Annotated in this window: 86 protein-coding genes (1 of these 86 only partly in view); 48 read left to right on the top strand and 38 right to left on the bottom strand. The window is 48.1% G+C overall.

Going from position 1 to position 115,343, the window contains the following annotated elements; translation table 11 throughout:
• The 3 genes from L2713_RS08120 to yjjX all read right to left on the bottom strand — a co-directional run.
• A protein-coding gene (locus tag L2713_RS08120; RefSeq protein ID WP_248967546.1) for an ankyrin repeat domain-containing protein crosses the window boundary here: on the bottom strand, positions 1-1,574 show its 5' portion. The gene continues 877 nt to the left of window position 1, outside the view; 1,574 of the gene's 2,451 nt are visible here — the first part of the coding sequence; its start codon is at positions 1,572-1,574; the stop codon falls past the left edge of the window.
• Positions 1,575-1,808: 234 nt separating this feature from the next.
• Complete coding sequence (locus L2713_RS08115; RefSeq protein ID WP_248967545.1) at positions 1,809-2,789, bottom strand: bifunctional helix-turn-helix transcriptional regulator/GNAT family N-acetyltransferase; 981 nt, start codon at positions 2,787-2,789, stop codon at positions 1,809-1,811.
• A gap of 106 nt (positions 2,790-2,895) precedes the next feature.
• Positions 2,896-3,435, bottom strand: coding sequence for an inosine/xanthosine triphosphatase (gene yjjX, locus L2713_RS08110; RefSeq protein WP_248967544.1), 540 nt, complete (start codon positions 3,433-3,435; stop codon positions 2,896-2,898).
• A gap of 256 nt (positions 3,436-3,691) precedes the next feature.
• Here yjjX and L2713_RS08105 point away from each other — a divergent pair, with 256 nt between their 5' ends.
• The gene (locus L2713_RS08105) at positions 3,692-6,259 is read left to right on the top strand and encodes an acylase (RefSeq protein WP_248967543.1); all 2,568 of its coding nucleotides are present in this window, start codon (positions 3,692-3,694) and stop codon (positions 6,257-6,259) included.
• A gap of 443 nt (positions 6,260-6,702) precedes the next feature.
• On the top strand, positions 6,703-7,995 hold the full coding sequence (locus L2713_RS08100; RefSeq protein ID WP_248967542.1) for a serine/threonine transporter: 1,293 nt from the start codon (positions 6,703-6,705) through the stop codon (positions 7,993-7,995).
• Positions 7,996-8,054: 59 nt separating this feature from the next.
• On the opposite strand, the gene L2713_RS08095 is transcribed toward L2713_RS08100, so the two are convergent.
• Positions 8,055-8,498 carry a GNAT family N-acetyltransferase gene (locus tag L2713_RS08095; RefSeq protein ID WP_248967541.1) on the bottom strand — a complete coding sequence of 148 codons (444 nt, stop codon included), beginning with the start codon at positions 8,496-8,498 and terminating at the stop codon, positions 8,055-8,057.
• A 219-nt stretch (positions 8,499-8,717) separates the two neighbouring features.
• Between L2713_RS08095 and L2713_RS08090 the strand changes: the two genes are divergently transcribed.
• Both L2713_RS08090 and L2713_RS08085 read left to right on the top strand, forming a co-directional pair.
• A complete protein-coding gene (locus L2713_RS08090) occupies positions 8,718-9,014 on the top strand; it encodes a DUF4234 domain-containing protein (protein ID WP_248967540.1) in 297 nt (98 codons plus the stop codon).
• Between the two features lie 161 nt (positions 9,015-9,175).
• A complete protein-coding gene (locus tag L2713_RS08085; protein WP_089067050.1) occupies positions 9,176-10,498 on the top strand; it encodes a dicarboxylate/amino acid:cation symporter in 1,323 nt (440 codons plus the stop codon).
• 55 nt (positions 10,499-10,553) lie between these two features.
• On the opposite strand, the gene L2713_RS08080 is transcribed toward L2713_RS08085, so the two are convergent.
• The gene (locus L2713_RS08080; protein ID WP_248967539.1) at positions 10,554-10,970 is read right to left on the bottom strand and encodes an META domain-containing protein; all 417 of its coding nucleotides are present in this window, start codon (positions 10,968-10,970) and stop codon (positions 10,554-10,556) included.
• A gap of 70 nt (positions 10,971-11,040) precedes the next feature.
• Here L2713_RS08080 and L2713_RS08075 point away from each other — a divergent pair, with 70 nt between their 5' ends.
• Positions 11,041-11,295, top strand: coding sequence for a hypothetical protein (locus L2713_RS08075; RefSeq protein ID WP_248967538.1), 255 nt, complete (start codon positions 11,041-11,043; stop codon positions 11,293-11,295).
• A 15-nt stretch (positions 11,296-11,310) separates the two neighbouring features.
• Here L2713_RS08075 and L2713_RS08070 read toward each other — a convergent pair whose 3' ends face one another.
• Positions 11,311-12,324: a GGDEF domain-containing protein gene (locus tag L2713_RS08070; RefSeq protein ID WP_248967537.1), complete on the bottom strand. Its 1,014-nt coding sequence runs from the start codon at positions 12,322-12,324 to the stop codon at positions 11,311-11,313.
• Positions 12,325-12,497: 173 nt separating this feature from the next.
• On the opposite strand from L2713_RS08070, the gene L2713_RS08065 reads away from it, so the two are divergent.
• The 3 genes from L2713_RS08065 (at position 12,498) to L2713_RS08055 (ending at position 15,513) form a co-directional block, all read left to right on the top strand.
• The gene (locus L2713_RS08065) at positions 12,498-13,046 is read left to right on the top strand and encodes a GNAT family N-acetyltransferase (RefSeq protein WP_248967536.1); all 549 of its coding nucleotides are present in this window, start codon (positions 12,498-12,500) and stop codon (positions 13,044-13,046) included.
• Positions 13,047-13,163: 117 nt separating this feature from the next.
• The gene (locus L2713_RS08060) at positions 13,164-15,179 is read left to right on the top strand and encodes an EAL domain-containing protein (protein ID WP_248967535.1); all 2,016 of its coding nucleotides are present in this window, start codon (positions 13,164-13,166) and stop codon (positions 15,177-15,179) included.
• The gene (locus tag L2713_RS08055) at positions 15,172-15,513 is read left to right on the top strand and encodes a hypothetical protein (protein ID WP_248967534.1); all 342 of its coding nucleotides are present in this window, start codon (positions 15,172-15,174) and stop codon (positions 15,511-15,513) included. Before L2713_RS08060 ends, L2713_RS08055 begins: the two co-directional genes overlap by 8 nt.
• Before the next feature lie 6 nt (positions 15,514-15,519).
• On the opposite strand, the gene L2713_RS08050 is transcribed toward L2713_RS08055, so the two are convergent.
• Both L2713_RS08050 and metK read right to left on the bottom strand, forming a co-directional pair.
• Positions 15,520-15,969, bottom strand: coding sequence for a hypothetical protein (locus tag L2713_RS08050; protein ID WP_248967533.1), 450 nt, complete (start codon positions 15,967-15,969; stop codon positions 15,520-15,522).
• A 129-nt stretch (positions 15,970-16,098) separates the two neighbouring features.
• Positions 16,099-17,250 (bottom strand): methionine adenosyltransferase, encoded by a 1,152-nt coding sequence (metK, locus tag L2713_RS08045; protein ID WP_011621567.1) that lies wholly within the window; start codon positions 17,248-17,250, stop codon positions 16,099-16,101.
• A gap of 479 nt (positions 17,251-17,729) precedes the next feature.
• On the opposite strand from metK, the gene tkt reads away from it, so the two are divergent.
• From tkt to L2713_RS08005, 8 genes are all read left to right on the top strand, one after another.
• On the top strand, positions 17,730-19,724 hold the full coding sequence (gene tkt, locus L2713_RS08040; RefSeq protein ID WP_248967532.1) for a transketolase: 1,995 nt from the start codon (positions 17,730-17,732) through the stop codon (positions 19,722-19,724).
• A 128-nt stretch (positions 19,725-19,852) separates the two neighbouring features.
• A complete protein-coding gene (epd, locus tag L2713_RS08035) occupies positions 19,853-20,869 on the top strand; it encodes an erythrose-4-phosphate dehydrogenase (protein ID WP_089067058.1) in 1,017 nt (338 codons plus the stop codon).
• Positions 20,870-21,001: 132 nt separating this feature from the next.
• A complete protein-coding gene (locus L2713_RS08030; RefSeq protein ID WP_248967531.1) occupies positions 21,002-22,177 on the top strand; it encodes a phosphoglycerate kinase in 1,176 nt (391 codons plus the stop codon).
• Between the two features lie 199 nt (positions 22,178-22,376).
• A complete protein-coding gene (fba, locus tag L2713_RS08025; RefSeq protein WP_011621571.1) occupies positions 22,377-23,444 on the top strand; it encodes a class II fructose-bisphosphate aldolase in 1,068 nt (355 codons plus the stop codon).
• 138 nt (positions 23,445-23,582) lie between these two features.
• Positions 23,583-24,320: a DUF481 domain-containing protein gene (locus tag L2713_RS08020; RefSeq protein ID WP_011718152.1), complete on the top strand. Its 738-nt coding sequence runs from the start codon at positions 23,583-23,585 to the stop codon at positions 24,318-24,320.
• Between the two features lie 240 nt (positions 24,321-24,560).
• Complete coding sequence (gene nhaD, locus L2713_RS08015; RefSeq protein WP_248967530.1) at positions 24,561-26,030, top strand: sodium:proton antiporter NhaD; 1,470 nt, start codon at positions 24,561-24,563, stop codon at positions 26,028-26,030.
• 166 nt (positions 26,031-26,196) lie between these two features.
• Positions 26,197-26,946 carry a winged helix-turn-helix domain-containing protein gene (locus L2713_RS08010; RefSeq protein WP_248967529.1) on the top strand — a complete coding sequence of 250 codons (750 nt, stop codon included), beginning with the start codon at positions 26,197-26,199 and terminating at the stop codon, positions 26,944-26,946.
• Positions 26,939-27,487 (top strand): hypothetical protein, encoded by a 549-nt coding sequence (locus L2713_RS08005; RefSeq protein ID WP_248967528.1) that lies wholly within the window; start codon positions 26,939-26,941, stop codon positions 27,485-27,487. Before L2713_RS08010 ends, L2713_RS08005 begins: the two co-directional genes overlap by 8 nt.
• 61 nt (positions 27,488-27,548) lie before the next feature.
• Here the strand turns inward: L2713_RS08005 and L2713_RS08000 are convergent, their stop codons facing one another.
• Positions 27,549-28,073: a hypothetical protein gene (locus tag L2713_RS08000; protein ID WP_248967527.1), complete on the bottom strand. Its 525-nt coding sequence runs from the start codon at positions 28,071-28,073 to the stop codon at positions 27,549-27,551.
• Positions 28,074-28,083: 10 nt separating this feature from the next.
• Complete coding sequence (locus L2713_RS07995) at positions 28,084-28,905, bottom strand: cytochrome c3 family protein (RefSeq protein ID WP_041408969.1); 822 nt, start codon at positions 28,903-28,905, stop codon at positions 28,084-28,086.
• Positions 28,906-29,348: 443 nt separating this feature from the next.
• Here L2713_RS07995 and L2713_RS07990 point away from each other — a divergent pair, with 443 nt between their 5' ends.
• The 3 genes from L2713_RS07990 (at position 29,349) to L2713_RS07980 (ending at position 32,097) form a co-directional block, all read left to right on the top strand.
• The gene (locus L2713_RS07990) at positions 29,349-30,092 is read left to right on the top strand and encodes a winged helix-turn-helix domain-containing protein (RefSeq protein ID WP_011621578.1); all 744 of its coding nucleotides are present in this window, start codon (positions 29,349-29,351) and stop codon (positions 30,090-30,092) included.
• On the top strand, positions 30,085-30,615 hold the full coding sequence (locus tag L2713_RS07985) for a hypothetical protein (RefSeq protein WP_011627108.1): 531 nt from the start codon (positions 30,085-30,087) through the stop codon (positions 30,613-30,615). Before L2713_RS07990 ends, L2713_RS07985 begins: the two co-directional genes overlap by 8 nt.
• Positions 30,616-30,699: 84 nt before the next feature.
• On the top strand, positions 30,700-32,097 hold the full coding sequence (locus tag L2713_RS07980; RefSeq protein ID WP_055647408.1) for a hypothetical protein: 1,398 nt from the start codon (positions 30,700-30,702) through the stop codon (positions 32,095-32,097).
• On the opposite strand, the gene L2713_RS07975 is transcribed toward L2713_RS07980, so the two are convergent.
• The 5 genes from L2713_RS07975 to srmB form a co-directional block, all read right to left on the bottom strand.
• Positions 32,081-34,315, bottom strand: coding sequence for a PAS domain-containing protein (locus tag L2713_RS07975; RefSeq protein WP_248967526.1), 2,235 nt, complete (start codon positions 34,313-34,315; stop codon positions 32,081-32,083). The genes L2713_RS07980 and L2713_RS07975 overlap by 17 nt on opposite strands.
• Positions 34,316-34,448: 133 nt before the next feature.
• The gene (locus tag L2713_RS07970; protein ID WP_088210398.1) at positions 34,449-35,153 is read right to left on the bottom strand and encodes a TatD family nuclease-associated radical SAM protein; all 705 of its coding nucleotides are present in this window, start codon (positions 35,151-35,153) and stop codon (positions 34,449-34,451) included.
• Between the two features lie 187 nt (positions 35,154-35,340).
• Positions 35,341-38,544 carry an efflux RND transporter permease subunit gene (locus L2713_RS07965; protein ID WP_248967525.1) on the bottom strand — a complete coding sequence of 1,068 codons (3,204 nt, stop codon included), beginning with the start codon at positions 38,542-38,544 and terminating at the stop codon, positions 35,341-35,343.
• The gene (locus tag L2713_RS07960; protein ID WP_037430327.1) at positions 38,544-39,761 is read right to left on the bottom strand and encodes an efflux RND transporter periplasmic adaptor subunit; all 1,218 of its coding nucleotides are present in this window, start codon (positions 39,759-39,761) and stop codon (positions 38,544-38,546) included. Before L2713_RS07960 ends, L2713_RS07965 begins: the two co-directional genes overlap by 1 nt.
• Positions 39,762-40,016: 255 nt before the next feature.
• Positions 40,017-41,279, bottom strand: coding sequence for an ATP-dependent RNA helicase SrmB (srmB, locus tag L2713_RS07955; protein ID WP_126511837.1), 1,263 nt, complete (start codon positions 41,277-41,279; stop codon positions 40,017-40,019).
• A gap of 399 nt (positions 41,280-41,678) precedes the next feature.
• On the opposite strand from srmB, the gene L2713_RS07950 reads away from it, so the two are divergent.
• Positions 41,679-45,032, top strand: a complete 3,354-nt coding sequence (locus L2713_RS07950) for an MHYT domain-containing protein (protein ID WP_248967524.1) — start codon at positions 41,679-41,681, stop codon at positions 45,030-45,032.
• A 2-nt stretch (positions 45,033-45,034) separates the two neighbouring features.
• The gene (locus L2713_RS07945; RefSeq protein ID WP_089067070.1) at positions 45,035-46,030 is read left to right on the top strand and encodes a response regulator; all 996 of its coding nucleotides are present in this window, start codon (positions 45,035-45,037) and stop codon (positions 46,028-46,030) included.
• A 57-nt stretch (positions 46,031-46,087) separates the two neighbouring features.
• On the opposite strand, the gene L2713_RS07940 is transcribed toward L2713_RS07945, so the two are convergent.
• On the bottom strand, positions 46,088-46,813 hold the full coding sequence (locus L2713_RS07940; RefSeq protein WP_248967523.1) for a tRNA1(Val) (adenine(37)-N6)-methyltransferase: 726 nt from the start codon (positions 46,811-46,813) through the stop codon (positions 46,088-46,090).
• Between the two features lie 526 nt (positions 46,814-47,339).
• Here L2713_RS07940 and brnQ point away from each other — a divergent pair.
• From brnQ to L2713_RS07910, 6 genes are all read left to right on the top strand, one after another.
• Complete coding sequence (gene brnQ / locus L2713_RS07935; RefSeq protein ID WP_248967522.1) at positions 47,340-48,755, top strand: branched-chain amino acid transport system II carrier protein; 1,416 nt, start codon at positions 47,340-47,342, stop codon at positions 48,753-48,755.
• Positions 48,756-48,837: 82 nt separating this feature from the next.
• On the top strand, positions 48,838-49,740 hold the full coding sequence (xerD, locus tag L2713_RS07930) for a site-specific tyrosine recombinase XerD (protein WP_109286508.1): 903 nt from the start codon (positions 48,838-48,840) through the stop codon (positions 49,738-49,740).
• 150 nt (positions 49,741-49,890) lie between these two features.
• Positions 49,891-50,616, top strand: coding sequence for a bifunctional protein-disulfide isomerase/oxidoreductase DsbC (gene dsbC, locus L2713_RS07925; protein ID WP_011621591.1), 726 nt, complete (start codon positions 49,891-49,893; stop codon positions 50,614-50,616).
• 92 nt (positions 50,617-50,708) lie between these two features.
• Positions 50,709-52,433, top strand: coding sequence for a single-stranded-DNA-specific exonuclease RecJ (gene recJ / locus L2713_RS07920; RefSeq protein ID WP_248967521.1), 1,725 nt, complete (start codon positions 50,709-50,711; stop codon positions 52,431-52,433).
• 38 nt (positions 52,434-52,471) lie between these two features.
• Positions 52,472-52,801, top strand: coding sequence for a hypothetical protein (locus tag L2713_RS07915; protein ID WP_248967520.1), 330 nt, complete (start codon positions 52,472-52,474; stop codon positions 52,799-52,801).
• A 13-nt stretch (positions 52,802-52,814) separates the two neighbouring features.
• Positions 52,815-53,234, top strand: a complete 420-nt coding sequence (locus tag L2713_RS07910) for a GNAT family N-acetyltransferase (RefSeq protein WP_248967519.1) — start codon at positions 52,815-52,817, stop codon at positions 53,232-53,234.
• Positions 53,235-53,544: 310 nt separating this feature from the next.
• Here L2713_RS07910 and ahpF read toward each other — a convergent pair whose 3' ends face one another.
• The 4 genes from ahpF to L2713_RS07890 form a co-directional block, all read right to left on the bottom strand.
• Positions 53,545-55,122, bottom strand: a complete 1,578-nt coding sequence (gene ahpF / locus L2713_RS07905) for an alkyl hydroperoxide reductase subunit F (protein WP_248967518.1) — start codon at positions 55,120-55,122, stop codon at positions 53,545-53,547.
• Positions 55,123-55,371: 249 nt separating this feature from the next.
• Positions 55,372-55,941, bottom strand: coding sequence for an alkyl hydroperoxide reductase subunit C (gene ahpC / locus L2713_RS07900; protein ID WP_011621596.1), 570 nt, complete (start codon positions 55,939-55,941; stop codon positions 55,372-55,374).
• A gap of 342 nt (positions 55,942-56,283) precedes the next feature.
• The gene (locus L2713_RS07895) at positions 56,284-57,819 is read right to left on the bottom strand and encodes a leucyl aminopeptidase (RefSeq protein ID WP_248967517.1); all 1,536 of its coding nucleotides are present in this window, start codon (positions 57,817-57,819) and stop codon (positions 56,284-56,286) included.
• An 89-nt stretch (positions 57,820-57,908) separates the two neighbouring features.
• Positions 57,909-58,652 (bottom strand): spermidine synthase, encoded by a 744-nt coding sequence (locus L2713_RS07890; protein WP_011621598.1) that lies wholly within the window; start codon positions 58,650-58,652, stop codon positions 57,909-57,911.
• Positions 58,653-58,752: 100 nt separating this feature from the next.
• Here L2713_RS07890 and L2713_RS07885 point away from each other — a divergent pair, with 100 nt between their 5' ends.
• Together L2713_RS07885 and L2713_RS07880 are read left to right on the top strand one after the other, a co-directional pair.
• On the top strand, positions 58,753-59,298 hold the full coding sequence (locus L2713_RS07885; protein ID WP_248967516.1) for a mechanosensitive ion channel family protein: 546 nt from the start codon (positions 58,753-58,755) through the stop codon (positions 59,296-59,298).
• A 248-nt stretch (positions 59,299-59,546) separates the two neighbouring features.
• The gene (locus tag L2713_RS07880; RefSeq protein ID WP_248967515.1) at positions 59,547-60,092 is read left to right on the top strand and encodes a DUF3332 domain-containing protein; all 546 of its coding nucleotides are present in this window, start codon (positions 59,547-59,549) and stop codon (positions 60,090-60,092) included.
• 90 nt (positions 60,093-60,182) lie between these two features.
• On the opposite strand, the gene L2713_RS07875 is transcribed toward L2713_RS07880, so the two are convergent.
• The 3 genes from L2713_RS07875 to fccA form a co-directional block, all read right to left on the bottom strand.
• A complete protein-coding gene (locus tag L2713_RS07875; RefSeq protein ID WP_248967514.1) occupies positions 60,183-60,920 on the bottom strand; it encodes a dienelactone hydrolase family protein in 738 nt (245 codons plus the stop codon).
• A gap of 67 nt (positions 60,921-60,987) precedes the next feature.
• Positions 60,988-61,977 (bottom strand): lactate dehydrogenase LdhA, encoded by a 990-nt coding sequence (gene ldhA / locus L2713_RS07870; RefSeq protein ID WP_011621602.1) that lies wholly within the window; start codon positions 61,975-61,977, stop codon positions 60,988-60,990.
• A gap of 245 nt (positions 61,978-62,222) precedes the next feature.
• Entirely contained in the window at positions 62,223-64,013 is a 1,791-nt protein-coding gene (gene fccA / locus L2713_RS07865) for a fumarate reductase flavoprotein subunit FccA (RefSeq protein WP_248967513.1), read from the bottom strand.
• 502 nt (positions 64,014-64,515) lie between these two features.
• On the opposite strand from fccA, the gene L2713_RS07860 reads away from it, so the two are divergent.
• From L2713_RS07860 to L2713_RS07850, 3 genes are all read left to right on the top strand, one after another.
• Positions 64,516-64,926 (top strand): hypothetical protein, encoded by a 411-nt coding sequence (locus tag L2713_RS07860; protein ID WP_126511826.1) that lies wholly within the window; start codon positions 64,516-64,518, stop codon positions 64,924-64,926.
• Positions 64,923-65,447 carry a class I SAM-dependent methyltransferase gene (locus tag L2713_RS07855; RefSeq protein ID WP_248967512.1) on the top strand — a complete coding sequence of 175 codons (525 nt, stop codon included), beginning with the start codon at positions 64,923-64,925 and terminating at the stop codon, positions 65,445-65,447. The genes L2713_RS07860 and L2713_RS07855 overlap by 4 nt, the downstream gene beginning before the upstream one ends.
• 61 nt (positions 65,448-65,508) lie before the next feature.
• Positions 65,509-65,799 carry a hypothetical protein gene (locus L2713_RS07850; RefSeq protein ID WP_011621606.1) on the top strand — a complete coding sequence of 97 codons (291 nt, stop codon included), beginning with the start codon at positions 65,509-65,511 and terminating at the stop codon, positions 65,797-65,799.
• A gap of 120 nt (positions 65,800-65,919) precedes the next feature.
• Here the strand turns inward: L2713_RS07850 and L2713_RS07845 are convergent, their stop codons facing one another.
• From L2713_RS07845 to ohr, 3 genes are all read right to left on the bottom strand, one after another.
• Positions 65,920-66,105 carry a hypothetical protein gene (locus L2713_RS07845; protein WP_011621607.1) on the bottom strand — a complete coding sequence of 62 codons (186 nt, stop codon included), beginning with the start codon at positions 66,103-66,105 and terminating at the stop codon, positions 65,920-65,922.
• A gap of 98 nt (positions 66,106-66,203) precedes the next feature.
• Positions 66,204-67,628: a cytochrome C biosynthesis protein gene (locus tag L2713_RS07840; protein WP_248967511.1), complete on the bottom strand. Its 1,425-nt coding sequence runs from the start codon at positions 67,626-67,628 to the stop codon at positions 66,204-66,206.
• Between the two features lie 226 nt (positions 67,629-67,854).
• Entirely contained in the window at positions 67,855-68,280 is a 426-nt protein-coding gene (gene ohr, locus L2713_RS07835; protein WP_011627089.1) for an organic hydroperoxide reductase Ohr, read from the bottom strand.
• 128 nt (positions 68,281-68,408) lie between these two features.
• Here ohr and ohrR point away from each other — a divergent pair, with 128 nt between their 5' ends.
• From ohrR to rlmC, 3 genes are all read left to right on the top strand, one after another.
• The gene (gene ohrR, locus L2713_RS07830; protein ID WP_089067084.1) at positions 68,409-68,906 is read left to right on the top strand and encodes a transcriptional regulator OhrR; all 498 of its coding nucleotides are present in this window, start codon (positions 68,409-68,411) and stop codon (positions 68,904-68,906) included.
• Between the two features lie 80 nt (positions 68,907-68,986).
• Positions 68,987-70,162 (top strand): glycerol-3-phosphate dehydrogenase/oxidase, encoded by a 1,176-nt coding sequence (locus L2713_RS07825; protein ID WP_248967593.1) that lies wholly within the window; start codon positions 68,987-68,989, stop codon positions 70,160-70,162.
• Between the two features lie 179 nt (positions 70,163-70,341).
• Positions 70,342-71,496: a 23S rRNA (uracil(747)-C(5))-methyltransferase RlmC gene (gene rlmC, locus L2713_RS07820; protein ID WP_248967510.1), complete on the top strand. Its 1,155-nt coding sequence runs from the start codon at positions 70,342-70,344 to the stop codon at positions 71,494-71,496.
• A 14-nt stretch (positions 71,497-71,510) separates the two neighbouring features.
• Here rlmC and L2713_RS07815 read toward each other — a convergent pair whose 3' ends face one another.
• The 4 genes from L2713_RS07815 to L2713_RS07800 are packed head-to-tail and all read right to left on the bottom strand — an operon-like array spanning position 71,511 to position 74,716.
• Positions 71,511-72,740 (bottom strand): ATP-binding protein, encoded by a 1,230-nt coding sequence (locus L2713_RS07815; protein WP_248967509.1) that lies wholly within the window; start codon positions 72,738-72,740, stop codon positions 71,511-71,513.
• An 11-nt stretch (positions 72,741-72,751) separates the two neighbouring features.
• The gene (locus L2713_RS07810; protein ID WP_248967508.1) at positions 72,752-73,468 is read right to left on the bottom strand and encodes a response regulator transcription factor; all 717 of its coding nucleotides are present in this window, start codon (positions 73,466-73,468) and stop codon (positions 72,752-72,754) included.
• Complete coding sequence (locus L2713_RS07805; RefSeq protein ID WP_248967507.1) at positions 73,465-73,884, bottom strand: DUF3019 domain-containing protein; 420 nt, start codon at positions 73,882-73,884, stop codon at positions 73,465-73,467. The genes L2713_RS07810 and L2713_RS07805 overlap by 4 nt, the downstream gene beginning before the upstream one ends.
• Positions 73,874-74,716 carry a MipA/OmpV family protein gene (locus L2713_RS07800; RefSeq protein WP_248967506.1) on the bottom strand — a complete coding sequence of 281 codons (843 nt, stop codon included), beginning with the start codon at positions 74,714-74,716 and terminating at the stop codon, positions 73,874-73,876. The genes L2713_RS07805 and L2713_RS07800 overlap by 11 nt, the downstream gene beginning before the upstream one ends.
• Positions 74,717-75,008: 292 nt before the next feature.
• Here L2713_RS07800 and L2713_RS07795 point away from each other — a divergent pair, with 292 nt between their 5' ends.
• The 3 genes from L2713_RS07795 to L2713_RS07785 all read left to right on the top strand — a co-directional run bounded on the left by L2713_RS07795 (position 75,009) and on the right by L2713_RS07785 (position 83,264).
• Positions 75,009-80,129, top strand: coding sequence for a S8 family serine peptidase (locus L2713_RS07795; protein ID WP_248967505.1), 5,121 nt, complete (start codon positions 75,009-75,011; stop codon positions 80,127-80,129).
• Positions 80,130-80,312: 183 nt separating this feature from the next.
• Positions 80,313-81,464 carry a chromate efflux transporter gene (gene chrA / locus L2713_RS07790; RefSeq protein WP_248967504.1) on the top strand — a complete coding sequence of 384 codons (1,152 nt, stop codon included), beginning with the start codon at positions 80,313-80,315 and terminating at the stop codon, positions 81,462-81,464.
• Between the two features lie 135 nt (positions 81,465-81,599).
• A complete protein-coding gene (locus L2713_RS07785) occupies positions 81,600-83,264 on the top strand; it encodes a methyl-accepting chemotaxis protein (protein WP_086902671.1) in 1,665 nt (554 codons plus the stop codon).
• Positions 83,265-83,383: 119 nt separating this feature from the next.
• Here the strand turns inward: L2713_RS07785 and fdhF are convergent, their stop codons facing one another.
• Positions 83,384-87,682: a formate dehydrogenase subunit alpha gene (gene fdhF, locus L2713_RS07780; protein WP_248967503.1), complete on the bottom strand. Its 4,299-nt coding sequence runs from the start codon at positions 87,680-87,682 to the stop codon at positions 83,384-83,386.
• Between the two features lie 527 nt (positions 87,683-88,209).
• On the opposite strand from fdhF, the gene prfB reads away from it, so the two are divergent.
• Positions 88,210-89,308, top strand: a protein-coding gene (prfB, locus tag L2713_RS07775) for a peptide chain release factor 2 (protein ID WP_161629216.1) whose coding sequence is annotated in 2 segments (ribosomal slippage) — positions 88,210-88,284 and positions 88,286-89,308 — 1,098 coding nt in all. Because the reading frame shifts where the segments join, the coding sequence is not laid out codon by codon here.
• Between the two features lie 29 nt (positions 89,309-89,337).
• Positions 89,338-90,840: a lysine--tRNA ligase gene (gene lysS, locus L2713_RS07770; protein ID WP_248967502.1), complete on the top strand. Its 1,503-nt coding sequence runs from the start codon at positions 89,338-89,340 to the stop codon at positions 90,838-90,840.
• 441 nt (positions 90,841-91,281) lie between these two features.
• On the opposite strand, the gene L2713_RS07765 is transcribed toward lysS, so the two are convergent.
• From L2713_RS07765 to L2713_RS07755, 3 genes are all read right to left on the bottom strand, one after another.
• A complete protein-coding gene (locus L2713_RS07765; RefSeq protein WP_248967501.1) occupies positions 91,282-91,593 on the bottom strand; it encodes a hypothetical protein in 312 nt (103 codons plus the stop codon).
• Between the two features lie 23 nt (positions 91,594-91,616).
• Positions 91,617-92,057, bottom strand: coding sequence for a DUF2846 domain-containing protein (locus L2713_RS07760; RefSeq protein WP_248967500.1), 441 nt, complete (start codon positions 92,055-92,057; stop codon positions 91,617-91,619).
• Positions 92,058-92,472: 415 nt separating this feature from the next.
• On the bottom strand, positions 92,473-92,976 hold the full coding sequence (locus L2713_RS07755) for a lactoylglutathione lyase family protein (protein ID WP_023268076.1): 504 nt from the start codon (positions 92,974-92,976) through the stop codon (positions 92,473-92,475).
• 169 nt (positions 92,977-93,145) lie between these two features.
• Here L2713_RS07755 and L2713_RS07750 point away from each other — a divergent pair, with 169 nt between their 5' ends.
• The 3 genes from L2713_RS07750 (at position 93,146) to L2713_RS07740 (ending at position 97,071) form a co-directional block, all read left to right on the top strand.
• On the top strand, positions 93,146-94,072 hold the full coding sequence (locus L2713_RS07750; RefSeq protein WP_248967499.1) for a LysR family transcriptional regulator: 927 nt from the start codon (positions 93,146-93,148) through the stop codon (positions 94,070-94,072).
• Between the two features lie 290 nt (positions 94,073-94,362).
• Positions 94,363-95,319: a D-alanyl-D-alanine endopeptidase gene (gene pbpG, locus L2713_RS07745; RefSeq protein WP_011621623.1), complete on the top strand. Its 957-nt coding sequence runs from the start codon at positions 94,363-94,365 to the stop codon at positions 95,317-95,319.
• Positions 95,320-95,508: 189 nt separating this feature from the next.
• Positions 95,509-97,071: a rhomboid family intramembrane serine protease gene (locus L2713_RS07740; RefSeq protein ID WP_248967498.1), complete on the top strand. Its 1,563-nt coding sequence runs from the start codon at positions 95,509-95,511 to the stop codon at positions 97,069-97,071.
• A gap of 92 nt (positions 97,072-97,163) precedes the next feature.
• Here L2713_RS07740 and L2713_RS07735 read toward each other — a convergent pair whose 3' ends face one another.
• From L2713_RS07735 to L2713_RS07725, 3 genes are all read right to left on the bottom strand, one after another.
• Positions 97,164-99,473: a toxin-antitoxin system YwqK family antitoxin gene (locus L2713_RS07735; protein WP_248967497.1), complete on the bottom strand. Its 2,310-nt coding sequence runs from the start codon at positions 99,471-99,473 to the stop codon at positions 97,164-97,166.
• Between the two features lie 160 nt (positions 99,474-99,633).
• On the bottom strand, positions 99,634-101,367 hold the full coding sequence (locus L2713_RS07730) for a toxin-antitoxin system YwqK family antitoxin (RefSeq protein WP_248967496.1): 1,734 nt from the start codon (positions 101,365-101,367) through the stop codon (positions 99,634-99,636).
• A 9-nt stretch (positions 101,368-101,376) separates the two neighbouring features.
• Complete coding sequence (locus L2713_RS07725; protein ID WP_248967495.1) at positions 101,377-103,665, bottom strand: hypothetical protein; 2,289 nt, start codon at positions 103,663-103,665, stop codon at positions 101,377-101,379.
• Between the two features lie 271 nt (positions 103,666-103,936).
• Between L2713_RS07725 and L2713_RS07720 the strand changes: the two genes are divergently transcribed.
• The 4 genes from L2713_RS07720 (at position 103,937) to L2713_RS07705 (ending at position 109,963) form a co-directional block, all read left to right on the top strand.
• The gene (locus tag L2713_RS07720; RefSeq protein ID WP_248967494.1) at positions 103,937-104,899 is read left to right on the top strand and encodes a dienelactone hydrolase family protein; all 963 of its coding nucleotides are present in this window, start codon (positions 103,937-103,939) and stop codon (positions 104,897-104,899) included.
• A 495-nt stretch (positions 104,900-105,394) separates the two neighbouring features.
• On the top strand, positions 105,395-105,991 hold the full coding sequence (locus L2713_RS07715; protein ID WP_248967493.1) for a hypothetical protein: 597 nt from the start codon (positions 105,395-105,397) through the stop codon (positions 105,989-105,991).
• Between the two features lie 758 nt (positions 105,992-106,749).
• Entirely contained in the window at positions 106,750-107,160 is a 411-nt protein-coding gene (locus L2713_RS07710; RefSeq protein WP_248967492.1) for a hypothetical protein, read from the top strand.
• A 103-nt stretch (positions 107,161-107,263) separates the two neighbouring features.
• Entirely contained in the window at positions 107,264-109,963 is a 2,700-nt protein-coding gene (locus L2713_RS07705; protein ID WP_248967491.1) for a hypothetical protein, read from the top strand.
• Positions 109,964-110,590: 627 nt separating this feature from the next.
• Here the strand turns inward: L2713_RS07705 and metH are convergent.
• Positions 110,591-114,325: a methionine synthase gene (gene metH / locus L2713_RS07700; RefSeq protein WP_248967490.1), complete on the bottom strand. Its 3,735-nt coding sequence runs from the start codon at positions 114,323-114,325 to the stop codon at positions 110,591-110,593.
• 210 nt (positions 114,326-114,535) lie between these two features.
• Here metH and L2713_RS07695 point away from each other — a divergent pair, with 210 nt between their 5' ends.
• Entirely contained in the window at positions 114,536-115,258 is a 723-nt protein-coding gene (locus tag L2713_RS07695; RefSeq protein WP_248967489.1) for a histidine phosphatase family protein, read from the top strand.
• Positions 115,259-115,343: the final 85 nt, after the last annotated feature.

The following is a 115,343-nucleotide window of genomic DNA, read 5'->3' as shown; positions in this document are numbered from 1 at the left end:
GCACACATCAGTGGTGTAAATTGTTCATCTACTGAGAATTCTTCAATTTTGGCTCCGTGGCGCAGTAATCGTTCCACGGTATTACGCCGCATCGGGCCAGTGATTTGATCCCACCAGTAGGTCGAAATCGCCTTGTGCAATATGGGCGAATTATCGTGACCGCAATGGGTGAAAATATCTCCGCCTTGGTTAATCAGCCATTCAAGTACTTGGGTTCGACAGGCGATGGCCGCAGCGGACACATAGTTAGTGTTGTAGATATTGGTAAGGCTTAAATCGAGTCCTTTGGTGAGCAGATATTCCATCACTTGGATAAGTGTGGCTTGATCTTCTTTACCCGAACCACGTTGGCAAATAGTCAGCAAGCTTGGTTCATCCACCGCACCAAATTTTTTATTGATATCCATACCATATTTTATGAAGAGGTCGAGAAACTCCGGTAGAAAGGTTTTCTTCTCGACCATTGGATAAACCAATAGTCGCAAGTTCGACCAGGCCAACATTTCGTAGGGTTTACCCGCATTCATAAACACGGAATTTGGATTCGCGCCATATTTGAGCAACAGCTCTAGTGCTTGGTAGATATACTCCCGTTTATTCACATCGGTAAATTGGGCGTTATCAATAAATTGGTTGAGCACGGGTGAATGGTCGGCATCAGGCGGTGTCATCCTATAGATGCGATTGATATCGACGGTCGCCTTAATCAATTTTTCGATAATGCTGAGGTCAAATTCTGAGGTCAATGCCGCATAGAGCAAACTTTTCGCGTGGGAGTCGGCCTTGAGCTGCGAATAATGATCTAGCAGATATTCAGTGTATTCTTGCGCTTTTGCGTAGACACAGAGTTCGAGTAAATTGGCGTCATCCCAAAAGCTGCTATCGTTGGCCATAATATAACGAGACTTTTTATACTCAGGATAGCGTTTTACTAATGGTTCGAAGGTTTCAACTCCCCAAAAATCGCTGGAAAGAATAATCTCTTCTATCAGGCTTAATTGGCCAATGTCCAAATAAATGTCTTTATTAATAATATGTAAAAAGACTTCTTTACTGCGATCTGCATAAAGGATTTCTAAGGGATGATTTAACTCGCCATTGGTCCAAAAACTCACCGAATGATTGATATCCAGTCCCTGCTCCAGCAGCAGATCTAGCATAGCGATGCGCTGATTATCTTGATAAATATATTGTGGGTTAGGGTGGTATAAGTAGTTTAACCAGCAGTTATTATATTGATTTTGGTAGTAAAGATTAGCGCCAGCCTTGAGGTAGAGCTTTACCAATTCAGGATTATTAAATTCAAGTGCAGAGTGTAAGGCACTAAAACCATTACATTCAATTTGAGCGCCATTATCCAGCAGATATTGTATCAATTCGAGGTCGGATTCAGGACTACGAGAAAGCGGGACTAACACATTACAGGGGGAAGTATCGGGATCAATAAAATTAATATCACCGCCATTGGCGAGGTACTTTGTTATTTTTTGTATTTTCTTGGTCGTCGACAATTCGTTATCTAAACATATTTCCCGCAGAGTGAGGTTATTATCACCAAAAATCCAATTTAGCATGGGCTTCCCTAATTATTTAACAATAATGCAGCAAATTCATCTAGATAAATATCATTTTACCGGATGAAAAAGAGGCCTAGTTTAATACAGGTGCTGAATAAAAAACTATGCGAATTAGGAGGGATAACAACAGACTTGGTCGAATTTGGGCATAAATCACAACACATTATTCAATGAGTAAATTACTCATTTACGGGTTCAGCAGGCCTATGGCCTGCTGATATTGGCGAGTGGTTATGGGGTTTGCTCGGCGTGCAGTGGTAATAGCATTGGGATTTCACAGGCGTCGTGGCCAGTATTACCAAGTGGGGCGCTTAGGTAGTTAAACCCTAAGTGTTCGTAGAGTTTTAGGGCCTCTTTGAGCAATGCGGTGGTTTCGAGATAGCAGCTCTGATAACCCGCTTCACGGGCGAAGTCTAAGGCCTGCAGCGCTAAACGCTTGGCTAAGCCTTTACCGCGGATCTCAGGCATAAAGTACATTTTTTGCAGCTCACAAATACCTTCATTGTTAGCCAGTGGCGCTATGCCTGCGCCGCCAACCACTTGGCCTTCATGTTCTATCACCCAGTATTGGGCGCCCGGCTGCGAATAGATTTGGCTTAAACAATCTAAGGTTGGGTCAGCAACGCTATAGCCTTTATCCGCGGTTAAGCCGTATTCGGCGGAAACCGCGCGGATCACTTGGGCAATGGCGGCATCATCGGCGGCGGTGGCTTCACGGATAAGATAACCCGATTGTTGTTTGGCTTTATGTATGGCTTGGTTGTATTGCATTAGGGCTTGCTCGATTTGTTGAATTTGCTCTGGGGTCAGCTGAGCCAAGATTTCTTGAAAGAGTTGATTTTGCTGGCTATCTAATTTTGCGAGCAGCTTTTTACCCGCAGGAGTCAGTTGTACGACGAGGCAGCGATTATCCCGCGGATGCATTTGGCTCTGGGCGAGGTTTTTATCGACTAAGTGTTTGATTGCACGGCTAGCATTGGATTTATCTATGCTCAGTTTGCAGGCGAGTTCCTTAATGGTTTGCGGTTGATTGCCTATCTCAAACAAGGCATGGGCCTGTACTGGGGACAGAGGTAAATCGCCAAAGGCCGCATTGAGCATGCCTAAGTGTCTGACCATATAGCGGGAAAGGTGTCTCAGTTGGCTAGATGAGCCGGGATCATTTGCCATAGTCGGATTGAATGCCATCAGGGTTAACCAAAGTTGAGCCATGCAGCACTTGTGTGGGCTGGCAGTGGCTCAGTTCGAATCATTTAGTTGCAAGTTACAACGAAATTAGCGGGCTTTGCTCGGCTTTGCAATATTTCATTAACAAAATTTAAGGGTACATCTCAGGATTTAAAAACGGCGCCATGGCGAGGATGATCGCTTGGGTGTAATTGCTCTCACGGGTGGCGTGGCCGTGGGTGAGTAGGCCTATTGCGCCACCTTTTTGTTTAATGTTAACCGTATTAAACAGTCTATCCATCACATGACCCAACTCTTCACCCGCCTCGAGCGCCTGATAGACCTGCATAGGTAGTGGCAACAAGGCGCCTCGGCCAATGCTCAAACGGGCTTGGTGGGCAATCGCAATATAGGCGAAGGTCGCAGGACCAAACTCGAAACAATCGACGCCGCCTTCCATCGCAAAGTAATAATCCGCTTCAACGTGTTGCTGGCAATAGTGGACACGGTTGATAGCCCCTTGGCGGGTGTCGCTATCTGTCATTGGCTGCGCGGGCACGCCGGATGGCGCATCCATACCTTGAGTTTGGATCTCATAGTCGGGGAAGAGCAGCGCCATAGCATTGGCCGCCGCGTTAATTTTGACGGGGTTTTTCGAACCGACGATCACTTTGATAATGTTTTGTTGCATATAAGTTATTTATTTTGGTTTTTAATGTGGACGCTCGTTTGAATCATTGCTTAAATGGTCGGAGGTGTCTCGCCTCTGGGTTTTCTATTTTGCCATATTCATCGCCTTGGCTCAGTAAAAAAGCGAATGTATGGGGAGCAAATAGCCAGAGTCGTGCATCAGGAAGCGACATACGACTATTGCTCCTTCAGTCAATTAGCTGATTTAAGCAGTAAAGCTATGTCATTGAAGGAACTAAAATTAAGAGATAATAATAATGAAATTCAACAAACTCATGATCGCGATGGGGATGGCCTGCGGCGTTATGCTCACAGGCTGTAACGACAGCGAAGATAGCACTCCACCTACCGAACCTGAAACCCAGCTGCAAACCTTTGCCCCCAACGGCTTACTCAAAGTCAATATTCGTCGAACTACCTACGGTGTGCCCCATATCCAAGCCGATAACTTAGAAAGCTTAGGTTTTGGTAGCGGTTACGCGCAGGCGCAGGACAACCTCTGCGTGCTCGCCGATGGTTTTATTAAGGCCAACTCCCAACGCTCTATGTACTTTGGTCCCCATGCGTCGATTGATTTCACCACAGGGCAGCCCACCTCAGAAGACAATGGCAACTTAATCTCCGACTTTGCCTATAAAGCCTTAAAAATCCGTGAGCAAGCTGAGGCCAAGTGGCCACAGTTTAGCGAGCGCTCCCGTGCATTAATCCAAGGTTTTACCGCGGGTTATAACCAATACCTTGCCGATGTTGAGGCGGGTAAACAAACCGCCGAACCTTTCTGTGGCGGTCAACCGTGGGTGAAGCCCATTGTGCCAGAGGATGTGGTCACTTATCTGTTTTCCATCGCCCTATTACCCGGCGCGGCTAACTTCCTCGATTTGATTTTCTACGCCAACCCAGGGGATGGGCAGGAGTACATGCCACGCATCGTCGGACCTGCACCAAGCCAAGAACAAACCGCGTTTGTCAGCGATATGCAGTCTAAGTTGCTTGCCCGTGCGGCGCGCATTACCACACCCGAGACCAATCCTCGGGATTTAGGCTCTAACGGTTGGGGTTTGGGTAAAGATAAGACCGAAAATGGTCGCGGCATGGTGCTAGGCAATCCGCATTTCCCACACACGGGCAACCTGCGCTTCTGGCAATCGCACATTACTATCCCTGGCCAATTGGATATGATGGGCGGCTCGCTGGTGGGCATGCCAGGCCCTATCAACATTGGGTTTAACAAAGACTTAGCTTGGACTCATACCTTCTCAACCGCCGAACATTTTGTGATGTATAACCTCGAGTTGGTCTCGGGCGACAGATTGCAATACCTGTTTGATGGGCAGCCGATGCCGATCAATAAAGAGACAGTGTCTATCTTAGTGAACGCCGGCCCCGCTGGCATGTTAGTGGCCGAAAAGGATATTTATACCACGGCAAAAGGACCTATGGTCGAGGCGCCACCTTCGCTTGCACCTTTTGGTTGGGATGATGGCAGTGCCTTTATGATCCAAGATGCCAACATGGCAACTATGGATCCGGTCGATCATTGGCTCGCCATGAACTTAGCGACTAATAAAGACGAATTCCAACAAGCCTTTAAAGATTACGATGGGGTAATTTTCAATAACACTATGTATGCCGATAAAGAGGGTAACGCCTTCTACATCGACGACTCGACCGTGCCCGGTCTATCCGAGGCGGCCGTAGTGGTGCTCAAGACTTCGCCCGATATTAAGGCGGCCAAGCAGCAGGCGGGCTTTACCATTCTGCCGGGGAATACCTCATTATTTAGCTTTAATGGCCCAACCCCTTATGAGCGTGCGCCTAAGCTTGAGCGTAGCGACTTTGTGCAAAACTCCAATGACTCCTTCTGGTCAACCAACCTGAATGAGCCGCTGACGTACTTCTCGCCTATGTATGGTCCAGAAGCCGGGCAATTATCGCTGCGTACTCGTATGGGCTTAACCTTAATGCAGGATGCGGCGGGTAGCGATGGCAAGTTTAATCTGGAAGAGTTAGAAGCCGCGGTATTGTCGAATCGCAGTTATTTAGCTGAGTTGGTATTGCCGGATTTGATTGCCCAATGTGAGGCGCAGGGCAGTACGCCTGTGGTGGTATCTGCGAGCTTATCTAAGGATCTCACCTCAGCCTGTGCAGCGCTCAAAGCCTGGAACGGTAAGCAAGATAACGACAGTAAAGGCGGCGCCTTATTGCGTGAGTTTGCCCATCAGTTCAGCCAAAAAACCATGCTGACCAAGGGATTCGACCCCGCGAATGCGGCGACCACGCCTAACACGCTCACCACCGACGGTAGCGCATTAGTGGCGCTTGCCCATGCGGCCTTGAATCTTGAAGCCGCAGGTTTTGCCTTAGATGCACCGCTAGGTGATGTGCAGTTTGTCGAGAAATCACTCCCCGATGGCACTGCCAGCGGCGCGCGTTTACCTTGGCCGGGCAGCCATAACGCAGAAGGTGGATTCAACGTATTTTCGACGAGCTTATCGGGAGATGACACTCTGATCCCGCAGCATAAGTACGCGCCTTTGATGGACGTTGTTACGGGTAAGGCGATGGCCTCAGGCATGACGGTCAAGGGTTACCAAGTGCGTTACGGCTCAAGCTGGATGATGGCGGTAAGCTTTACCGATGAAGGCCCTGTCGCGCGCGGCATACTCACCTATTCGGAGTCGAGCAACATACTGTCACCTTCCTTTACCGACCAAAGCAATCTGTATTCCAGCAGTAAGAGTTTCCGTCCTTTACTGTTTAAGGAAGCCGATATTGCCCCTGCGGTGATTTCGACTACAGAGCTGACACTGCAAAAAGCCCAGTAATGGCTGAGTTGTCGTTAATCGATAGGCCCACTTAGGTGGGCCTTTTTTATGGGCTTTCTCTGGCGCAGCGCTTGCTGTTTCAAAATGTAAAAATTTAACAATATGGAGGGTGATCTACTTCAAACTTTATTAGCACTTGATTGAGTTCTATCCCAATTGGGCGATTTTTGCGACTTAACGCCACTTTGGTTTTTTTATCGACGACATGCAGATGTCGCAACTTAGGTGCTTGGGTGAATTTACTGTGTCTTCTTGGTGATTTATTGTGATCGTTTTGATGCGTTATTGAAAATTTATTACGCCAAATCATGGATCTAGGTCGCAATATCCGTTTTATTTGAAATTTCATTACTTAAAATGGCGTTAGATCAACTTTTGCTAAAGCTTTTTCGCTATCCTTACGCCGAATTTTTTATGCGGTATCACCGTAAGGTAATTTTAATATGCAAAAAGATGCGATCAGTGTTCTCGAAACACCTCAAAGCACGCAAGAAAGCACAACAAGACACTTACCATGGACGCGCCAAGACACGACTTGGATGCTAAGTTTATTCGGCACCGCTGTGGGGGCGGGCATTTTATTTCTTCCTATCAATGCGGGCATGGGCGGATTTTGGCCCTTAGTCTTGATGGCCATTATCATCGGGCCTATGACCTATCTTGCCCACCGCGGCCTGTCACGTTTCGTATGTTCATCGAGCATTCCCGGCAGTGATATTACCCAAGTGGTTGAAGAACACTTTGGGATTGGCGCGGGCAAAGCGATTACGCTGCTGTATTTCTTAGCGATTTATCCCATTGTGTTGATCTACGGGGTGGGGATCACTAATACCGTCGACAGCTTTATCGTCAACCAGTTGGGCATGGCCTCTCCGCCACGTTTCCTGCTGTCTGGCGTGTTGATTTTCGGCATGATGTCAGTGATGGTTGCCGGTGAGCAATTTATGCTAAAAGTGACTCAACTGCTGGTTTATCCGCTGGTGGGCATTTTGGCCTTTATGTCCATCTATCTGATCCCAGAGTGGAAAATGGATGCGCTGCAAGTCGTGCCAGACACCGGCGCCTTTTTAGGCACCGTATGGTTAACCATTCCAGTATTGGTGTTTGCCTTTAACCATTCTCCGGCGATTTCGCAATTTTCGGTTTCCCTTAAGCGTGACCATGGGGCGAATGCGGCTCGTAAGGCCGATGTGATCCTGCGTAACACCTCGATGATGTTAGTCGGCTTTGTGATGTTATTCGTGTTCTCCTGCGTCTTGTCACTGTCGCCAGAGCAGTTGGCTGAAGCGAAGGCGAAGAACCTGCCAATTTTATCTTACCTTGCGAACGTGCATGACAGTGGTTTTGTCAGCTACTTCGGGCCTTTCATTGCGTTTGTGGCGATTGTGTCTTCTTTCTTTGGTCATTACATGGGCGCAACAGAGGGCATGAAGGGCATTATCGTTAAGCAGCTGCGCTCAAGTAACAAACAAATCAGTGAGAACAAGCTGAACAAGTTTATCTTAGTGTTTATGTTTGCCACGATTTGGGCTGTTGCGATTAAAAACCCAAGTATTTTGGGGATGATTGAGGCGCTGGGCGGCCCGATTATTGCGGCGATTTTGTACTTAATGCCAATGTATGCCGTGTACAAAGTGCCGGCGCTGAAGGCTTACCGTAACCGCATCAGCAACGTGTTTGTGATTATTGCGGGCCTACTGGCGATGACCGCCATTCTGTTTGGCTTGTTAAGCTAAGATTGGAATTAAAAGCGGTTTGAAACGAAAGGATCGGGTTATGCCCGATCCTTTTTTTATTACTTCTCTTCGTACATCAGATAGTAACTTTGCTTCATCCCTAGCGCTTGGTAGGTTTGCTGAGCGGCGGTATTTTCCTGCTCCACATAGAGACGGAAACTCGCGGCGCCACCATTGGCCTCGGCCAGTTGTTTTACCTCAGCATAGAGCTTGCCATAAATCCCCTGACGGCGATTCTGTGGACGAATATAAACGCTTTGGATCCAGTAATAATCTTTGGCGCGCCAGTCGCTCCACTCGAAGGTCACCATCAGCGAACCGACAATTTCGCCATCAATCTCGGCTACCAGATAAAAACCTTTCTCAGGGTGATTCAGTAGGGTATTAACGCCTTTAATCAGGGTCATTTCGTCTAAGGCGAGGCCTTCGGTTTCCTGCGCCATTGCCTGATTAAATTGAACTAGGGCGGTGAGATCTTGCACTTTAGCTTTACGGATCAACATATAACAACTCCTCGGCGGTTAGTACCTCTACCGCTCTTGTGTATGGGGATGACGCTTATGCATCGGCTTTATTCGGCGGCACACTTTAGCACGGAACAGTTTAGAAGAACGAGTGAACAGCGTTTCAAATCCTGCTTTAATCTCGGCTAATTTTTGTACGACTAAAGTCTAATCTGCTAGGCTTGAATAAGGTTTTCACCCTAAGGGAGTGGTGCGATTATGGCATTCGTAAAATCAACTCGTCGCTTTAAGCCAAAAATTTTACAACCCTATGATGTGCAAAAAGATCTTCAGATTAATCACGCCATGCACTTTATGCTCACCTTAATCACCTTTGGGCTATGGGGGCTGGTTTGGTGGTATTTGATCCTCAAATCACAGGGGGATAATCAGTCACTTTTCAGCGGTTTTGATGATGACTATTGGAGCTACCTTATCGAGTGCGAGCAGCCGCCCGCATCCCTTTATCGCCAACGTTTTGCCGCCTCGGCCAATTCGGTGCAATTTGAGGCCTAGGCTTTGCCTTAGCTGGATTTTGCAGCGGTTGGCATCAACGTGATATAGATCATCCTTAGAATTTTATCCCTTATGTTAGACTCGGCGGCTGGCTAATTTAAGTTAGTCCCGCCAAGGATAAGGCTCAGCCCTATCATCATTTCAAACTCAAGGTTATAAACATGTCAAAACATAGGTCATCAGCCCTAGGCCGGATCTGGTCTTCCTGGATGTCAGTGCCCCTGTGGCTGCAAATTTTCGTTGGTATGGTGTTGGGGATTGCGGTGGGCGTCAGCTTAGGTGAGCAGGCTTCTTACCTGAAACCTATTGGCACCCTGTTTGTGAATACCATCAAGATGCTGATTGTGCCTTTAGTGTTTTGTTCATTGATTGTCGGTGTGACCTCAATGGAAGACACCGCCAAAATGGGCCGAATTGGTTTTAAATCCTTTGCGTTTTACCTCTGCACCACCGCGATTGCGATCAGTTTAGGTTTAGCCGTGGGCTATGTGGTGCAACCCGGTGCGGGCGTGCCTTTACTGCAACACGAAGCGGTACAAACGGCGAAAGAAGTGCCTTCGGTGATGCAAACCCTGATTGACATAGTCCCTACCAATCCTGTTGCCGCCTTGGCGAGTGGCCAAATCCTGCAAGTCATTGTGTTTGCTGTTGCGCTTGGGATTGCCTTGGTCTTGATTGGCGACCATGGAAAGCCTGCTATCAAGGTGTTTGAAAGCCTTGCCGAGGCCATGTACAAGCTCACCGACATGGTGATGAAGCTTGCTCCTTATGGGGTATTTGGTCTGATGGCATGGGTCGCGGGCGAGTATGGCATCGATATGCTGTGGCCGCTGATTAAAGTAATTATTGCCGTATATATTGGCTGTATTATCCACGTGTTAGGCTTCTACAGCATAGTGCTGCGCCTATTTGCCAAGCTAAATCCACTGCATTTTTTCAAGGGGATCAGCAATGCGATGGCGGTGGCATTTACCACCTCAAGTTCGGCGGGTACCTTACCGGCAAGCATGAAATGTGCGAGCGAATATCTCGGGGTCAATAAGAAGATCTCTAGTTTTGTGTTGCCCTTAGGGACCACCATCAATATGGATGGTACGGCCTTGTATCAAGGCGTGACCGCGCTGTTTGTGGCGCAGGCCTTTGGTATTGATTTAACTTGGGTCGACTATCTAACGATTATTTTAACCGCGACCTTAGCCTCAATCGGCACCGCGGGGGTGCCGGGCGCAGGCTTAGTGATGTTGACCTTAGTGCTTTCGACCGTTGGCTTACCCTTAGAAGGCGTGGCCTTGATTGCGGGGATTGACCGTATTCTCGATATGGCACGTACTGTGGTAAACGTTTCTGGTGACTTAGTGGCAACGACTGTGATTGCTAAGTCGGAAGATGAGTTGGATGTTGAACATTACAATGCCGACATGGTGCAGAGCGCTATGATTGCCGAGCAAAATGCCGCGAGTGAAAACGCCGCGACGAAAAGTTGATTCATTGAATAATAAAAAACCGCCAACTAGGCGGTTTTTTATTATCGAAGCGAGCTTATTTAAGCTGGCTTAGGACGAGGACGGGCTTATCATCGCTGCTAAGCAGAGTTAAACGACCTTGCACTAACTTGGCCTTAGCGACTAACGGCAGGGCTTGCATCACTTTATGCTCCTGCTGCATCAGCGCATCGACGCAGGCCTTCATCGTGCTGCCGCCAGGAATGATTTTTAGCTCCTGCCCCTGCTGGCTATATTGGCCAAAGAAGTTGTTGCAGCTGTTATTGCCAGAGAGTTTACCTTCATCGGCAAAGGTGATTTGCGCTGGGCTGTAATCCACAGAGGGTTGCCCTTGAACGGCTTCAATATGCCAGCTTCCCTGTAATGGCACTGTGTCCTGATTGGCAACGTCTGTGCTCTGACATGCGGTTAAACCAAAAAGTAATGCGCTTAATAGAAATGTTTGTTTTAACATTGTCTCAGTTCCTTTTTCCGTATTCATGGCCATAGTGTACAAGTTTAGCGGGAGATAAAAAGAGGTTTATATGATAGATACCATTAAAAGCACTATGAATTTATTGAAGTTTTTACATTGGTTAGGTGTTTTGATGTTAGTTTGTGGACTTGGGATCTATATGTTGACCCAATGGAGTCTAGAAATCAGCGGTATGTTATTGATCTCAAGTCTCATAGGTTTAGGGTTGGTGCTGATGTCTCCCTATCCCGTGGTGCTCTTTATCCAATGGGCGAAGCGTCAGGATGAGCTGACTAAAAACGAATTGCCTAAGCATAAAGACTAATTGCCTGTATAGAGACTAGAGCTCGGCCGAGTCGGCGGCGGGATTATCGTACAGCTTGGCATCGAACTTGAGCGCTTGATTCGCTGGCGTTGGTTCAGGCTCGGGCTGCATGGATTTGAGTTTGCTGCGCGCGTCCTCCATCATGGGCGCTAACTTGGCCGTCGATTCGGGGGTAAAAAAGCTGTAACTGGCATCGAGCTTGAGATGGTGATTTTGCTGCTCTAATTGTTTTTCGACCCGCTTCATAATGTGCAATATATCGCGCTCACTATCGACAAAGGCTAACACCACAAACTGGGTTGCGCTGAAATGGGCGGCCACATCGGCGGTGCGAATGGTATCTTGGACTAAATTGCCCAGCAGCCTGTGGTGTTTCTCTTCTAAGCTGTTTTCTGAGGTGTTTGCCTCAATCAACTCGAAAAAAAGAATTCCCGCGTGGGCGCCAAAACGGCGGCCGAGATTGAGCTGCCTTGGTGCCATCATCATAAAGCCATAATGGTTGAGCATGCCGGTTTCTTGATCGCGCATCGACAGAGATTCGATTCGATGGTTTTGACATAGCAGGGACAATTCCTGCTGCAGCAGAATTTGAAAGGGCTCCAGCATGGCGCTGTTGTTTAAGGGATCTACCATGTGGGGATTTAACACGCACAGCGAGCCAAATTGACTGCCGTCGGGCCAAGCGATAGGGCGGGAGAGAATATGTTGAATACCATCAAAATCCCGTGGCAATTCATCGAGCATAAAACGGCCGAGATTAAGATAATCCCCTTCCGCAGGGCTATGTTTAAGTTGTTCAAACAGGGGGAAGTCGCTCGCAAACAAAGTGCCTGAGGTAAACAGCGGTGTTTCGCTCACCGAACTGACAATCACTTCAAACCCAGACTGAGTCATTTGCAGCACAAACACGCTGGTGGCGCTGTAGTAGCTTTTAATCAACTCACATTGGTGCATCCAGCGACCGAGATTGACTTGCTGGTGATCGCTATCGAGTAGGCTGACATTGGGGTTGATGGTTTCGGGCAACATGGTGGCGCCTAATGGGCAAAAAATATGCCTTAAGTTTGGAAAACAACAGGATAATTTGCAAATCAATGGGCTAAAAAAACACCATTTTTTGTGCATCTATTATTGGGATGATTGGTGACTCCTGTATACTGGCGCGCCGCCAACCAGATTACTCGCCAAATTGAGTGAAGATAATGACAGTGAATATACGTCCAGCTACGACGCAAGATATTGATTCCTTAGTTGTATTAGAAAGGACTTTCCTCAACGATGAACTGGCGTCTTCGGCGATGGGGTTGGAGGGGCAAGCATTCGGCCGTAATGAGCTGACCGAATTAGTCACTCGGCATTGGGTGGTAGTGGCCGAAGATAAAGGGCGAATTATCGGTTATGTGATTGCCGGGCGCTGGGCGTTTTTCACCACTTGGCCTATGTACCGCACACTCCTCAACCGCTTGGCTAAGGCCGAGTGGGATGGCCCTAGATTAACGCAGCAGAACAGTTGCCAATATGGCCCGATTTGGATTGATCAACATTACCGAGGTCAGGGAGTTTTTGCGGCCTTAGTGAAGGGGATTTTTCAGCAAATTGCCCCTCATTTTGCTTATGCGGTGACCTTTATCGCGGAGGACAACGAGCGTTCCTTTGCCGCCCACACCCAAAAGGCTGCAATGCAAGTGGCTGATTTTTTTACGGTTTCAGCAAGAGATTACTATTTAATGGTGGCTCGTACTCAAGCCTAGTGAACACTCATGTTTACACTTGTTCTTGCCTGGAAACTCAGTATTTAACCCATATCGTTATGAGGAATACTGAGTATCGACTATGGTTAGTGCATACCAATCTATAAAAATAGCGCTATGAAGTTTGAGCTACGCCAATTTCTCGATAGAAGTTTTCTTATCTCGATACGTGAATCCTTTATCGCGTTACTGCCTTTTATTTTAATTAATTCGTTTCTCTCGCTGATTATTGCATTACTCGACATCGGTATGCCGACTTGGCAGGGCACTGCATTTCATCAGAGTATTAGTTTCTTTTCGGTACAACTTTCCAAGATTTTTCCGCTGCTGGCATTAATTTCCCTGTCCTTCCATTTTGCTAAATATTTGCAGCAGTCGGCGATTGTGGTGTGTTCTTTGTCGCTGAGTCTTTTGCTCGCTATTAATGCCCAAGATACGGGCAACGTATTTAATCTCGATTATGTGCGTGCCATTTTAGCGGATCCGCGTATGGCGATTTTGCCGATTATTTCGGCCTATTTATTACGATTTTTGACTGCTTGGAAAGGGCTAAAGTTTATTAAGGCAAAGGCACTTAGTCGTTACTTAAAGCTACACTTAAACTTATTCTTCCCGTTAGTGCTCGGCTTTATTGGCTTGTTCGCCATTGTTGCTGAAGCCTCTATCTTTTTAGAATGGTTGTTTGCCCCCTTGATTGAATCACTGCATCAGGCGAGCCTAGGCGTACAACTATTTATGCGGATTTTGATCACCCACGTGCTTTGGTGTTTTGGGGTGCATGGCGATAATGCCTATCTGCTGCTGATTGGTGTCGATAATGGCTTAATGGAATTGGTGCCGCACCTGACTGCGAGCCAGTTTATGGACTTGTTTATTCTCTATGGTGGCAGTGGCGCGACGCTATCCTTGATCATTGCCATTTTTATCGGTGCTAAAGACAGTGCCACTCGGCATATTGCTAAAATTGCCACACCCTTTGCGATTTTTAACATCAATGAGATCCTGATTTACGGTCTCCCCATTATCTTTAATCCACGTTTATTAGTGCCGTTTATTCTGTCGCCGCTGATTAATTTTATCCTAGCTTACAGTGCCATAAATGTTGGGATCTTAAGCTTTGAGGGGCACAGCTTTCCTTGGATCACGCCGCCACTGCTAAACGCTTACATTGCCAGCGGCCATATCAGCGCGGTGTTGTTCCAAGTGTTATTAATCGGACTTGGAGTATTGGTTTATCTTCCCTTTGTGCGGCGTTTCTCCTTGATGTCTGAGCACTATGAGTTTGATAGCGAGTTAATCAAACGCGTGCAGTTTCAAGCGGATATTGACCGTATGACCGAGCAGCATTACTCACAGCAGCAGTCAGAATCACTGAAAGCTGAATTAAACCTCGAGAAGACCATTAAAGAAGTCTTGGCAGGGGAGTTACAGCTGCATTATCAGCCAAAAATTGCCCTCAGCAGTGACCATGTGGTGGGGTTTGAGGCGCTTATACGATTGAAGGATGAACATGGTAACTTGAAGGGACCTTACTTTATTGATGCCTTTCAGCGTGCAGGTTATTCCCATATCATTGACCGCTTTGTGATTAATACGGTTGCAGAGGATCTGGCCCGCTGGGAATTAGAAGGCTTTTTGCCTAAAGTGAGCATCAATATCGACCCAAACAATATTACCGATCCCCAGTTGCTGGCGACGCTGCACGAAAGATTAGGCAGTGTTGCCAACCGAGTCGAAATTGAGATGTTAGAATCGGCCTTTATGTTGGATTTGAATCGCATCGATAGCAGCATGCGTCAGCTTAAGCAGCATGGCTTTAGCTTCTTCTTAGATGACTTCGGTACGGGGTTCTCTAGCTTAAGTCTGCTGAGTCGGATCAATGTGGATGGTATTAAGCTAGACCGTAGTATTCTGGCCAATACCAGTGAGCCAAAAGGGCGGACCTTGTATCTGCAAATCTGTAAGCTTTGTAATAGCTTAGGTTTTAGTTTGATTGCCGAAGGGGTTGAAACCACCACAGAGGCCGAGTTTGTTAAAGCGGCGGGTGTGGGTTATGTGCAGGGCTGGTTATACGCTAAGGCGATGCCAGGCCCCGAGGCCAAAGCCTTCTGGTTGGAGAGAAATAGTGACTGATAACTTAGTCAGTACCCTGCTGATGACATACGCCAATGCGAACTTGTCGGCTTGGGATAATTTGCGCGTCTTGCTATCCGAGTGTGCGTTGCAGCAATGTGAAGCCCGTGGATTTGAAGTCGATTGCGACGACAGTCGCCCCCATTATTGGCTGCAGATTGAAGATTGTTGGCTCGATTGTGGCAGAACCAATGCCTACAGCGCGGCTATCGTCCGTTTAGCGCCTGAGGCCGTTAAGGGCGCAAGGATAATCAGCGTGCAAGACTGTGCACTGTTATCCGCCGCGCAGATCAACCTCTTGTGTATGCAAAACGCCCATTTTGACCATTGTTAATCCAGATTACAGGATTAACCATTTCCCCATCGGGTAATTTCCTTGATAGCCAAAAGGAAGCCGTCCCTGCAAGTACCAGGTTAGACGTTCTTGTGTGAAGTCGCATAGCGTGACTTCGGCTAACAATAAGGTGGCTAAGGTATCGGCATCATCTGCGACTAGCGCGCAAATCTCAGCAACGGGCATTATTTTCCACGTTTCCAGATAGGCGGTTTTCGCGATTTGAGCGACGATTTCGCTAGAGACTTGTGGCTTTAATCTGTCGGCTTGTTGATGGTCGCTAACACATAAGCTTTCATAGGGTTCAGTGTAGGGCGGTTCGAAAAAACGGTCGGGATCCCTTTCAAGGCAAGTGGCTATGTCTTCTAAGCTGCCTAAGGTGTTGGCCATGGGCTCGTGATGGCCCACATTGGTCGCCCAAGAACAGGATTGGAGTTGTGCGATTAACGGCTTCATTGAGTCTCTGACTTTTGCCTAGAGTGAAAGCCATCTTGCTGAGAGTAATGGAGTTAGGCAATACATCCTAAGCATAAAAAAACCGCCCTTAGGCGGTTTTTTTGTGCGAAAGCGTGAGCTTAATGCAGATTATAGACCTGCATCGGCACGCAGTGCGTCAGCTTTATCCGTCGCTTCCCATGGGAACTCGTTACGGCCAAAGTGACCATAAGCGGCGGTAGCTTGATAGATTGGGCGAGCTAGGTTCAACATTTCGGTCAGGCCGTATGGGCGCAGGTCGAAGTGTTGACGGACTAACTTGATTAAGACTTCTTCAGACACTTTACCAGTACCGAAGGTCTCAACGCTGATAGAAGTAGGTTCAGCCACACCGATAGCGTAAGACACTTGGATCTCACAACGGTCAGCCAGACCCGCAGCTACGATGTTTTTCGCTACGTAACGGGCAGCATAGGCCGCACTACGGTCAACTTTTGATGGGTCTTTACCAGAGAAAGCACCACCACCGTGACGCGCCATACCACCGTAGGTATCTACGATGATCTTACGACCGGTTAAACCACAGTCACCCATTGGACCACCGATAACGAAACGGCCAGTTGGGTTGATGAAGTATTTAGTGTCCTTGTTCAGCCATTGTGCTGGCAGAACTGGCTTGATGATGGTTTCCATCACGCCTTCGATCAGATCCGCTTGGGCGATGTCAGGGCTGTGCTGGGTAGACAATACGATCGCATCGATACCAACAATCTTGTTGTCTTCGTAAGCGAAGGTGACTTGGCTTTTCGCATCTGGGCGTAACCATGGCAGAGTGCCATCTTTACGTACTTCAGATTGACGCTTCACTAATGCGTGGGCATAAGTGATAGGCGCTGGCATCAGAATGTCGGTTTCGTTGCTGGCATAACCAAACATTAAACCTTGGTCGCCGGCACCTTGTTCTTTTGGATCGGCACGGTCGACACCTTGGTTGATGTCTGGAGACTGTTTACCAATCGCATTTAATACTGCGCAAGAATCGGCATCGAAGCCCATATCTGAATGGACATAACCAATTTCACGAACCGTTTTACGGGTCAGCTCTTCAATATCAACCCAGGCAGAGGTGGTCACTTCGCCACCTACTAATACCATGCCAGTTTTGACATATGTTTCGCACGCAACACGTGCTTTAGGATCTTGGGCCAGAATCGCATCTAGCACAGCATCAGAAATCTGATCTGCAATCTTATCGGGATGACCTTCTGAGACCGACTCAGAAGTAAACAAGTGCTTTGCCATAGTAGGAAAATCTCGTCGTTAGCAATCAAACGTGTAGAAGCATCTACATCTAGACGGCCATTTTAGTGGAATTTCCCTTGGTTGACACCCCCTAAACTAAATATTTGTGTGTAAAGTGAGGTAAGCCCCAAATCGGGCTGAGTTTGTGGCGCTGGAGTTTCTGCTCTAACTCAATGAATTGATAGTGGTATATGGTTTTTGCCTTGGATGAGTAGGGCAAGTTATCGCTGAGCTAAGCTCAAACCAAGGTTGTAGCCTGATTACTATGGGACTCAATGTGACAAAGGATATAACATATTTGAATTATTGTATTACAAATATATTTAATGTGTTTTAAGATGAATTAGCCTAAACCTTCAAAGGTGTAATCCACCAGACTGGACAGTGGAATGCAATTTTCGTTTGCGTCGCTTCGCTATGTAGGGGAAAATATGCATCCAAATTGCCCGCTAGACCCCACAAATTAAGCAGGAGAGAGCATGTCTTCCCGTAAAGTACTCGCCAACGCAATCCGTGCGTTAAGTATGGATGCAGTTCAAAAAGCAAACTCAGGCCACCCTGGCGCCCCAATGGGCATGGCAGATATTGCTGAAGTGCTGTGGAATGATTTCCTTAAGCACAATCCGAACAATCCGAAATGGGTAGATAGAGATCGTTTTATCCTCTCTAACGGTCACGGATCTATGCTGATCTACTCTTTATTACACCTGACTGGCTACGACCTGCCTATCGATGAACTGAAGCAATTCCGTCAGTTACATTCAAAAACTCCGGGTCACCCAGAATACGGTTACACCCCAGGTGTTGAAACCACCACTGGCCCATTAGGGGCGGGGATCAGCAACGCTGTGGGTATGGCGATTGCAGAAAAAACCTTAGCGGCACAGTTTAACCGTGAAGGTCACGAGATTGTTGACCACTACACATACTGCTTCCTCGGCGATGGTTGCTTGATGGAAGGTATTTCCCACGAAGCTTGTTCTCTGGCTGGCACTTTAGGCCTAGGCAAACTGATCGCATTTTGGGATGACAACGGCATCTCTATCGACGGTCATGTTGAAGGCTGGTTTACCGATGACACGCCAAAACGTTTCGAATCATACGGCTGGCATGTGATTGCTAACGTTGATGGTCACGATAGCGATGCGATTCGCGCGGCTATCGAAGCGGCAAAAGCGGTGACCGACAAGCCAACCATGATCTGCTGCAAAACCATTATCGGTTTTGGTTCACCAAACAAATCTGGTAGCCACGATTGCCACGGCGCACCATTAGGTGATGCGGAAATCGCAGCAGCACGTGAATTCTTAGGCTGGCCACATGCGCCATTCGACATCCCTGCCGACGTATACGCAGGTTGGGATGCTAAAGAAGCCGGTAACGCCCGTGAAGCAGCATGGAACGACAAGTTTGCCGCTTACGCGAAAGCTTACCCAGAACTGGCTGCCGAATACGAGCGCCGTGTTCTGAAAGGTGAATTACCTGCAGATTTCGAAGCCAAAGCACAAGCCTTTATCCAAGAATGCCAAGCGAAAGGCGAAGGCATTGCGAGCCGTAAAGCGTCACAAAACGCGATTGCAGCCTTCGGTGCAGTTCTGCCTGAACTGTTAGGCGGTAGTGCTGACTTAGCGGGTTCTAACCTGACCCTGTGGGCAGGTTCTAAAGGTATTCAAGAAGATCCAGCGGGTAACTACGTGTACTACGGTGTGCGTGAGTTCGGTATGAGCGGCATCATGAACGGTGTGTCACTCCACGGTGGTTTCATCAACTACGGCGCGACTTTCATGATGTTCATGGAATACGCACGTAACGCAGTACGTATGTCTGCGCTGATGGGCATTCAAAACATCTTCGTTTATACCCATGACTCTATCGGTCAAGGTGAAGATGGTCCAACTCACCAACCAGTTGAGCAATTAGCTAACCTGCGTATGACGCCAAACATGGCGGTATGGCGTCCATGTGACGCGGCTGAAACCGCAGTGGCTTGGAAAGCGGCTATCGAACGTCGTCATGCTCCAACATCGCTAGTATTCAGCCGTCAAAACCTGAAGGCTCAAGCACGTACTGCTGAGCAATTAGCGAATGTGGCAAAAGGCGCTTACGTACTGCAAGACTGTGCAGGTACGCCTGAGTACATCCTGATTGCGACCGGTAGTGAAGTCCAATTAGCGGTAGAAGCGGCTGCAGCGCTGACCGAACAAGGCAAACAAGTTCGCGTTGTTTCTATGCCATCAAACACTGAGTTTGATAAGCAAGATGCTGCTTACAAAGAATCTGTACTGCCAAAAGCTGTGACTAAGCGTATCGCTATCGAAGCGGCCCATACTGACTTCTGGTACAAGTATGTTGGTTTCGAAGGCACTGTTGTAGGCATGACCACTTTTGGTGAGTCTGCGCCAGGCAACGTGCTGCTGAAGCACTTCGGTTTCACCGTTGAAAATGTGCTGAATGCTGCAAAATCACTAGGCTAATCGCTTAGGTGATGAGATTACCGACAAAAGGTTAAACTTTTGAAAGGTTAATCTGTATAATGCGGCCTGCAATCGTTTGCAGGCCGTTTTTGTATATGCAGTATTGTTAAGAGGAAATAAAGACCTCAATGATCCGAGTCGCAATCAATGGTTATGGTCGTATTGGCCGCTCAATCCTTCGCGCTTTATATGAGTCCGGAAAACGTCAGCAAATACAAATTGTCGCAATCAATGAGTTGGCTAAGCCCGAAGCCATCATTCATCTGACCCAGTACGACACTACCCACGGTCGGTTTCAGCCCAGAGTCAAATTAGTCGATGATCAGATGCTGATCGGCGATGACGTCATCAAAATTCTCCATGAACCGGATCCTGCTAAGTTGCCTTGGCACGAAATGGACATCGACATCGTCTATGAAGCGACTGGCGCCATCTTAGATCGCAACAGTTGTGAGGCCCATATCCACGCAGGCGCCAAACAGGTCTTAATCAGTCACCCTTCTTCTGCCGATGTTGACGGCACTATCGTTTACGGTGTCAACCAAGACTTACTGCGCGCCGAGCATACCGTGGTCTCCAATGCCTCTTGTACGACCAATTGTATCGTGCCCGTTATCGATGTACTGGATAAACACTTTGGCGTGAAAAGTGGCGCGATTACGACTATCCATTCGGCGATGAACGATCAGCAAGTGATTGATGCCTATCATGATGACTTACGCCGCACCCGAGCTGCGGGCCAGTCAATCATTCCTGTCGACACTAAACTTGCCCGCGGTATCGAGCGGATTTTGCCGCACATGAAAGACAAGTTTGAGGCGATTTCGGTGCGCGTTCCCACGATCAACGTTACCGCTATCGATCTTTCGGTAACATTAGATAAAACAGTGGATATTGCGACTGTCAATCAAGTGTTAGAATTGGCCGCCAATGGACGATTTAACGGTATCTTAGGCTATACTGATGAGCCGCTGGTATCCTGTGATTTTAACCATGATCCGCGCTCAAGTATTGTCGATGGCACCCAAACTCGGGTGAGCGCAGGGCAGTTGGTTAAACTGTTGCTGTGGTGCGATAACGAGTGGGGCTTTGCAAATCGTATGCTAGATACCAGTTTGGCGATGATTGCAGCTAAACAAAGCTGAAGATAAGAATTTATACCAATGGGTTAAGCCTAGTGGCCAATTCGACGGGATGTCGAGTGCCGAGTAGCTATCTAAGCTAACCGATTGATGCAAAACCAGTTTGTTTTTTTGATTATAAAAGGAAGCGTTACCATGGCAATTATCAATATGTCAGATTTAGATCTCCAAGGTAAGCGAGTGCTTATTCGTGAAGATCTCAATGTGCCAGTCAGCAACGGCGTGGTCACCAGTGATGCTCGTCTGCGCGCCTCTCTTCCCACTATCGAATTAGCCCTTGCCAAAGGTGCAGCGGTAATGGTGATGTCTCACTTAGGTCGTCCAACCGAAGGTGAATACAATAGCGAATTCTCCATGCAACCTGTGGTCGATTACTTGGCCAAAGCGCTGTCTTGCACCGTCCGTTTAGCGACCGACTATTTAGACGGCGTTGACGCCGCGGTAGGCGAAGTGGTTGTGTTTGAAAACGTTCGCTTTAACAAAGGCGAGAAGAAAAACGACGAAGCCCTGTCAAAGAAAATGGCGGCCTTATGTGATGTGTATGTGATGGATGCCTTCGGCACCGCTCACCGCGCAGAAGCTTCAACCAATGGCGTTGGCTTACACGCTCCTATCGCCTGTGCAGGCCCGTTATTAGCACAAGAATTAGAAGCGTTAGGCAAAGCCTTAGACAACCCCGCGCGCCCATTAGTGGCCATCGTTGGCGGTTCTAAAGTGTCGACTAAGCTGACCGTATTAGAAAGCTTATCTGGTATTGTGGACCAGTTAGTCGTTGGCGGTGGTATCGCCAACACCTTTATCGCTGCGGCGGGCCACAATGTAGGTAAATCCTTATACGAAGCGGATTTAATTGATGAAGCTAAGCGCTTAGTGGCGAACGCCCAAAGCCGCGGTGGCGACATTCCTGTGCCTACCGATGTGGTTGTTGCGGGTGAGTTTAGCCCTACAGCTGCTGCGACCTTAAAAGCGGTCAATGAAGTAGCCGATAGCGACATGATTTTCGACATCGGTCCCGACAGCGCCGAAGCCTTAGCGAAAATCATCGAGTCTGCTGGCACTATCGTATGGAACGGCCCTGTGGGTGTGTTCGAATTCGACCAATTCGGTGAAGGCACTAAGCGTATCGCACAAGCTATCGCTGATTCTAAAGCCTTCTCTATCGCGGGCGGTGGTGACACCTTAGCGGCGGTCGACAAGTATGATATCGCCGATAAAGTTTCTTACATTTCTACTGGCGGTGGCGCTTTCCTTGAGTTTTTAGAAGGTAAAGAGTTACCGGCTGTAGCTATGCTAAAACAACGCGGTGCCTAACACTGAGTTAGGTATTGCGCCATCGCGGCAGGGTGCTGCGATGGCACTAAAGCTTGATAAAAAAATTATAAAAAACCGCTCATTCTCTTAAGAGCATTAACCTGTTCTTGAGTGATTGAGCATAAAAATCCATCCAAACGATAGCGACCTCGGTGACCTAACGTTGATGTGACAGTCACCCTATTATTGGAGTTAAAAAATGGCGTTAATTTCCCTACGACAACTACTCGATCACGCGGCAGAGCATGGATACGGTGTGCCAGCGTTCAACGTAAACAACCTTGAGCAAATGCGCGCCATCATGCAGGCCGCAGAAGCTACAGACAGCCCTGTTATCGTGCAAGCCTCTGCGGGTGCACGTAAATATGCGCGTCCACAATTCTTAAAATACCTGATGACGGCTGCACTTGAGCAGTATCCAGATATCCCCGTCTGTATTCACCAAGACCATGGTACCGATCCTGATATCTGTCAGCGTTCTATCCAATTAGGCATGTCATCAGTCATGATGGACGGTTCATTAATGGCCGACGGTAAAACCCCAGCTTCTTACGAGTACAACGTTGATGTGACTCGCAGAACTGTTGCATTCGCCCACGCTTGTGGTGTGTCTGTAGAGGGTGAAATCGGTTGTTTAGGTAGCTTAGAAACCGGTACTGCCGGTGAAGAAGATGGTGTAGGCGCAGAAGGCGTATTAAGCCACGACCAACTGCTGACCAGTCCAGAAGAAGCGGCACGCTTCGTTGCCGATACCCATGTTGACGCGCTGGCGATTGCGATTGGTACTAGCCACGGTGCATACAAGTTCAGCCGTAAACCAACGGGTGATGTACTGCGAATCGACCGCATCAAAGAAATCCATGCCCGCATTCCTAACACTCACTTAGTGATGCACGGTTCTTCTTCCGTGCCTCAAGAATGGTTACAGATCATCAACCAATACGGTGGTCAAATTCCTGAAACTTACGGCGTGCCATTAGAAGAAATCGTTGAAGGTATCAAACACGGCGTGCGTAAAGTGAACATCGATACCGATTTGCGCTTAGCATCTACCGGTGCGGTACGTAAATACTTGGCCGAACACCCAAGCGAGTTCGACCCACGTAAGTTCCTGAAAGCCTCTATGGAAGCGATGGCAGACATCTGTACTGTTCGCTACGAAGCCTTCGGTTGTGCGGGTCAAGCTTCTAAGATTAAGCCATTGTCTTTACAAGCAATGTACAAAGCTTATCAGTCAGGCGCATTAGATCCTAAGATCAATCTCTAAGCCTTAAATACTTCTCTAAAAAGCCCGCCAAAGTGCGGGCTTTTTTATGCAAAAAACCGTTGAATTTTCATTTTTTAATCGTAAATGTTAGTATTGCCCAGATTTTCAGGGGATTAAACGGAACGGGAACGGATAAACATGAAGAAAGTACTGACCGCAGCACTATTAATGACGGCACCATTTATGGCGAATGCGGGAGCCGATTTTGTTAAAGGCGACAAGACATTCGCAGGTGAAGCCGAGCTAGGTGCAACCTTAACCACAGGTAACACCGACACCTCATCCTATAAGGGCCGCTTAAGCCTTAAGCACGAATTAGGTGATTGGGAAAACCAATACCTATTAGAAGGTTTGTATAAAGAAGATACGGGTGAAGTCACGGCAAAACGTTATTTAGCGGGCGCTCAAGGCAACTATAAGATGACAGACCGCAGCTATCTGTTTGCCAACGCTAACTACGAAGTCGACCCTTTCACCGGTTATGACTACACAGTATCAGGCGCGGCGGGTTATGGTCACAGACTCTATGACACCAGCAAGACTTTCCTAGATGTAGAGATCGGTCCCGGTTACATCTATCAACGCCTCGATTCAGAGCAAGCCCTGTTAGAAGGCACGGATTCGAATGACAGCGTGGTTGCCCACGGCGTGATCAACTTCGAAACTGAAATCACTGAAACCTCAAAATTCCAGCAACGTTTTGTGGCCGACTACGGCGATAAATTAGATGCGCGTTCAGAAACCTCGCTGACAGCCAATATCATTGGCGCCTTAGCGATGAAGTTTGCGATTATTGTGCGCTACAACAGTGAGCCACTGGACGATAAAAAGAGCACTGATACCGAAACGAATATGACCTTGCTCTATTCGTTCTAATCAATGTGATTGATATCAACATAAAAGCACCGAGAGGTGCTTTTTTATTGGCTGTTTTTGGACTAACTTGAAACAAAGTTAGTTAATTCTTTATTAGTTGTATCTGTAGTTATACAAAAATTAATGTTGTAAGCCCCTTTAGTTACCGAGAAATACGTAGAAAGTTGCGTTTTGTCAAAATTTACAGAGCCCGAGCTATGGTAATTTTCGAACTAATTTCCCTTGCAGAGATCAACTTTGATGAAATTACAGCAGTGGTTTAAAAACAGTGGAGTGGCGCTATCTAGCCTATTCTGCGTTGCAATATTGAGCGGATTCTCACCAGCAGTTTGGGCAATGACCGAAGGAACAGAACGGCTCGATTTAACCGCTGCATCAGTGGGGTATATTGCCGTATGCATCTTCGTTCTCGCCTATATTTTGGTGATGGCCGAAGAGGCGCTGCACCTGCGTAAATCCAAACCCGTATTGGTCGCAGCCGGCATTATTTGGGGCATGATAGGTTTTGTGTATGTGCAAAATGGCATGTCGGAGGTTTCCGAGGCGGCCTTTAAGCACAATCTACTGGAATACGCCGAATTATTACTCTTCCTATTAGTGGCGATGACGTATATCAACGCCATGGAGGAACGTAACTTATTCGATGCGATCCGCGGCTGGTTAGTCGGACGGGGATTTAGCCTGCGAACCGTGTTCTGGCTGACGGGGTTTATGGCGTTCTTTATCTCGCCGGTGGCCGATAACTTAACCACGGCGTTGTTGATGTGTGCCGTGGTGATGAAGGTGGGCGCAGGGCAGCGCAAATTTATTACGCTGGCGTGTATTAACATTGTGGTCGCGGCGAATGCGGGCGGTGCGTTTAGCCCCTTTGGCGATATCACCACCCTGATGGTGTGGCAAAAGGGCTTAGTGCACTTTGCGGACTTCTTCCATCTGTTTATTCCCGCCTTGGTTAACTTTGCTTTACCCGCGGCCATCATGAGCGTGTTTATCCCAAGTTATGTGCCCGAGCCTGAAAAAGAGCAGGTATACACTAAACCTGGCGCGAAACGTATCGTGGCGTTATTCCTGCTGACCATTGCGACGGCGGTGTGCGCGCATTCCTTCTTCGGCATGCCACCAGTCCTTGGGATGATGACGGGTCTAGGCTTCCTGCAGTTCTTCGGTTACTACCTGCGTAAGACCTTCGACAAATCCGTTGCCCGTGAGCGGGCGAAGGCGGAGTTACGCCGCGATGAGCAACGTCTGCAACAGCTTGGCAGCGTGGTGCCCTTCGATGTGTTTAGCCGGATCTCCCGTGCTGAATGGGATACCTTACTGTTCTTCTACGGTGTGGTGTTGTGTGTGGGTGGCCTTGGCTTTATGGGGTATTTGAGCTTAGTGTCTGAGGCGCTGTATTCCCATTGGGATGCGACCTATGCCAACGTCGCTATCGGTCTGTTGTCTTCAGTTGTCGATAATATTCCGGTGATGTTCGCCGTATTGACCATGAACCCTGAGATGGCCCTTGGCCAATGGTTACTGGTGACCTTAACTGCGGGTGTTGGGGGCAGTTTGTTGTCCATCGGCAGTGCGGCCGGGGTCGCCTTGATGGGACAGGCAAGGGGGATTTACACCTTCGGCGCCCATTTACGTTGGACACCTGTGATCGCACTAGGCTATGTCGCTAGCATTTTGGTACATATGTGGCTCAATGCTGCAATGTTCTAAAAACAAATGAAACATAATGTATCTGTATTTGTTTTTAGCATTAAATGTTTTATTGATGTAATTCACAGATTATTCATCTAACCCTGTTAGGTGGCGATAAGATCACTGCGTTGTTTTCGTTCAAATTGTATACTCGGCCCTACATCAAATAGTGAAAGGGGCCGAGATGCAAATAGGCACTTGTTGGTTTAATGCGCAGGAACAAGTGCTGGTCGATGCAGCCTCTGGACGCAGCTGGTTATTGAGCGCGGACGAATTCCAAGCGCTTTCACTCTTGAGTGCGCAGCGTGGCAAAGTGGTCTCGCGTATGGAGTTGCAGCAGGTAATTTCGCCACACCTCAAGTTGTCTATGCGCAGCGATGAATTGCTCAATAGTACTATTCGCCGCTTACGATTATTTCTCGGTGACGACGCCGCTCATCTGTTGGTGAGTGTCGCTAATCAAGGTTATATCCTTTACGCCACGCCCCGAAAACATTCTCGTACCGCACAGAATTCGCCCCTGTTTAAGCTGAGTATGCCGCAGTTTATGGTACTCACGCTCCTAACCTTAGCCGCGCTGCTTTGGGTGGGTTCGCACATCACTCACCCGACGAGCATAGCGCCGAATTATGCGAAGCAGTTGCTGACGCACGGCGGGCATTATTCGGAAATTCAATTCTATACCGGTCAGCCGTCGGATCATTCGATGCGACCCTTAGTCGATCACTTTTTAGAGCAAGTCTCTGCCTGTGCTGTGTTTCCGTGGCAATCCATTGCGGCGACTATTTCGACGGATCAAAGGTTTGTCAGTCTGGTGCTGAAAAATAATGATGCCAATGGACTCGAGTTTGAAACCATCAAAATGATGTCGGAAAACTTCAATGTCGATGTGATTGATGAGCTATGGCTAAAAATGGTGGGGATCTGTGCTTAAACTGACAGGGATAAAAAACCACAACCGCCGACTTCGCCTCTGGCATGTGGTTGCCATAGTGCTGGTGTTAGTCGGCATAGGGTTGGGTGCCTATGCGATGACGTTTAATAGCAAGCAGCTAAATTTGAGTTGCCGCGCTAAGTTGTATGAGGCGCCTTTTAAGGCGGAATCTTTGCCCACGTACAGCCAAAGTTTGGCGCTGGATGTGAAGATTGCGGCTAATCAGGCCAAGTTAAGTTACCGCTATGGGCAGAATGGCCAGGATATTGCCGCCTTAATTTATGAGGGAAAAGTCAGCGCCTTAGCACCTGGAACTATGACCTATAAGCTCAACTTAGATCAGGCCAATTTAAAAATGGATTTGTTGCAAACCGAGGTGCCGGACTTAATGCGTGCGGAAGTGCAAAAATCCCGTAAGGCCTTATTTGAGCAGGGCGGAATGAGTTTTGATATGCAGATTGTGGACATGGATACCTTAAACAATTACGTACTGATCAAGTTTTATCCCAGCGGCCATTTGTGGGCTTGCCAGAGCAAATAGCGTTATTAAGACGTAGAAAAGGCATCCAATTGGATGCCTTTTTTGGGGCGCGATGATGGGATTACTGCGGTGTGACTTGGACTAATGTCAGTTCATTATTGGCTTTAGCACCATAAATCTGAATGGCGACCTTGATTTGGGACACGGCGCCACTGGGATCCTGTTGCTGCCAATCGAGACCCGCGATTTCAAACTGATATTGGCCATGCTTCACTTCGGTCAGCTGACCCGTACATTCCCCTTGGCTCTGGCAGCGATAGCTTTGGGTCACATGCCAGCGCTTCCACGCCTTAGGATTGGCCGAGGCTTTATCCTTATTAGGGAAACCAAAGTAATAAATGTCATAGCTCTTGGCGGCGGTAATAGCCGCCTGGTTAGCATCGGTTAATGAGAAGACTAAGCTGCCAGTATTGGGGTCAAACTGTTCTACCGCCAGATTAATCTGGCTGGCCTCATCGATACTCACCGTGGTTTCTACTGGCGGCGGTGGCGGCGGAGGTGTGACTTCCTCGGATTTATCATCGTCACTACCACAGCCGACAAGGGCGAGTGTACCTAGGGTTAATGCGAGTAATGGGTATTTCATCACTGCCTCCTTAATTGAAGTGGCCAGTGTGGCACGTGGTGCATTCCATATCGGTTTTAACACTTGCCGCCGAACCTAAGGTGCTAGTGCTGCCGTGGCAGACTTGGCAATCCTGCGCTTCGAGTGAGGGTTTGCTGCCGGGCAGGGCGCCAATATTCTCGCCCTGATAGGCACGGTTTAGCAGTTCCACCAAGTAATAGGCCATAGAGGCCGATAGGCGGTAGCAGCGCTCACCTTTCTTGGCGAATGGCAGGCCTGAAGCCCGTGACCAGTTACTGATAGAAGAGTGGCACAATACGCTCATCGCCTTCGAAGAGCTGCCTACGAGGGCGGTTTTTTCCGCTGTAGAGCCGATACCCGCAACGAACTCAGGGGTCGATAGTGGCAAAGTGGTGTTTTCATAATAGCGGAAGGCATTGGCAATCACCGCGCTATTCTGGCCGTTAATATCATCTAAGATGTTGACTAACATGCCGATGGCGTTGAGGTTGCCGCAAAGTGTGCCTTGGCCTGTGACCCCGGCAAAACCATAACCCGCCAGAGCGGTGGGGATGGTTTTGAATTTATCGGCATCGGCACTATTAGATTGCGCTAGCATAGTGATAACCGAATGAAACACTTGGTGCATACAGCCGCCACCTGTCTCGTAGGCGAGTTTTGCGGTCGCCATGGCATCGAGTGGCACATATTTGAGTTTTTCCCCGAGGGCTAATTGATATTGACCGTCGGCATTGGTCGCCGCAAATGCTGACGTCCCCATTAAAGTTGCGCCCGCAGCCGCCGTGCTGATACCGATAATGCGAGTTAATGCTTGGCGTCGATTAATGCTCATCATGAATATCCTCTTTTATTAATTGCTTTTATTTATCAATCAGTAACCATTGGTTGATGGCATCATTCTAGAAACTACAGCAATAAATAGTGTGATTTGCGGCCGGGGATATTTGGTCTCCCCAAATCGCTGGCGGTGGGAGAAGAACAATCGTTTTAGCCGATGCTCACGAAGTGGTTTTGTGGATATGTTCGATTTCAATGTGCATCAACGCACATTATTTGTGGCATTTATGTAAATTTATGCGGATTTATCACCAAGCTAAGCCGCTACAAATGGCATTTATCGCTGTGAGCTAACGCAGATTTTTGTTTTATGGCGATCCGCTTGCGTGTTGGTTCACGAAATTTAACTATTTGCCGCCTTGGGTTAACGGGATCACAGTAATCATTAGCAGGCTTGCATAGACTTAATCCTATGATTTATGGGCCGGAGTTTTTATTATGCAGGTGGGGGGCTGTTGGTTTGACCGTGAGCGTGGCTTGCTCGTCGAACAGGCTCGTGATGAATCTTGGCACCTTCCCCGTGCCGAGTTGCAAGTGTTGAGCCTGTTGGTTGAACATCAAGGCAAACTGGTCTCCAAGCATGAGCTGAAGACTGGCGATGGGGCGCATCCTCCTCTTACTGACACTTCGTTAGCGCGGGCGGTCTTTATGATCCGCTCCTTCCTCGGGCCCCAATATGAGGGGCTGATCGAAACCGTCAAAGGCCAAGGCTATCTGCTGCACAGCACCCAAGGACAAAGGTTTAAAAGTTTGCGTTACCCTAGGCTGCAATCCTTACCTTGGTGGAGTGTGTTGCTGGTTTTTGGATTTATGCTCGCGATTTCAGGCTTTTATCTTAGCCGAATCGACCACAGCGTACCGACTCAACCTTTGCTCTCTACCGATTTGCCCCTAGCCTCGGGGCAACATATTCGGCTGCATTTGTATGCCAATTCGAAAACCAACAACACCCTATTGTTTGAGTTAGGCGACCGCTTGGGCCAAGGGCTGAGTCGCTGCGGCCACAGTGATTGGTCCGAAGTGTACTCCTCGCTCTCCCACGATAAACAGGTGCTCAACATTACTATGCGGGGTTATAAACTCGGGCAATCGGTGATCCGCAACTTGAAGATCAGCGACTTTAGACGGCCGAAGGAATTTATTGATGCAAACTGGCTGCTGGAGGTCGGGATCTGTGGCTAAGTGGCTCAAGTGGACGATAAATCTCACCATACTCTCGGCGCTAATCGTCGCCTGCGGGGTGATTTACCTGCAATCCGTTTCCAATAAGGCGGTGATCTTAAATTGCAGCTCCGAGCTGTTTGACCGCCATAGCCAACAAGTAGATGAGGGGAAATTTTACCTCTTGGTCGATGTGTTGATCTCGGCGGGCAATGCACAGATCAATTACCGCTACTTTAACCTCGACGGCTCAAGCGCGGGGGCGATTTTGATGCAGGGCGAGGTCAAGAGCATGGAGCTAAATCGCATGACCTACAATGTGTCGGTCAAAACCAAGACTGAGTCCGAAGACGTCGATAAAAAGTATTGGCCCGAACACATGAAGTACCTTTCTTACATCAGCAGTTTGCACTTCAGTGAGTCTGGTCGACACAATCTCAGTATTGAAGTGCTAGACAGCGATGCCAACCAAGACTATGCGGTTGTCTTGTTTCAGCCGAGTAACACCGTTTGTGGCTGCCGAATCGTCAATAGCCGAATTTAATCAGTGAATTTGCCGCGCTTTCGGTTTAGATTATATTTTCCATGGTGTTAATGCCGACTCTTCCATCTCAATCATAAGGTTGTTGTGTTTAAGATACGTGTCAAACAAGAAGAATCCCTGTCGATTAAGTTCAGCCATCAAATGGAAAAGGGCGATAATCGTCAGCTTGATCTCTATTTCTTTTTACCAAAGGAAATGGGCATAGGCGCGCACACTTTAAACGAAGAAGAGTATTACCACAGCGCGATTGTAGGACGTCGCTCCTACTACTCCGAAGGGTTGCATTTGCCATTGGTGCAAGGGCGTTTCGCCAGTATGAACCGTCGCACGGTGGAAGAATTCCGACTGTACTTAAACCTGTTTGCCTACCAGTTTGCCGTCGCGGTTGAAAACGATGTCAAAGAACTCAATCGCATCGCCGATGTGGCGCACTTCTATCTGGCGCTCGATGAGCTGTGCGAGCAAGTGACGCAGCTACTGAAAAAGTTTCGCCGTAATGAGCCGGGCGATCCTAAATGGAAATCCTATTTCGAGAATGCCGATAACTATCTATCCTGGTTCTGCGAGCAACAACTGCTAAAAGTGCTCGCCCACGCCACGCGCACCAGTGATTTTGCCGACATCCAAGAACGAGTCTTGACCCTGTGCCGAAACGAATGTGCTTACCGCGATGCCAACAACTATAACTCGGCGCAGACCAAGCAAGACCCAAACCGAATTTCGAATAAGATGCTGTTATTGCGGCGCTTAATTCAGCAAGGGGTGGTACTCAAAGAAGAGTTAAAACCCTTAGGCATTGGCCTTAAAAAGTTTACTACTGGACTTGCGACCGCATTGGTGATGTTGGTGGTATCGGCGCTGATCATCGAGGCGCAGGGCGTCTTTAGCGGCTTTACCATAGCGTTGGTGTTGACGCTGGCAGTCATTTACGGATTTCGTGAAATCTTTAAGGACGATGTGCGTAATGCTCTCTGGCGCTTTATTCAGCGTGGTCGGCCACGTTGGAGCCGTATCTTAAGGGATACCACCAGTCAGTCGGTAATCGCTAAGCAATTAGTTTGGCTGGAATTTATGCGGCAACAGGATTTGCCAGAAAAGGTTAACGAAATCCTAAAACAACGGCATAGCCAGAATAAGGTCGATGCCGAAGTCCTGCATTATAAGATTGCCACTCGGGTAAACCATGGCGAGTTTCAGGCGGGATATTCGACGATACAAGAGCAAGTGAACTTTAGTTTTGTGCCCTTTGCCCGCTACTTAGAGCGGGGCAAGGCAAAGATTTATAAGGAAATTGAGGGCAAGATCAGCCACGAGTCGGTCGAGCGTCGCTACCAAGTGAATCTGATTTTAGTGCTGCGGGATGGCCGCGAAGAGCCGCAATACGCGCGCTACAAAATCACCATGAATCGCTCGGCCATTATCGAGATCACCCAAAGTCAGTTACCCGATTCCTTTAATCCGCCCGCTAAGGCTGACGAGTAAAGGCCTGGCCGATATTCTGATCGTTATTCTGCTTCGCCCGTTTGAGCGCCACCTCGGCATTGCCTAGGTATTGCTCTAGGCTTTGTCCTTCCTGATAGCTGGCAATCCCAATGCTAATCCCTTCACCTAAGCCATTGCTGTTGAGCTTTTCGATGGTATTGAGGGCGAAGTGATGCGCCGCCGTAGCATCGGTATCAGGCAGTAATAACAACAGTTTACCGAGTTGCCAGTGAAGGATTTGGTAATGGGCAGGGATTTCGAGCAAGAGCTGCACTTCCACTTCCTGCTGGCGCGTCTCGAGTTGGTCGATATCACTCATATGGCTGAGTAAGCCCTCAGGGTTGATATCCATCACCAGCAAGCTTGAGTGATTGCGGCTTTGGGGCGATAGCGAGGCAAAATAGCGTTCCAAATCGGAGAGATGCTGCAAAATGGTGCTGCGGTGCGGCACAAAGCTGCGCGGCTCGTTGCCCCTAAGGCTATCGGCGGCTTGCTCTAAGGTACAGATGATGTAGTCAATCTCACCGTCTGCGGCCACATGGCCCTTCAAGGTGGCCTGTAAACAATTGGAATGGCGCAGATTGGGCGAGCAGAGGATCTGCCCCTGCCATTGACCCTGCATGCTGATTTGGGCGGTGATCCGCTGCCACTGGTTACCCAGATCGTTGGCGAGCAGTGAGGCTAAATCATGGTTCAAATCACCATTAAGTTGCATCAGTTGATCGAATACTGGATTGATTTTTATCAGCTTACCATTAGCATCCGTCAGCGCCGTGGCAACAGTCGTATCGCAGAGTAAGTCGCTTAAGAAGGCTTGATTCTGGCAATCGATCATGGCGCTAATATCTTCAAGAGAGACTAACAGATGCGGTAAGCCGCGCCCCAATCTTGGCGCTTGGCGTACGCATACGCTAAGTCTTGAGCCCTTATCATTGTCCAGTGACAGCTTGCCTTGCCATTCACCCTGTCGATGCACTTGGTCGAGCATTTGCGCTAGGGTCAAGTCATCGAGATTAAGGGCGCGTTGCAGGCTGCGGTCAGTGAGTTCATCCTGCGGCACTTGAGTCGCCTCGGCCGCCTTAGGGTTAGCACTGATAATTCGTGCCTGCTCATTGGCGAGGATAAAGCCGATATCATTGTTAAATAATGCATTAGCCACATCAATACTGTATTGGCGCGAGCGATACTGCAGGCGGTACATATGGCTGAGTAAGATCACCCAAGCGGCCAGTAAGGTCAGAATTAGCGCGGCGACGATGACGATGTTCTGCCATTGGGAAAACTTAGAGGCGATATCATCGTTACGAATATAAGAGAGTAAAAAGTATTCGCGTCGCAGTTCGGGCTGGTTAGTTAACTCGACTTTGAGGTACACGAAGGTAGCATCTTCACCATGGAATTGGCCAAAGTTGCTCATCGACATTTCCCGCCACAGTGCCGGATAACTCTGGCGCAAACTGGCGCCTAAGGTATCGGGAATATGGGTTAAGGGCGCGAGTTCACTCACACCTGCATAGAGCACCCCTTGGGTATCTAACACTAGCATCGGTGATTTATTGCTTGAAAATGCAGGCTTAATCGCTTCTAGCATCTGTACAATCGAGTTGTAGGTAATCAAATAACCCATGGAGCTTTGATCGGGTTTCTCAAGCCAAGTCATTTGATACATATAGGGTTCGAGCATGCCATTGAGGGGCACAAACTCTAAGGGTGAGGTAAAGACTTCTTTGCCACCTAAGTTGCGGCTCGAGCCTAACAGGGCGGCAGGTAGCGCGTCCTGACTAAAGTTTGAAGGTGTCGCAAACTTATAATTACCTTGGGGATCGAATAGGGCAATCCCGAGGAGTTCGGGGATATGCTGCACTAGCTCCTGCCAACTTGCTTGTAATTTCTGTTGAGACGAGGCCGTTGGATTTTTGAGGTACTGCTTGAGTAATTCGTCTTTGGCAAATAGCTGAGTGCGAAATTGCTGGAAGGCGACCTTATCTGTGATCAGCGTGCCTATGGTTTGTAGTTCGCTATATCTTTGGGTTGCCCATTCTTCCTGTAACCGACGTTCTCCTAAGGTAATGATTAAGTTGGTTAAAATAATCATACCTATCACCAGCATAGATAACTGGCTCGCGACAGCCAACAGGCGTTGGTGAGACCAATGCAGCCCTTGGGTCAATGAAAGTAATGGCGCGAGTGGGTGTAGGTTAGGGTTCTTTTTCAGCATGGGCCGATTTAGGGTTGATTAACTGTTAATTAGGCTATGTTAACACGAATGAAATGTTACGACAGTGGCAAGTTGCTCGGCGACTCTGTTATCCCGAGCAATGCATCAACCCCAAGGCGACTGCGCGAAAAAGTTAGCCGAGTGCGCCTAGCACTCTGTGCTTAAACTCGCAGCCCGAGGCGAGCACTTGTTCGCGGCAAAGATCGATGTCGACCCCTTCTAATCCCTCAATCGCCGAGACTTGTACCCGCTCGATATAGTGGGGGGCGAGGGCGATAAAAGCATTCACTGCGGCGTAGGAACCTGCCAGTTTTGGGCGGCAATGTTGGTTATAGGCGGCCTCATTGTCGGCGTTGAGGGAAATGGATAATCCATCCACGCACTCCGCTAACTCGGGCAGAATGTTGCGTCTGTGAACTAGGTTGCCTAAGCCATCGGTATTGACCCGCACGCGGCCGCCACGGCGTTTGATTTCTTTAGCAACGGCCAGCAGGGTCGGCAGATTCATTGTCGGTTCACCGTACCCGCAGAACACGTATTCCTCAAAGTCTTCCACTTTACCTAACAGCGGGATAATTTCCTCCGGCTTGGGCTGGTGGGTCAATGCCAATTGATACTCGTGAATTTGTTTACTGCCATTGTGTTTAGGACAGAAGGCACAACGCAGAGTGCAGCGACCCGTGATATTCAGATAGCGACTCCTGCGAATATCGTAGACTAAGGTTTCGGTGGCGCAGGTTTCATTGGTGCACACTTCCGCCGTGGTGTTGCCATTGGCTAAGGTTTCAGTGGCTTTAATGGGGGCGGGATGGATTGGGGCAGAATGTGAGTTTGGCATCCGATCTGTTTTCATACTATCGACTTTATTGGCATCTTGGCGGTTACTTAGGTTGAGTGTAACGAATGCGATCCTTGATAACTGCCACCTAGATCGCACAACGCGCTTTACTCGTTAGGGGAGACCAGAGATAAAAAAGAGAGCCTAGGCTCTCTTTTTATGGGTGACTATGGTGACTGAACGACCACTAATCCTGTTTATAGTCAGGTTCATTAAAGGCGTCTAAGGACACCTTGTGGCTCTCATTGGCATGTAAATGTCTCTCCTGCGATGTTTTTGGACGCCACCACCAATGGTAGAAGCGGCTACCAGCGCGTTTAGCATCATCGAGAATGATGTACAGCAAAGGCACCAAAATTAAGGTCACTACAGTCGAGAACAGGATACCGAAGGCAAGGGAAGTCGCCATAGGGATCACAATCTGTGCCTGTAGGCTGCGCTCAAGAATAATAGGCACAAGACCGACGAAGGTGGTCAATGAGGTCAAGATAATCGCCCTGAAACGATAACATCCTGAATCCACCGCCGCTTGTCTGACCGATTGCCCTTGTTCCCGTGCACGGTTTACAAAGTCCACCAAGATCAAGGAGTCGTTTACCACTACCCCAGCGAGCGCGACGATACCACAGAGACTCAAGACGCTCATGGCAAGACCTTGGATCAAATGCCCAAATAGCGCGCCGATAATCCCAAAGGGGATCACTGACATGATGATCAGCGGCTGGCTGTAAGACTTAAGCGGCACCGCCATTAAGGCATAAATGGTAAACAGCGCAAAGAAGAAGCCCTGCATTAGACCGACCATAGCATTCTGTTCATCCAAACTGCCGCCATCGAGGGTGGTTTGGATTTTCGGATACTTGGCCTGTAACTGCGGCAGGAAATCCTTCTGGATCTCAGTAACAACCTTAGAAGGCTCCACCTTGTGTTTGTTGGCATTGGCAATAATGGTAATTGCCCGCTTGCCATCGACACGGGTGATAGAGGCGTAGGATTCGCCTTTTTCGACCTCGGCAACGGTAGAGAAAGGCACCGACTTGCCCTGCGGCGTGCGGATCAACATATTCTCGAGGTAACCCACGGTACGGCGCTGCTCTAAGGGGTAGCGCACCATGACTTTGATTTCTTCTTTGTTACGCAAAATACGTTGTGCTTCATAACCATAGAAGCCATAACGGACTTGGCGAGCTAAATCAGACAAGGTTAAGCCAAGCGCTTCGGCCTCGGGGCGGATCTTTAAGCGGATCTCATGGCTACCCGAAGAGAAGTTATCGGCAATATCGTACACACCTTCGTAGGTGGCGAGCTTTTGCTTAAGCTCGCGGGCGGCTGCGGATAACTCTTCGAGATCGCTCGAGGTCAATCTAAAGGAGATGTCACCACCGCCACCGCCGTTACCGCTGGCGTTGAAGTCGAGCTTCTTCACCGACAGTAACTCGGGCAATTGTTCGCGCCATGCTGCGGCAATGGCCTCGCCATCCACTTCCCGGTCTTCGCCCTTGGTGAGTTCGGCAAAAATAAAGGCGGAGGTGCGCGAGCTCATGTTGATAAAGCTATGCTTCACCACTTCGCTGCCGTTGTCCTTCTCCATTTTAGCGTTCATCTTGTACAGGGCTTCTTCAATATCCTGTACCACCTTGAGGGTGTTCTGCTCTGAGCTGCCTTCATCCATCTCCAGCTGTACTTGGATAAAGTCCGATGGAATGTCGGGGAAGAACACCCAGCGCACTTTGCCGCTGGCGACTAAGGCTATGGATAAAATCAACACTCCGATAAAGGCCGCGACGACGTTGTAGCGATGTTGGATACAGCGCTCGAGGAAGTTGCGGTAACTGTGGTGAATAAAGTGCTGAACGCGATTGTTAAATTTGTCCTTGAAGCGACCAAAGAAGCCCGTGGGTTCACCTGGTTTTCTGAACTTCATGTGGGCTAAGTGCGCTGGCAGGATAAATTTAGATTCCACCAGTGAAAACGCCAGACACATGATGACCACCATGCCGATGGATTTCCAAATAATCCCCATGGGGCCAGAAACCATCAACATAGGAATAAAGGCGGCGATAGTGGTTAACACCCCGAAAGTGGCGGGCATGGCCACTTTTTGCGCCCCGCGGATCACGTTATCAATCGAGTGTCCGTGCCGTTCGACCTCGCTGTAGGCGCTTTCGCCTATCACAATCGCATCGTCGACCACTATCCCCAAGACGAGAATAAAGGCGAACAATGTCAGCATGTTGATGGTCATGGAGAAAGGTTCCAGCGGCATGATGAGCATAGTGCCGAGGAAACACACGGGTAATCCCATCATCACCCAGAAGGCGAGTTTGAGATCGAGGAACAGGGCTAAGATCACAAACACTAACAGGGCGCCATAAAACATGTTCGACATCATCATGTTCAAACGGCCCTTGAGGTAGTGGGTTAAATCTCCCCAAGTGTCTAATTTTGCATTGGCTGGCAGGGTGGCACGACGTTTCTCAACGTAGTCTTTGACCTGTTGAGCGATGTCGAGGGCGTTTTGATCGTTAACGCTGGTCACTTCAATAATGGCCGCAGGTTTGCCGTTGAAGCGGGTGTACTCTAAACGTTCTTCAAAATCGTCCTTAATGGTTGCCACCTGAGGCAACATTACTCGGCTACCATCGGCGCGGGTAGTGACGACAATATTGGCAAAATCATCGCCGGTATAGGCTTGGCCTTTAGTACGCAGCAGAATGTCGCCATCTTCGGCGCGGATCGAACCGCCCGGCAAGTCGATAGAAGAGTTTTGCACCGCCAAGGCGACTTGCGAGAAGGTTAAGCCGTATTCCCGCAGCTTATCCTCTGAGACTTCGATACCGATTTCATAGTCGCGCACACCCGTGACTTTCGCGCGGGTGACGGCGGGAAGTTGGGTCAAATCATCACGTACCGATTTAGCCAACTCCTTCATATCGTGCAGCGACATATCACCGTAGACCGACACCCAAATCACGTTGTTTTCGGGTTCGATTTTATAGATTTGCGGTTTTTCGATGTTCACCGGAAAGGTGGAGATCGCGTCCAATCGTAACTTGGCTTCGTCGAGTACGGTTTGCACGTCGTAGTCATCTTCGACTTCAACCGTGATGGCGCCAACCCCTTCACTGGCAACCGAAGTGACTTTTTTAATCCCGTTGATATCTTGGATGGCTTCTTCAATCTTGATGTTAATGCCTTCTTCGATTTCCTGCGGCGCAGCGCCGGGATAAGCAACGGTAATGCTCAATAAGTTAAGATTAAAAGAGGGAAATACCTCTTTATTAATCAACACTGTGCTAAATAGACCGCCAATCAGCAGCGCCCACATTAACAGGTTGGCTGCCACGCTGTTGCGGGCAAACCAGGCTAAGATCCCTTTTTGAGTATCCATTAGTTCACTCCAGCGGCCGCAAGACTCGACTCAGGAGCATCTTCCTTAGGTGTGGGGGTCTGCACTGGCTTGGCATCTTCACCTATGATTTTGACCAACTGGCCATTCGCCATATTGCTAAAGTGAGTGATGGCAACGCGTTCACCGGTTTTTAAGCTGTCCTTGATGAACACATTTTCAAGATCGCTACGCACGACATTCACATGGCGCATCTCGACAATATTTTGCTCGTTAATTAAGGCCACATGTTCATTACGTACCACGTGGCGAGGTAGTTTAACTATGCCATCGACGGTGCGGCCCTTAATCACTGCATTCACAAAGCTGCCGTATTTCAACGGTAAACTGCCTTGGGTTTTGTGCTCACGCAGGTAAGGGTCTTTAATCTCGGCGACGAGGTAAACCATGCGGTTATCGGCATCAATCACGCCTTCGCTACGAATAATATTACCCATCCAAGTGTTTTCCTTACCCGCCAAAGAGGCGCTTAAGGTGACTTGGGTATCGGGGTGATCGACGGATTCCAAATAGGCTAAATCATCGTTAGAGATAGGCAGACGAATTTCGGCAATGCTAGTGTCGTACAGTTCACCCAAGTTAGTGCCTAATGTCACGTACTGACCTAAATCAACATTTCTGGCCTTGATAATGCCATCAAAGGGCGCGCGGATAACTGTGCGCTCTAAGTTACGTTGGGCGCGAGCCAATGCAGCCTGGGCATATTTAACGTTGGCTTGCTCTTTTTTCAGCTGCGGGATACGTAACCCCAACTCTGGCGGCAAGCCTTTGTCGTAACCCTTAAATTCGATTTTAGCGACTTCGCCACGGGCGATTTCTTCATTGAGCGCCGCGGTTGCCTGAGCTAAGGTGGCTTCGGCTTGCATTAAATCGGCTTCGTAATCTGAAGGTTCGATTTGGGCTAGTTGGTCGCCTTTCTTCACTATGCCACCAGCCACAAACTGCGGTGAAATGCTCAGCATCCGCCCTTGGACTTCGGTCACCAGTTGCGTCTTATATTTAGGGGTAACCACGCCGTAGGAAGGAAGATTAAGCGATACCGTTTGCTGCTCAACCTGAGTGACATCGACGATAGGTACAGGCATTTCTTCAGGTTTTTGTTCGGGTGCTTCCTTAGTCGACATCAGTGCTATCGCACCAACAACAAATAACAGCAGTATAAACAGAGGAGATAATCTCCTGAGTAAAGTTTTCATCATATGATTGTTACATCCGTGCTAAATCGCTTAATGCGCCTAAAGTATCAGAGTCGAGCGGCGCAATAAATTTATTTTTGTAAATAAAATGTGTCTAAAGGTGATGGCGCGTTTTTACGGTACGCCACCTCTTTTTTTGACTGCTGATAAGCATACGGAAGATAAGAGTGTTTGGGTCACTCCGTTTGCATTTGTTATAGCGATTTTTTGTGGCGGGCGAGCATAAAAAAAGCCGCATTATGCGGCTTTTGGGAGGGGTTAAGCTTGCTTCTTGCGGGCAATTTTAGTGGCCTTTTTTGCGGCCTCTTTCTTGCTGGTTCGCTTGGCCGCTTCTTTGGCTTTCACCTTGGCTTTTTTCTTGGTAGGTACACGCGCTTCTTTGTGCTTAGGACGCAGTTCCTCAATAATACGGCGCTTAAGCGGCTGCTCGATATAACGCTCAATCTTACCGACAATGCGCATATCGTGAGCTTCGGCTAATGAAATCGCCGTTCCTTTCGCGCCCGCGCGGCCAGTACGGCCAATGCGGTGGATGTAACTATCGGCAGAACGTGGCATGTCAAAGTTAATCACATGGGTGATATCGTCGATATCGATACCACGAGCGGCTACATCGGTTGCCAGTAACACATTCACTTCGCCTTTGGTAAAGCGGCTTAAAGCTTGGAAGCGTTTCTTCTGTTCCATATCGCCACGCATAAAGGCGCAGGGAATACCGGCTTTCAGCAACTGACCTTCGAGGCTAGAAACCACATCGCGAGTCTTTACGAATACGATGGCGCGTTTAACATCTTCCTGCTTGAGCAGATGGCACAGCAGGGCAATCTTATGTTCTTTATCATCTGCAAGGTGGATCCATTGGTGGATCTTAGCCTTTTCTTTGCGCGGTGCGTCGACATCGATTTCGATAGGATCGTTAAGCACTTCGCGGGCAAAACGGATAACGCCGCTGCCTTCGAGGGTGGCCGAAAACAGCATATTTTGCTTACGACCTTGGGCTTCGAGGGCGATGGCTTTCACCACGGCGGAGAACCCCATATCGAGCATGCGGTCGGCTTCGTCGATGATCAATATGTCGACCGATTCTGCGCTGAATTTGCCTCTATCTAAATATTCCATCAGACGACCAGGAGTCGCGACCAGAATATCAATATTGTCTTTTAAGGCTTCTTCTTGCGGCGCGTAGGGCACACCACCAGTGATGATGGCGATATTCAGCCCTTGGCCTGTGGCTAAGTGGCAGGCATAGCGGTGAATTTGGCTGGCTAACTCACGGGTTGGCGTCAGGATCAAAATTCGCGCATGGCCAGAATAGCGACGGGGAAAGTCGATTAAGTGTTGCAGCGCAGGCAATAAGAAACTGGCGGTTTTACCTGTACCCGTCGGGGCGCGCGCCAAAATATCCCGCTGCTCGAGGGCATGTGGCAGGGTTTCTTGCTGGATGGTGGTGGGCGACAGGTGCCCCATGGCTTTAAGTGACTCTAATAAGCTAGGGTCAAGCTGAAAATCTTCAAATTGCATGCGCGGCGTCTCGACGAATAATAGCCAAGCATTATAAAGGTTATAACCGTTAACTTAAATAATTTAATCGGGAGAGGGTTTACTTTTCCGTGCTTTGGCCGATGCAGTGCGGGTCTACTCACTTCAAGGCTCGTTGGTGGCGGCTGTTGGGAGTGGATTTTACCGTACTCTATTGCATTTGAAGGCAGACATTTTGCAAAAGATGTATAAGATAAAGAGAACATTGTAAAAAATTGGCTGTTGTTGAGAGAGTTCGAAGGATTGATGGGATGTTAGCTGGAGCTTAACAATAAATTGTGCCTATGGTTGATGAGCGCATCCCATAGTACCCAAGCGTTAGCCCTGCTTGGATTGGCGTATTCGAATGTTGGTTACGATTAGGTTTTACGTTTCTAAAACATGGGCTTGGAACATATGGCTTTTGATTGGTTATCGCAGTTTTTTATTTCTTCCCAAGACAGCCTATTGCTGAATGTCTATTACAATCCCCTGCTGGTCACTATCTCCATTCTGATTGCGATTTTTGCCGCCTTTATGGCCTTTCAGGTCACCTCTCAAGCGGTGCAGAGTCAATCGAGAGCGCGCCAGCAGATCATGTTACTGACGGGGAGTGTCGTCCTCGGCGGTGGGGTCTGGTCGATGCATTTTATCGGAATGTTAGCCTTCGATTTATGTTCGCCCGTAACCTATAACTTTGGGCTCACGGCGCTATCCCTTTTACCTAGTATTGGTGCCTCATGGGTGGCGCTGAATTTGCTCTCAAAGCCGAGTTTTCAACTTTCCCAAGTGCTGATTAGCGGCACCTTAGTGGGCGCAGGGATTGGCACTATGCACTATGTGGGGATGGCGGCCATGGAGATGGCGCCATTACTGCGTTATGACCCATGGATTTTTGCGCTGTCTATCGTAGTCGCCGTACTACTCGCCATTATTGCGCTGTGGGTGCGCACTGGGCTGAATCAGCTTATTTCCTCCAACATGAATAGCATTAGCTGTAATTTTATCGCCAGTATCGTGATGGGACTGGCGATTTCGGGCATGCATTACACTGGCATGGCGGCGGCGCGATTCGTTAAACCCGAAGGCTTGGAGCTGAGCCAACAGACCTCGGAAATCTCGTTTTATCTGGCGCTCGGCGTCTCGGTGATCACTGTTATCATCATCTGCTTAGTGCTGATCGTGAATGTAATTTTTAAGTATAAAGACCTATCTTTGCTCGCAAAATCCAACGAAGACCGCATGCGCGCCATGATGAATACCGCCGTTGATGGGATTATTACGATCGATGGGCAAGGTATCATAGTGAATGTGAACAAAGCGGTGACCACTATTTTAGGTTGGTCCCCCGCCGAGTTACTGGGCGCGAATGTGAAGAAAATTGTGCCCGAGTCGATTCGGCCGAACCATGATGGTTATTTAGCACAGTACGTGAAAACCCGTGAGGCGCAGATTATCGGCACGGGGCGCGAGGTCGAGGCGCAACATAAGGCGGGCCATTTAGTGCCAGTGCGCCTGAGTATTGGCCATGTGATGCAGGGCAAAGCCCATTACTTTGTCGGCTTTATTTCCGATCTCAGCCAACGTAATGAGATGGAACAAGAGCTTAAAAACAATGAGGCCAAGTTTCGCTCGCTGATCACTAATATTCCAGGCATTGCCTATCGCTGCAAAAGCACTGAGGGCTGGCCCATGGTGTTTATCAGCGACGCGGTGCAAAACATCACTGGCTATCCCGCCGAGGATTTCGAGCTTCCCCATCCGAAACGTTTCTTCTCGGATCTCTATCATCCTGACGATATTGAAACCATTTACGCCCAAGCGCAGCCGCCGACCTTTTCGATGGAATATCGCATTATCCGCGCAGATGGCGGGGTGCGTTGGCTGTTCGAGCACGGCAATTATATCCTCGATGAAACCAGTAAAGAGGTGTGGATTGACGGCTTCCTGATGGATATCACCGAGCGTAAGGAGATGGAGCAGGACTTAGTGACGGCGAAGAATAATGCCGAGCAGGCGGCTGCGGCCCGCGCGGCCTTCTTGGCTAACATGAGCCATGAGATCCGCACGCCAATGAATGCCATCATCGGCTTTAGCGATATTCTGTTGGAGTCGGTATTAGATGTTGAGCAGCAAAAACAGCTCTCCACCATCAATCGCTCCGCCAAATCCTTGCTGCATCTACTCAACGATGTGCTCGACAGCGCCAAGCTCGACAAGGGTAAACTCGAGTTAGAAAATCGCGTGTTTTGCTTAACCGATGAAATCGATACTGTGATTTCAACCCTGTGGTTGCAGGCGAAAAAGCAGCGCTTATCCCTCGAGGTTAATATCGCGCCGACGATGGCGGCGAACTTTATTGGCTCGCCGGAGCGCATCCGCCAAGTGCTGATCAACTTAATTGGTAATGCGGTTAAATTTACCTGTGAAGGCAAAGTCACGGTCAACGTCTTCCCGCAGGATGACTCTCTGGTTAGCTTCGAGATTGTCGATACCGGTATTGGTATGTCACCCGAGCAGCTAAATCGGGTCTTTGAGGCATTTGCCCAGGCCGATGTGTCCATGAGCCGAAAATACGGCGGCACAGGGCTTGGCACAACCATCAGTAAACAGTTAGTTGAGTTGATGGGCGGTAAGATTGAGGCGAAAAGTGCCCTCGGCCAAGGCAGTACATTCCGCTTTACTATTCCCTTGCAACCTAGCTTTGAGCCGCTATCGAGCCAGCACGACGATAACTGGTCATTACCGCCACTGACGATGTTAGTGGTCGATGATATTCAGCAGAATATCGATCTCCTGTCCGTATGGTTAACCCGTCAAGGGCATAAAGTGATCACCGCCCGCGATGGTGAACAGGCGCTGCTGCGGATGCAAAAAGCCGACATCGATATCACGCTGATGGATCTGCAAATGCCAGTCATGGATGGTTTGACGGCGGCGAAGATGCGTCGTGAGCAAGAAGTCGCATCTCAATTACCCCGTATGCCAATTATTGCGTTAACCGCGAGCGTGCTAGAGCAAGATAAGAGCGCCGCCGAGCAAGCCGGTATGGATGGCTTTGCCAATAAGCCCATCGATTTTGCGCTGCTGACGCGGGAAATTGCCAGAGTGTTGCAGCTTAATCCGCCTCAGGCCGAGTTTGTCTCTTCGCAGCCTGCTAGCACGCTATTAGTCGATGAAGCCAAGGGCGTGAAATTGTGGGGCTCTAAACCGCAATTTATCAAAGAGTTGATGAAGTTTATTGCCCAATGGCCAGAGAAAAACCAAGCGTTACAACAGGCGATAAGTGACCAAGATACTGTGACCATTAAGCTCTTAAGCCATAGTTTGAAAGGCGTCAGTGGGAATTTGGGTCTATTGCAGTGGATGGCGCACTTTGGACAGTTAGAGCAGTTGGCGCAAGCTGAGTTACCTTCGCGTGAAGCCATGGAGGCCATTGTTGCTAAGGTAAGCGACTCCCTCGTCGAGATTGGGGATTATATCGAGGGCACCACAATGCCATCGGCCAGCGTATCCGCCGTCCATGTGGGGACAAGCGATCCAGCAGAATTATTAGCGCATATTGATGCCTTGCTGGCATCGATTGTGCACCATAGTTTTGAAGAGTCTGATCTTGAGGTACTCACGGCTCGTATTGATGAGCATCTGCGCCTTCATGTGGCCATGATTACCGAAGCCTTAGACAACTTTGATTTTGATATTGCCCATAACGAATTGACCGAGTTACGGCGTTCTATCACCGCGAATAAGGAGTAGCAATGCAGTCTACATCTGAACATAAGAAAACCTTATTGTTGGTGGATGATGAGCCTGTTAACTTACGGGTGCTCAAGCAAGTTTTACATCAGGATTACCATCTTATCTTTGCCAAAAGTGGCGAAGAGGCCCTGCGCCTCGCGCAAACTGAGCTGCCATCGCTGATCCTACTCGATATTATGATGCCCAATATGACGGGGCTAGAAGTCTGTCAGTTGCTGAAAAATATCCCTGAGACCCAGTCGATCCCTGTGATTTTTGTCACCGCCTTAAATGATGAGCACGATGAAGCGGCGGGCTTTGCCGTGGGCGGGGTGGATTATATTGTGAAGCCGATTTCGGCCACCGTAGTCAAAGCGCGGGTGAAAACCCATTTATCCTTAGTGCAGGCCGATGAATTGCGCCGCACTCGCTTGCAAGTGATCCAACGTTTAGGTCGCGCCGCCGAATATAAAGATAATGAAACCGGTACTCATGTGCTGCGCATGAGCCATTATTCTAAAATTTTGGCCTTGGCCTACGGCCTGAGTGAGGCGCAGGCGGATGATTTATTACACGCTGCGCCCATGCACGACATAGGTAAAATCGGTATTCCCGATAGCATTATGCTCAAACCGGGTAAGTTGACCGATGAAGAGTTTGCCATTATGAAAACCCATCCCCATATCGGCGCCGAGATTATCGGTGAGGCGGATTCTGAGCTGCTGCGGTTAGCGAAATCCGTGTCTTTAACTCACCACGAGAAATGGAACGGCACTGGTTATCCTAATGGATTGAAAGGCGAAGCCATTCCCTTAGAGGGACGCATAGTTGCCCTCGCCGATGTGTTTGACGCCCTGACCAGTAAACGCCCCTATAAAGAGGCTTGGTCAGTCGAGAAGACCATGGACTATATCCAGGAGCAGAGCGGGGTGCATTTCGACCCTGAGTTGGTGCGCTTATTTAGCGATAACTTAGATAAAGTGCTAGAGATTAAAAATAAATGGGTAGATAGCTGATATTAGATTAGCGATAAAAGATAAGGCTCTTGCTGCGAGCCTTATCACTCGTTTGAATTACAGTTTTAGATAAAAATCTTTAGTCAGGGCAATCATTTGCTCGGTGTAGCGGCCATCTTCCCCGCGTAGGGTTAGCTCTGAGTATTGGCAAAGTTCATCGTGACTTGTAGTCTGCGCAGTCTTAGCCAACAGCAGTAACACGCGATTGGCGACCTTATTCTCCACACTGCTAACCCTCACTTCCTGCACAAGATAAAGTTCAGTCTGATCTAGGCAAGCCTTAAAGCGCGTCAGGCTTTGGATGGGCAAAATAAGGCTGGCGTAACCCTCAAGCGACAGGCATTGATTTATCGCCTCGAGTAAGGGCGTAAAGCCTAAGGTGTCTGTGTGGCGCGCCATCGCCCTATGTTGCTCGTTTGCCTTGGGGCCATGCTCAAAGTAGGGCGGGTTACAGATGATATGGTCGAAATGCCCTTGATACTCAGGTTGTTGGCAAACGTGCTGAATATCGCCATGAATAAGCTGGCAGCGCTGCGCCCATGGACTTTGCGTCATATTGTATCTACAGGCCGCTGCGGCTTTTTCTTCTAATTCGACAGCGATGATTTGCCCTTGGCTACGCTGCGCCGCCATTAAGCTTAACAATCCACTTCCCGCACCAATATCGAGAATATGCTTAGCCTGTGACAGGGGAGCCCATGCGCCTAATATCACGCCGTCGGTGCTGACGGGCATGCCGCAATTAAGGTCGTCAATGTGGAATTGTTTAAAGGTAAATGCCATGGGAATTACATCATTAAGTGAATAATAAAGAGCTTGCCCATAAGGGCTGGCGTTATTTTAAAGGGCATAACGCATATTCGCTAAGATTTTTGTGCCTGATACAAATAAGTTCATTCTTCCATTTAGATCTAGTTTTTGTGTTTTTTATGCTGTTTTGAGTCGAAGTTCACTTAATTAACGGTTTAATTTATTACCTCGGTAACGCATTGTTAGCAGTTAATTAGCATTGAAGGGCTTTTTTAGGTGAAAACAATCTTGTCTGTTGTATTGGTTTTTAAATTCTGATATTAGTTTCGCCCCCATTTTTAATCAATTTTATGATTAACGGATAGGTGAACGGGTTTTTAGGTGAATAAAACGGCAGTGAAGCCAATTTTTAGTTCATTTTTGTTTATAAACTCAGCAGATATCGCACATATTTACCACGGAATTGTGTAAACATAGATTTGCACTCCGGATGGGCTTTGTTTTAGCTATGGCTAATCGACACATAATCACTTAAGTTTATTAAAAACAATAAGACAAGATGGGGCTTTCCGTGCAAGACAATCAGATGAGTATCGGGGATACATTAGGCTTAGGTTTTATGACCTTCGCGTTTTTTTTGGGGGCGGGTAACTTAATTTTTCCACCCTTTGCGGGCATGTTGGCCGGGGAGAATATGCCCCTTGCTATGTTAGGTTTTCTCATCACTGCCGTAGGTTTACCTTTAGTGGGGCTCATTGCTGTTGCTAAGGCTCAAGGTAAGGTTATGGCTATGCTACCAGTGTTTGCGGCAACCGCATTGGCCATCGCTATTTATATCATTATTGGGCCCGCGTTTGCGGCGCCGCGTACGGGTCTGGTGGCCTATGAAATCGGTGCTAAGCCCTTTATCGACAACACTAGCGCGACCATTATGCTCGGCAGTTTGTCGCTAAATCTGTCGCAACTTATCTATACCCTGTGCTTCTTTACTGTGACTATGCTGCTGGCATTGTTCCCCGGTAAATTACTCGACAGCGTCGGTAAAGTATTAACGCCTATCCTGTTGTTATTGCTGGTGGGTTTAGCCCTGTCCGTGGTGTTTTTGCCCGCTGCAGATGTTGGCGTGGCCGTGGGTGACTACCAAAACCATCCGCTGACCAAAGGTATCCTCGAAGGCTACAACACCATGGATACCCTAGCGTCGTTAATGTTTGGTATGTTGATTATCGATCTGCTGCGTAAAAAGGGGATTGACCAACCTAGCGCGCAAACTAAATATTTGATCCGCGCAGCCTTTATTGCGGCGGCAGGTCTAGCATTTGTTTATGTTTCTTTGTTCTTTTTAGGTGCGACGGCGGGTGATATTGCCGTAGGTGCTAAAAACGGTGGCGAGATTTTAACTAACTATGTGACTCGTGAGTTTGGCAGTTTAGGCACAGTATTATTGTCTACCGTTGTGACCTTAGCCTGCTTAACCACGGCGGTCGGTTTAGTGAGTGCCTGCTCTGAGTTTTTCAATGAGCTGATGCCAAAGCTGTCTTACCGTTTCTTAGTGGTTTTGCTGAGCGCCATCTGCGCCTTGATCGCAAACGTGGGCCTGTCTCAGTTAATTGCTATCAGTATTCCAGTGTTAATGGCGGTTTACCCTGTGGCGATTGCCTTAGTGGCGGTGACCTTCTTGACCGAACACTTCCCGCGTCCACAGTTTGCCCACCGTGCAGCACTGTCTGTAGCCCTGCTATTTGGTATTTTCGATGGGATGAAAGTCGCAGCGAAAGGCCTCACTGGTGAAGACGGTAAAGGCATCACCGAAGCGGCGCAGAGCTTTATCGATCTCGTCAGCGGTATGTCTCCGACACTGTCTATCCTGCCACTGTACGAAGAAGGCATGGCGTGGTTACTGCCCACCTTAGTCGTGATCGTGCTGTGTTTATTGTTTGGCCGCGGCGGTGCGAAAGCGGTCAGCGCGGCATAAACAAGACGCTGCCACAAGCAGAACAATTGAGTTAATATCAACGGCGTATCCTTAGAATACGCCGTTTTTTTATGGAGTTTTTGTGGCTAAAACCTATCAGTGCGATCCGCTTATCGATGCCTTTCTCGATGATCTTTGGTCCAGTAAGGGCTTAAGTGATAACACCTTGAGTGCCTATCGCACCGATTTACGCCATTTTGACCGCTATCAACAGAGCCAAGGCCTGCGGTTAATCGAGGTGGGGCAAGCCGATGTGCGCGCCTACTTAGCCTACCGAGTTGAACAACAATTTGCCCGCACCAGTAGCGCACGTTTACTCAGTAGTTTACGGCGCTTTTACACTTATTTATTGCAGACCAAACAGATTGCTGGCGATCCTATGGCGCTGATTGAATCGCCCAAATTGAGTCGGCAGTTGCCCGATTCTTTAAGTGAGTCACAGGTCGATAGATTGCTGGCCGAGCCCAATGTGGACGACCCCGTCGAGTGCCGTGATAAAGCCATGCTTGAACTCTTATACGCCACCGGATTGCGGGTGAGTGAGCTGGTGGGGCTCACTCTGGAGCAGATGAGTTTGCGCCAAGGTTTAGTGCGGATTGTGGGTAAGGGCGGTAAAGAGCGCTTAGTGCCCATGGGCGAGCTGGCCATTACCGAGGTTGAGCACTACTTAAGCTTTGCGCGCCATGAACTCTTGGGCAATATCCAGTCCGATGTGGTATTTCCTTCGAAGCGAGCACAGATGATGACGAGGCAAACCTTTTGGCATCGGATCAAGCTCTATGCGAGCCGCGCCGGCATCGAAACCGAACTTTCACCCCATACTCTGCGCCATGCCTTTGCCACCCACTTACTCAACCATGGCGCCGACCTTAGGGTGGTACAATTACTCTTAGGTCACAGTGACTTATCGACGACTCAAATTTATACTCATGTGGCGCGAGCGAGATTACAAGAGTTGCACCAACAGCATCATCCTCGCGGTTAAGTTGGCTCCTTCACAAAACCGCGAATGGTTGAATTTAGTTACAGTATAAATTTGCATTCTATCTAGCTTGTCTGTAACTTTTTGCCCCCATACAGGGTCTACTAAGATGACCCATATGTCGCAGTAGCGATTTACTTAATAGGAAGTCCCATGAAGTTGACCCGAGCATTATCTTTAGTTTTCGCGCTTGTTGTTGCGCCTCTGGCCAGCGCCGCTACGGCGACCACTCCCGACACAGCTGCGATTAAGCAAAAACTCAGCGAGATGTTAGACGTTGAAGTGATTTCAATGCAGGATTCACCCATCGAAGGTTTATATCAAGCCATGACCAACCGTGGCGTGCTCTATATCAGCCGCGATGGCTCAAAACTGTTCCACGGTAATTTATACGATATTGATAAGGGCATGAAAAACCTGACGGAAGCGGCGCTTGCTGGCCCTCGTCTGGCGATGATGAAGCCGCTTGAAGATCATATGCTGGTATATAAAGCCAAGGATGAAAAACACGTTGTGACTGTGTTTACCGATGTGAGCTGTGGCTACTGCCGTAAGTTACATAGCCAAATGGCAGACTACAACAAGCTCGGCATTACTGTGCGTTACTTAGCCTTCCCACGTGCTGGTGTACCATCTGCCAATGCCGATGAGATGCAGGCTATTTGGTGTGCTAAGGATCCATTAAAGGCCATGACAGAAGCTAAGGCTGGCAAAAAAGTATCCGCCGCGACCTGTGATGCCAAGATTGCCGAGCAGTACGAGCTAGGTACCAGCTTTGGCGTTAACGGCACGCCTGCAATCGTATTGGAAGACGGTAATATGATCCCAGGATATCAACCACCTGCCGATCTACTGCGTACCTTAGAAGCTCGCAAATAATCCGGTTTCGGATAAATTTATCCCATTAAAGGTGAGCTTAAGGCTCACCTTTTTGTTATCTTAGCCCCATGATTGCTTAAGAGTTTGCTCCCTTGAACCATAAGATAGTCCGTCGTCCAACCGTTGATGATAGCCATTTACCCGCTCACCTTCCGTCGTTATTAAGACAGCTTTACGCCCGCCGTGGTGTTATGCCCAACGAATGCGAACTGGTGCTCAAAGGCCTGTTAAGACCCGATACAATGAAGGGCTTAGAACAAGCAGCTAAGCTAATTGCCGATGCGATGCAGCAGGATAAGTCGATACTGATCGTCGGCGATTTTGATGCCGACGGCGCTACCTCGACCAGTGTGTGTTTGCTAGCGCTGCGGATGATGGGCGCGAGTAAGGTCGATTATCTGATCCCCAATCGTTTCGATTACGGTTATGGCCTGAGCCCTGAGATTGTCGCCGTGGCGGCATCCAAACAGGCAGAATTACTGATTACTGTTGATAACGGCATTTCCTCGATTGAGGGTGTAGCCGCCGCCAAGGCCTTTGGCATGCAGGTGGTGATCACCGACCATCACTTACCCGGCCATGAGTTACCGGCGGCCGATGCCATAGTGAATCCCAATCAGCCCGGTTGTCAGTTTGCCAGTAAATCCATTGCTGGCGTCGGGGTCGCCTTTTATCTGATGACGGCGCTCAGGGCAGAGCTGCGCGCTCGTCATTGGTATCAAGCCCGCGGCATTGCCGAGCCTAATCTCGGCACTCTGCTGGATATTGTCGCCCTTGGCACTGTGGCCGACGTGGTCTCACTCGATGCCAACAATCGTATTCTGGTCGAGGCGGGATTGCAGCGGGTACGCAGTGGTCGATGCCGCGTAGGCATTACCGCCTTACTCGAAGTGGCCAAACGTAATCCTGCTCGCATTGTTGCCTCGGACTTTGGCTTTGCCGTAGGGCCTAGGCTCAATGCCGCCGGCAGACTGGATGAAATGGCGCTAGGCGTTGAAACCCTGCTGTGTGAAGACATCATGTATGCAAGGCGGATGGCGGCAGAACTCGATAGCCTCAACCAAGAGCGACGTGAGCTTGAGGTCGGGATGCAGCAAGAGGCGCTGAAAAGTCTTGAATATCTAAAGCTTAATGAAGAGCAACTTCCGTGGGGTATTGCCCTCTTTCAAGAGGATTGGCACCAAGGGGTTATCGGTATTCTTGCCTCACGGATTAAAGATAAATACCACAGACCCGTTATCGCCTTTGCCGACGCGGGGAATGGTGAGATTAAAGGCTCGGCGCGCTCCATCAAAGGCTTGCATATGCGCGATCTGCTGGAGTTGGTTAACTCCCGCCATCCAGGGCTTATCAGCAAATTTGGCGGCCATGCGATGGCGGCGGGCTTAACTTTAAAGTCCGGTGGCTTCGCAACCTTTGCTAAAGCCTATGATGATGCGGTGCGTGAACTGTTAAAGCCTGAGCAGCTCACGGGTGAGCTTTGGTCCGATGGTGAATTAACGCCGACGGAACTTACCCTCGAAATCGCCCAGTTGCTGCGTAATGCGGGACCTTGGGGTCAGTCCTTCGAGGAGCCATTATTCGATGGTTATTTTAAGATTATCCAGCAGCGGATCGTGGGGGAGCGCCACCTTAAATTAGTGCTTGAAACCCCATGCAGTACCGTGATGTTAGATGCGATTGCCTTTAATGTGGATTTACACACTTGGCCCGATGCGACGATTCAACATGCGCGCATCGTCTATAAGCTGGATGTGAACGAATATCGCGGTAATTTCACCCTGCAGTTGATGGTCGAGCAAATCGAGCCAATGTAGTCAGTGATTGCGTGGAAGTAAGATGAAAAGGAGTTCAGTTGAAGCCGTTATCGGATAAAAAAATTCGTCAGTTACTCAAGCGTTTCGCTTGGATATATGCGGCGTTTATGAGTATTCCCTTTCTGTCAGCACTTTTGACGACCAAGGAACAGGGCCAAATGCTGATTATTGGCATTTGGCCTGCCGCTTCACTGCTTTACTTTTTGGCTTATCGTCATCTCGCCCATTTATTTAAATATGAAATCAATCGCCACTTGGCATTTACTAACCATGGCGGTGGCACTCTGGCGGGAGCCTTGTATTCATTAGCTAAATTAGTGTTATTTGCCATGGCTTTCATGCTATTGGTAAGCGTCAACAACAGCTAAATCGAGGCGAGTGATGAAATACCGGGTCAGTACAGCGCAAACGGAAATGGATTTTGAGCTTATCCATGGTTTTATTTCCAACAGTTATTGGGCGCAGGGTATGCCGCCAGAACTCTTGCGAAAGGCGCTTAGTAACAGTTTATGTTTTGGGGTGTTTGATAAGGATAATCAACAGCTTGCCTTTGCACGACTGATTACCGATAAAGCCACCTTTGCCTACCTTGCCGATGTGTTTGTCCTCGAATCTCACCGCGGCTTAGGTTTAAGTAAGATGATGATGGCAGCAATTATGGAACATCCTGATCTGCAAGGATTAAGGCGCATAATGCTCGCTACCCGCGATGCCCATGGACTCTATGCTCAGTTTGGTTTCAAAGCGGTCGATACACCTGAAACCTTAATGCAAATTCGGCTTGAGAATGCTTACCTGTAGAACAGGATTGTTGGCGCTATCCTCGTTGAAATAGTTATGGTTAAGATAAGGAAATCCAGATGACGCAACTACATTATGTCTATTTTGTCAGTTTTATGGTTTCTTCCGCTTTTTTGAATGGCTTACTCGAGGGACAAGTGCCTTGGGTGAGAGTGCTTTGCTTAATCTTGTTGTTTTCAACCTTCGTATTTGCCAGTTTATACCATGGTTTAAAGCGGTCGATAAAATCACAAGACTCGAAATAAATGCTATTAAAAACAAAAAGCCAGCATCAGCTGGCTTTTTAGTGAGGGGATTAATCGGTTAACGATTAAGCCGCTTTAGTCGCTGTGGTCTCGGTACTGTCATCGCTATGGCGAATTAAGTAATCAAATGCACCGAGTGAGGCATTGGCGCCACTACCCATGGCGATGATGATTTGCTTGTAAGGTGAGTTCGTCACGTCACCTGCGGCAAATACGCCTGGTACTGAGGTTTGGCCGCGCTCATCGACGATGATTTCGCCGCGAGGAGTCAAATCCACAGTGCCTTTTAACCATTCGGCATTGGGCACTAAACCGATTTGTACGAAGATTCCCGCCAGCACAATATGATGGCTTTCACCCGTTGCACGGTCGGTGTAGTTCAGGCCGTTTACACGGGTACCGTCACCTGTTACTTCAGTGGTCATCGCTTGGGTTATGATATGGATATTGCCCATAGAGGCCGCTTTACGTTGCAGCACATCATCGGCGCGCAGTTTGCTATCGAACTCGAGTACTGTGACATGCTCAACGATGTTGGCTAAGTCGATTGCCGCTTCGATACCTGAGTTACCGCCACCGATCACTGCAACACGTTTGCCTTTAAACAATGGGCCGTCACAGTGTGGGCAGTAGGCTACGCCTTTACCGCGGTATTCTTTCTCGCCGGGGACATTCATTTCGCGCCAGCGGGCACCGGTTGCCAGTAGTATGGTACGGCTGCGCAGTTTAGCGCCGCTTGCCAGTTCGAGTTCGAATAAACCATCGCTCGCCAGTTTAACGGCTTTTTGGTTATCCATGATATCGACTTCATAGTCACGCACATGGGCTTCAAGGTTAGCCACCAGTTTTGGACCTTCAGTCGCTTTAACCGAAATAAAGTTTTCGATACCAACAGTTTCGGCGACTTGGCCACCGAATTTATCGGCCACCACACCAGTACGCAGACCTTTACGGGCAGCATAAATCGCTGCCGCAGCACCAGCGGGGCCACCACCGACGACTAAGACTTCGTATGGGGCTTTTTGGCTGAGTTCTTCCGCTTTGCGGCTGGCCGCGCCAGTATCGAGTTTATTTAAGATCTCACCAATGCTGATGCGACCCGCGGCAAACACTTCACCGTTCAAGTACACAGACGGTACGGCCATGATATTACGGCTGGCAACTTCATCTTGGAACAGGGCGCCGTCGATCATCACGTTGGTGATGTTCGGGTTGATCGCGGCCATCATATTCAGCGCCTGAATCACATCAGGGCAGTTTTGGCAGGTCAGTGACACATAGGTTTCAAACTCATATTTGCCAGGCAGATTACGGATCTGCTCAATGATTTCGTCGCTGAGTTTGATGGGGTGTCCACCCGTGTGCAGCAGGGCTAACACGAGTGAGGTAAATTCGTGACCCATAGGCAGACCAGCAAAGCTAATCTGAGTATTGAGTTCTGGGTTAACCACTGTCATCGCTGGCGTGCGGGGGCCTTGAGCTTCTTTGAGGCTCACTAATGTTGAAAGGCTAACGATGTCATTGGCTAAGCTTTTTAATTCTTGAGACTTTTTGCCCTCATCTGCTGACACGACAAGTTCAACTGGTCTCTTGAGGTTTTGCAGATAGGTTTGCAGTTGATTTTTCAAATTCGCATCTAACATGATGACTCCAAAATCAGTATAAAAAATTGAAAAGAGAGAAAAACGCGAGGGTGCCAACCTAGAACCTTGCAGGGGGCGGTTATCTCTTCCTATTTGGCACCGCAGTGGCGTTGGCTGCATCACTCACCCCAATCACTTAGCGACTAAGTTAGAAACTAAGCTCATGGGGATTCGTGCAATTGCCACCTTACTGCAGTACCAACTAGCTTGAGATGCTAGGTTGGCGGGGTTGACTCTTGTTAGGCTAGATTAGATTTTGCCTACTAGGTCTAAAGATGGTGCTAAGGTTTCGTCACCTGGTTGCCATTTAGCTGGGCAAACTTCGCCATCGTGAGTGGCAACGTATTGAGCCGCTTGGATCTTACGAACCAGCTCTTGAGCGCTACGGCCGATACCTAAGTCATGGATTTCAGCAACTTTCACTTGGCCTTCTGGGTTGATAACGAAAGTACCACGCAGTGCTAAACCTTCTTCTTCGATCATCACACCGAAGTTACGGCTGATCACGCCAGTTGGGTCAGCCAGCATTGGGAAGTTGATCTTCTTGATGGTGTCAGAAGTATCGTGCCATGCCTTGTGAGTGAAGTGAGTGTCAGTCGATACTGAGTAAACTTCAACGCCCATAGATTGTAACTTAGCGTAGTGATCCGCCATGTCGCCTAATTCAGTTGGGCAAACGAAAGTGAAGTCAGCTGGATAGAAGAATACAACTGACCATTTACCTAACAGATCTTGTTCAGTTACAGGAACGAACTCACCATTGTGGTAAGCAGTGGCTTTGAATGGTTTGATTGTGCTGTTGATAATTGACTGAGTCATTTTATGCTTCCATTTAGTTGATTATGGTGAATTAAGTACGAGGCACTTAACTTGTGTCCCGTTGATGTGAAGCATATTACCCAGCCCAGAATGATAAATATAACGCATAAAAACTATCATCCTAATCGGTTTTATCGAATTTAGCGGGTTTGAGATCGAGGATTAATCGATTTTTTCAGTACAGGCGCGCCCTAGCGGCTAATTGATTGTTTACTTTAATGAAGTGGCACAAGTGCAGGGCAATAAAAAAGGGATATCGACGATATCCCTTAATCTAGCTTCTCAAACCAGCCACAGACTCGGCTTGAGTGGGTTTGGATCTAGTTAACTCACAATATAGCGTTAGTTTTGCGCCTTAGGCTGAGTTAACCAAGTGCTGAGCAGGCGCACGCCATAGCCCGTGGCGCCAGCTGGCACGACGGCGGTATCGGTGGCGGTTAAGGCGTTGCCAGCGATATCGAGGTGAGCCCAAGGTTGCTCACCCGCAAAGCGTTTGAGGAACATGGCGGCAGACGATGCCCCCGCGCTGCCCTCTTTACCAGTATTCTTTAAATCGGCGATGGTGGATTTCAGCTCATCGTCGTAGGCTTGATCTAACGGCAAGCGCCAGACTTTTTCACCCACCTGTTGACCCGCAAAGGTGAGCTGCTGCACCAGCGGCTCCGAATCGGTAAACAATCCCGCATAAACGCTACCCAGCGCGCCCACTTTCGAGCCTGTGAGGGTCGCCACATCGACGATAATCGAAGGGCGATAATTCTCACGGGCATACCAGAGGCCGTCGGCTAATACTAAACGGCCTTCGGCATCGGTGTTGAGCACTTCAACCGTGAGACCTTGAGCGGTTTTAATCACATCGCCTGGGATCATCGCATGTCCCGACACCATGTTTTCCGCCATCGGCATAATCGCGACTAGGTTTACCGGCGCCTTTTGAATGGCCATGGCTTTGACTGTACCGAGCACGGTCGCCGCGCCCGCCATATCGGACTTCATCCGCGCGATAGAGGTACCTGTGGCCTTGATATTGTAGCCGCCAGAGTCGAAGGTAATGCCTTTACCCACCAGAGCAATCGGCGCTTCTTTGCTGCCGGGCCAGTGGGCGACAACCAACTTAGGCGGACGCTCGCTGCCTTTACCCACAGCCGCTAAGGCGCCGAGGTTTAAGCGTTCAATGTCTTTGGCTTCAAGTACTGTGACTTTTACGCCGAGGGACTTAAGTTTACGCGCCTCGTTAGCAAAGCTTTCGGGATACATGATCCCAGCCGGGGCATTGGTGAGATCCCGCGCTAAAAACACACCCGCTTCGATAGCTTGCAGATTCTTATGGTGTTTTTGGTTTTGGCTTAAGTCATCAACCCCGATTTGATAGTTCTTCTCGGCGCGATTGCTGGCTTTAAATTGAGTGTAACGGTAGCTGCGCAGCTCAATGCCGTGGGCCAGTTCTGAGCCAAATAGCGGCGTGTTACTTAAGCCTTGGGTCAGCACACGCACTGTCGCTTGAGGCACGGTTTCAAGCTTGGCGGCAATATTGCCACCTAATGTATTGATTTCACCGGGTGTTAAGGTTTTTGCATCGCCAATCCCAACCAATAATACTCGCTTAGCGTCGATTTCGCTCGGGACTAGGATTTCGAGGATTTCACCGCGTTTACCCGCAAAACTGTTGTCGGCGACCGCAAGGTTAAGTTGGTCTTGAGTCGATTGGGGTAAAAAATCGAGACTATAGGTTGTCGAATCAGCGCTTTGGAACAGCACTAATGTGTCGGAATTGAGTGAGTTACGAGTGTCAAAACTAAAGGTTTCGGCGTTAGCATTGAGAGAGTTAAGGCACGCCAGCGCCATAACGCTTAACAAAAATTTATTCTTATTTTTCATGGTGACAGCTCATATCAATAGAGAGTGTGAAGCATAGCAAAGCTGAGTCTTAGGGTTAACTAATTTAAGCCATTTGACTGAGATTAATCTTAAATCCAAGGGCCAAAACGAGTCAGTGAACGTTCAAGGGCAAAATCCAGTTGTTGTGACAGGGTTTGCGCCTGACTTTTCAGCGCCGACGCCCCCAAAGATTGTGGTGTTTGGCTGGCAAAAATCACCCAGTTGCCACCGCTGGTGAGGCAGGCATGCACGTGGGCAAAATGGTGCTGCAGATCGGCGAGTAACTCGCGATTTTGGCTGTGCTCCTTCCAGCAATTCAACACTAAATAACCATTGGGTTTAATTAGCTGTGTGCACTGCTGAAGAAAAGTGGGCGAGAGTTGCCCTGTGTCGACCCCTTTGGCGCTGTAGATATCGGCAAAAATCACATCGACCTTTTTATGCTCGGCCGATGCCATAAAGGCGACGGCATCTTCGTTGATGAGATTAAGCTTTTTGCCAATCGGTAATTGAAAATAACGCTTGGCAAGTTCAATCACCGCCGGGCGAAGTTCAACCGCAGTAAGTTTGATTGCGGCATCGAAGCGGCGCAGGGCATGAATGAGGGCGCCGCCACCAAGGCCGAGTACGATGGCGCTTTTGGGTTGGCAAAACAACAACACCAGTAGCATGCCTTGCACATAGGTATGCTGCGGAATATGCGGTGCGGTTTTAAGAATTTTGCTCTGCTCATCGTTGTCGCCAAAGGACAGCACGCGGGTATCACCATAGTCGAGCACGCGGATCGGCCCTAGGGCATCTTGGGTTTCATGTAGTAAAGTTGCGTCGGCCATAGTACTTATTACTCTATTTGCGTTGGGCTGATTTGGGACTCTATAACTGCTGGTGCAAAAAAGTTAGAATTCAGCTGGTTTCGTTTTTTAAGTGGCTATTATGACAAATCAAATCCTGCTTGCCTGTATTTATCTTGCGGTGTTTCTCTTTTTGCAGCGTGCCTTAACTCAATGGGTGAAAAAACTCTCATTGATGAAGCAGGTGAGTGCCGCCCGTACCAGTCTTGTCACTCGGTTTATTTCCTATGTGATGTTTTTTATCACTTTGTCTTTGATGGCGGTGTCCCTCGGCTTGGGTTATCAGGACGTGTCGCTGTTTGTCTCCTCCGCGTTTGCGGTGATGGGCGTCGCCTTAGTCGCTCAGTGGTCGATACTGAGTAATTTAACCGCTGGTGTGCTGATTTTCTTTGTGTTCCCGTATCGGATTGGTGAACGTATTCGGGTGGTGGATAAGGATGAAGATATCAGCGGAGTGATTATTGAAATCGCGCTGTTTCATGTACTTATCCTCAGGGATAATGGCGATACCATCACTTATCCCAACAACTTGATGCTGCAAAAGGCGGTGTTAAAGCTGGCGGATCAGGCGCCGCTCCACGAGCGTCAAGCATTGCAGGAGGGGAAAAAGCGCTTTGATCTCGAGTAGGTCTTCTTGCATTCGTGCGCCGCAGCAGTACATTTATTAGCAAACTGTTGTCGGCGCCGGGGGAGATACTCAGTTTTATTATCTTCCCGTGAGCTTTACTCTCTTGATGCGTTTTTCATAACAAAATCAGCGTTCTTGCTTACATCCACTCCCTTTTGTTTACCTTGGTTTGTGTCCCGTCGCACGGTTTAGCCCTGCCTAATCCTTAGAATTCATGTTTTTGTTTTTAGCGAATTGGAGCAAACCTGATGAAATCTAAACTCTTAGCTGTGACGATCGGCGCGCTGTTAACCACTCAGTTAACTGGCTGTATGGGACAAATGGGCCTGAGCCAAATGGTGACTAAGGGCAACTTAAGTGCGGTGGACAACCGTTATGGCCGCGCGGGCTTATTTATTCTGTTAAGCCCTGTGTATGGTCTGGCGGCGACGGGCGATTTGTTTATTGTTAACACTATTGAGTTTTGGACGGGTAAGAATCCGATTACCGATAAATCGCCCGCGGTAGTTGATATGCCGGTGGACGCGATTTTTAAGGTGAATCCCCATGTGAGTGATGAGCTGAAATCGGCGCCCGTTAAACTGACTCAGGCGCAAATTGCCTATCCCGATGAGCACACAGTCACTATGACGTTAGCCTACGAAGATGGCAGCTCTCAGTTATTGTCGGGCCGTAAATCTGGGGATGATGTGGACTTCTTCCTCGACGATACGTTTATTACCCGGGTGAGCAACCAAGAGCTGGTGGCCTATAGCCAAAGCCGTCTACAAGGGCAGGTAAGTCCTGAGGTGTAAAGATTAAGAGGCTTAAGCTCTTAAAGTTAAGCATTTAGCTAAGCCAACCCATTAATCATATTGGTTAAGGGGTTGGCTTGATACTTTCGCCTATCTCAATACTCGGTGAAAAAACGCCACGGATTGTTGATACATTTGCAGCGCCAGCGCGGGATCGTAGCGCTCACCCTCATCACGCATAAAGGCATGCTGAGCATTAACCTCTAACCAACTGAAATTGCGGTTTTTAGCCATCAACTGTTGGTGGATCAATACCCGCCCTTCGGGTGATACATGGGGATCTTGCTTGCCAAATACTAACACTAATTCCCCTTGAATATCGCCGCTGCGACTCAGTGAATCATTGCTATAGGCGCAGGGCAGGGTATTAGAGTGAATGTCGGTCGGATAGAGGCAAAACGCCCCCAAAATCTCAGGATTGAGTGCGGCGCGGTAGGCTAAGTGGCCGCCAATACACACGCCCATGCTGCCGACTTTACTGGTGCAATAACTTTGCTGGCGGGCAAAATCGATAAGGGCTTGGGTGTCGCTGTCGTGCTGCTCTAAGGGCTTGGCAAATTTATCGGCATTGCCTTTATCTTTACCTACATCATCGTAGGCCAGCACTGTGCCTATCGGATTAAGCTCATGGAAGACTTCTGGCACTAACACCACAAAACCATGGCCAGCGAGGATAGTTGCAGTGCGGGCAATGGGCGCAGTTTGCTGAAAAATCTCAGAATAGAAGAGGATACAGGGGAATTGCCCTGGGGCATCTGGGCGATAGACATAAGTGCGCATCGGCCCTGTGGGCGTGTTGATATCCTGAGTTTGCTGAGTCACTAACATATTTAGTTTCCTCTGTGAGGCTTCAATGTTGAAGCCTCACTTTAGCAGTCAGGTATGGTTCTGTCAGTTAAAACAGTTCGTTACCAGAGCGCTCGCCCGCGAGTAGGGCTTTGACATTGCTCAGGGTTGTGTGTGCAATCGCGCCCAGCGCTTCTTCGGTGAGGAAGGCTTGGTGACCGGTAAAAATCACGTTGTGGCAGGCGGATAAGCGACGGAACACATCGTCTTGAATGATTTGGTTCGACTTGTCCTCGAAAAACAATTCTTTTTCGTTTTCATACACATCGAGCCCTAAGGATCCAATCTGGCCGAGCTTTAAGGCTTCCATCGCATCGAAGGCGTTGAGCAGACCGCCGCGGCTGGTGTTGATCACCATGACGCCGGGTTTCATCTTGGCAAAGCTTTCTTTATTCAGCAGATGGTGGTTATCGGCGGTTAATGGACAGTGCAGGCTGATAATATCGCTGTTGGCGTAAATGGTATCCAGATCCTGATATTCCACATTGAGCGCTTCTACCGCAGGATTTGGGTAGGGGTCAAAGGCAATCACTTTACAGCCAAAACCGAGCAATACTTTAATCGTGGCGACCCCAATCTTACCTGTGCCTATTACGCCGACAGTTTTGCCAAACATATTAAAACCGACCAAGCCTTCGAGGGAGAAGTTCGCATCACGGGTGCGCTGGTAGGCCTTATGGATTTTACGGTTTAAGGTCAGCATTAAGGCGACAGTATGCTCGGCCACAGATTCGGGGGAATACGCGGGTACGTTGACCACTTGCATGCCTAAGCGTTTGGCGGCGACTAAATCGACATTGTTAAAACCCGCGCAGCGCATGGCAATGATTTTCGTGCCACCTTTGGCAAGCTCGACTAACACTTCTTCACAGAGTGAATCGTTAACAAAGGCGCACACCACCTCAAAACCTTCGGCAAGCTTAACGGTTTGCATGCAGAGGCGATAATCGAAATACTCAATTTGCGCACCAAATGCGGCATTTGTACGGTTAAAATGCTGCATGTCGTAGTGTTTTGCGCTAAAAAATCCAATTCTCATTTCAATCACCTAAAGGTTACATTGTTACTGGCACTGAGTGTATGTGACTCGGCGACGTTTGTCCTCTGGTGATGAATTTACCCCGTAAAAAGAGTGAGCTTTGTCATCAATTGCACAAAAAATCATAAAAAAAGCGAGCCCCTGACGGCTCGCTTGTACTGATAAGCTTGAAGATTCAAGCTGGGCTCAAATGGGTCGTGCTATGTGAGCCTTAGGTTAGTCCCTTAACCTAGAAACGTTCGATATTAGTGATCTTTCGCGTATTTCGCGGCAGATGCACCCGCGATACGGCCGTAGGTCACGATATCAGAGATGGCGTTACCACCTAAACGGTTAGCACCGTGAACACCACCAGTCACTTCACCTGCAGCGTATAAACCGCTGATAGGTTTACCGGTTTTATCGCTCTTCACTTCGGCTTGAGTATCGATAACGATACCACCCATAGTGTGGTGAACCGCTGGTGCGATTTCTAAGGCATAGAAAGGCGCAGTGGCGATTTCACGTGGCAGGTTTGGACGCTCGAATTGTGTGTCTTTACCTGATTTCACAAAACCGTTGTAAGCAGTGACGGTTTTCGCCAGTTCAGCGGCAGGCACATCGAGTTGTTTCGCTAACTCTTCGATGGTTTTGCCTTCTTTAACGATGTTCAAGTGAACATAACCTTCGATAGCTTTTAAGCTCTTACGGATAGAGTCATCGAATACGAGGTAAGCGCTTTCGCCTTTCTGTTGCAGAATCGCTGCAGACGCTTTATCACGGGTCGTGATTTCGTTCATGAAGCGGTTACCGTCACGGTTAACCACGATAGCACCGTTACCACGTACCGCTTCGGTGATCATCACACCACCGGCTGGTGAGTAAGTTGGGTGAGCTTGGATGTATTCTAAGTCACGAGTTGCGGCGCCCGCTTGCTGCGCAACGTCTAAGCCGTCACCGGTTGCACCTGGGTGGTTAGTCGCTTTAAAGCCTTTTAACTTAGGATCGTACTTAGCAACGCGGTCGTTGTTTTTCGCAAAACCACCGGCAGCAATCACGACGGCATCGGCCTTGATCACATAGTAGCCAGTGTATTCACCTTTCACTAAAACGCCGGTCACTTTGCCGCTTGCATCTTCAAGGATGCGGACAACACGGCTGTTTAAACGAATGTCAGTACCACGTTTAACGGCGTTGTCCCACAGCACTTGTGCAACGTGTGCACCCACACCCGCACCACCGGTTGGACGGTGACTACGGTTAACGCTTGCGCCACCCATACGGCCCACGTCAGTCATGTCGGCACCCATAGAGGTTAACCAATCGATAGAGTCTGAAGAGTTGTTGGCCAGGACTTTCACTAATTCAGGATCGTTGATGTTACGACCACCTTTCATGGTGTCGTCGATCATGATTTGTTTCTTATCTTCGATACCTAACTTAGCCTGTGGCTTAGTTTCTGCAGCGTTCATACCGCCGGCAGCCAGTTTAGTGTTACCACCTGGGATAGGTTCTTTTTCTAACAGAATCACTTTCGCGCCTGCATCACGGGCTGAAACGGCGGCAGCAAGACCTGCACCACCTGAACCGATAACCACGACGTCTGTGGTTTCTTTCACGCCAGCGGCAATGGCTTTATCTTGAGCCGCTTTGTCTGCGTCAACAGGCACAAACTTACGTTCCCACTTGCCGCCAAAGGGCATATCGAAGCCGAAGCTATGGCAAGCGTCACAATAAGTCACTGATTTTTCGTGGCCTTTGTGGCAGCTGGTACAAGCGATTTCACCAATTAAGTGAGATTTGTGCGGAGAAACTTTATCTTTTGGCGTTGCAGCGGCCAGTTCTTTTAAATCACCGTGGCAGCTAACGCATTGGGCATTTTCATGGGTCAGGTTGTCGTTAGTCACGCCACCTTTATCTGATACGTGGCAGCTATCGCAGCCGCCCATTTCACCGTGAAAATCGGCTAGTACTTCTGGCGCGGCATAGGCTGTGCCTGCCATTGCACCAGAGATCAGCATGGCTAGTGCTGTTTTTTGAATCTTTCTTGTGAACATAATCGTTCCTCCGCCGTACATTTCATCTACTTAATAAGGGTTATTCATCATGGCGTGATATTTATATTTTACGTGGCTCACGCGCTTTTAGAGTATTCTCCATGAACAAATTTACCACTATCTAAAGAGGTATATGCGTACTTAGGTCACATAACGATTGTTGCAAAAGGAATTACATATTTGAAATGTGCAACATGGCTGAAAATATTAACGAAATTGAAGTTAATCACTCAGTGAATACGGTATAACTTGCGTGAGTTAACATATTTTGATGGGCTAAATTATCATTGCTGAATTGATGTGAGAAAATAAAGGCTTAGTAGGAGTGTTTTATTTTAACGTACTAAATTTTATGGTTTATTTTTGATTTGATTATTTAGTGTAAATATTCGAATATTTATCCTGAGTATTCAGTAAATAATTAAATCTCACCAGTGTTTTTTGAGAATGCAGAATATATTTTTCCAAAATGTTACTTGAGTGGTGCTAAGGGGTTAAATCTATGGCAAGGCAGCAGATGTCTGAAAGACGTTTTTGGGTACAGCGGCTGAGTAAAACAACCCTAAGAGCTTTACATATATTGGGTATTGCCGGAGCGGGCGGCGGAATATTATTGAGCGTCGATAAATCCCTCTGGTTGAATTATTGGTATCTGGCGATGGGGACCGGCAGCATATTGATGTTGTGGGAAATTATTCGAGATTGGCGTTGGTTAATTCAACTGAAAGGCGTGTTAACTCTTGGGAAATTAGGGCTACTTTGCCTATTTGTGCCGCTTGCCAACTACAAGCCTGAACTGTTTATCTTAGTGTTATTTTTATCTGTGATAGTATCCCATGGCCCGTCGGGGCTGAGACACTATTCGATAGTGCATCGCAAACAGATAGACACTAAAAAAGAGATAAAGGGATGACACACGCCACACTCAGCAATGTCTCGAGCTTAATTACCCAGTTTTCATGGCCAGAGCTTACAGGGTTTAAGGTATTGGATTTAGCCTGTGGTTCGGGCCGAAATGGTCTGTGGTTTCTCTCCCAAGGTTGTGAAGTGACCTTTATCGACCAGGATTTGAGTGCCTTGGCTGAGCAGACACACGACAAAGCACATCAATGGCAGTGGAATTTAGAAGACGGCAGCGCGCCTCAGTTACCCCAAGAGTTCTTTGATATTGTTTTAGTCTTTAATTACTTACATCGACCACTGTTCCCGCAAATCGCTGCGAGCCTAAAGTCCGGCGGACTGATTGTGTATGAGACCTTTACTTGGCAACAGGCGCAAATTGGTCGACCTCGCAACCCCGATTTTTTACTCACAGAGAACGAACTGCAATCCGTATTTGCTAACTGGCAACCTTTGCATTACTTTGAAGGTCGGTTAAGCGATGCTGCTGGTACTGAAAGTGCCAAGGCGCAGCTGATCGCACGAAAACCCTAGACGTCACCCCAACGCGGGGCGACTGACCGTATCAGTATTGAAGAAGTGTAAGAGGCCAAGGATGTTCCCGTATCCAGAGCAGTATCGTGTTGCCACGCCACCTTTAACCACGGCGCTGATGGTGGCTTGGGCGCTGTTGAGTCATAGCCTATTAGCCGATGCCAGCCCTTTTGCCTTGTATCCGTTATTTATGTTGTTCCCTGTGGTGATTGGCCTGCATCTGTATTTGATTTGGCTGGCCAAGGGAATGAGTCGGTTGGATCAATGCTTTTACGCCTTAGTGCATATTCCACTCGCGTTTGTGGTGTGGACATTCACCATTATGCATGTCAATGGTAATGCCTTTTCTTAGGGCTGAGCCTGTGGAGCCTCAAGTTAGCCCGTTCAAATGGCTTAACTCCATTCGAATTCCTTAAATAAAAAAAAGCGCCCCGATGTTCGGGGCGCTTTTTATCAATCTCTTGCGGGTGGGTTAGGCCGTAGTGTTGATATTGTGGCCGGTATTTCCCACGGGTTGAGGTGTGGCTGCGTTAATTAAATCAACGGCAATTTGACCTTCCGCCTTTTGCTGCTCTTTGGCTAACTGCGCCACTTTAACGCCAACGGCACCATTTTCTAAGTTAGGCGTGATAGCTTGGGTGTTCAGTGAAATAGACATAACTAACCTCAATTGTAAGCTGAGTCTTTGTATCGGCAAGCTCAGGTTTTACTTTAGTCCTTTATCCCAAGTTTGCCAATCCAAAACCCTGTTATTGCTTATACCGCTTTATTCGCTTTTGCCGTGAGTAACTTACGACTGAGTACTATGATGGCGGTTAAGCCCAATGAACCTAGAATTAATCCCAGTGCCAGCCCAACACTCTGCAGCGCTGTGGGATCTAATACTAGCGCGACACCCATACCAAACATCATCACACCGGACATCAGCTTGAGTGCTTGGCCCTCTTTTTCGGTCAGTTTGCGTTTACCTAAGGTAGCGCTAAACACAATCACAATAATCGCGAGAGGGATTACATAGACAATATTGTATAAAACCAAATACATATAGCGCTCAATGTCCGGCAGGTTATGCATGGATAGCACGCTGGTATAAATCATCGGGAAGCCCGCAGTACAGAGTAGCTCGTAGGCATTAGCCAAAATGGCCAGCACGGTTGAGCCGACAATCAGTGCGCCTAGGCTGCTGGAGTTCGACAGCTTGCCCATGCGTTTGATAAGGCTAGTGCGGTTTTCAGCCGACATCGATAGGGTGACATCGCCCTTTGTGAAGAAGTAATCCTTCACGTTTATCGTGCCTGCGATCAAGGCTAGGATCCCTGCGGCTAGAATGATCATCCCGCCATCACTGCCTGCGCCTAATAGCTGGAAGATGTTTAGCCAGGCCGTCATAAACAGGAAGTAAATAAAGCCTGAGAAGAACACAAAGATACCGCCAACTAACAGCATACGGCTGCGACTCTTAGCGTTAACCATAATCGACAGTAAAAACAGCAGCACGAAGAAGGCGCAGGGGTTAAAGGCATCGACGCCCGCCAGCACTAAGGTCAGCAGGGGAAGTGACATGCTCTCGGGTGTGACTACACCTACAAGTGGTAACTCAACGGGTTGTACTTCGGCTTGGTCAGTACTTGCAAGGCTGGTGGCATCACAGGTGCCTTCGCCTGAGTCGGTTCCACAGGTGCCAAATAGGGGCTCACTATTGGTCGGTGCAACAGCAGGCGTTCCTGTAGTAGGCATATCCGCTTCACTTAGCTGACCGCCAAGGGATAAGTAACAGTTCTTCAGGCGGTTCACTAAAAACTCACCGGTCACCGCCTCGCTGGAATAACCGACAATGGCTTTCTCGCAGCTTGCCATATAAGGCACAGAACGGGCTTCGGTAGTGGTTTTAGCCGCGATACCTTGCCAAATGTCCTGTACGCCAGGAGCCGAAACCATATGGGATTCGAGTTCTATCCAAGGGTATTTCTGCGGCAGCGAGTCGATAAAGGGATGGGCCTCGGCGCAGTGTGGGCAGGTTTTCGACCAAAAGAAATAGAGTTTGATCTTCAGCTCACCTTGGGCGTTCACATAATGCCAAGTTTGATCCGCATTATTGGCTTCTTCGGCCCAGCTTGGTGTGCTCAGCATGGCCAATGCAAGGGTGCATAGTAGAGCGAATTTGGTTAAGTATTTAGTCATAGCGCCTCCACAATAGTGGGGTTATAGGTATTAAAACGGTTCTCTGACTACTACTCTACTGAATTCAATCCCCTTGATTAAATTAAGCTTTAAGAAATGTTAGTTAACTCGCGATTAGCTGTTTTTTGGGAAGTTAGGCAGGTTTATGGGAAGGGATATTCGCGGCAGATAACTAAAAAGCACCCTGAGGTGCTTTTTAGACGATAGTGACTGTTGTCTTATGGGCTTAGTTTAACGCCGCGCCATTCACACTCAGTTTTACATCGATATTATTGCGTGTGGCATTGGAATAAGGACACACTTGATGGGCATGACGCACTAGGGCTTCGGCCTCGGCTTGGGGAAGGTCAAGATTAACCTCTAGGGCGACGGTTAAGGCAAAGCCACCCGCATCATTGGCGCCAATGCCAACTACTGCGCTGACTGGCGCTTCAGTAATGGCCACTTTGCCGATTTTGGCGACATGTAAAACCGCATTAGAGAAACAGGCCGCATAACCCGCTGCAAACAGTTGCTCTGGGTTGGTTGCCAATCCACTTCCGCCCATCGCCTTTGGATAGGCCAGCGCAACATCGAGTAAGCCATCATCGGTACTGACTTGGCCTTGGCGACCGGCTCTGGCGGTAGCTCGAGTTTCATATAATGTTTTCATATTTCGTTCCTTATAGTGTCAAAGATAATTTAAGTTGCGCGCAATTTAATTGTGATAAACTATAATTCGATTTTTACCCTGAATGCAAGTATATTGTGCACAATATACTTAAGTTTTTTGGATCGACTATGCCTAACTCAGAGTTATCATCCTTAGATAAAACGTCGGATACGGCGGAAAATACTCAAGCAGACAATGCCTTATGTTTAGAGAATCAGGTTTGCTTCTCTCTTTACAGCGCCGCGAATGCCATGGTGCGCGCCTATCGTCCTATGCTCGATAAGTTGGATTTAACCTATCCCCAGTATTTAGTCATGCTGGTGTTGTGGCAGGAGCAGGGGATCAGTGTGAAGACCCTAGGGGATAAATTGTTCCTCGATTCGGGGACGTTGACGCCCTTGTTAAAACGTTTAGAGTCGAAAGGACTGGTGAGTCGTGGACGCAGCGACCAAGATGAAAGGGTGCGGGTATTGTCTCTGACAACTGCTGGACAGGCGCTAAAACTCGAGGCGAGTGAGATCCCGCATCTGATGCGCTGTAAAATCGGTGCTGAGATAGAAGATCTTAAGGCGTTAAAAGCCATGTGTGACAAAGCCTTAAAGCAATTGCACGCCAGTATCGAATAGTGTGAAAGCCAATCTGTGATAGCAAGGGAGTGGAACATGGATAAACACACCATCAAGGCGCTGGGATGGATAAAGTCGGTATGAGCTCATACGATATTGCGATTATCGGTGGTGGGATCAGCGGTGTCGGTATCGCCCAATACGCAGCGGCGGCGGGATATTCGACCCTGCTTATCGAAAAAGGCGAGATAGGCGGTCAAACCTCAGCTAATTCCAGCAAGTTGATCCACGGTGGTTTACGATATCTTGAAAGCGGACAAGTGAACCTAGTGCGCAAATCCTTGCAGGAGCGGCGCCATCTGCTCGACTTCGCGCCCAGCTTAGTCAAGCCAGTGCCTTTTTATATTCCCGTCTATCAAGACAGTCAGCGTAACCCCTGGACGATTCGGGCGGGCTTGAGTTTGTATGCGCTACTCAGTGAATTTGATCCGCTCGGCCGCTTTGTGTCTATTCCCGCCGTACATTGGCATCGTTTTAAAGGGCTTAAGCTCTCGGGGTTAAAGGCGGTATTCCAGTATTGGGATGCGCAAACCGATGATAAATTGCTGACCCAAGCGGTGGCCCGTAGTGCCGAGGCATTGGGTGCCCATGTGTATGCCGAGGCGGAGTTTTTACAGCTTAATCACTTGAGTGAGCAAATTGACTTAAGCTTTCGCCATCGCGGCGAAGTGCAACAGATTGAGGCTAAGTTGGTGATTAATGCCGCCGGTCCTTGGGTGAATGAGGTGCTGGCAAAGGTGTCACCGCCCTTGGCTGGCGTTGAGCTGGATTGGGTGCAGGGCGCGCATTTACTGTTGGATTTACCCGCCCCCGACGGCATCCTATATTTAGAATCTTGCTTCGATAAGCGGGTGATTTTTGTGATGCCTTGGTATGGTCAACTGCTAATTGGCACCACAGAAACCGAGCTGACATCTCTAGATACACAGCCTCATGTGACTGAGTCTGAAATAAATTACCTTTTAGGTATTTATCGGCACTACTTTCCTATGTCACCTTCGATTGAAGAACTCAAAATTAAGATAGTGCAGACGTTTTGTGGCGTGAGGGTATTACCTAAACAGGCAAGCTCCGCCTTTGAGCGCCCAAGGGATACCCTAATGCAAACCTCGATTTCTCACCCGAGATTACTGAGTCTCTACGGCGGAAAACTCACGACCTTTAGGAGCACCTCGGCCGAAGTGCTTGAGTGGGTTGAACAAAAACTCGGAAAACGTACTCCCATCGCCGATGTCGATAGTCTGAGATTAAGTTAATCTGGGCCGGATAATCGGCCAAGGCTGCACTTCAAGGTGATTTTTCGGCATAAAAACGCTAAAGTGTGGCGCTTTTTGACTGAGGCCTTAATCCTGTTTGTTATGCTTCAGTTGTCATCCAAATTTCACTCGCCATCTCAATAGATAAGATAGACGGGCACTGCTGTGGGTACGATGCTGTGAGTACATTAGTACAATGTGGGTATTTTGAACGAGGCCAATGCCAATCCTGTCGCCATATTAAGCTCCCTATGGCGCAGCAACTGGCGGCCAAAACCCAAGAATTGCAGCAATTGTTAGCGGCTTTTGTCGATAACGCCGAAGCGCAGTTTTTACCTCCGGTTGTAGGTGACAGCAGCGGTTTTCGTAACAAGGCGAAAATGGTCGTCTTGGGCGCGGCCCATGCTCCTGTACTGGGGATTGTTAGTCCCAGCGGCGAGGCGGTGAGCCTGTGTGACTGTCTGTTGTATCCTGCTGATATGCAAGCCTTACTCCACCGTTTAGAGCGCTTTGTTCAGCAGGCGGGCATTCCGCCTTACCGTGTCGATAAGGCCAAGGGCGAGCTTAAATTTATCCTACTGACGCGCAGCCAAGTGCGTGGCGAGTATATGCTGCGGTTTGTGCTGCGCTCACGAGATGCCATAGCCCGTATCGAGCGTGAATTGCCTGCGCTGATGGCCGAATATCCGCAGATCAAAGTCGTTTCAGTCAATTTGCAGCCTATTCATATGGCCATCTTGGAAGGTGAGGAGGAGATTTTCCTAACCGAAAACACTCGCCTCGAAGAGCGCTTTAACGATGTGCCTTTGTTTATTCGCCCCAAGAGCTTTTTTCAAACCAACCCGCAGGTGGCGGCAAAGCTGTATCAAACCGCCCGTGAGTGGGTGGCTGACTTTGCGCCAGCTTCCCTTTGGGATTTATTTTGTGGTGTGGGCGGTTTTGGTTTGCACTGTGCAGCTAAGGATATCCCATTGACAGGGATTGAAATTGAGGCCGAAGCCATTGCCTGCGCTAAGATGTCGGCGCAGTTGATGGGGCTGGATAACGTACAGTTTATGGCGCTCGATTCCACTGACTTTGCCAAGGGCGATGCGGCGCAAACTAAGCCCGAGTTGATTATTGTCAACCCGCCGCGCCGTGGGATCGGCGAGTCTCTGTGCCATTCCTTAAGTGAATTTGCCCCTAAGGCGATTTTGTATTCCAGCTGCAATCCTAAAACCTTAGCCAAAGATCTCGGCCATATTCGTGGCTATCGGTTAACTAAGGTGCAGTTGTTCGATCTCTTTCCCCACTCGGATCATTTCGAAGTATTAGCCTTATTAGTGAAAGACTAAACCTCAACACGCCATTACTCGGCGTCAGTGTCGGCTTTAGGCGTTAAGGCATCGTCCCAGCTAATGCTGATTTCGGCGCCGCCTAAGGCCTGTGAGCGGCTTAACTCCAGCGTACCATAATGCCAAGTGGCAATTTTCTTGACGATATATAGCCCTAAACCATAGCCACTAGTATCACTCTGCTGGCTATCCCGCTCGAAGGCCGCCACCAGTTTTTTGCCTTTACCCTCAAACCCCGGACCATCATCCTCAACACTAATCCGATTTATGCCTCCTTGCTGATGGAAGTGGACATGGATGTCACGCTGAGCGAAACGCATGGCATTTTGGATCAGGTTTTGAATCGCAATCGTCATCGCAATCGGGTCGAAATGCGCCTGCTGCGAGTCATGGTGAAACACTATGTTGAACTTAGGTTGGTAGATAGCGTATTTGTGGGCCAGCTTTTCCATAAACAAGCTGATGGCTTGCGACTCTTGGCTGAGGGTTTCTTCCTTATGCTCTAGACGGGCAAAAGACAGATAATTTGCAGCAAGCTGTTCAATATCATCGATATCTTCATTTAAGCGATTGGCGTAATTGCTGTCTATCTGTGGCCGAATGATTTCCAGCGCAAAGCGCATCCGTGCAAGAGGCGTGCGTACCTCATGGGAGATGGTGCGTGACAGCTCCTTATGCATCTGGATAAAGTCGACGATTTGGTGACTGACACTGTTAAAAGCCTTAGCAAGCGGGAAAATTGCCGAATGTTTATGGACTTCGTTGGGACGTTTGCGCGGGGCTTGGCCAAATTCGATAGCGGCCTGCTGCAAATGGTTAAGATCTCGAAATACCGGCCAGATCCACCAGAGGGCAACTAAACAGAGTGATGAATATAACCCTAATAAAATCAAACTGGTATTACGCTCTTTGGGCGCAGAGGTTTTCAATGGACCCAGCATCAAGATGTGCTGTTTGTCTTTATCTAAGTGGTAATAATAAAGCTCATTGCTGCTATGGCGCAGGGCGATGGTCGCGCCCTGTTGCAGCGAGTCCTCTAAGTTTTCCGGCAGTGAGAGGGCGCCGATGGGGAGGCGTTGTATCTTCGGAAGCTGCTCATCATAGTTTTGTAGCAGGTCGTCGACGTCGATTTGGTAGTTGTACTCATCGTGGGCAAAATGCTCGGCGAGTTCACCAAAGCTCCAGATCACCAATCCGCAGGACAACAATAAAAATATAAACAAGCGGTAGAACTGAAATTTCATTTCGGTTAAACCTAGCCTTTTTTGGGTAAGTAATTGAATAAATAGCCTTTGCCGTGAATCGTCGTAATGGCTAATCCCGGCACATTGAGCTCATCTAAGCGTTTACGCAGGCGGCTGATTTTTAAATCTATGGCCCTGTCTAAACCGTCATATTCGCGGCCGACCAGCTGTTCGAATAAAAACTCCCGCGATAACACTTTGCCGGCGTGCAGGGCGAAGATCCACAGCAGTGAAAACTCTTTAGTGGTAAAGGAGAGGGCTTCATCCCCCAGATTCACTTGCTGTAGGTTAGGGTCTAAAAATAAGTCGTGTAGCTTAAGTTTACTGCGACTGCTGCTGGATTGTTGTTTGCGCAGGTTGGCCTTAATCCGCGCCAGCAGTAAAGGCGGCACCACGGGTTTGAGCAAGTAATCGCAGGCGCCTAGATTTAATCCCCTAATTTGGTCGGCATGATTATCGAGCGCCGTTAGGAAGATAATCGGGCAGGGATAACTCGCGGCCAACTGCGGATAGCTGCTAAAGCCATCTTGTCCTGGCAGCATGACATCGCAAATGATGAGGTCAAAATCATCGGTATCCTGGCGGATGAGTGCATCTTCGGCATTATCTAAGTGGATAAGCTTAAAACCCTCTTGGGTTAAATAGGTACAGACCAAGTCTGCAAGGGGTTGGTCGTCTTCAATCAACAGGATTTGCAATTGGGGCTCGGACATTGGCGCGCTTGTCATAATAAGTTCCAGTTTAGTCCGCGACGTCTTCTGGGATTGGCGGGTTCAAACTTAGCGACTTTGACTAACGCTGTAGTCACTATGTGGTTGCTTTGCGGATCCCTGAGTTCAAATAAGGCATCTTTTGCGAGGGTCAATTGCACTTGGTATTTAAAATTGAGACTGTCCTCAAAGCAGGTGAGTGCGACCGCTTCCGTAGTGAGCCACACACAGAGTGACTGCGGAATATCCGATTGATACTCAATGAGTAAGTCCAAATGGCAGTCGGGCTTTTCGAGGGTGACGGCACAAGTATTCGGTGTGATTTTTAGCTCGTCGGCGAGGGACGTCAGGCTGACGAAGCAGGCCAAGATTAAGCTGCAATAGGTACAATAGGTGAGCCAGAGTGAGCTTGAATGACAAGGTTTAGAAATCATAGCTAAACCCTACAAAGCCAGAAAAATAGCCGGACTTATCGATCAGCACACTGTCGGTGATTTCTTGCCCTAACCAGGTATATTCTAGGATCCCAACAAAATTCACATTGTCGAAAATGGGCACATTGACCACGGTACGGGCATGGTAATTGATGGCGGCCGAGGGTTGATATTTGGTTCGCAGTGGGCCTTCTTCTTCCTTGGTGAGTTTGTAGTAGTAACTGACGAGGTTTTCACTTTTTCGAATCGCACCGACTTCAAAGCCGAGCGCGCCCCAAGAAAACGCCTGACTGCGTTTTAGCCTGATTTGAATTTCATTACCTTGGTGCACCCCAGTAATATCGTGGAAGTATCCGAGACTCACATCGAGATAGGGTGTCACCCAGGTGGTATTGACTCCACCTAGGTAGGAAAGATTGCGTTCAATTTCCTCAAATTTAACGACTTTTGGATTAATGGGCTGCTTCACTGGGGTATAACCTAAAATATCACTCAGTAATAGTTTATTCAGTCCATCGAATTCGTAGAAAAAACCGTCCTCATTAAAGCGTGTCTGCAGGTCAACAATAAAATTTTCCGACTCATACAGGCTGTAACCTAAGGTGAAGTTCTCGACATAAAAGTTCTCACCGTAGTAATACCAAGTGGGCAATATCCAAGTGTTGACGTTATCCACCTTCGCCCTTGGATTTTCGAGCGCGCCATAACCCGCGGCAAGGGAAATCTGCCAGTCTCCGGCGGAAACTGTTTCAATTTCTTTAGCTTGCAGCGCGGCACTCTGACTTAGTAGTAGTGCGAGCAGTAAGAATCGTTTTTTAACCTTAACTGTCACTTCTTAGATAATCCCCAATGTTGTTCAAATACTTTGCTAAACCGCATTAAGACGAGCCTCAGCCTATCATTTTGTTCACAGAATTTAAGCATAATTATTCATAGTGCTACAAAATGCTACATCTTTGTCTGCAAAGGAATGTGTGAGTTTTGTGTTTTTCTTGTGTTATCGAATTGTACAAAATGCTACGTGAAAGTGTTGAGGTTTTCTCCAGCTTGAGTGCTTAGATGGTATGCCGCTAGGCAGCTGGCCCCTAAAAACGGCTCGCAATAACAATAATGGAGAAAGCAAAGTGAAGCTTAAAATACTAACTTGTACTATTGCTGCCGCCCTTTATGGTGCTGGTGCTATGCAGGCTGCTGCTAGCATAGGCGATGTACATCAACTTAAAGGTTTGCAGTTAACACCAGAGCAAATTGCAAAATTAAATGCCCCAGAAGCCAAGATCGATGATTCAGATATTGGGGTGGGACTCAACCTACAAATTACTCCTCAGGCTAACAAATTCGAATTTGAGGAAGGGTTAACGGGTGAGCAGATTTACATCGTTCGTCTCAATCAAAAACCACTGGCGCAAGTCAGCACGGAACTGCTCGCCAGTTCAGCTACCAGCAAAACCTTTGGCAAATCGTCAAACTCAAAATTATTCGTTGCCGGTCAACCCGCTAGTAGCGCAGTAAAGAATTATCGCAGTCGCTTACTCGACAGCCAAAGACAAGTAATTGCTGACATTCAATCGACCGTGGGTTCACGTCAAGTACGTCAACAATTTACCAATGCGGTCAACGGCTTCTCTATCGCAATGACACAGGAAGAGGCGCAGCGCGTGTCTCAATTAGCCAATGTGTCTTCGGTTCGTCGCTCAAAAACCTATGAACTATTATCGGATGCGGGCCCTGAGCTAATCCAAGCCGACAAGATTTGGTCGGGCGAAGCCACCCCTGATGCGGGTGCCTACAAGGGTGAAGGTATTATCGTTGGTATCGTCGATACCGGGATTAACTCGGATCACCGTTCATTCGCCGATGTCGGTGATGATGGTTACGACCACACTAACCCATGGGGTGCGGGTAACTACATAGGTGACTGTACTAAGAGCGGTTTTGAGACCATGTGTAACGACAAGTTAATTGGCGTTCGCTCTTATCCTGTGATTACCGATAATTTCACCAGTGGTGTTTATGGTGCGACTCGCCCAGCTGTGGGTGAAGACTATCAAGGTCACGGTTCACACGTTGCCTCTACCGCAGCGGGTAACGTGCTGCTGGATGTGGATTATGTCAGCCCTGAAGGCGGCAAAGCCGTATCCGATGGCGCTGTGATTAAACCGAATCTGTTCCCACGCATGAGTGGTGTTGCGCCCCATGCCAACATCGTTGCTTACCAAGTGTGTCATCCTGATAACCAGCTCAATGCGGGCTGTCCGGGTGAGGCGCTGATTGCGGGTATTGAAGATGCAATTAACGATGGCGTTGACGTCATCAACTTCTCAATCGGTGGCCAAGACTCAAACCCTTGGGTTGACGATGTGGAATTAGCTTTCTTATCGGCTCGCGAAGCGGGGATTTCCGTTGCGGTTGCGGCGGGTAACTCTGGTCAACCAGCGGGTTATAAAGAATATTTTGGTCTGATTGACCACGCGTCACCTTGGTTAATGAACGTAGCGGCCAGCACCCATGCTCGCGAAGTGGAAATCACCACTAAGCTGATTGACCCTATGGGCGGCAGTGAAGTGCCAAAATGGAGCGAAATTGTTGGTGGGGCGATTAACGCTACATCCGTCACGGGTATGGTGGTTAACGCTAAAGCCTTTGGTGATGAATACTGTGGTACGCCTTTCCCTGCGGGTACTTTCGATCTGAAAGACGGCGACGGTAATCCAACCGATGTGATCGTCGTGTGTAAGCGTAACAGCTTAAACGATGCCAATGGTATTGCCCGTTCAGCTAAGGCGGATAACGTCAAAGCGGGCGGCGCCGATGGCATGATCATGTATAACTACGCAAACGGCGATGCGCTGGTGCCTACGGCTTCTTACTCTATTCCAAGTATTCATATTACCAAGGAAGAGTGGGACGGTCGTTGGGATAACGGCCTAGCGGGTTATGGTCTAAGTGATTGGCTGGCAAAGGGTAACTACCACATGCTGACCATTTCTGGCACCGCAATCGAACGCACTATCGACCCAGAGCGTGCCGATTGGTTAGCGGCATTCTCCTCTCGCGGCCCAAGCCCATCGACGCCAGAAGCGTTGATCCCTGCAGTTGCTGCGCCGGGTGTGAGTATTTATGCAGCCTTTGCCGATGAGCATCCATTTAGCGGTTCACCTGCTTCGGGCGACTTTGCTTTCTTAAACGGTACTTCGATGGCATCGCCACATGTGGCGGGTTCTATGGCGTTATTAAAGCAAGCACAGCCAAGTTGGAGTCCGACTGAGATCCAATCGGCATTGGCGATGACGGCTGAAAACAAAGTGCGTTACTATCGCTTGGATGACAAGAATGGTGATGTGGCTTTAGCCTCTACTTACCGTGCGGGTACTGGCCGTATCAACGTGGCCAATGCGGTAAATGCGGGCTTTGTGATGGATGAAACCGTTGAGCGCTTTAAAGCGGCGGATCCACACAACGGCGGCGCGGTTCATAAGCTGAACATTCCACAGTTAGTGAACTTTGAATGTAAGCCTAAGTGTCAATGGATCCGTACCATTAAGGCGACTAAAGACGGTACTTGGAGTGTGACCAACGGTGATGTGATTAATTGGAGCGTCGATTCACGTTCACAGTTAGTGCAAAACGGTGTGTCTATTAAAGTATCGCCAAGCGAGTTTACGCTAGCTGCGGGTGAAACCATGGATATCGTGGTCGAAGCATCGATCATGGATACTCAAGATTGGTTTAGTAACGCGGAAGTTGAACTGCATTCAAACCTGATTTTCACTGAAGCCAACGGCAAAGCTTCTGAGGCGCATTGGCCTGTGGTCTTCAAATATGACAAAAACGGTATGCCAGGACGCTTAAGCGCAGTGGCTCATCGTAATGATGCAAACGCTGTGATCAAAGGTATCGATTTACCTGAAGGTGACAACATTCATGGTCGTATCTTTAGCCCTGTGAAAGCGGATGTGAAAACCGTTGTGCTGCCAAAAGATAACGATGGTAACTTCCCATGGAGCAGCAATGCGGATATGACCATCAGTATGGATGAGCGTATCGACGAAGCTACCCATGTGGAAATGATTGATGTGCCAGCGAATGCTCGCCGTTTAATCGTCGAATCCTTTGGTACGACTCAGTCTGAACTCAGTGAAGTTTTAGACAAAGGTAACCTGATCGTTTACGTCGGTAAGGACTATAACGGTAACGGTAAGGCCGATCCTTTCGAAGAATTGCTCTGTGTGTCTAACCACATCCAATACAACAACTTCTGTAATATTAACCAGCCAGAAGAAGGTCAGTATTGGGCGTTATTCTACAACCCAAGAAAAGGCACTGCGGCGAACAACTATTACAATGCGCTGGAAGAAACCTTCCAATATACGACGACCGTTGTAATGGACCAAGTTGCCAGCGATATGAGTGTTGAAGTACCTGCGAGCAATGGTCGCGATCCTGTCGATATCAAAGTTAACTGGGATATGCCAGAGATGAAAGAAGGTGACGTGTACTACTCGTTACTGGACTTTGGTACCTCAGAGGTTAACGCCGGTAACATTGGTAAAGTCGCCTTTAAACTCGAGCGTGGCGTAAATGATGTTCACTTAGACGCAACGCAAACTGCGGCTGTGGCTGGCGATCAAATTCCATTCACCTTCGAAGTGCAACCTAACGATACGGGTGCTGACCGTGCATTTAGCATTGTCGCGAGCATTCCGTCTGGACTCAGCCTACGCCCTGAGGACGTACTGAGCTCTTCAAGCGCGATTGTGCAAGATGTGAAACTGGAAAATGGAAAGCTGACGATCAGCGGTGTTCAACCCGATACCAGCGATCTGGCGCCACGTTACAACGTCACCACTAACATTGATGACGCTATGTGCCGTACGCCAAACTTTGGTAACAAGAAGCCAGGCGGTTACGTGAACTTAGAAGAGTTCTCTATCTACCCAATCTTCAGTGGTTTTGCACCAGTTGAGTATGGTTCTAACGGGAAGGCACTCAGCGGTAAGGATAATAACATCCTGTATCGCAACGGTATTACCTTACCAATCAGCACTGTGTTTGGTGGTGCGTTCGACAGTTTCCACCTGTATAACAACCAAGACAAGATCAACGTTTGGAAGCAGAACGCCTTGGAAATTCGTGGTCACGGTATCGTGTCCTTATTCCAAGGGCAGCCATTCTTCTACCCATACCATGACATCTTCCCATATAACAGCTTCCCATATGCCTCTATCGGTATGTTGTGGCGTGGATATGGCCTAGGTGCGGGGGCAACTCAAGATATTTTGAGTGCGCCATTGATCAATACTACAGCTGAGCGTGCGGGTATCTCTATTGCGAGTACTCAAACCGGTTGGGGTATCTTGGAATACGATAATGCACGTTCTTATAAGCCATTAGGATACGATGCAAACCGTGTTTACCAATGGGAGGAGAAGGACGATAGATTCGACTTCGAGCTTATCTTCAACGTGAACACCCGCTTCGGCGACGGTGAATACGAAATGATGATGGCCTACGATAATATCAACTTTGGTTCTCAAGATGGTCGTGGCTCTATCGGTCTGCAAGGCTTCCAAGGTGGTTTATATAGCTATGGTCCATTACAGAAGTACCTAGGTGAGCAATATGCCTTCAATAATCTGAAGGACAAAATCAACAACGGTTTAGTGATTTGTTATGACTACGTTGGCCCAGAGTCGTCACAGTTTGAAGTGACTGCATGGACTACCGTGAAAAATAACGCCGCAGGCCAAGTGTTGACGGTTGATGCGGTTAGCCAAGTTGAAGGTATGGCCGACATCAGCATGAGCCACACTGTGACTGTGCCATCCAATATCAGCATTGGTGCGATTGCCGACCAAACGATTGCGGAAAACACTAGCTTAGAAGGTCTGAAAGTTGTGTTTGCCGATGAGCAAAACAGCGTGAACAAGATCACCGTAACTGGTGAGCACATCAGCGCTGTAGTGAATGGCAATACCTCTGGTTCAACCATCACTATCACGCCAGAAGCTAACTTCCACGGCGACGTAGAAGTCACAGTGACGGTAAGTGATGTGGAAAACCCAGCCGATGCAGCGAGCACCAGCTTTATGCTGACCGTTGAATCCGATGGTGTTGAACCGACTACTCCAGTGACACCGACTACACCTGAAACACCAGCAGAAGATAGCAGCGGTGGTGCGTTAGGTGGTTTGTCTATGTTACTGGCTCTCGGTGCATTGATCAGAAGAAGAAAAACTCACTAATCTTGAGTTTAACTTCCTAGTCAATTGATATTTATCCTGAATTTAGGATGCCGGCAAATGGATTTTGCCGGCTTTTTTGTTTATGGAATCCGCGATACTTCGAAGATTTCACATTTCACTTTCATTAAATTGTCTTTTTAGTGGCATAATCTTGCTCACTTTATGCATCGAAAGGCAAAGCTTATGCTGCAGATATTCTTACGTTTTTTTTCCCTTGGGTTGATGAGTTTTGGTGGACCAGCGGCGCATATCGGCTATTTTCGCCAAACCTTTGTCAACGAACTCGGCTGGCTCGATGATAAACGCTATGCCAGCTTGGTCGCCTTAAGCCAATTTATGCCGGGACCGGGCTCGAGTCAGGTGGGGTTTGCCATTGGTTATCATCGCGGTGGACTGCTCGGCGCCATCTCGGCCTTTGCCGGATTTACCTTACCTTCCTTTGTTTTGATGTATCTGCTGGCGGTGACGACTGCCGCTTGGCTCGATAACCTTTATATGCAGGGCATAGTCCATGGCTTAAAACTGTTAGCGGTCGTAGTAGTGGCAGACGCTGTGTTGGCGATGTTTAGCCAGTTTTGCCAACGTAAAACCGCGCGTTTACTCATGCTTGGCAGCGCCGCGGCCATGTTGATTTTCCCGTTCTTGTGGACCCAAATTGCGCTGTTAATCCTTGCTGCGCTTTTAGGCTTGTCACTCCTCAGTGCGAGCGAGAGCGAAGTGCAAAAGTCTGAACCCATTCGCTTGAATTACCTGAGCCTCGCTATATTTATCGCCTTGTTTGCGGGGAGTTTTTTTGCCATTAACCTCGGCGCCGAGGCGGGAATATTTGGCGAATTCTACCGTGTCGGCAGCTTAGTCTTCGGTGGTGGTCATGTGGTGCTGCCACTGCTTGAGACCACAGTTGGCGATGCGATGAGCGGCGATCGTTTCCTCACTGGTTACGCCTTTGCCCAAGCCGTGCCTGGACCTATGTTCACCTTTGCGACCTTCCTTGGCGCCGAGATGATGCTAGGCAATCCCTTTGTCGGTGCGGCTATTGCCACCATCGCTATTTTCTTACCGGGATTTTTATTGATGCTGGTGGGCTTAAAGAGTTGGCACGCGATTGCCGCCAGACCCAAGATTGCTGGCATGCTCTCGGGCGTGAATGCCTGTGTGGTGGGATTATTGGCGGCGGCGCTGTATCAACCCGTGTTTACTCAAGGCGTGTTATCCGCCATGGATATGGCGGTTGTGTTGCTCGGTTTTGGTGCGCTAAAACTCTTTAAACCGCAGATGGTACTGCTGGTTCTTGGCTTTAGCGTATGCGGTATCGGATTGATATTGCTTGGGTAAACTCAATTATCGACATGCTAGCTGGTGCAAATTAATACAATATTTGTTAAGTCAAACCCAAAGATGTTGCACCGTTTTGGCTATACTTCAGAAATATAAAAAAATATAAGCTCGATCACCCTGGAGTAAGCAAGCATGTCGAATTTAAGCCTGCGTAATAAATTACTGCTGTTGTCTTTGTTTCCCCTCATTTTGACCCTGTTAGTGCTCATGACCGTTTCCTACTATGTCGAACAAGAATCCCTCGCGGAAGAAGTGGTGACCTTTAGGACGAAACTGGTTGGCGAACGTAAACAACAAATCAAAGAAGCGACCGAAATTGCCGCCGGAATTGTGCAGTATCAACTGTCTCTCAAGGACCAAGGCAATGTGAACCAAGCCCTGCGTGATATTCGTTTTGGCAGCGCTGGTTATTTCTTTATTTATGATTCCCAAGGTAAAAACATTTTCCACGCCTTAATGCCGAATCTCGAAGGTCAAAACAAAATCGATATGACAGACCCTCGCGGCACTAAGATCATCGTCGGTTTGTTGGATGCGGCCAAACGCGGCGACGGTAACTTTTCCTATTACTATCAAAAGCCCAATACCAACGAGCAAATCGAGAAGATTAGCTATGTGATGATGGTTCCGGGTACTGACTGGATGCTCGGTACTGGGGCCTATATCGACGATATCGAAGCCGTGGTGGAGGATTACCGCCAAACCGTGACCGAACAAATGGCCGATAAATCCTTCATGATCCTGTTAATTGCCCTCGTGCTGACGGGGATCACGGCCTTTATCATTATGGTTGCTGCCCATCGTATGGTGGTGCCGATTAAAAATATGGCGGACAGCCTGAATGATATCGCTAAGGGAGAAGGGGATTTAACTAAACGCTTAAGCGTGAAGGGCGAGGATGAAATTGCTCAGTTAGGTCAAGCCTTTAACTTATTTGTCGATAAGCTACAAACCATTATTGGCGATGTGGCCAACGCCACGGCTAAGGTGAAATCCGCCGCGAATGCGATTCATGATCAAACCAAAGTGATGTCGAGCCAACTGCTAAGTCACAACAACGAGACAGACCAAGTGGTGACGGCCATTACCGAGATGTCATCTACCGCCAGTGAAGTCGCACAAAATACCACTCAAGTGGCCGAGGCGACCCAAGCGGCGACGGGGGATGTGGCCAATGCGCAGCGCTGCGTCGATGCCTCACTCGAAGAGATTGCAGGTCTTATGGCGCAAATCAATAATGCCGCGGGTAGCATTAAGTCCCTAAGTGAGCAATCGCAAAAGATTAACAGTGTCTTGTCTGTGATTGGTGGCATCGCCGAGCAAACCAACCTGCTGGCCCTTAACGCGGCGATTGAAGCAGCCCGCGCCGGTGAGCAAGGGCGTGGCTTTGCCGTGGTGGCCGATGAAGTGCGTAATCTTGCCAGCCGGACTCAGGCAAGCACCTTAGAAATCAATGAAATGCTTTCAGAACTCCACAAGCTGGTGGCCTTGGCGGTAAAAACCATGGACGAGAGCCAGCAGAGCTGCGTGCGCTCGGTGGATTCTTCCCGCGCTATTTCGGAAAGCTTAGGCTCTGTGACGTCGGCGGTGACTGCGATTAACGATATGAGTACCCAAATTGCGACGGCGGCGACCGAGCAAAGCTCTGTGACTGAAGAAATCAACCGTAACGTTTATGCCATCCAAGAGATCGTTAACGAGCTGCTGCACTCCAGTGAAGATGCGGCCAAGGTGAGCCAAACCGTGTCTCAGGAAGGAATTAATCTGGGTAAATTGGTGGGACAGTTTAAGATCTAACTCGACTAATTAAGCAAGTTAATTAAGCAGTTAATTAAGTTAGCGAATAAAAACGGGAGACAGTGTCTCCCGTTTTTTATGTTCATCTTTAGGCTTAATTTTATGCTTGCTATGCAGCCCTAGGCTGGTTCACTAATCTTTGCAGTCACCTTTTCAGCCCTAACCGCACAGACCTTATATTCGGGAATATAAGCTACAGGGTCGAGCGCATTGATGGTGAGCTTATTGGCCGCTGCTTCCACAAAATGGAACGGCAGGAACAGCACGCCCGCTTGGGCGCGTTTAGTCACAAAGGCATCGATTTCAATCTCTCCGCGGCGGGTGGTAAGGCGAAGTTTATCGCCGTTATGGATCCCCAGTTGCTCCGCATCATAGACAGAAATCATCACCTTAGGTGCGCCGAGTAGATCCAGCCCTGGTGTTTTACGGGTGAGTGTGCCCGTGTGGAATTGCTCCAATAGCCGCCCCGTCGACAGCGTCAGCGGATACTCGTTGCAGGGCATTTCGGCAGGTAGGCGATAACTGACGGGGGTAAATAAGCCTAAGCCTCGAGTGAATTGGCTTTGGTGCATAATCGGCGTCCCGGGATGGGTTTCATCTGGACAGGGCCATTGAATCCCTTGGGGGATTTGACCTTCGGCATCGGCACTTAATCTATCCCAGCGAATGCCGCGATATTGCGGAGTGAGCTCGTTGATCTCGCCCCAAATGGCTTCTTCGTTGGCATAATTCCAGTTAGCGCCCATGGCATTAGCGACCGCTTGCACTATCTGCCAATCGGGCAAGGCTTCACCCGGTGAGGCGAGCGCTTGCTCGAGTCGCTGCACCCGACGCTCGGTATTGGTAAAGTGACCGCGTTTTTCCACGAATGCGGCGGCGGGCAAGACCACATGGGCAAGCTCGGCCGTCTCGGTTAAAAAGATATCCTGTACCACTAAGAACTCGATTTGACTCAATGCATTAAGTACATGGGCTTGATCGGGGTCGCTGAGTACGGGATTCTCGCCCATCACATACAAGGCTTTAATGTTGCCCTTTGCAATATCATGCATCATATGGGTTGCGGTGACGCCAATCTCCCCCGATAACGGCGTTTGCCAGAGGTCTTCGAAGCGCATTCTGGCATGAATATCCGTGACCTTTTGGTAACCGCTAAAATAGTTGGGCAGTGCGCCCATATCGCAGGCACCTTGGACATTGCTCTGGCCGCGAAGTGGGTTAATCCCCGCGCCTGACACACCAATATTGCCGCAAAGTAGCTGCAAATTAGAGATAGCCGTGACGTTATCGTGCCCCGTCGTATGCTGAGTGATACCCATGGCGTAGTAAACCGCGGTCTTTTGCGCCGTGCCTATGGTGCGCGCGAGGCGGGCAATGTCTTCGGCCTTTACGCCCGTGATGAGCGCCGCGTTTTCGAGGGAGTAATCGGCCTTGGCTAACTCCGCATAGAGGGCCTCAATGCCTTCGGTACGCAGGGCGATATAGGCTTTATCCTGCCAATCGTTGCGAATAATTTCCGCCATAATGGCGTTGAGTAGCATCACATCCGTCCCCGGTCTATGGGCGACATACAGCTCGGCCTTTTCGGCAATGCCAACGCGTTTCGGATCGGCAACCAGCAAACGTGCGCCGTGCTGCATCACCGCCTGCTGGATTTTCGAGGCAATAATCGGATGGGCGCAGGTGGTGTCCGACCCTAAAATAAAGATAACGTCCGAGTCCTTGATGCTCGGAATATCATTGGTCATGGCACCGCTACCAATACTCTGCTGCAAACCCGTTACCGTCGATGAGTGGCATAGGCGGGCGCAGTGATCAATATTGTTGGTGCCAAGAACACTGCGAACAAACTTTTGCAGCACAAAGTTATCTTCGTTGGTGGCCTTAGCTGAGGCGAGACTGGCGAGGGCATTGCTGCCATCTTTTTGTTTTATCTCGGTTAAGCGTTTTGCCACATAGGCGATGGCTTCGGGCCAACTGCTCGGTTGCAGCTTGCCGTTTTTACGGATCAGTGGCGTAGTGAGACGTTTGTCGCTGTGAATAAAATCGAAGCCAAAACGTCCCTTAACACACAGCATGCCTTGGTTAACGACCGAGTCCTTATTGCCTTCGATATGACGAATACGATTGGCCTTGGGGTCGATTTTAAGGTCGAGGCGACAGCCCACGCCGCAGTAAGTACAAATCGTCGAGGCGGTTTTTAACTCTGTGCTATCGCCTTGGCGTTTATCCCGGGCATCGACCAGTGCGCCCGTCGGACAAACCTGTACACAGTTACCACATTGCACACACTGGCTATCGGCCATGCTCGCACTAAAGCCGACTCTCGGCGCGCGGCGCTCCATGTGTTGAGTCATTTCCTGCGGCAGCGCCTGATAGGAATCTTGGCTAAATTGGATGGCGCAGTGGCCACTCTGCTGCTGACACACATCGACGCACTTACCGCAGCTAATACAGCGATTAGCATCGAATTGAATAAAGGGTGCGCTCTTATCAACACTGAAATGCCGTGCATTTTCAGTGGCTAAGCTTTTGGCCTCGACACCATAATCCGTGGCGTAATCCCTAAGCTTACAGTCGGTATTGGCCTGACAGGCGCACTCGAGACAGCGCGCCGCTTCTTGCATGGCGGCATCGGCGGGAAAGCCTAACTCGACTTCACTGTAATTCAGTAGCCGTTGCAGCGCCGTGAGTTCGGGCATCTTCAAGCGGGGCTTACGCGGCGTATGGGGATAAAGCGTTGACCCTGCTTTTGAGCTTGTTTCGGTTTGCTTAAGGGCGTTTGGAATGAGGGCGCTTGGAATGGTTTTGACCGAGTTAAACTCATGGGCATGTAAATCGCAGCTAAGGCCAATTTTTAGCATCTTATCAATAGCGATTGCCGCTTTACGGCCATCGCCAATCGCGGCGACGGCAGTCGCTGGGCCGCGGCGGGCATCGCCCATCACAAACAGTTTTTCGACTCCCGATGACATGGTTTGCTCGCAGCCTATCAGGGTGTTCCAGCGGCTCAGCGCCAGTTCGCCATGGCTGAGTTGCCCCATAGGATCCTGCATAAAACTCAGATCTGGCGCTTGGGAGACGGCGGCGATAACGGTATCGAAGGCCTCGGTAAAGGTTTCCCCTGTGTCCACGGGTGCGCGTCTGCCCGAGGCATCGGCTTCGCCGAGCGCCATTTTGCTGAAGGTGACCGCTTCTACCTGTCCATTGGCATCGCTATGATTTTCAATGGGATTAGTTAAGAAATGGAATTTGACGCCTTCAACTTCGGCCTCGTGTACTTCGTAGGCTTCGGCGGGCATTTCGGCGCGGGTACGGCGGTAGATTAAGGTAACATCGCAGCCTTCACGCACGGCGGTGCGGGCGCAGTCGATGGCGGTGTTGCCGCCACCAATCACGGCGACTTTTTTGCCCAACTTCAATTGTTTGTCGAGGCAATGATCCTTAAGAAAATCCACCCCAAGGTAACAGCCCGCAAGTTCTGAGCCTTTGTAGTTCATCGGCACCGCCTTTTGGGCGCCGATGGCGAGGCACACAGCATCGAAATCGGCAACCAGCTGAGCTAAATGAATTTCATGGCCGAGGCGAGTATCTGTATGAATGGTTAACCCATTGCGACATAGCAGCTCGATTTCTTTATCGAGAATCGCCTTAGGTAAACGGTATTCGGGGATCCCATAGCGCAGCCAGCCGCCAGCTTTTGGCATGGCTTCAAAAATCTCAACATGATGCCCTTGGTTTGACAGGTAATAACCCGCGCTTAATCCTGCCGGGCCCGCGCCAATAATGGCAATCTTTTGGCCCGTATCTGCAAGGCGTAGTGGTTGATAACTGCCGCCTTGTTCATCGTCGGCCAAGTCTAAATCGGCGGCGTGGCGCTTAAGTTGACGAATAGCAATGGGGTCATCGACTAGGCCGCGGCGGCATTCAGTTTCGCAAAATGCGGGGCAGACTCGGCCAATCGACAGCGGTAGCGGCAGGGTGTCTTTAATGATTTTAATCGCTTGGGTGTGGTCACCTTGGGCAATGTGGTACAGGTAAGTTTGCACATCCACGCCCGCGGGGCAGGCCTGCTGGCAGGGCGCCTCACAGTCGGCAAAGTGGTCACTTAAAATCCTGCTCAGTGCAGCTTGGCGCTGTTTGGTTAAATATGCCGATTGGGTGATGACCTTCATGCCAGGCTCGGCAGGCGTTTCACAGGCTTTAACGCAGCGCAGGCTGGCATCGCTGTTTTCGATTTGTACTAGGCAGAGGTTGCAGTCCTGTTTATTGGCGTTAGGCGCTGCGCCTAATTGCCGTGTTGCATCCGTAGGATCGCACAGACTCGGAATGGCAATGCCCGCCTTACGGGCCGCCTGTAATAGGGTTTCGCTCGGCTCGGCCGTGACGCTGTGATTGTCGATGTTAAGTTCTATCATCCCAAGGCCTTTTATATTTGTAGGGTGCTTGCTGCATTGGCGTAAAGCGGCAGGCTTAAGGTGGGTTTGAGTATAACTAGAGCGCTTTAGAAGACGCTTATGGGCGGGGGAAGTTTGACGCTAAATTGCCGCTGTCATCACAAACCCGTATCAGACTGTGCGCTGATGAAGGTTTACTGGTGGAAAGTTGTGATTTGCTTGGAGTTTTGCATTTGATTTATCTGTATCTTGCTTAATCCTTTGAGGTTTTTAGTGATTATCACTGTTTAGCTTGCTCAAATTTATGTTTGATCGAGGCGTTAAACGGGTTATTTCATGTAGGATCACAGTCTTAACTAGGCTTTGTCTGTTAATCTGCTGGTGCCAGCGGTGCTTTTTAGGCTGATAAAATCGCCCTGAAGTGTCAACACGCCCTAGGTTTACAGCCGTTGTTAGGTTAAAATGCGCGGTTGCAAATACTGTTAAGCGCCGCCTCCTTTGATGGAAAATCCATTGAAACGGCAAAAATAAAGCGAAGTTGAAAATCCATGTTTGAAGTTAATCCAGTAAAATTCAAAATTAAGGAGCTTGCCGAGCGTACGCAGCTTCTTAGGGGGTATCTTTGACTACGATGCTAAGCATGAGCGTCTAGAAGAAGTCAGCCGTGAACTTGAAAGTTCTGAGGTGTGGAACGAGCCAGAACGTGCTCAAGCCCTAGGTAAAGAGCGCGCCAGCCTCGAAGCCGTTGTCAAAACTATCGATGATATGGACGCCGGTCTAGAAGACGTTGAAGGTCTACTAGAGCTTGCCATCGAAGAAGAAGACGAAGATACCTTCAATGAAACCACCAAAGAGCTGGATTATTTAGAGAGCCGTTTGGCCGAACTCGAATTCCGCCGTATGTTCTCTGGTCAACATGATGCCTCCGATTGTTACTTAGACATTCAATCGGGCAGTGGCGGTACTGAGGCGCAAGATTGGGCCAACATGGTACTGCGTATGTACCTGCGTTGGGGCGAAGCCCACGGATTCAGCCCTGAGCTGATGGAAGTCACCGACGGTGACGTCGCCGGTATTAAGGGCGCGACCATCAAATTTACCGGTGAGTATGCTTTCGGTTGGTTACGTACCGAGACAGGCGTGCATCGTTTAGTGCGTAAATCGCCATTCGACTCATCGGGTCGTCGCCATACCTCTTTCTGCTCGGTATTCGTTTACCCAGAGATTGATGACGATATCACCATCGATATCAATCCAGCTGACTTACGTATCGACGTATACCGCGCCTCGGGTGCGGGTGGTCAGCACGTTAACCGAACCGAATCTGCGGTACGTATTACCCACTTACCGACCAACACGGTAGTGCAGTGCCAGAACGACCGTTCACAGCACAAGAACAAAGATTCGGCGATGAAACAGTTAAAAGCCAAACTGTTCGAATTAGAAATGCATAAGCAAAATGCGGAAAAACAAGCCGCCGAAGATGCCAAATCTGACATCGGTTGGGGCAGCCAGATCCGTTCTTATGTATTGGATGATTCCCGTATTAAAGACTTACGCACTAGCGTGGAGACGCGCAATACCCAAGCGGTACTCGATGGCGATCTGGACAAGTTTATCGAAGCCAGTTTGAAATCAGGGCTGTAATTAATTCAAAGGTATAGACGAGAAATAAGATGACTGAACAAGTACAAGATGAAAACAAACTGATTGCCGAGCGTCGTGCCAAGCTAGAAAGCATTCGCCCGAACTGCAGCGCTAATGCTCACCCTAATACTTTCCGTCGCACCCACAAAGCGGCTGAGTTGCAGGAAAAATACTGTCAAAACACTAAGGAAGAACTCGAAGCCTTAGGTTTTAAAACCAGCATCGCTGGCCGTATCATGGCAAAACGTGGCCCATTCCTGGTGATCCAAGACGTGTCTGGTCGTATCCAAGCTTACGCTGAAAAGGGCGTTCAAGCGGATCTGAAGGATAAATACCAAGGTCTGGATATCGGTGACATCATCGGCGTAACTGGTCAGTTGCACTTGTCTGGTAAAGGCGATCTGTACGTGAACATGGAAGAGTACCAACTGCTGACTAAAGCACTGCGTCCTCTGCCAGAAAAATTCCACGGCCTGACCGACCAAGAAACTCGTTACCGCCAACGTTATGTGGACTTAATCGTTAACGAAGAATCTCGTCAAGCCTTCGTTATGCGTTCTAAAGTGGTTGCAGCTATCCGTAACTTCATGATCAAAAAAGAGTTCATGGAAGTTGAAACCCCAATGATGCACGTGATCCCAGGCGGCGCTTCAGCCCGTCCATTTATCACTCACCATAATGCGCTGGACATGCCAATGTACCTGCGTATCGCGCCAGAGTTATACCTCAAGCGTTTAGTGGTCGGTGGTTTTGAGCGTGTGTTCGAAATCAACCGTAACTTCCGTAACGAAGGTCTGTCGCCACGCCATAACCCAGAATTCACTATGATGGAATTCTATATGGCCTATGCAGACTACAAAGATCTGATGGACTTAACCGAAGAACTGTTAAGCTCAATCGCGATTGAACTGTTAGGTAGCGCGCAAATGCCATACGGCGAGCACACTGTTGATTTCGGTGGTCCATATGCCCGTTTAAGCATGTTAGAAGCGATTCAGAAGTACAATCCTGACAACGCAACTATCCAAGCCATGACCTATGAGCAAGTGAAAGATCTTGAATTCATGCGTGAACTGGCGATCAGCCTAGGCATCAAGATCGAGAAGTTTTGGACCTGTGGTCAGTTATTAGAAGAAATCTTCGGTGAAACCGCTGAATGGCAGTTAATGCAACCGACTTTCATCACTGGCTACCCAGCGGACATTTCGCCACTGGCACGTCGTAACGATGACAATCACTTCATCACCGACCGTTTCGAATTCTTCATCGGTGGCCGTGAAGTCGCTAACGGTTTCAGCGAGTTAAACGATGCTGAAGACCAAGACAGCCGCTTTAAGGCGCAGGTTGATGCGAAAGACGCGGGTGACGACGAAGCCATGTTCTACGATGCAGACTACATCACTGCACTGGAACACGGTTTACCACCAACAGCGGGTCAAGGTATCGGTATCGACCGTTTAGTGATGCTATTCACTAACACTCATACTATCCGTGACGTGATCCTGTTCCCAGCGATGCGCCCACAGGCCTAAGCCTTATTGGGGTTGTTGATTAAACGTCAGCCCAACAGCGCATAAAGCAATCATAAAAAAACCAGCCTAATGGCTGGTTTTTTTATTGTTCAGTATTTGTCGACAGTTCTTATTTCTTACAATACGTGGACTCAACCATATAAGTCACGGTGTGCCCGATAAAATACTGTGTAGCCATATATGCGTTAATTTGCTTTTCACACCACTGCATAGCATCTCCTTGGCTTTCATAACCGTTACCAGGAGCGTTCCAACATTGCTTCAGGTCATTATCTTTGTCAGCAGCATACATTGCCTGTGAACTTATGATCTTGCAGGAGTTATAGGTTGACTTCGATGAGCCATCAGAGTTACTTCCTCCACAACCAGATAATATAAATGCAGAGATTACACCGACGATGAGTTTCATTTTGAGATTAGCGCTTTTCATTTTAAGTATTCTCAGTTATTGATTGTAATTGATGATTTACAGGCAACTTCGAAGTAGTCATGAAGAGCATCTTTAAATTGAATCTCAACAAAGCCATATCCAGTGCAGTTAAACATAGCCCCTGAACTCTTTTCTAATGAAATCTCTTCTCCATAGATATCAATGATAACTTTATCATTTGATAAATTTCGAAATGAGATAACTTCACTATCTTGAGGCGTGACGTTAACAGTAAATGGCAAATTTTCAGGAATGTCTTCTGAAAATGCTATGTTTGGTTGCATAAAACACGCTGTTAATAGCAGTGGTATAAGCTTTTTCAATTTTTAAGTCCTTTTAAAAAAAGTTATTGAGCAAGTTTACATTCTTGAACGTTTTTCATACCTTCGGTATCCGAAACGGCTTTTAGTCCCGCTCCACCAACAAAAACACCCATCTTGATATATTGTTCGAAGAAGTAGTTTTTACCACCTTCGGTTTTGACGGTGAGGTTATTTTCACTGAACTCTGATTCAGTTGATAACATCACTTCACCAGGCTCAACTTCCTTAAAGAAAAATACTTTGTTAGCTGACTCGCCAATCAGCACACCATTAATATAGATGTTTTTCTTGAGTGCTTGTCCGACAAAACTATTACGATAAACGTAGATGCCACTTTTATTTTCTGATGGCTTTTGAAATGTTTTTAATTTTGCATCTTCTTCCTTTGATGCCATAGGAACTGTGGCACAACCTGAAAGAAGTAGGCAAACAGCTAGCATGGGAGTTAGTAACTTTTTAAACATCATCAATCCCTAATTAAATATTACTGAAATGAATGAATCCACTTTCAACAGAAAGCGTTATAAGCAATAGGCGTATAATTTTTAAACATCAAGAAAGGGATAAAGTGGGATGTATGGATAAAATATCATCCTGAAATTAATTAACGCTATGGCATACGGCTAATAAACATAGAAATACTTTTTAATCAGTATGCTAAGGGTTCTTTCCTTGACCGGCGAAATATAACTTAAGTTGTAACCCTTATCTATACATTTACATCAAAAGATTGATGAATGTTGTTTTATTGATGGTTTTTTGTGGTAAAAAGCGAAGAATGCTTTTTAGTATCATTTCATATTTGAATAAAATCAGCCCATATCAGTTTTTTGAATGAAAATTATACTGGTGATATGGGCTGTTTATTTTAGCCATGACTTATTGATAGGCACCGCTGGCATAATGTAGCTCATAGCTATGGCTATATATTTCGAGGATATTACCAAAGGGATCTTCCATATAGATCATGCGATAGGGTTTCTCGCCCGGATAATAATATCTCGGTTCCTTCATACGTTTCTTACCACCGGCGGCGACAATTTTTTCGGCAAGTTCTTCAAGATTGGGATCTTGCACGCAGAAATGGAATACGCCGGTTTTCCAATATTCAAAGTTGTTCTCTGGGTTCACTTGATTCGCGAATTGGAATAGCTCGACGCCAATTCGGTCGCCCGTCGATAAATGAGCAATCTTAAAAGAGCCCCAATTAGGACCAAATACATCGGTGCACATCTCACCAATAGCCGAGTTGTCTTCAATAATTTCGGTTGGCTGCATGATCAGATACCAGCCGAGTACCTCAGTGTAAAACTTCACCGCTGCTTCGAGATCCGGGACTGAAATACCAATATGCGAAAATGTGCGTGGATAAGGTGTATTCATATTAACTCCTAGTGCGAATGTTATGTGCCCAAAAGCGGAATCATCACAGCTTCTGTGGCGATGGAGTAAGTCTATGGTGTTCTATTAACAATTAAAAATTATCAAATTTTCTTATTTTGATAATTTTTGTTTATTATTGCTGAGATGAAATTATCGATAGAGAGTGCATATGCTGAATCAACAGTGGCTGCAGACCTTCGTGACCTTGATTGAGGTCGGGCACTTTACCCTGACGGCTAAAAAGCTGTTTATGACTCAACCTGGCGTTAGCCAACATATTAAAAAGTTGGAAGAACAAGTAGGTGTGTCCCTGATACTGCGACAGGGTAAGCGCTTTGAGTTGACAGAGGCGGGTAGCATTCTCTATCAACATGCCCGTGAATATCGGCAAGCCGAAACCGAGCTGTTAGCACGATTGCAAACCGACGATCGCTATATTGGTGAGTGCCGTTTTGGCTGCTCGGGGGCGATAGCAAGTTTGCTCTATCCGCATTTTCTAGAGAGACAAATTCAGCATCCTGGCTTGAATGTGATGCTAGAGGCGGCGCCTAACCAACGCATAGTGTCGGGCATTTTAAATAACCAGCTCGATGTGGGCATTGTCACTAAGCGCACAGATGAAGCTGAGCTCAGTTATCAGGCCATAGGCTATGCGGAGCTAGCCTTAGTGCTGCCAAGCCTGTATCAGAGTATGCCGTTAGATAGAAAACGCCTTGAACATATTGGTTTTATTGATCATCCCGATGGGCAATATTATCTGCAGCAAGTCCTCAGGGCCAATTTCGGCGAGACTGACGCGACACTCATTGCCCGTGGGAGTAAGCGACATGCCAGTGGCATCGCCCAGCAGATCCCACGCAGGGGTTATGTTAATCAGCTCAATCAAATCTTACTGCCGGTCGCCAAAGGCATAGGCTTTACTGTGCTTCCCTTGAGTACGGTCAACGCCTTTATCCCTAGGGAGAGTCTATGGGCGGTAGAGCTTGAGCAAAAAGTGCAGGAGTCACTGTATTTAGTGCACAAAAACACCCGACCTTTACCTTCCCGCTTTGAGGCATTTATCGAGCTAGCGATTCGCTTGATTGCCAACGAGTAGTAGCTAAAAAGCCTCTCTTAATCACAGCTGTTTGGATTGTTATACTGAAAATGGTGTTATTTTTAGTATTGAACATTGTTGATTGAATTTTTATTGGTATTAAGTACTTAATTAGCGAAATTTTTAGTGAATGAAAATTCAGAAAATTTCTGCAAATTTAGGCTAAAAAGTGCTGATATTACTGATAAAAGTCGATGGGGATTCTATTCCTTTTTCCACAGACCTCTTATACTTAGCTTCAACCTTGTGCGTAGCACATTCGACTTATTTAACGACTCAGTGAAATCTACATGAAGATCCCTTCTCTGCTTGGTAGTTTTATCTTGGTATGCAGCAGTTTAACTGTTGCCGCGACAGCGCATTCTGCCGATTCGGCCTCTGTCACTACAAAAAGCACCGCCACGGCGAAAAAAGCCCCTGCAAAACAGCAGGAAGTGGCCGCCAATAGTGCGCTGGTGGTGGATCTAAAAACCAACGAAATTCTCTATTCCAGTAATCCCGATGCCGTAAGGCCTATAGCCTCTGTCACTAAGCTGATGACTGCCATGGTGACCTTAGATGCTAAGTTACCCATGGATGAAAAGCTTGCCATCAATATCAATGACACTAAGGAAATGCGCGGTGTCTACTCTCGGGTACGTATCGGCAGTGAAATTAGCCGTAAAGATATGTTATTGCTGACATTAATGTCATCAGAAAACCGTGCGGCGGCGAGTCTTGCCCACCACTATCCCGGTGGTCATAAGGCCTTTATTAAGGCGATGAACGCTAAGGCAAAAGCCTTAGGTATGAAGAATACTCGTTATGTGGAGCCGACTGGGCTGTCAGAGAAAAACGTTTCGAGTGCCCGCGATCTGGTGGTGTTACTCAAGGCCAGCGAAGGCTATCCCATGTTAGGTCAGTTAAGCTCGACCGAAAAGAAAACCGTCACCTTTGGCAAACCTAAGTACAGCCTCGACTTTAGAAACACTAACCGTTTGGTTTACAAAGATAACTGGAATATTCACCTCACTAAAACCGGCTTTACCAATGAGGCTGGCCATTGTTTAGTAATGCGTACCGAAATGGCTAAACGCCAAGTGGCCTTTGTGGTACTCGATGCCTATGGAAAATACACCCATATGGCGGATGCTAACCGTTTACGTAACTGGCTAGAAACAGGCAAAGTGACTCCTATCCCTGCCGAAGCTAAGCAGTATAAAAAGCAGCGTAGCCAGCAGCAGTTTGCCAAAGTCAGCGAGACCTAAGCAGGCATTAATTGCTTATCCATTCAACAAAAAGGCCAGAATCGTTCTGGCCTTTTTGTTGTCATTTTTCTAGCACTTTTGTTGTAGAGGATTGATTGGCTTCACTAAAATTCAAGCAATCGTCCCGCTAAAGATGCGTTGTGTGGCGATACGCCGTATCATTGGCGGGATTTTTCTCTCAAGGATGATATGCGTGTGGCGTTAATCTTAAAAAAACTCCAGTTGATCTATGTGCCCTTTATACTGCTCTGCCTGCTATTTGTCTCAGGTTACAGCTTGCTCCATTGGTTGTTGATTATCGAGTTCCAACTACTGAGCATTGACGAATCGATTACCAATTTCTGGCTGCCGCTGATATTGCCTTGGCCCTTGCTGTTTTTCTATTTAAGGCCGAGGCTCAAGTTATTCCGCTTTACCAAGAGTAATAGCCGTTTTATCTATTTTGTGATTGCCGCGCTGTTGCTGGCTGTGCCCACTATCGTGGCGCAGGAATACCTTAATAGCGCAACGGGCAAGTTGACTCAACTCGAGTCCATCAATGCACTATTGCATCAGCCGCAGACCAAGTATTACCAATTAAATCAGTTTTATATCGACAAAAAACATATAGGGGTGCAGCGCAATATTGAACCCATAGGTAAGGGCAACAGTGAGCTGCGCATGAGCCTGTATATTGCGATGCCGATTTTCGCTAAACGTAACGAGAGTTGGCGGGTCGGTGCTAAGGCCTTGGCATGGTATGGCAAAGTTTATGAGAAAACGATCAGTAATCGACTCGAACAGAAAGAGAAAGAAGCACTATTTCAAGAGTTTATTCATCATAGCCAGCAAGAATTTAATGCCTTAAATCCTGATGACTTTGTCTATCTTGACCGTATCGGCCCGTCAAGCCGCTACAGTCAGTTACTCACCGCAGCCCAAAAAAGCTCAGTCTACTTCGAGGGTTATCAAACCGTCTTGATGCCAGTGAATCAATCCTTCGAGGCGCGTAATGGCCATAAACTGGCGTGGATTATCGCTTGGTTAAGCTTTGGGGCCATTCTGTGGTTGTTGATGAGTCTGATGTTAAAACTGGATGAGACGCAGGTGTCTAAGGCGGCACAGCTAAGCCTAGAAAAACCTAAGGCGGAGCTCTATGGTTTTTTAGCCGAGTTTAGGCCTCGGCAGGGCTTTGTTATCACGCCTATCTTGCTCTATATCAACAGCTTGATATTTGTATTGATGGCCTTTGCCAGCCAACACTTTATCGCTTTCCCAAACAGCGTGTTACTCGATTGGGGGGCAAACCTTCGCCAGTTAGTGCTTGAGCAACAAGTCTGGCGTTTACTCAGTAATGTGTTTTTGCATGGCGGCCTGATGCATTTGGTTTTTAACTTATATGGGCAGTTTTTTGCGGGGATGTTTTTGGAGCCGCTGCTGGGTAAATGGCGTTTACTCGGAGTCTATGTGTGCTGTGGCTTAGTGGCGAGCCTGGCCAGCATAGGCTGGTATGAGGCGACAATCAGCATTGGGGCATCGGGGGCCATCATGGGGCTATTTGGCGTGTTGATTATCTGGATATGGTTGGGCTTATTGCCTTTGGCGGACAATATGCCACTCGCCCTGAATCTGGCCCTATTCGTTTCTGCCAGTCTTGTGATGGGGCTCTTTGGCGGCGTGGATAATGCCGCGCACCTTGGCGGTTTAGGCTGTGGATTATTGCTTGGGAGCCTGCTACGGCCAACGCGAAAGGCGGCCATACAGCATAAATAACAGCCTAAGGTGATTGCTGAAGCTGACCGTAAACAGGCAGCTTCAGCAATCTTTAAACACTGAGGGTTGAATCGAAACGGTAGGGTAAGCTATTAGAAATGCTCGGTATTAATCAACTTACCGAGCTGATCGTAGTGGCTCCAATCCCCTGCTTGGCGGTCGGCGATATAGCTGCCTTCACTGCGTTTTTCGCCACTGGGCCAAAATTGCTGCCATAAGCCTTCCCTGCGATCCTTAAGATAAGTGCCTTGTTCGGCGAGTTTGCCATTGGTGTGGTAATAGCTGGCATCGCCTTCCTTCTGGCCCTTTAACCAAGTTTCATTTAGTTTAGGTTTACCATTTTGGTGGTATTCCCTGCGCTCGCCGTCGAGTTCGCCTTTAGTGTATTGGGCTTCGAGTTTGAGCTGGCCATTGCTGTAATATTCTTTGCTGATGCCATGTTGTTGGTTATCTAAAAACTCGCTGCTGGCGGCTAAAATGCCATCCTCATACCAGCTTTCCCACAGTCCTGTTTGCTGACCTTTATCCATAATGCCGCTCAGTTTGAGCTGGCCATTGTTAGGATAATATTCGGCATAGGTGCCCGTTTTATCATTGTTATCATAGGTTTCTAAGCGATAAACCACTTGTTTAAAGCTGTAGTACTCGCAAGTGCCGTTACGTTTATTATCCTTCCAATGGGTTTTCTGGCTGATATTGCCCTCGGGGATTGCGCCGTAGGTTGGATCTTTGGCTTCATAGCGGTAATCAATCCAGAGTCCGGTTTTTTGATTATCCTCATATTGGCCAGTGACGCGGCGTCGACCTTGGTAATACTCGGCATAGTCGCCATCGAGTTTACCGTTAACAAAGGTCTGTTCTTTTTGTTTTTGCCCCTGCTGATACTGGATCCACAGTCCCTCTTTTACGCCGTTTTGATAATCTCCTTCCTCATTGAGATCGCCATTGTAGTACCAACGACTAAAGTGGCCATCGAGGGGGTAGCTATTGCTGTTATCCGCTTTCGTGCGGGCGTAGTGGGCGAGTTCTCTTGGCTTGCCATTGTCGTAAAAGGATTCGTATTTACCGACCCACGCGCCTTCGATGCGCTCACCGCGTTCATTCACCGAGCCATCCTCATAGTAGGATTCGGAGCGGCCAGTGAGTTTGCCATCGACGTACACATCTAAGCTGCGGAGCTGGCCATTGGCGTGGTAGCGACGGAATTCTCCGTCTCTTTGACCTAGCTTCCATACCTCTGCGGTTTGCAGTTTACCGCCGTTATAGCGTTCAAATAATCCATCTTTCAAGCCCATGTTGTAGCTGCTTTTTTCGATAAGATTACCGTCCGCATCATAGCGCTCAGAAGGGCCATGCAAGGGGTATTGACCATTATCGGCCAGTTGCGAGTCCTGATAGGTTCGCAGTTCTTTCAGTTGGCCGTTGGGATGGAAATACTTTTGCGTGCCGGCGAGCATATCCTGCTTGTAGTTCAAATCGCTGGTCAGCACACCCTCAAGGTTAAAGTATTGCTGGCGTCCCTCTAGTACATCGTTGAGGTATTGCTCCTCCACTTGGAGTTTGCCCAGTTCATTGAATTGTTGACATTTACCGTGGCGAAGTCCCGCTTGATAGTGGCACAGGCTTGCCAGTTCGCCACTGGGATAAAAGGTGCGTTCTTCACCCTCGAGTTTATCGAGATTAAATTGGCTGGCACTGGCCTTAGTGCCATCGTCGAAGAAGGTTTCCCATAAACCTTGGCGGCGGCCGTCGGCATCGAAGCGGCCACTTACAACGACTTGACCCTCGGCATTTTGCTCGAGATAGGGGCCAGTGAGTTGATTATTAGCGTAGGTTTGGCTTTGGGAGAGGGTGCCATTCTCATAAAAGCTTTCCCATTTACCGTGGCGAAGGTTATCGAGATAGCTTTCTTGCGCCTGTAATTTGCCACTCGGGAAGAATCGTTTTACTTGGGACTTTTGGCCATTTTTATAGAGGGTGCTTTGGGTGACACTGCCCGTGGCACTAAATTCCTTCCATTCGCCAACGGGGACACCCTTGGCAAATTGTTGCTCCTCGGTCATGGCGCCATCTAAATCGAACAGTCGCCAGGTGCCATCTTGGTAACCCAGTTGATAGTTACCTTCGACGATTCTACTGTTATTACTATGAAAAACCTGCCATTTCCCATTCGGTATTCCCTGCGAAAATTGCCCTAAGGTATAACCTTGGTTATCGCGAACGATGGCGATATCACCATTTAAGGGCATGCCCGTGGCGAGATTGTAATAGCTTGGAATACCGTCCTGCTGGCGAATTTCGACCATCATGGAGGAGAGGTTTTGCGCCGCCTGTGCATGGACGCCGACTAGGCTGATCCCGGCAATGGCGAGGCTAATAAAGCGAAATGGCGAGTTGTACATGCTGATCCCTTGCTGTGGATCTTAGGGCCGCGCAATGGGCGGCCAGTATAAGAATCCTAACGTTTACACTATGTTGATGCTGTACACTTTGGCCGAGTGCACGGCGAGTTAGTTTACGCGATTGGCGTTAAGCTAAACAGCTTAACGCCACCTGCTTTCGTTAATAAAAAGGAAACACGCTATCTTCAACGGGTAAGACGGGCGGCGGTGTTTCCTGATTTAAAAACTGGCCGTGATTGTAATGATTAATCACCTGTATCGAGCCATTATTCTCAAACTGGTATTGCTTACCATGCAAGTTACCTTGGTCGTCATAGTTAGCAATTTCGAGCACATAATCCTCGACTGTACGCAGTTCCCAGTGTCCGACTTGCTTACCCTTGTCGAAGCGACCATGCCAAGAGCGTCTTTCTGGATTCGGCCTTGGGCGATATTGGAATTCGTTATCGGTGAATATCCAATCGCCTTGGCGCAGTTCATTAAGGTATTCGCCTTTTTCATACACTTGGCCATTACTGGCGTAACGCTGGACTAAACCATCGGGTTTGCCATGTTTAAAGTGCATGGATTCAAGCAATTGCCCTGAGTTGGTCTTGTTGAGGTATTCACCGTGGAGCTGGCCATTATCATCGTGGCTATAGGTGATGGTGGCGTCATCCTGATATTTCTTCCAAGTGCCTGCTTGTTTATCCTTGGCATACTGGCCTTGCTCTACCAGCTGACTTTTGCCCGTGGCAGGCTCAATTTTCACCGTCTCATAGGCGCCTTCACGCTTACCCGCCTGATAATATTCACGGGTGAGGGTGATGACATCGTTGTAGTCAAAGGATTTGATTTGTAAGCCATTCAATTGCTTATTGAGTAGCTCCTGACGCTCGATTAACAAGCCTTGTTTGAAGGTTTCAAAGAGCGACCCGTTTTTGAGTTTGTCCTCTTCTTGAGTCTCAATCAATTGGCCGTCGCGATAGCGCTGCTGTTTGCGATAAACCCAGCGATTACCTTGGTATTTGCTGTCGCTAGTGCGTTTAATCTCACCTTTGTCATCGTATTCGATGGACTGGATGACATCGCCCTTATCGTTGGTGACTTCCTTTAATTTGAGCTGGCCATTTTCAAAGTAAGTGAGCTGCTCACCGACCTTATAATTCTGTTGATACTGGAAGTGGTGCTCCACCTTGCCATTGTCAAAATAGCTAAAATAATCGCCGTGTTTTTTATCTTTAAACCACTCTTGGGTCGAGATGACTTGCCCATTCAGCCCCCAAGTGGTCTCAGTGCCTTGCAACAGGCCATCAACCTTATGTTCCTCTCGGTTGAGTTTGCCTAGATTAAAATATTGGCTGACGCAGGTGGGGTCATGGCAGATTTTGGCGGTGACTTCACCTTCGGGACTAAAATTTTCGCTGATACCGACGGCTTGGCCATCTTTATAGGTGGTTTTGTTGCGGATATTGCCGCCATTCCAATAACCTATTTCTTGGCCTTGTTTTACACCATTTTCATAGTGCGACTCAGTATATAACTGACCCGTGGCAATGTACTTTTTGATGACGCCATCAAGCTGACCTTGCGCGTTACGAAAGCCCTGTTCGTAGGGGGTTCCATCGTCGAAGTGACATTGATAAGGCCCGCGAAATTGCTCGCTAGTGAGTGCCTTACCAATATTTTTATCGGCGATGGCCGTTGAGCAGAAAAGCCTATTCTTTTCTTTGTAGTAAACCTCTACCTTGTAGTAACCATCAGTCTGATCAACGGGTTGCTCAAAATAGTACAGAGCTTTTTTTTCATCCTTGACGACATTCCAATTGGCATCGAGTAATACCTTTTCCGCATTGGCATGGGTACTGATGAGGGCGAGCGCTCCTAGGAGCAGTTTTACAGTAAATGGACGCATAACCGCTCCTTAAGGCAAAGGTTTAAAGGTGAATTCATAGGGAATATCGACGGCTTCTTGGGAGATAGTCATATAACTCACCTTAGCGGCGGCGCCCGTAACACTTAAATAGCGGCCATCTAACAGCACCTCATCAATCCTATACTCAGTCTCTTCGGGCAAACGAATCGTTAGTGGCTTGCCTTGAGCATTCTCGACTCTGATGTAATTGGGTAAATCTTTGCTCGGCTCCTTGCCATAACCCGTATCGGTCAGCCAGGTTTGCAAATCGATTAACCAAGGGCGCTCGGTGACAGATTGCGGCAAGGTTTGCCAGTGGATATCGCCTTTGCAATGGATAGTGCCTTGAATGCGCTTATCGTAGAAGTACTGGCGCACGCGGTCGGGTGTCATCAAATGGTAAGCCGCGCCTTCGGGCCCATTGGGCACAAACTGCCAAGCCACAGTCTGTGTGCCTTCATTAAAACCTTGGCTGATTTCGGGCTTACAGGCCGTCGCTAACGCAGCAGACATGGGGATATACAAGTTGTGACCGTTTTCAGTTGCCGTTTTTATATCCTTCACCGCACTGATTTCAGGCTTGGACGAGGCCAGCTTATCCGAGAAGGAGTCACCGATGCTGACGCTGCCAAACTCGCTCAGGGGATTGGCAAGATTTTGGTTATACTCGGCTTCGGGAACAAAACGGATCTGCTTGCTTTGGCTGAGCTCAGGTTGGGGTTGACTCGTCACTAGCACTAGGCTTTTTGGGATGTCGTCTAATTTAAGTAGCAGTGCGTTGGTGGTCAGCGGGTGACTATCATTGGCACTGGTCAACTCCGTTAGCAGTTCTTTATCGGTCAGGGTGAGCCACTTAGGATATTCTGACTCGGGGCTGGCATAGGCCATTTTGCCTGTTAACTGCTGAAGACCGAGGTGGATCTTGTGGCTATCGCTCTGCTTGATGACCACTTTAAATAACTTAGCGCCCGCATCGATTGGCTGGATCGTGAGGCTGGCATCGCCAAAGGTATAGGGCGTAGCGAGTAGTTCGTCCCAGGATTTATCGATGATGCTATTCGCCTCGGGAACTAAGGTGAGCTTAGCGTTGATATAACTTATCCGCTTGAGTTTATCGGCGGTGTTATCCCAACCCGTGGCGATAATATTGGTCGACGACTCAATGTTGCGGCTGAAATTGACCGCTGCCCCCGTGCTGTGTTGCCAGAAGTCGAGATCTAACGCTTTTCCGCTCTCATCAAAGGCCGTGATGTCTTCATAGCGCATATTACCGACCACATATTGCGGACTCATGGCATGCACAAAGCGCAGTTGGATCTCCTCGGGAGTATCGCTGCCCCAGTCGCCAATATTATCAATAATCCCTTGATGATCAGCTAATAAGGATTGGATAAATGCCTTGTCGATAGGCTTATATTCCCGCGGCACATCGCTGATGGGATAAAGCTCTTTTTGCTTATCATCAATATCCCGCTCGGCATCGTAGTTGTCATCGGCATACCAAAGCAGGCTCATCACATCGGGACGATCCTTAGGCGCCATAACGATACGCTGGACAAAGGTTTTCCCCCGCTGTTCATCCTGTTTAAACAGCGCCATGCTCTCTAACCAACCGGTTTTACGGTTAAGCTCGAACTTGCCGTAGACCTTAAGATGACTGTTTTCGCCCTGTTGCTGTTTAGTCTGCAACAAAGCCTGCAATCTATCGTCGCTCACTTGCTCAACCGTCCAGATTAACCGCTCATCCATGGGGGCGCTGGCGCTATAACCCACGCGGGGCTCAAGCTGCACGGGCAGGGTAGGCGATTGCTCAAGTAGGGACTTAAGGCTCGTCCAGCGGTTAAACAGCTCGGCGATATCCTTTTCTTCTATCTTGGTGATAGGTGTAAGCCGATTGTTGTCACCATTTTTCAGCTCGAGATTAAAGCCCGCTTGAATGATGGAGGTGAGTTCTTTGCCGCTGTTTTTCGGATCGATATTACTGATCGGAATAGGCAGGCCGTGATCGCTTAATTGCATCAGGCTCGGCTGAACGAAGAAGTGGGCATCATTGGTCAATGGCGTAGTTAAGCTAGTCGCTCTACCCTGAGCATCCTGCAACTGGTAATTCAGTAGCACGCGCCCCTGCATGTGCTTTTGGGTTTCGATACCATCATTGATGCTGAGGGTCGAAATCACCTGATATTCGCGTGCGGTGGGGATGCCCCCCGATTTATTGGAGCCAGCGCTATCGCACGCCGTTAATCCCAAGGTGAGCGTGAGACTGGTACAAATTACCCTGCATATCCCTATAGCCATTTGAACTCCGTTGGCGACTTATGTTATTGAAATGTAAATCTATTAATCCGAAAATTGGCGACATTATACACAAAAAATCCCCTTGGGAATAAAAAGCTCATGCCAATTTGGGGGCAAGATCAGTCGTAAGTTTGCATGATGAATAGTGGTATAAGGCGAGAAAGCCGATTGCCCTGATAAGGCTTCATCCTTTACTCTTGTTAACACCGCTAGATAACTCACAAGCTAGGGAAGATAAACCTGTGGTAGCTTGTTCAATGGAGAAAGAACGATGAGCCCACAACCCAAGTCCGACAATAACGCGCCAGCTGCTCAATCTATCCCGCAGGAGGCCTTTGATTGGTACGATGAATATGCCCACGGCATCATCGACCGCCGCGAGTTTATGGCTCGCCTCGCCGGCCTTGTGGCACTGGGGTTTACCATGACAACGCTCACTGGCGCACTCATGCCCAACTACGCCTTAGCCGAACAAGTCTCCTTTAACGATTCCAGCATTCAAGCCAGTTATGTGAAGTTTCCCTCCCCCGAAGGGTATGGAGAAGGGCGCGGTTATTTAGTGATGCCAACTTCCATGCTTATTCCCGGCAAAGAGGCGGGCGATCCTAAGACCTTGGACCCCACTAAAAAAGCCGCCGTGGTGTTAGTGGTACATGAAAACCGTGGCCTGAATCCCTATATCGAAGATGTGGCCCGCCGCTTAGCGGCCAAGGGCTATATCGCCTTCGCCCCCGATGCCCTTTATAGCCTCGGCGGTTATCCCGGTAATGACGATGCGGGCCGCGCCATGCAAGCCAGCCTCGACAGAGCCAAAATCGAGCAGGACTTTATCGCCGCCGCGCGCTTTCTCAAGGCGCATCCCCAGTGTAATGGCAAACTCGGCGCCGTCGGTTTTTGCTTTGGCGGCTATATAGTCAATATGCTCGCCGCCAGCATTCCAGACGAACTCGCGGCTGGCGTGCCTTTTTATGGCACTCCAGCGGCAACAGAGCTACGCAGCCGAGTCACAGGCCCGCTGATGTTGCAATTTGCCGCGTTAGATCAACGGATTAACGACACTTGGGCCGAGTACGAAACCCAATTAAAGGCTAACAAGGCCGAGTATATTGCCTACCTCTACCCCAATGTGAATCATGGTTTCCATAACGATTCCACCGCTCGCTATGATGAGCCAACCGCCGAGCTTGCATGGGCAAGAACCTTGGATTTCTTTGGGAAATACCTACAAGGTTAGGGGTTGCCGAATTGCAAAAGGGCATTTTGTGATGCGGGGGCACATTTGCTGCGGCCTTTCGGCCGAGATAAATCAAAGTCGTGGGGCTTCACCCCACACCCGATGATATTGCTGGTTCGCTTGGTATCGCGAACTGGCAATTGTGTCGCTGCAAAGTAACTTTGTAACTCATTGCCTGCCGCAGGCTTTTGCACTCTCTTGTATTATCACTGCCCAGTGACACGTCGTGCTTATGCTTTAAAAAGAGTTTCCTTGTAGACTCTACTAAAAAATGCTTTATAAGGTCACTGGTGCAACAATGCTACTGCTGGCGTTCCCATTGACGATCGAATGTTAGTTTGATGATTACCTATATCGAATTGAATTAAACATTTAATTTACATTCAGTTAGTTGACCGTGGTCAATAAACCGAAAAATCAGAGTGTTATATTTGTTATAACCATCGTGAGAGGATATCTTCGAGCCGACTAAACAAGCATATACAAAGGTGATATATGAGCCTGCATCTGAAATTATCGTGGTTGTTTTTGGCATTATTAATTATGCCATCGGCTTTATTTATTACGGGTAACGCCACTGCGAAAGAGGCGTCCAATGCCCAACAACTAGAGGTGCCGTGCAAATGTCTTTGGGATAAAAATCGCAAATTCAATCCTGATAAAATTAACTATAAAGGCAATATTTGGCGATGCAGTGTGTATTTAGAGAACGGAGCTTGCAATAAAGTGGAGCTTATTGGCCCCGCGGATACCGCTAATCCACTGAATCCGAGCTATGTCTATAGCCTTATGACCGCCGTGCGAAAAGGGGAAACACGCATGGCTGATTTGTCAAATGCCGAGCGCAAAGCAGTGCTGGAAGCACATCTATCTGCGAGTAACTATCCTCATCAAACAGCGAATATGTCTTGCAATGAGGTAAAGTCGCGAGCTGCAAGTGCTAAGGCAAAGTTACTCGAGATGGTGACGGGATTGAAGACCTGTCTTCAAGGGGAATTGAGACAAGATTGCGACAATTTTTATCAGGACCAAAGACCACTGTGGGAGGCCTATACTGCTGAGCGTACAGAGCAGTTTTTCCATTGCGAGTAGTGCGTAAGTTTCAACCCACAACCCTATGATGTTGCTGGTTCGCTAGATATGGCGAATTAGCAATATCATAGCTTCAAAGCAAAAGTATGCCCTATTGCCAGCCGCAAGCTTTTGCATTCTCTTATATTAGTTCCCCCCTTTGATACGCCGTGCAAATATTCACTTTTAGAAGGTCATAGGTGCAGCAGTGCCACTTCTGGTATGCCCATTGGGTTTGCAGTTGTGGGCTTGACATAAAAGCTATGTGCCAAGATTAGTCATTACTTAACTATTTAATTTGTAATGTGAAAGTGGTAGACAGATATTAAACAGAACGTTATCTTAGGTTTTTAACAAGGATGAAACTTAATCGTGACCTCGGTTCAGTTCACTTGCATCAGGAAGATGTATCTTTATTTCGCTAGAAACGCCTCCTGAACAATCCAGCCCTTACCATGATTGGCTAATGACCGTTAGCCAAGTGCGGTAGCTATGGAAAGCTTTGTCGAACGACAAAGTTAAAACGTTTTGATAGTGCTGGTTTGCTCGGCGCTGCTAATTAGCAATGTTATCTCTGCCGATTATCTGTGTAGCTAATTGCCTGCCGCAGGCTTTCGCACTGTTACACCAGTGACACGCCGTGCATACGTCCCTGTAGGCTCTACTAAAACATCCATGTTTTAGAAGGTCACTGGTGCAACAATGCCAATTCGGGTGTATCCCGTAGTATTTATGTTTTCTGATAAAAAGAGCTGTTCAGAATAGAAATGGATTTTGGAATGAAATCAGTTTTACAAATTACCTTAGGGATCTTGCTAGCGAGCTTGGTTACTTTGTTAGTGCGAATTGGCTATCTAAGCTATGTCGAATATCGGGTTAAGCAAGAAATAAACGAAATCGCGCTACAGCAACAACAGCGAGAAAAAGCTCATCAACAAGCTGCAAAAGAGCGTCAGCTTGCTGAATACCAACAGCAACAAATTGTAATACAACAGGTTGCGGAACAACGACGAATAGCACAACAAAATGAAGCCGCACGCGTACGTAAAGCCGAAGCATGGCGTAAATACTATATCGTCCCCGAAGACTGCAAAAACTATAAGTCAGATGAGCATATGGTTAACTGCCTAAACCATAAAGCAGATGCCAAAGCAGAATTTGATAAAATATACGATTTAGAACAATCATGACCTTAGTAAGATTTTATATTAAGTTTATGGTAAATGATAATTTCTATTTTTATTTATGAAACTAATTTCTAAACTTTTATACTATGTTTAGTAAGGAATTTAAATGCTAGACTTTGACCGCATAAAAACATCAATGATTGTATTTGCTCTTGAAAAAGAATTAGGAAATTTAGTTCTGAGTAATGATTCTTCATTAATTGATTCTTCAGCTATTGATACTATTTCTGAGCGTGAAGAGTCCAAGAAGAGAAATAAGGTATTAGATGCCAAAATGTTAGTTAAGGCTAGTTACTTTGGAGAGCTTTTTGATTTTGCTATAAGTGTAAGCAAAGATAAATCTGTTCATGATTATTTAATAGAGTTAAAAAGTTTTTGTTTTGCAAATGATATTTTTGAAATACGTAATGCTGTTAGTCATTCTACAAAGGACTTTCATGTCAATTATTGGTATAGAGCCGCAGCGATTGCAACTCATCCTACAATAGAGAAGTTAAACTTTGAAATGTTACAAGAGGCTCTGTATTGCGCTGAAAATAATGAGTTAAAAGAGCCGCCAGAGGAGTGGTTGGAAAAGATTTGTTGGTCAATACCTAATAATCTACCTGAACAGTTTGAACATTCGATTACATCTCTTATTGGAAGAAGTAAAGAAAGTGAATTGTTAAAGGCAAAGATTAGATCTCCAAGGGCCGATTTTATCTCAATTATTGCCCCAGGAGGAATTGGAAAAACTGCATTAGTTCTTGATGTTTTGCAAGATATTAGTTTAAGCCCAGACTTTTCTGATGTAGTTGATGGAATATGTTTTGTCACATTGAAAAGAGTAAGTCTGACAGCCGATGGACTTGTATGTTTTGATGCAATTAAAACAATATCTGAAATCGAAAAGGAAATTGAAGATTACTTTATTGAGTATCATGGTGATGAATCTATTGTTTTTGAGGGTGTAAAAGAAAAATATAATGAAATGAAATTGATATTGTGCATTGATAACTTAGAAACTTTGCTAGTTGAAAGTCCTGAAACCTTTCAGCCATTTATTGATGGTTTACCACGAAATTGGAAAGTAATAGTAACAAGTAGAGTTACTGTTTATGATTCATCAAATATGCCTCTACCTGGTTTGACAGATGGGTTATGCTTTAATTTGGCTAGAGAGTACATGCTCAAGAGAGGGATAACACACAGCCATAAAGATGATATTAATACTTTAGTGAAAAATTCAAACAACAATCCATTGGCAATAAGATTGTCTATAGATTTGATTGGCAAGGGGTACTCAGTCCCAGATTCTATTTCACATACTAAAAGTGAAATTGTAAAATTTTCATATGATAATTTAATTGATAAGTTGTCACATGATTCGATAAGGATTTTAGAGTCTCTACTTGCTGGAGGGGCTTTATCTAGGAGGGATTTATCTAGCTTTCTTGAGTTGACTTCTGATGAATTGGCTGAATCAATTAAAGAATTAACTGCAACAACATTAATTTATAAAAGTAAATCTGATGAGGTATATAGTTTAAGTGACTCCATCCGAGAGTTATTGGTTCTAAATCCAAGGAATTTAGAGGTTAGGACGCAGTTGAATGAAAAAGTAAGACGTCGAAATATGGAGATTTCTCAAATAAGTAAAGAGCAGGAAGGGCTTAATATTGATAGGTTTGATGCTAATTATATACCAGATGATATCAGTCCTGAGTTAAAAATAGTCTCTAAAAAAGTTAACTCGTTATGTGCGAGTAAGAATATTTCAATAGAAAATGCTGCAGATATATTTAGCTCGCTTGATCGTTTTAATGAAATTGATAAAAATGCATTTTTCTTCTTCCAGCGTGGTCGTGTTTTTCAAATGGTTAGTGATTACCCCGGTGCGGTAAAAGCATATGAACGTTCAATCGTATTGTTCAAAAACCCAGTAGTTATGCTGCAGTTGGCTAAATTATATGGTTCTCAAAATGAGACGCCGAATGCATTGAAGTTATATGAGCAGTTAATTGAAGGTCGTTATGCTGAACTAGAAATCTCTTCAGCAAGATTTTCAAATGATGTTATATATGGGTATTTTATTTCTTTGCTATACTTAGGAGAGTATGAAGTTATTTTTGATAGGACTGAAGATATTGGTTCTCACAGGTATCGAGAGATGTTACTTCTTTTTCGTGCTGCAGCATTTAAGCGTAGTGTTGAGAATAAAGTTCATTTGGGAGGTGATGATTGTAAACAAAAGCTAACTAAAAGTATGGAGATTTTTTCCATTATTTTTAGAGAGTATGGTTATAAAAATAAGTCTTGTGTTGAATTCCGTAAACTTACAAGCGAACTTGCACAGTATTGCTTTTATAATTACTTTAAAGATTCTAAATTTGCGTCAAGTGTTACTAAATTTGTATCAGCCCATGCTCATCAAGTTATGACACAAATGGTTGCAGATTCAGATTTTTGTTATAAATTTAAGAGTGTAATTGGAACGTTGTATCGTCTTAAAATTGATGGTAATTTTTTTGATAGTGATTATTGGCATGAGTTATTAGATTGCTTTGTGAATGATAGTAAAGCCGTAAACAATGGATTTACAGTTGTTAAAGTTAGTTCAATACATGCTAGAGATTCTAGGAATTTTGTAATTTGTGTTGATAAAAATTCGGAAACATATTTAGTTCATAAAAAAACGTTAACTTCTGGAGCGTCAAGATGTTGGGAGCAAATTGATACCGGATTTCCATTGTGTATAAAACATCGACCAGATTTGAATGACTCGAGTAAAAAAATTGTTTACCAAACAGCATTGTTTTCTATTTAGTTTTGAAGTTTTTATTCGATAAAATGTATTTTCATCTTCAATAGTGCGGTAGTCAACTTCAGCTATGTTTTGTTTTTGCCTTAAATATGGCGAGAGATATAATACGCATAACTCTTTCAATACTAAAACTGTACTCTAATGTATAGAATTTCACCTATACTCTTGCGAAATTACTGATCGCGTGAGCGACGCATGGATGCCGAGTTAGCTATCGGACTCTCTGTTTAACGTCATGAGGATGTACCATCGGAAGCGTTAGCGATTTTCGAATAAGCACGAAGCCTGTCTTTTATGTGGTTAATATTTTAATTAATTAGCTCACAAAATATATGCTGCAACTGATGGGTACACCAGATAGGGCACTGTTGCACCAGTGACCTTCTAAAACACGGATGTTTTAGTAGAGCCTACAGGGATGTATGCACGGCGTGTCACTGGGGTAACAGTGCGAAAGCCTGCGGCAGGCAATGAGTTGCACATTACCTTGCAGCGATATGGTTGCTAGTTCGCAATGGAAAACGAACCAGCAACGTAGGGTGTGGGGTGAAGCCCCACGACTTTGATTTAAAAATTCAAACGAAGTTTGAATCAGCTTTTCAAACCGCGTTAGCGTAAGCTCGATCCTGATTATTCAGGATCATAGTCAAGCACTGGCGCTAGCCACTTCTCCGTCTCTGCAACAGTCATCCCCTTACGCTTCGCGTAATCCTCCACCTGATCGCGACCAATATTGGTCACGCCGAAGTAGCGGGATTTTGGGTGGGCAAAGTACCAGCCGGATACTGCGGCGGTGGGGAACATGGCGTAACTTTCGGTAATGTTTAAGTCGATGGTTTCATTCGGCTTTAACAGTTCCCACAACAGGCCTTTTTCGGTGTGATCCGGGCAAGCGGGGTAACCCGGTGCGGGGCGAATGCCTTTGTATTTCTCACGAATTAAGGCTTCGTTATCGAGCTGCTCATCGGCGGCATAACCCCAGAATTCCTTACGCACGCGCTCGTGCATCCGCTCGGCAAAGGCTTCGGCTAAACGGTCGGCTAAACACTTGAGCATAATGGCATTGTAGTCATCGTGGTTGGCCTCAAAGCGGGCGATATGCTCATCGATACCATGGCCTGCGGTCACGGCAAAGCCACCCATATAGTCGGCAACGCCGCTGTCTTTGGGCGCCACAAAGTCGGCCAGACAGAAGTTATCGTTACCCACACGCTCAAGCTGCATCCGCAGGTGATGGGTGGTCATTTCGACTTCGGTGCGAGTCTCGTCGGTATAGAGCTCAATATCATCGAAGCCGACGGTATTGGCGGGGAATAGCCCAATCACGCCCTTGGCGGTAAGCCATTTTTCATCGATGATTTTTTTAAGCATCGCCTGACCATCGGCGAACAGTTTCTGCGCCTCAACCCCCACTACCTTGTCGGTTAAGATCTCAGGGTAATGGCCGTGCAGCTCCCACGCGCGGAAAAACGGCGTCCAGTCGATACGGTCGACTAAATCAGTTAATGGATAGTCTTCAAATACTTGGCGACCCAGCACATTGGGCTTGAACGGGGTGTAGTTTGCCCAGTCGTGCTGGCAGCGATTTTCGCGGGCGGCTTCCAGCGAGACAATTTCTTTACGCTTGGTTTGCGATAAACGCTTAACGCGCATCTCTTCGTATTCGGCGTAGGTCTCATCGATAGTGGCTTGGCGAGTTTCATTGCTGACTAGCTTACTGACCATAGGCACGGCGCGCGAGGCGTCGGCAATGTAAATCGCGCCATGGGGATAATGGGGCGCAATCTTCACCGCGGTATGGATTTTCGAGCAGGTGGCGCCGCCGATAATCGCTGGAATGGTGAGGCCTTCACGGTGGAAGGTTTTCACATTGTGCACCATCTCATCGAGGCTTGGGGTGATAAGCCCAGACATTCCGATAATGTCGATATTGTGCTCTTTCACGGCCTCGAGAATGCGCTCCACCGACACCATCACGCCTAAATCGAACACCTCAAAGCCGTTACAGGCGAGCACCACGCCGACAATATTCTTGCCGATATCGTGCACATCGCCCTTAACCGTGACCATCAAGATTCTGCCGTTAGATTGGCCTTCGATTTTTTCCTTTTCAATAAACGGATTGAGGTAGGCCACGGCCTTTTTCATCACCCGCGCCGACTTCACCACCTGTGGCAGGAACATTTTACCCGAGCCAAACAGATCGCCGACGATATTCATACCGTCCATCAATGGGCCTTCAATCACATCCAGCGGACGGGAGGCGAGCTGACGAGCCGCTTCAGTATCTTCGTCGATAAATTCGGTGATGCCTTTGACCAGTGCATGGGCGAGACGTTGATTAACTGGCCATGAGCGCCATTCTAAGTCTTCCTTCTTGGCGGCACTTGAGCCATCGCCACGGAATTTTTCAGCAATCTCAAGCAATTGTTCGGTATTGTTTGAGCCTTCAACTGGGCAAGGCAGGTTGAGCACGACGTTCTCGACCTTATCCTTAAGCTCGGGGTCGATATCATCGTAAATCGCTAACTGGCCCGCGTTGACGATACCCATGTCCATGCCGACTTTAATCGCGTGGTACAGGAACACCGCATGAATCGCCTCACGCACTGGGTTGTTACCGCGGAAGGAGAACGATACGTTCGACACACCGCCCGAAATCATCGCGTGGGGCAGGGTGGCCTTAATTTCTTTAATGGCATCAATAAAATCGACGGCATAGTTATCGTGCTCATCGATACCCGTGGCAATGGCGAAGATATTCGGGTCGAAGATAATGTCTTCGGGCGGAAAGCCGACCTTATCGACCAGCACGCGGTAGGCGCGGGTACAGATCTCGACTTTACGCGCCTTAGTGTCGGCCTGACCTTGCTCGTCGAACGCCATAATAATCGCCGCGGCGCCGTAGCGTTTCACTAGGGTTGCCTGCTCGATAAACTTCTCTTCGCCTTCCTTCAAGGAGATAGAGTTGACGATTCCCTTGCCTTGAATACATTTGAGGCCTGCTTCAATCACTTCCCACTTAGAGGAGTCGATCATAATCGGCACACGGCTGATATCCGGCTCAGAGGCGATAAGATTTAAAAACTTATGCATCACCTCCACACCATCGAGCATGCCTTCGTCCATGTTGATGTCGATGATCTGCGCGCCGCTTTCTACCTGTTCACGGGCGACATCGAGCGCCTGTTCGAACTTGCCTTCTTTGATCAGCTTTAAAAACTTAGCTGAGCCGGTGACGTTGGTACGTTCACCCACGTTCACAAATAGGGTTTGGGCATCGATAGTGAGCGGTTCCAAACCGGATAAACGGCAGGCGACGGGGATCTCGGGTAATACCCGTGGCGCAAACGGCTCCACGGCTTCGCGAATGACCTTAATATGCTCGGGCGTGCTACCACAGCAGCCGCCGATAATGTTGAGCATGCCTTCACGGGCCCATTCTTGGATAACGCTCGCCATATCTTCTGGGGTTTCATCGTAACCGCCAAACTCGTTTGGCAGACCCGCGTTAGGGTGCGCCGAGACATAACATTCGGCGATGCGTGACAGTTCTTCGACGTAGGGGCGCAGCTCCTTAGGGCCGAGGGCGCAGTTAAGGCCGATGGATAAGGGCTTGATATGGCGAAGGGAGTTATAAAAGGCTTCGGTGGTTTGTCCGGTCAGGGTTCGGCCCGAGGCATCGGTAATAGTGCCTGAGATCATCACGGGCAAACGTGCTGGCGAATTTGGCCCAAAGAGTTCATCGAACACGGTTTCGATGGCAAATAAGGCGGCCTTAGCGTTTAAGGTATCGAAGATGGTCTCGACCATAATGATATCGGCGCCACCCTCAATTAAGGCGCGGGTCGATTCGCAGTAAGCGGTCACTAACTCATCGAAGTGGATATTGCGATATCCGGGATCGTTAACATCGGGACTGATAGAGCAAGTACGGTTAGTGGGCCCTAACACACCGGCAACATAACGGGGTTTCCCCGTGGCCTTTTCGATTTCATCACAGGCCTCACGGGCGAGGCGCGCACCTTCACGGTTAATTTCGGCGGACAGCGACTGCATGTCGTAGTCGGCCATGGCGATAGTGGTGGCGTTAAAGGTGTTGGTTTCAATAATATCGGCACCGGCTAATAGGTAGTCGGTGTGAATTTGTTTGATGATGTGCGGCTGCGTGAGTACTAAAAGATCGTTATTGCCCTTAACGTCGGTATGCCAATCCTTGAAACGCTCGCCACGGTAATCGGCTTCTTCCAGCTTGTAGCCTTGGATCATAGTGCCCATGGCGCCGTCTAAAATCAGAATGCGCTTTGACAACTGGTTGCGAATGTCTGCCAGTGTTTGGCTGGCTCGATGGAGAGATATCGCCATAAAATGATTACCTTTACTACAGCTAAGTTGAGTCCAAAGTACGCAATCGGGTGACAAATTGCATTTAATTATTGAATGTCGTTCGTTATGTTTTGGACATTTATACGTATAGACGTCCATAATACGCGACATCGGATTGTCAGGGCAAGGCTAAAGTTGGTATAGCATAGGCGAGATAACCCAGATAAAAACGATAAAAGGAAAGATCAGATGAAGCAGCTCAGGTTATTACTGTTACGCCATGGAGAATGCGAGGGCGGGGCGATTTTACGGGGCCGAGTGGATGTGCCACTGAGCGACAAAGGCTGGCGGCAGATGTCGGCGGCGGTGGAGGCGCAGGCGACTGTGTGCCACGGCATTTATAGCTCGACCTCAAGGCGCTGCGCCGAGTTTGCCAAGGCCTTTGCGGCTGAGCTGCATTCGAGTGCGTCCGTGGGTAGGAGTTTAGATGCGCCCGCGCCTTTGCCGCTGAAGGTCAACCTGCTGGAGGAGTTACAGGAAATAGCCTTCGGCGATTGGGATGGTTGCCTGCTTGATGACTTATATCAACGCGATGGCGAGCGGATGGCGGCCTATTGGCAGAATCCCTGGGAGGTGACGCCGCCCAATGGTGAAGCCATGGCAAGTTTCGAAGCCCGTATCGATGGTGCGATAGCACAGATCCTCGATAAAGAGTTTGCCCTGCTGGCGATGGATGATGAACAGGCCCACGGGGAGTTTAATGCCAATGCACCCGCGGCCAATATCTGGGTGGTGACCCACGGCGGGGTTATTCGCCACTTGATGTCAAGGGCGCTTGGGGCGGTGAAAACCTTAGGTTTTTACAGTCAGCTAGCCTTACCCGTGGCGGCGGTGGTAACGATTAATGTCCTCGAGGATGAGCAAGGTAAAAGATACTGGCGGTTGGACTGGCCCTCGGGCCACTGTGAGTAGCTTGAACGCATCTGCCATGGGTATGATGAAAATTTTCTGATTTAAACAGCATTGCCTAATGAGCAAGATATAGGATAATGCTTTT

Origin of the sequence: Shewanella seohaensis (assembly GCF_023283775.1) — a bacterium.
GTDB lineage: Bacteria > Pseudomonadota > Gammaproteobacteria > Enterobacterales > Shewanellaceae > Shewanella > Shewanella seohaensis.
This window is presented reverse-complemented; position numbering and strand designations above follow the sequence as displayed.

Bases quoted from the DNA above. Each gene is read 5' to 3' on its own strand.
- L2713_RS07965 (WP_248967525.1), bottom strand. From the start codon at position 38,544: ATGGATACTCAAAAAGGGATCTTAGCCTGGTTTGCCCGCAACAGCGTG.
- L2713_RS07945 (WP_089067070.1), top strand. From the start codon at position 45,035: ATGCAGTCTACATCTGAACATAAGAAAACCTTATTGTTGGTGGATGAT.
- L2713_RS07975 (WP_248967526.1), bottom strand. From the start codon at position 34,315: ATGCTGAAAAAGAACCCTAACCTACACCCACTCGCGCCATTACTTTCA.
- L2713_RS08115 (WP_248967545.1), bottom strand. From the start codon at position 2,789: ATGGCTCAACTTTGGTTAACCCTGATGGCATTCAATCCGACTATGGCA.
- L2713_RS07810 (WP_248967508.1), bottom strand. From the start codon at position 73,468: ATGACAAGCGCGCCAATGTCCGAGCCCCAATTGCAAATCCTGTTGATT.
- ohr (WP_011627089.1), bottom strand. From the start codon at position 68,280: ATGAAAACATTATATGAAACTCGAGCTACCGCCAGAGCCGGTCGCCAA.
- L2713_RS07890 (WP_011621598.1), bottom strand. From the start codon at position 58,652: ATGGCCGACGCAACTTTACTACATGAAACCCAAGATGCCCTAGGGCCG.
- tkt (WP_248967532.1), top strand. From the start codon at position 17,730: ATGTCTTCCCGTAAAGTACTCGCCAACGCAATCCGTGCGTTAAGTATG.
- L2713_RS07710 (WP_248967492.1), top strand. From the start codon at position 106,750: ATGAAATCAGTTTTACAAATTACCTTAGGGATCTTGCTAGCGAGCTTG.
- fccA (WP_248967513.1), bottom strand. From the start codon at position 64,013: ATGTTCACAAGAAAGATTCAAAAAACAGCACTAGCCATGCTGATCTCT.
- L2713_RS07720 (WP_248967494.1), top strand. From the start codon at position 103,937: ATGAGCCCACAACCCAAGTCCGACAATAACGCGCCAGCTGCTCAATCT.
- L2713_RS08105 (WP_248967543.1), top strand. From the start codon at position 3,692: ATGAAATTCAACAAACTCATGATCGCGATGGGGATGGCCTGCGGCGTT.
- L2713_RS07740 (WP_248967498.1), top strand. From the start codon at position 95,509: ATGCGTGTGGCGTTAATCTTAAAAAAACTCCAGTTGATCTATGTGCCC.
- L2713_RS07855 (WP_248967512.1), top strand. From the start codon at position 64,923: ATGACACACGCCACACTCAGCAATGTCTCGAGCTTAATTACCCAGTTT.
- dsbC (WP_011621591.1), top strand. From the start codon at position 49,891: ATGAAGTTGACCCGAGCATTATCTTTAGTTTTCGCGCTTGTTGTTGCG.
- L2713_RS07860 (WP_126511826.1), top strand. From the start codon at position 64,516: ATGGCAAGGCAGCAGATGTCTGAAAGACGTTTTTGGGTACAGCGGCTG.
- L2713_RS07715 (WP_248967493.1), top strand. From the start codon at position 105,395: ATGAGCCTGCATCTGAAATTATCGTGGTTGTTTTTGGCATTATTAATT.
- L2713_RS07735 (WP_248967497.1), bottom strand. From the start codon at position 99,473: ATGTACAACTCGCCATTTCGCTTTATTAGCCTCGCCATTGCCGGGATC.
- fdhF (WP_248967503.1), bottom strand. From the start codon at position 87,682: ATGATAGAACTTAACATCGACAATCACAGCGTCACGGCCGAGCCGAGC.
- L2713_RS08085 (WP_089067050.1), top strand. From the start codon at position 9,176: ATGTCAAAACATAGGTCATCAGCCCTAGGCCGGATCTGGTCTTCCTGG.
- L2713_RS07875 (WP_248967514.1), bottom strand. From the start codon at position 60,920: ATGTTAGTGACTCAGCAAACTCAGGATATCAACACGCCCACAGGGCCG.
- L2713_RS07760 (WP_248967500.1), bottom strand. From the start codon at position 92,057: ATGTTTAAAAAGTTACTAACTCCCATGCTAGCTGTTTGCCTACTTCTT.
- L2713_RS08075 (WP_248967538.1), top strand. From the start codon at position 11,041: ATGATAGATACCATTAAAAGCACTATGAATTTATTGAAGTTTTTACAT.
- L2713_RS08070 (WP_248967537.1), bottom strand. From the start codon at position 12,324: ATGTTGCCCGAAACCATCAACCCCAATGTCAGCCTACTCGATAGCGAT.
- L2713_RS07880 (WP_248967515.1), top strand. From the start codon at position 59,547: ATGAAATCTAAACTCTTAGCTGTGACGATCGGCGCGCTGTTAACCACT.
- srmB (WP_126511837.1), bottom strand. From the start codon at position 41,279: ATGCAATTTGAAGATTTTCAGCTTGACCCTAGCTTATTAGAGTCACTT.
- L2713_RS08050 (WP_248967533.1), bottom strand. From the start codon at position 15,969: ATGAAGCCGTTAATCGCACAACTCCAATCCTGTTCTTGGGCGACCAAT.
- L2713_RS07995 (WP_041408969.1), bottom strand. From the start codon at position 28,905: ATGAGCATTAATCGACGCCAAGCATTAACTCGCATTATCGGTATCAGC.
- L2713_RS07730 (WP_248967496.1), bottom strand. From the start codon at position 101,367: ATGCGTCCATTTACTGTAAAACTGCTCCTAGGAGCGCTCGCCCTCATC.
- chrA (WP_248967504.1), top strand. From the start codon at position 80,313: ATGCTGCAGATATTCTTACGTTTTTTTTCCCTTGGGTTGATGAGTTTT.
- ldhA (WP_011621602.1), bottom strand. From the start codon at position 61,977: ATGAGAATTGGATTTTTTAGCGCAAAACACTACGACATGCAGCATTTT.
- L2713_RS08010 (WP_248967529.1), top strand. From the start codon at position 26,197: ATGCAAATAGGCACTTGTTGGTTTAATGCGCAGGAACAAGTGCTGGTC.
- pbpG (WP_011621623.1), top strand. From the start codon at position 94,363: ATGAAGATCCCTTCTCTGCTTGGTAGTTTTATCTTGGTATGCAGCAGT.
- L2713_RS08060 (WP_248967535.1), top strand. From the start codon at position 13,164: ATGAAGTTTGAGCTACGCCAATTTCTCGATAGAAGTTTTCTTATCTCG.
- L2713_RS07970 (WP_088210398.1), bottom strand. From the start codon at position 35,153: ATGCCAAACTCACATTCTGCCCCAATCCATCCCGCCCCCATTAAAGCC.
- L2713_RS07695 (WP_248967489.1), top strand. From the start codon at position 114,536: ATGAAGCAGCTCAGGTTATTACTGTTACGCCATGGAGAATGCGAGGGC.
- L2713_RS07895 (WP_248967517.1), bottom strand. From the start codon at position 57,819: ATGAAAAATAAGAATAAATTTTTGTTAAGCGTTATGGCGCTGGCGTGC.
- fba (WP_011621571.1), top strand. From the start codon at position 22,377: ATGGCGTTAATTTCCCTACGACAACTACTCGATCACGCGGCAGAGCAT.
- nhaD (WP_248967530.1), top strand. From the start codon at position 24,561: ATGAAATTACAGCAGTGGTTTAAAAACAGTGGAGTGGCGCTATCTAGC.
- L2713_RS07850 (WP_011621606.1), top strand. From the start codon at position 65,509: ATGTTCCCGTATCCAGAGCAGTATCGTGTTGCCACGCCACCTTTAACC.
- L2713_RS07825 (WP_248967593.1), top strand. From the start codon at position 68,987: ATGAGCTCATACGATATTGCGATTATCGGTGGTGGGATCAGCGGTGTC.
- ahpF (WP_248967518.1), bottom strand. From the start codon at position 55,122: ATGTTAGATGCGAATTTGAAAAATCAACTGCAAACCTATCTGCAAAAC.
- brnQ (WP_248967522.1), top strand. From the start codon at position 47,340: ATGGGGCTTTCCGTGCAAGACAATCAGATGAGTATCGGGGATACATTA.
- L2713_RS07950 (WP_248967524.1), top strand. From the start codon at position 41,679: ATGGGCTTGGAACATATGGCTTTTGATTGGTTATCGCAGTTTTTTATT.
- L2713_RS08100 (WP_248967542.1), top strand. From the start codon at position 6,703: ATGCAAAAAGATGCGATCAGTGTTCTCGAAACACCTCAAAGCACGCAA.
- epd (WP_089067058.1), top strand. From the start codon at position 19,853: ATGATCCGAGTCGCAATCAATGGTTATGGTCGTATTGGCCGCTCAATC.
- L2713_RS07785 (WP_086902671.1), top strand. From the start codon at position 81,600: ATGTCGAATTTAAGCCTGCGTAATAAATTACTGCTGTTGTCTTTGTTT.
- L2713_RS07705 (WP_248967491.1), top strand. From the start codon at position 107,264: ATGCTAGACTTTGACCGCATAAAAACATCAATGATTGTATTTGCTCTT.
- L2713_RS07840 (WP_248967511.1), bottom strand. From the start codon at position 67,628: ATGACTAAATACTTAACCAAATTCGCTCTACTATGCACCCTTGCATTG.
- L2713_RS07815 (WP_248967509.1), bottom strand. From the start codon at position 72,740: ATGAAATTTCAGTTCTACCGCTTGTTTATATTTTTATTGTTGTCCTGC.
- L2713_RS07940 (WP_248967523.1), bottom strand. From the start codon at position 46,813: ATGGCATTTACCTTTAAACAATTCCACATTGACGACCTTAATTGCGGC.
- metH (WP_248967490.1), bottom strand. From the start codon at position 114,325: ATGGCGATATCTCTCCATCGAGCCAGCCAAACACTGGCAGACATTCGC.
- L2713_RS07910 (WP_248967519.1), top strand. From the start codon at position 52,815: ATGAAATACCGGGTCAGTACAGCGCAAACGGAAATGGATTTTGAGCTT.
- L2713_RS07725 (WP_248967495.1), bottom strand. From the start codon at position 103,665: ATGGCTATAGGGATATGCAGGGTAATTTGTACCAGTCTCACGCTCACC.
- L2713_RS08030 (WP_248967531.1), top strand. From the start codon at position 21,002: ATGGCAATTATCAATATGTCAGATTTAGATCTCCAAGGTAAGCGAGTG.
- L2713_RS07960 (WP_037430327.1), bottom strand. From the start codon at position 39,761: ATGATGAAAACTTTACTCAGGAGATTATCTCCTCTGTTTATACTGCTG.
- L2713_RS07805 (WP_248967507.1), bottom strand. From the start codon at position 73,884: ATGATTTCTAAACCTTGTCATTCAAGCTCACTCTGGCTCACCTATTGT.
- L2713_RS07885 (WP_248967516.1), top strand. From the start codon at position 58,753: ATGACAAATCAAATCCTGCTTGCCTGTATTTATCTTGCGGTGTTTCTC.
- L2713_RS08080 (WP_248967539.1), bottom strand. From the start codon at position 10,970: ATGTTAAAACAAACATTTCTATTAAGCGCATTACTTTTTGGTTTAACC.
- L2713_RS08000 (WP_248967527.1), bottom strand. From the start codon at position 28,073: ATGAAATACCCATTACTCGCATTAACCCTAGGTACACTCGCCCTTGTC.
- metK (WP_011621567.1), bottom strand. From the start codon at position 17,250: ATGGCAAAGCACTTGTTTACTTCTGAGTCGGTCTCAGAAGGTCATCCC.
- L2713_RS07990 (WP_011621578.1), top strand. From the start codon at position 29,349: ATGCAGGTGGGGGGCTGTTGGTTTGACCGTGAGCGTGGCTTGCTCGTC.
- L2713_RS07750 (WP_248967499.1), top strand. From the start codon at position 93,146: ATGCTGAATCAACAGTGGCTGCAGACCTTCGTGACCTTGATTGAGGTC.
- L2713_RS08065 (WP_248967536.1), top strand. From the start codon at position 12,498: ATGACAGTGAATATACGTCCAGCTACGACGCAAGATATTGATTCCTTA.
- L2713_RS08095 (WP_248967541.1), bottom strand. From the start codon at position 8,498: ATGTTGATCCGTAAAGCTAAAGTGCAAGATCTCACCGCCCTAGTTCAA.
- ahpC (WP_011621596.1), bottom strand. From the start codon at position 55,941: ATGACTCAGTCAATTATCAACAGCACAATCAAACCATTCAAAGCCACT.
- L2713_RS08020 (WP_011718152.1), top strand. From the start codon at position 23,583: ATGAAGAAAGTACTGACCGCAGCACTATTAATGACGGCACCATTTATG.
- ohrR (WP_089067084.1), top strand. From the start codon at position 68,409: ATGCCTAACTCAGAGTTATCATCCTTAGATAAAACGTCGGATACGGCG.
- yjjX (WP_248967544.1), bottom strand. From the start codon at position 3,435: ATGCAACAAAACATTATCAAAGTGATCGTCGGTTCGAAAAACCCCGTC.
- lysS (WP_248967502.1), top strand. From the start codon at position 89,338: ATGACTGAACAAGTACAAGATGAAAACAAACTGATTGCCGAGCGTCGT.
- L2713_RS07755 (WP_023268076.1), bottom strand. From the start codon at position 92,976: ATGAATACACCTTATCCACGCACATTTTCGCATATTGGTATTTCAGTC.
- L2713_RS08090 (WP_248967540.1), top strand. From the start codon at position 8,718: ATGGCATTCGTAAAATCAACTCGTCGCTTTAAGCCAAAAATTTTACAA.
- L2713_RS07845 (WP_011621607.1), bottom strand. From the start codon at position 66,105: ATGTCTATTTCACTGAACACCCAAGCTATCACGCCTAACTTAGAAAAT.